The organism is Pseudomonas hefeiensis, assembly GCF_030687835.1.
GTDB classification, from domain to species: Bacteria; Pseudomonadota; Gammaproteobacteria; order Pseudomonadales; family Pseudomonadaceae; genus Aquipseudomonas; species Aquipseudomonas hefeiensis.
Map to the genome: position 1 here is coordinate 5,451,428 of NZ_CP117449.1, position 114,586 is coordinate 5,566,013.

104 protein-coding genes and 6 pseudogenes (1 of these 110 only partly in view) are annotated in these 114,586 nt (G+C 60.4%); 50 read left to right on the top strand and 60 right to left on the bottom strand.

What is annotated here, in order from left to right; translation table 11 throughout:
* Window positions 1–954: 954 nt before the first annotated feature.
* The 7 genes from thiO to PSH57_RS24610 are packed head-to-tail and all read right to left on the bottom strand — an operon-like array spanning window position 955 to window position 7,744.
* On the bottom strand, window positions 955–2,055 hold the full coding sequence (thiO, locus tag PSH57_RS24580) for a glycine oxidase ThiO (protein WP_305385947.1): 1,101 nt from the start codon (window positions 2,053–2,055) through the stop codon (window positions 955–957).
* 55 nt (window positions 2,056–2,110) lie between these two features.
* Window positions 2,111–2,512, bottom strand: coding sequence for a type IV pilin protein (locus tag PSH57_RS24585; RefSeq protein WP_305385948.1), 402 nt, complete (start codon window positions 2,510–2,512; stop codon window positions 2,111–2,113).
* A gap of 10 nt (window positions 2,513–2,522) precedes the next feature.
* Window positions 2,523–5,624 (bottom strand): pilus assembly protein, encoded by a 3,102-nt coding sequence (locus PSH57_RS24590; protein ID WP_305416173.1) that lies wholly within the window; start codon window positions 5,622–5,624, stop codon window positions 2,523–2,525.
* On the bottom strand, window positions 5,611–6,090 hold the full coding sequence (locus PSH57_RS24595) for a pilus assembly PilX family protein (RefSeq protein ID WP_305385949.1): 480 nt from the start codon (window positions 6,088–6,090) through the stop codon (window positions 5,611–5,613). The genes PSH57_RS24590 and PSH57_RS24595 overlap by 14 nt, the downstream gene beginning before the upstream one ends.
* 12 nt (window positions 6,091–6,102) lie before the next feature.
* Window positions 6,103–6,816 carry a PilW family protein gene (locus PSH57_RS24600; protein WP_305385950.1) on the bottom strand — a complete coding sequence of 238 codons (714 nt, stop codon included), beginning with the start codon at window positions 6,814–6,816 and terminating at the stop codon, window positions 6,103–6,105.
* On the bottom strand, window positions 6,813–7,274 hold the full coding sequence (gene pilV / locus PSH57_RS24605) for a type IV pilus modification protein PilV (protein WP_305385951.1): 462 nt from the start codon (window positions 7,272–7,274) through the stop codon (window positions 6,813–6,815). Before pilV ends, PSH57_RS24600 begins: the two co-directional genes overlap by 4 nt.
* Complete coding sequence (locus PSH57_RS24610) at window positions 7,271–7,744, bottom strand: GspH/FimT family pseudopilin (RefSeq protein WP_305385952.1); 474 nt, start codon at window positions 7,742–7,744, stop codon at window positions 7,271–7,273. Before PSH57_RS24610 ends, pilV begins: the two co-directional genes overlap by 4 nt.
* Before the next feature lie 175 nt (window positions 7,745–7,919).
* Between PSH57_RS24610 and PSH57_RS24615 the strand changes: the two genes are divergently transcribed.
* On the top strand, window positions 7,920–8,435 hold the full coding sequence (locus PSH57_RS24615; RefSeq protein ID WP_305385953.1) for a GspH/FimT family pseudopilin: 516 nt from the start codon (window positions 7,920–7,922) through the stop codon (window positions 8,433–8,435).
* On the opposite strand, the gene ispH is transcribed toward PSH57_RS24615, so the two are convergent.
* The 6 genes and pseudogenes from ispH to murJ form a co-directional block, all read right to left on the bottom strand.
* A complete protein-coding gene (ispH, locus tag PSH57_RS24620; protein WP_047230171.1) occupies window positions 8,412–9,359 on the bottom strand; it encodes a 4-hydroxy-3-methylbut-2-enyl diphosphate reductase in 948 nt (315 codons plus the stop codon). The two genes, PSH57_RS24615 and ispH, sit on opposite strands and share 24 nt — an antisense overlap.
* Before the next feature lie 179 nt (window positions 9,360–9,538).
* Window positions 9,539–9,976, bottom strand: coding sequence for an FKBP-type peptidyl-prolyl cis-trans isomerase (locus tag PSH57_RS24625; protein ID WP_305444774.1), 438 nt, complete (start codon window positions 9,974–9,976; stop codon window positions 9,539–9,541).
* A complete protein-coding gene (gene lspA, locus PSH57_RS24630) occupies window positions 9,969–10,490 on the bottom strand; it encodes a signal peptidase II (protein WP_305385955.1) in 522 nt (173 codons plus the stop codon). Before lspA ends, PSH57_RS24625 begins: the two co-directional genes overlap by 8 nt.
* Window positions 10,483–13,319, bottom strand: a pseudogene (gene ileS / locus PSH57_RS24635) (isoleucine--tRNA ligase). Before ileS ends, lspA begins: the two are co-directional and overlap by 8 nt.
* 13 nt (window positions 13,320–13,332) lie before the next feature.
* Window positions 13,333–14,271: a bifunctional riboflavin kinase/FAD synthetase gene (gene ribF / locus PSH57_RS24640; protein ID WP_305385957.1), complete on the bottom strand. Its 939-nt coding sequence runs from the start codon at window positions 14,269–14,271 to the stop codon at window positions 13,333–13,335.
* Window positions 14,272–14,400: 129 nt separating this feature from the next.
* Window positions 14,401–15,939 (bottom strand): murein biosynthesis integral membrane protein MurJ, encoded by a 1,539-nt coding sequence (murJ, locus tag PSH57_RS24645; RefSeq protein WP_305385958.1) that lies wholly within the window; start codon window positions 15,937–15,939, stop codon window positions 14,401–14,403.
* Window positions 15,940–16,193: 254 nt separating this feature from the next.
* Here murJ and rpsT point away from each other — a divergent pair, with 254 nt between their 5' ends.
* Window positions 16,194–16,472 carry a 30S ribosomal protein S20 gene (gene rpsT, locus PSH57_RS24650; RefSeq protein WP_003185593.1) on the top strand — a complete coding sequence of 93 codons (279 nt, stop codon included), beginning with the start codon at window positions 16,194–16,196 and terminating at the stop codon, window positions 16,470–16,472.
* A gap of 185 nt (window positions 16,473–16,657) precedes the next feature.
* Here rpsT and PSH57_RS24655 read toward each other — a convergent pair whose 3' ends face one another.
* The 5 genes from PSH57_RS24655 to rplU form a co-directional block, all read right to left on the bottom strand.
* Complete coding sequence (locus PSH57_RS24655) at window positions 16,658–17,122, bottom strand: CreA family protein (RefSeq protein ID WP_076386392.1); 465 nt, start codon at window positions 17,120–17,122, stop codon at window positions 16,658–16,660.
* Between the two features lie 9 nt (window positions 17,123–17,131).
* Complete coding sequence (gene proB / locus PSH57_RS24660; RefSeq protein ID WP_256233175.1) at window positions 17,132–18,250, bottom strand: glutamate 5-kinase; 1,119 nt, start codon at window positions 18,248–18,250, stop codon at window positions 17,132–17,134.
* A 352-nt stretch (window positions 18,251–18,602) separates the two neighbouring features.
* The gene (cgtA, locus tag PSH57_RS24665; RefSeq protein ID WP_256233174.1) at window positions 18,603–19,826 is read right to left on the bottom strand and encodes an Obg family GTPase CgtA; all 1,224 of its coding nucleotides are present in this window, start codon (window positions 19,824–19,826) and stop codon (window positions 18,603–18,605) included.
* Window positions 19,827–20,016: 190 nt separating this feature from the next.
* Window positions 20,017–20,274 carry a 50S ribosomal protein L27 gene (gene rpmA, locus PSH57_RS24670; protein ID WP_003176049.1) on the bottom strand — a complete coding sequence of 86 codons (258 nt, stop codon included), beginning with the start codon at window positions 20,272–20,274 and terminating at the stop codon, window positions 20,017–20,019.
* A gap of 35 nt (window positions 20,275–20,309) precedes the next feature.
* A complete protein-coding gene (gene rplU / locus PSH57_RS24675; protein ID WP_003176051.1) occupies window positions 20,310–20,624 on the bottom strand; it encodes a 50S ribosomal protein L21 in 315 nt (104 codons plus the stop codon).
* A gap of 239 nt (window positions 20,625–20,863) precedes the next feature.
* Here rplU and PSH57_RS24680 point away from each other — a divergent pair, with 239 nt between their 5' ends.
* From PSH57_RS24680 to PSH57_RS24690, 3 genes are all read left to right on the top strand, one after another.
* Window positions 20,864–21,832 carry a polyprenyl synthetase family protein gene (locus PSH57_RS24680; protein ID WP_076386394.1) on the top strand — a complete coding sequence of 323 codons (969 nt, stop codon included), beginning with the start codon at window positions 20,864–20,866 and terminating at the stop codon, window positions 21,830–21,832.
* Between the two features lie 205 nt (window positions 21,833–22,037).
* Window positions 22,038–22,379, top strand: coding sequence for a zinc ribbon domain-containing protein YjdM (locus tag PSH57_RS24685; protein WP_076386396.1), 342 nt, complete (start codon window positions 22,038–22,040; stop codon window positions 22,377–22,379).
* Between the two features lie 203 nt (window positions 22,380–22,582).
* Entirely contained in the window at window positions 22,583–22,840 is a 258-nt protein-coding gene (locus PSH57_RS24690; RefSeq protein ID WP_305444776.1) for a PA4570 family protein, read from the top strand.
* Window positions 22,841–22,974: 134 nt separating this feature from the next.
* Here the strand turns inward: PSH57_RS24690 and PSH57_RS24695 are convergent, their stop codons facing one another.
* The 4 genes and pseudogenes from PSH57_RS24695 to PSH57_RS24710 form a co-directional block, all read right to left on the bottom strand.
* A complete protein-coding gene (locus PSH57_RS24695; protein WP_025215564.1) occupies window positions 22,975–23,592 on the bottom strand; it encodes a BamJ family beta-barrel-assembly machinery protein in 618 nt (205 codons plus the stop codon).
* Between the two features lie 205 nt (window positions 23,593–23,797).
* Window positions 23,798–24,286, bottom strand: coding sequence for a TIGR00645 family protein (locus PSH57_RS24700; RefSeq protein WP_047230159.1), 489 nt, complete (start codon window positions 24,284–24,286; stop codon window positions 23,798–23,800).
* Between the two features lie 132 nt (window positions 24,287–24,418).
* The gene (locus PSH57_RS24705; protein WP_210641051.1) at window positions 24,419–24,760 is read right to left on the bottom strand and encodes a PA4575 family protein; all 342 of its coding nucleotides are present in this window, start codon (window positions 24,758–24,760) and stop codon (window positions 24,419–24,421) included.
* A gap of 353 nt (window positions 24,761–25,113) precedes the next feature.
* Window positions 25,114–27,553: pseudogene (locus tag PSH57_RS24710) on the bottom strand (Lon protease family protein).
* Window positions 27,554–27,826: 273 nt separating this feature from the next.
* On the opposite strand from PSH57_RS24710, the gene PSH57_RS24715 reads away from it, so the two are divergent.
* The 9 genes from PSH57_RS24715 to lanM all read left to right on the top strand — a co-directional run bounded on the left by PSH57_RS24715 (window position 27,827) and on the right by lanM (window position 35,169).
* The gene (locus PSH57_RS24715; protein WP_057451579.1) at window positions 27,827–28,315 is read left to right on the top strand and encodes a DUF3015 domain-containing protein; all 489 of its coding nucleotides are present in this window, start codon (window positions 27,827–27,829) and stop codon (window positions 28,313–28,315) included.
* Window positions 28,316–28,403: 88 nt separating this feature from the next.
* Window positions 28,404–30,257, top strand: a complete 1,854-nt coding sequence (locus PSH57_RS24720; RefSeq protein ID WP_305385961.1) for an Lnb N-terminal periplasmic domain-containing protein — start codon at window positions 28,404–28,406, stop codon at window positions 30,255–30,257.
* A 116-nt stretch (window positions 30,258–30,373) separates the two neighbouring features.
* Window positions 30,374–30,727: a hypothetical protein gene (locus PSH57_RS24725; RefSeq protein WP_305390468.1), complete on the top strand. Its 354-nt coding sequence runs from the start codon at window positions 30,374–30,376 to the stop codon at window positions 30,725–30,727.
* A 70-nt stretch (window positions 30,728–30,797) separates the two neighbouring features.
* Window positions 30,798–31,289, top strand: coding sequence for a GreA/GreB family elongation factor (locus PSH57_RS24730; RefSeq protein WP_305385962.1), 492 nt, complete (start codon window positions 30,798–30,800; stop codon window positions 31,287–31,289).
* Between the two features lie 238 nt (window positions 31,290–31,527).
* Window positions 31,528–31,671 (top strand): hypothetical protein, encoded by a 144-nt coding sequence (locus tag PSH57_RS24735; protein ID WP_305385963.1) that lies wholly within the window; start codon window positions 31,528–31,530, stop codon window positions 31,669–31,671.
* Between the two features lie 161 nt (window positions 31,672–31,832).
* Window positions 31,833–31,988, top strand: a complete 156-nt coding sequence (locus tag PSH57_RS24740) for a hypothetical protein (RefSeq protein WP_305385964.1) — start codon at window positions 31,833–31,835, stop codon at window positions 31,986–31,988.
* A gap of 97 nt (window positions 31,989–32,085) precedes the next feature.
* Window positions 32,086–32,517 (top strand): hypothetical protein, encoded by a 432-nt coding sequence (locus PSH57_RS24745; RefSeq protein ID WP_305444778.1) that lies wholly within the window; start codon window positions 32,086–32,088, stop codon window positions 32,515–32,517.
* Between the two features lie 22 nt (window positions 32,518–32,539).
* The gene (locus PSH57_RS24750) at window positions 32,540–32,677 is read left to right on the top strand and encodes a hypothetical protein (protein ID WP_305444779.1); all 138 of its coding nucleotides are present in this window, start codon (window positions 32,540–32,542) and stop codon (window positions 32,675–32,677) included.
* A 17-nt stretch (window positions 32,678–32,694) separates the two neighbouring features.
* Window positions 32,695–35,169 (top strand): type 2 lanthipeptide synthetase LanM, encoded by a 2,475-nt coding sequence (gene lanM / locus PSH57_RS24755; RefSeq protein ID WP_305444781.1) that lies wholly within the window; start codon window positions 32,695–32,697, stop codon window positions 35,167–35,169.
* A gap of 82 nt (window positions 35,170–35,251) precedes the next feature.
* Here lanM and ettA read toward each other — a convergent pair whose 3' ends face one another.
* On the bottom strand, window positions 35,252–36,916 hold the full coding sequence (ettA, locus tag PSH57_RS24760) for an energy-dependent translational throttle protein EttA (RefSeq protein WP_305416176.1): 1,665 nt from the start codon (window positions 36,914–36,916) through the stop codon (window positions 35,252–35,254).
* Window positions 36,917–37,186: 270 nt separating this feature from the next.
* On the opposite strand from ettA, the gene PSH57_RS24765 reads away from it, so the two are divergent.
* From PSH57_RS24765 to PSH57_RS24790, 6 genes are all read left to right on the top strand, one after another.
* Window positions 37,187–41,035 carry a bifunctional diguanylate cyclase/phosphodiesterase gene (locus tag PSH57_RS24765; RefSeq protein WP_305385966.1) on the top strand — a complete coding sequence of 1,283 codons (3,849 nt, stop codon included), beginning with the start codon at window positions 37,187–37,189 and terminating at the stop codon, window positions 41,033–41,035.
* 304 nt (window positions 41,036–41,339) lie between these two features.
* Window positions 41,340–42,593, top strand: coding sequence for a serine hydroxymethyltransferase (gene glyA / locus PSH57_RS24770; protein WP_305385967.1), 1,254 nt, complete (start codon window positions 41,340–41,342; stop codon window positions 42,591–42,593).
* Between the two features lie 196 nt (window positions 42,594–42,789).
* A complete protein-coding gene (locus PSH57_RS24775) occupies window positions 42,790–43,320 on the top strand; it encodes a hypothetical protein (RefSeq protein WP_305385968.1) in 531 nt (176 codons plus the stop codon).
* Window positions 43,321–43,615: 295 nt separating this feature from the next.
* Entirely contained in the window at window positions 43,616–44,929 is a 1,314-nt protein-coding gene (locus tag PSH57_RS24780; protein WP_305385969.1) for a C4-dicarboxylate transporter DctA, read from the top strand.
* A 59-nt stretch (window positions 44,930–44,988) separates the two neighbouring features.
* Window positions 44,989–45,693, top strand: coding sequence for a FadR/GntR family transcriptional regulator (locus tag PSH57_RS24785; protein WP_305385970.1), 705 nt, complete (start codon window positions 44,989–44,991; stop codon window positions 45,691–45,693).
* 22 nt (window positions 45,694–45,715) lie between these two features.
* On the top strand, window positions 45,716–46,435 hold the full coding sequence (locus PSH57_RS24790; protein ID WP_305385971.1) for a GntR family transcriptional regulator: 720 nt from the start codon (window positions 45,716–45,718) through the stop codon (window positions 46,433–46,435).
* On the opposite strand, the gene yjiA is transcribed toward PSH57_RS24790, so the two are convergent.
* The 3 genes and pseudogenes from yjiA to PSH57_RS24805 form a co-directional block, all read right to left on the bottom strand.
* Window positions 46,427–47,395: a GTPase gene (gene yjiA, locus PSH57_RS24795; protein WP_305385972.1), complete on the bottom strand. Its 969-nt coding sequence runs from the start codon at window positions 47,393–47,395 to the stop codon at window positions 46,427–46,429. The genes PSH57_RS24790 and yjiA overlap by 9 nt on opposite strands.
* Before the next feature lie 298 nt (window positions 47,396–47,693).
* Window positions 47,694–47,891: a YbdD/YjiX family protein gene (locus PSH57_RS24800; protein WP_047230563.1), complete on the bottom strand. Its 198-nt coding sequence runs from the start codon at window positions 47,889–47,891 to the stop codon at window positions 47,694–47,696.
* 16 nt (window positions 47,892–47,907) lie between these two features.
* Window positions 47,908–49,973 (bottom strand): annotated as a pseudogene (locus tag PSH57_RS24805) (carbon starvation CstA family protein).
* A gap of 163 nt (window positions 49,974–50,136) precedes the next feature.
* Here PSH57_RS24805 and PSH57_RS24810 point away from each other — a divergent pair.
* Window positions 50,137–50,516, top strand: a pseudogene (locus PSH57_RS24810) (PilZ domain-containing protein).
* Window positions 50,517–50,661: 145 nt separating this feature from the next.
* Here the strand turns inward: PSH57_RS24810 and radA are convergent.
* The 3 genes from radA to katB form a co-directional block, all read right to left on the bottom strand.
* Window positions 50,662–52,029 (bottom strand): DNA repair protein RadA, encoded by a 1,368-nt coding sequence (radA, locus tag PSH57_RS24815; RefSeq protein WP_305385975.1) that lies wholly within the window; start codon window positions 52,027–52,029, stop codon window positions 50,662–50,664.
* 196 nt (window positions 52,030–52,225) lie between these two features.
* Window positions 52,226–52,777 carry an ankyrin repeat domain-containing protein gene (locus PSH57_RS24820; RefSeq protein WP_422766055.1) on the bottom strand — a complete coding sequence of 184 codons (552 nt, stop codon included), beginning with the start codon at window positions 52,775–52,777 and terminating at the stop codon, window positions 52,226–52,228.
* Window positions 52,778–52,925: 148 nt separating this feature from the next.
* A complete protein-coding gene (katB, locus tag PSH57_RS24825) occupies window positions 52,926–54,467 on the bottom strand; it encodes a catalase KatB (RefSeq protein ID WP_305385976.1) in 1,542 nt (513 codons plus the stop codon).
* 282 nt (window positions 54,468–54,749) lie between these two features.
* Here katB and mscL point away from each other — a divergent pair, with 282 nt between their 5' ends.
* Entirely contained in the window at window positions 54,750–55,163 is a 414-nt protein-coding gene (gene mscL, locus PSH57_RS24830; protein ID WP_047229580.1) for a large-conductance mechanosensitive channel protein MscL, read from the top strand.
* Window positions 55,164–55,218: 55 nt separating this feature from the next.
* Here the strand turns inward: mscL and PSH57_RS24835 are convergent, their stop codons facing one another.
* Entirely contained in the window at window positions 55,219–55,995 is a 777-nt protein-coding gene (locus PSH57_RS24835) for a ferredoxin--NADP reductase (RefSeq protein ID WP_305385977.1), read from the bottom strand.
* A gap of 289 nt (window positions 55,996–56,284) precedes the next feature.
* Here PSH57_RS24835 and PSH57_RS24840 point away from each other — a divergent pair, with 289 nt between their 5' ends.
* Window positions 56,285–56,998 (top strand): autoinducer binding domain-containing protein, encoded by a 714-nt coding sequence (locus PSH57_RS24840; protein WP_305385978.1) that lies wholly within the window; start codon window positions 56,285–56,287, stop codon window positions 56,996–56,998.
* Between the two features lie 181 nt (window positions 56,999–57,179).
* The gene (locus PSH57_RS24845) at window positions 57,180–58,319 is read left to right on the top strand and encodes a methyltransferase (protein ID WP_305385979.1); all 1,140 of its coding nucleotides are present in this window, start codon (window positions 57,180–57,182) and stop codon (window positions 58,317–58,319) included.
* Between the two features lie 21 nt (window positions 58,320–58,340).
* On the opposite strand, the gene PSH57_RS24850 is transcribed toward PSH57_RS24845, so the two are convergent.
* The 3 genes and pseudogenes from PSH57_RS24850 to PSH57_RS24860 form a co-directional block, all read right to left on the bottom strand.
* Window positions 58,341–58,505, bottom strand: a complete 165-nt coding sequence (locus PSH57_RS24850; protein ID WP_076386412.1) for a DUF2474 domain-containing protein — start codon at window positions 58,503–58,505, stop codon at window positions 58,341–58,343.
* A 21-nt stretch (window positions 58,506–58,526) separates the two neighbouring features.
* Window positions 58,527–59,535 (bottom strand): annotated as a pseudogene (gene cydB / locus PSH57_RS24855) (cytochrome d ubiquinol oxidase subunit II).
* 3 nt (window positions 59,536–59,538) lie between these two features.
* Window positions 59,539–60,979, bottom strand: a pseudogene (locus tag PSH57_RS24860) (cytochrome ubiquinol oxidase subunit I).
* 504 nt (window positions 60,980–61,483) lie between these two features.
* On the opposite strand from PSH57_RS24860, the gene PSH57_RS24865 reads away from it, so the two are divergent.
* Window positions 61,484–62,722: an MFS transporter gene (locus PSH57_RS24865; protein WP_305385981.1), complete on the top strand. Its 1,239-nt coding sequence runs from the start codon at window positions 61,484–61,486 to the stop codon at window positions 62,720–62,722.
* On the opposite strand, the gene PSH57_RS24870 is transcribed toward PSH57_RS24865, so the two are convergent.
* Genes PSH57_RS24870 through PSH57_RS24880 form a run of 3 tightly spaced genes read right to left on the bottom strand, consistent with a single transcriptional unit; the run spans window position 62,719 to window position 66,427 of the window.
* The gene (locus tag PSH57_RS24870; protein ID WP_305385982.1) at window positions 62,719–64,920 is read right to left on the bottom strand and encodes a xanthine dehydrogenase family protein molybdopterin-binding subunit; all 2,202 of its coding nucleotides are present in this window, start codon (window positions 64,918–64,920) and stop codon (window positions 62,719–62,721) included. The two genes, PSH57_RS24865 and PSH57_RS24870, sit on opposite strands and share 4 nt — an antisense overlap.
* Complete coding sequence (locus PSH57_RS24875) at window positions 64,920–65,909, bottom strand: FAD binding domain-containing protein (protein ID WP_305385983.1); 990 nt, start codon at window positions 65,907–65,909, stop codon at window positions 64,920–64,922. Before PSH57_RS24875 ends, PSH57_RS24870 begins: the two co-directional genes overlap by 1 nt.
* Window positions 65,906–66,427, bottom strand: coding sequence for a (2Fe-2S)-binding protein (locus tag PSH57_RS24880; RefSeq protein WP_305385984.1), 522 nt, complete (start codon window positions 66,425–66,427; stop codon window positions 65,906–65,908). Before PSH57_RS24880 ends, PSH57_RS24875 begins: the two co-directional genes overlap by 4 nt.
* Before the next feature lie 204 nt (window positions 66,428–66,631).
* On the opposite strand from PSH57_RS24880, the gene PSH57_RS24885 reads away from it, so the two are divergent.
* The gene (locus PSH57_RS24885; RefSeq protein ID WP_256232838.1) at window positions 66,632–66,910 is read left to right on the top strand and encodes a type II toxin-antitoxin system RelE/ParE family toxin; all 279 of its coding nucleotides are present in this window, start codon (window positions 66,632–66,634) and stop codon (window positions 66,908–66,910) included.
* 14 nt (window positions 66,911–66,924) lie between these two features.
* Complete coding sequence (locus PSH57_RS24890) at window positions 66,925–67,212, top strand: HigA family addiction module antitoxin (protein WP_305385985.1); 288 nt, start codon at window positions 66,925–66,927, stop codon at window positions 67,210–67,212.
* Window positions 67,213–67,218: 6 nt separating this feature from the next.
* Here the strand turns inward: PSH57_RS24890 and PSH57_RS24895 are convergent, their stop codons facing one another.
* Window positions 67,219–67,785, bottom strand: a complete 567-nt coding sequence (locus tag PSH57_RS24895; RefSeq protein WP_305385986.1) for a DJ-1 family glyoxalase III — start codon at window positions 67,783–67,785, stop codon at window positions 67,219–67,221.
* Between the two features lie 165 nt (window positions 67,786–67,950).
* Window positions 67,951–68,406 carry a DUF4879 domain-containing protein gene (locus PSH57_RS24900; protein WP_422766056.1) on the bottom strand — a complete coding sequence of 152 codons (456 nt, stop codon included), beginning with the start codon at window positions 68,404–68,406 and terminating at the stop codon, window positions 67,951–67,953.
* A gap of 203 nt (window positions 68,407–68,609) precedes the next feature.
* On the opposite strand from PSH57_RS24900, the gene PSH57_RS24905 reads away from it, so the two are divergent.
* The 4 genes from PSH57_RS24905 (at window position 68,610) to PSH57_RS24920 (ending at window position 72,588) form a co-directional block, all read left to right on the top strand.
* The gene (locus tag PSH57_RS24905; RefSeq protein ID WP_305385987.1) at window positions 68,610–69,905 is read left to right on the top strand and encodes an NCS2 family permease; all 1,296 of its coding nucleotides are present in this window, start codon (window positions 68,610–68,612) and stop codon (window positions 69,903–69,905) included.
* The gene (trmA, locus tag PSH57_RS24910) at window positions 69,902–70,981 is read left to right on the top strand and encodes a tRNA (uridine(54)-C5)-methyltransferase TrmA (protein ID WP_305385988.1); all 1,080 of its coding nucleotides are present in this window, start codon (window positions 69,902–69,904) and stop codon (window positions 70,979–70,981) included. Before PSH57_RS24905 ends, trmA begins: the two co-directional genes overlap by 4 nt.
* Before the next feature lie 309 nt (window positions 70,982–71,290).
* The gene (aroQ, locus tag PSH57_RS24915) at window positions 71,291–71,731 is read left to right on the top strand and encodes a type II 3-dehydroquinate dehydratase (protein WP_256232816.1); all 441 of its coding nucleotides are present in this window, start codon (window positions 71,291–71,293) and stop codon (window positions 71,729–71,731) included.
* A 5-nt stretch (window positions 71,732–71,736) separates the two neighbouring features.
* Window positions 71,737–72,588, top strand: coding sequence for a shikimate dehydrogenase (locus tag PSH57_RS24920; RefSeq protein ID WP_422766057.1), 852 nt, complete (start codon window positions 71,737–71,739; stop codon window positions 72,586–72,588).
* A 124-nt stretch (window positions 72,589–72,712) separates the two neighbouring features.
* On the opposite strand, the gene PSH57_RS24925 is transcribed toward PSH57_RS24920, so the two are convergent.
* The gene (locus tag PSH57_RS24925) at window positions 72,713–73,390 is read right to left on the bottom strand and encodes a TetR/AcrR family transcriptional regulator (RefSeq protein ID WP_305385990.1); all 678 of its coding nucleotides are present in this window, start codon (window positions 73,388–73,390) and stop codon (window positions 72,713–72,715) included.
* A gap of 103 nt (window positions 73,391–73,493) precedes the next feature.
* The gene (quiC, locus tag PSH57_RS24930) at window positions 73,494–75,395 is read right to left on the bottom strand and encodes a 3-dehydroshikimate dehydratase QuiC (protein WP_305385991.1); all 1,902 of its coding nucleotides are present in this window, start codon (window positions 75,393–75,395) and stop codon (window positions 73,494–73,496) included.
* Window positions 75,396–75,666: 271 nt separating this feature from the next.
* On the opposite strand from quiC, the gene PSH57_RS24935 reads away from it, so the two are divergent.
* Window positions 75,667–77,004, top strand: coding sequence for an MFS transporter (locus PSH57_RS24935; RefSeq protein WP_305416178.1), 1,338 nt, complete (start codon window positions 75,667–75,669; stop codon window positions 77,002–77,004).
* Between the two features lie 148 nt (window positions 77,005–77,152).
* Here the strand turns inward: PSH57_RS24935 and PSH57_RS24940 are convergent, their stop codons facing one another.
* Together PSH57_RS24940 and PSH57_RS24945 are read right to left on the bottom strand one after the other, a co-directional pair.
* Window positions 77,153–78,031 carry a DMT family transporter gene (locus PSH57_RS24940; RefSeq protein ID WP_305385992.1) on the bottom strand — a complete coding sequence of 293 codons (879 nt, stop codon included), beginning with the start codon at window positions 78,029–78,031 and terminating at the stop codon, window positions 77,153–77,155.
* A 52-nt stretch (window positions 78,032–78,083) separates the two neighbouring features.
* Window positions 78,084–78,860: an IclR family transcriptional regulator gene (locus PSH57_RS24945; protein ID WP_305385993.1), complete on the bottom strand. Its 777-nt coding sequence runs from the start codon at window positions 78,858–78,860 to the stop codon at window positions 78,084–78,086.
* 234 nt (window positions 78,861–79,094) lie between these two features.
* On the opposite strand from PSH57_RS24945, the gene ypfJ reads away from it, so the two are divergent.
* Together ypfJ and PSH57_RS24955 are read left to right on the top strand one after the other, a co-directional pair.
* Window positions 79,095–79,982 (top strand): KPN_02809 family neutral zinc metallopeptidase, encoded by an 888-nt coding sequence (gene ypfJ / locus PSH57_RS24950; protein WP_256232809.1) that lies wholly within the window; start codon window positions 79,095–79,097, stop codon window positions 79,980–79,982.
* Complete coding sequence (locus PSH57_RS24955; RefSeq protein WP_305416180.1) at window positions 79,982–80,929, top strand: alpha/beta fold hydrolase; 948 nt, start codon at window positions 79,982–79,984, stop codon at window positions 80,927–80,929. The genes ypfJ and PSH57_RS24955 overlap by 1 nt, the downstream gene beginning before the upstream one ends.
* 144 nt (window positions 80,930–81,073) lie before the next feature.
* Here the strand turns inward: PSH57_RS24955 and PSH57_RS24960 are convergent, their stop codons facing one another.
* From PSH57_RS24960 to PSH57_RS24975, 4 genes are all read right to left on the bottom strand, one after another.
* Entirely contained in the window at window positions 81,074–81,667 is a 594-nt protein-coding gene (locus PSH57_RS24960; RefSeq protein WP_305385994.1) for an HAD family hydrolase, read from the bottom strand.
* Window positions 81,664–82,533, bottom strand: coding sequence for an acyl-CoA thioesterase II (gene tesB, locus PSH57_RS24965; RefSeq protein WP_305444782.1), 870 nt, complete (start codon window positions 82,531–82,533; stop codon window positions 81,664–81,666). Before tesB ends, PSH57_RS24960 begins: the two co-directional genes overlap by 4 nt.
* A 102-nt stretch (window positions 82,534–82,635) precedes the next feature.
* On the bottom strand, window positions 82,636–83,205 hold the full coding sequence (locus PSH57_RS24970; protein ID WP_305385995.1) for a GNAT family N-acetyltransferase: 570 nt from the start codon (window positions 83,203–83,205) through the stop codon (window positions 82,636–82,638).
* Window positions 83,206–83,404: 199 nt separating this feature from the next.
* On the bottom strand, window positions 83,405–84,070 hold the full coding sequence (locus tag PSH57_RS24975; protein ID WP_305385996.1) for a GntR family transcriptional regulator: 666 nt from the start codon (window positions 84,068–84,070) through the stop codon (window positions 83,405–83,407).
* 267 nt (window positions 84,071–84,337) lie between these two features.
* Here PSH57_RS24975 and PSH57_RS24980 point away from each other — a divergent pair, with 267 nt between their 5' ends.
* The 7 genes from PSH57_RS24980 (at window position 84,338) to PSH57_RS25010 (ending at window position 93,244) form a co-directional block, all read left to right on the top strand.
* Window positions 84,338–85,570 (top strand): NRAMP family divalent metal transporter, encoded by a 1,233-nt coding sequence (locus PSH57_RS24980; protein WP_256232837.1) that lies wholly within the window; start codon window positions 84,338–84,340, stop codon window positions 85,568–85,570.
* Window positions 85,571–85,598: 28 nt separating this feature from the next.
* Complete coding sequence (locus PSH57_RS24985) at window positions 85,599–86,369, top strand: LamB/YcsF family protein (protein ID WP_305385997.1); 771 nt, start codon at window positions 85,599–85,601, stop codon at window positions 86,367–86,369.
* On the top strand, window positions 86,366–87,172 hold the full coding sequence (locus PSH57_RS24990) for a putative hydro-lyase (RefSeq protein WP_305385998.1): 807 nt from the start codon (window positions 86,366–86,368) through the stop codon (window positions 87,170–87,172). The genes PSH57_RS24985 and PSH57_RS24990 overlap by 4 nt, the downstream gene beginning before the upstream one ends.
* Window positions 87,173–87,181: 9 nt before the next feature.
* The gene (locus PSH57_RS24995; protein ID WP_305416182.1) at window positions 87,182–88,801 is read left to right on the top strand and encodes a 5-oxoprolinase subunit B/C family protein; all 1,620 of its coding nucleotides are present in this window, start codon (window positions 87,182–87,184) and stop codon (window positions 88,799–88,801) included.
* The gene (locus tag PSH57_RS25000) at window positions 88,798–90,537 is read left to right on the top strand and encodes an acetyl/propionyl/methylcrotonyl-CoA carboxylase subunit alpha (RefSeq protein ID WP_305385999.1); all 1,740 of its coding nucleotides are present in this window, start codon (window positions 88,798–88,800) and stop codon (window positions 90,535–90,537) included. Before PSH57_RS24995 ends, PSH57_RS25000 begins: the two co-directional genes overlap by 4 nt.
* 153 nt (window positions 90,538–90,690) lie before the next feature.
* Complete coding sequence (locus tag PSH57_RS25005) at window positions 90,691–91,929, top strand: OprD family porin (RefSeq protein ID WP_305386000.1); 1,239 nt, start codon at window positions 90,691–90,693, stop codon at window positions 91,927–91,929.
* A 73-nt stretch (window positions 91,930–92,002) separates the two neighbouring features.
* A complete protein-coding gene (locus tag PSH57_RS25010; RefSeq protein WP_305386001.1) occupies window positions 92,003–93,244 on the top strand; it encodes a TIGR03862 family flavoprotein in 1,242 nt (413 codons plus the stop codon).
* A 112-nt stretch (window positions 93,245–93,356) separates the two neighbouring features.
* Here PSH57_RS25010 and PSH57_RS25015 read toward each other — a convergent pair whose 3' ends face one another.
* Both PSH57_RS25015 and yedA read right to left on the bottom strand, forming a co-directional pair.
* Window positions 93,357–94,694 carry an RNA helicase RhlE1 gene (locus PSH57_RS25015; protein WP_305386002.1) on the bottom strand — a complete coding sequence of 446 codons (1,338 nt, stop codon included), beginning with the start codon at window positions 94,692–94,694 and terminating at the stop codon, window positions 93,357–93,359.
* A gap of 58 nt (window positions 94,695–94,752) precedes the next feature.
* Window positions 94,753–95,655 carry a drug/metabolite exporter YedA gene (gene yedA, locus PSH57_RS25020; RefSeq protein ID WP_305386003.1) on the bottom strand — a complete coding sequence of 301 codons (903 nt, stop codon included), beginning with the start codon at window positions 95,653–95,655 and terminating at the stop codon, window positions 94,753–94,755.
* A 161-nt stretch (window positions 95,656–95,816) separates the two neighbouring features.
* On the opposite strand from yedA, the gene PSH57_RS25025 reads away from it, so the two are divergent.
* Window positions 95,817–96,269: an Lrp/AsnC family transcriptional regulator gene (locus tag PSH57_RS25025; RefSeq protein ID WP_305386004.1), complete on the top strand. Its 453-nt coding sequence runs from the start codon at window positions 95,817–95,819 to the stop codon at window positions 96,267–96,269.
* 128 nt (window positions 96,270–96,397) lie between these two features.
* Here PSH57_RS25025 and PSH57_RS25030 read toward each other — a convergent pair whose 3' ends face one another.
* From PSH57_RS25030 to PSH57_RS25040, 3 genes are all read right to left on the bottom strand, one after another.
* On the bottom strand, window positions 96,398–97,009 hold the full coding sequence (locus tag PSH57_RS25030; RefSeq protein ID WP_305386005.1) for a 3'-5' exonuclease: 612 nt from the start codon (window positions 97,007–97,009) through the stop codon (window positions 96,398–96,400).
* 22 nt (window positions 97,010–97,031) lie between these two features.
* Window positions 97,032–97,511 (bottom strand): LabA-like NYN domain-containing protein, encoded by a 480-nt coding sequence (locus PSH57_RS25035; RefSeq protein ID WP_305386006.1) that lies wholly within the window; start codon window positions 97,509–97,511, stop codon window positions 97,032–97,034.
* Window positions 97,512–97,636: 125 nt separating this feature from the next.
* The gene (locus PSH57_RS25040; protein WP_305386007.1) at window positions 97,637–98,422 is read right to left on the bottom strand and encodes a DUF2076 domain-containing protein; all 786 of its coding nucleotides are present in this window, start codon (window positions 98,420–98,422) and stop codon (window positions 97,637–97,639) included.
* Window positions 98,423–98,600: 178 nt separating this feature from the next.
* Between PSH57_RS25040 and PSH57_RS25045 the strand changes: the two genes are divergently transcribed.
* Together PSH57_RS25045 and PSH57_RS25050 are read left to right on the top strand one after the other, a co-directional pair.
* Window positions 98,601–99,263, top strand: coding sequence for a YciC family protein (locus PSH57_RS25045; RefSeq protein WP_305386008.1), 663 nt, complete (start codon window positions 98,601–98,603; stop codon window positions 99,261–99,263).
* 91 nt (window positions 99,264–99,354) lie between these two features.
* On the top strand, window positions 99,355–100,434 hold the full coding sequence (locus tag PSH57_RS25050; protein WP_305386009.1) for an endonuclease/exonuclease/phosphatase family protein: 1,080 nt from the start codon (window positions 99,355–99,357) through the stop codon (window positions 100,432–100,434).
* A gap of 59 nt (window positions 100,435–100,493) precedes the next feature.
* Here PSH57_RS25050 and PSH57_RS25055 read toward each other — a convergent pair whose 3' ends face one another.
* The 3 genes from PSH57_RS25055 to hrpB all read right to left on the bottom strand — a co-directional run bounded on the left by PSH57_RS25055 (window position 100,494) and on the right by hrpB (window position 105,498).
* Window positions 100,494–101,654, bottom strand: a complete 1,161-nt coding sequence (locus tag PSH57_RS25055; RefSeq protein ID WP_305386010.1) for an L-talarate/galactarate dehydratase — start codon at window positions 101,652–101,654, stop codon at window positions 100,494–100,496.
* A 161-nt stretch (window positions 101,655–101,815) separates the two neighbouring features.
* A complete protein-coding gene (locus PSH57_RS25060; protein WP_422766058.1) occupies window positions 101,816–102,868 on the bottom strand; it encodes a LacI family DNA-binding transcriptional regulator in 1,053 nt (350 codons plus the stop codon).
* 113 nt (window positions 102,869–102,981) lie between these two features.
* Window positions 102,982–105,498 (bottom strand): ATP-dependent helicase HrpB, encoded by a 2,517-nt coding sequence (gene hrpB, locus PSH57_RS25065; RefSeq protein WP_305386011.1) that lies wholly within the window; start codon window positions 105,496–105,498, stop codon window positions 102,982–102,984.
* Window positions 105,499–105,593: 95 nt separating this feature from the next.
* Here hrpB and PSH57_RS25070 point away from each other — a divergent pair, with 95 nt between their 5' ends.
* Together PSH57_RS25070 and PSH57_RS25075 are read left to right on the top strand one after the other, a co-directional pair.
* The gene (locus tag PSH57_RS25070) at window positions 105,594–106,013 is read left to right on the top strand and encodes a hypothetical protein (RefSeq protein ID WP_047229536.1); all 420 of its coding nucleotides are present in this window, start codon (window positions 105,594–105,596) and stop codon (window positions 106,011–106,013) included.
* 28 nt (window positions 106,014–106,041) lie between these two features.
* Entirely contained in the window at window positions 106,042–106,935 is an 894-nt protein-coding gene (locus tag PSH57_RS25075) for a cation diffusion facilitator family transporter (protein WP_305386012.1), read from the top strand.
* A gap of 70 nt (window positions 106,936–107,005) precedes the next feature.
* On the opposite strand, the gene PSH57_RS25080 is transcribed toward PSH57_RS25075, so the two are convergent.
* Window positions 107,006–107,986, bottom strand: coding sequence for a DUF6515 family protein (locus PSH57_RS25080; protein ID WP_305386013.1), 981 nt, complete (start codon window positions 107,984–107,986; stop codon window positions 107,006–107,008).
* A 415-nt stretch (window positions 107,987–108,401) separates the two neighbouring features.
* On the opposite strand from PSH57_RS25080, the gene PSH57_RS25085 reads away from it, so the two are divergent.
* A complete protein-coding gene (locus PSH57_RS25085; RefSeq protein ID WP_047229533.1) occupies window positions 108,402–108,881 on the top strand; it encodes an Lrp/AsnC family transcriptional regulator in 480 nt (159 codons plus the stop codon).
* A 92-nt stretch (window positions 108,882–108,973) separates the two neighbouring features.
* Here PSH57_RS25085 and PSH57_RS25090 read toward each other — a convergent pair whose 3' ends face one another.
* Together PSH57_RS25090 and mdaB are read right to left on the bottom strand one after the other, a co-directional pair.
* Window positions 108,974–109,885 carry a LysR family transcriptional regulator gene (locus PSH57_RS25090; RefSeq protein WP_305416190.1) on the bottom strand — a complete coding sequence of 304 codons (912 nt, stop codon included), beginning with the start codon at window positions 109,883–109,885 and terminating at the stop codon, window positions 108,974–108,976.
* A gap of 109 nt (window positions 109,886–109,994) precedes the next feature.
* Entirely contained in the window at window positions 109,995–110,585 is a 591-nt protein-coding gene (gene mdaB / locus PSH57_RS25095; protein ID WP_305386014.1) for an NADPH:quinone oxidoreductase MdaB, read from the bottom strand.
* A gap of 196 nt (window positions 110,586–110,781) precedes the next feature.
* On the opposite strand from mdaB, the gene PSH57_RS25100 reads away from it, so the two are divergent.
* Window positions 110,782–111,096, top strand: coding sequence for a putative quinol monooxygenase (locus PSH57_RS25100; protein WP_305386015.1), 315 nt, complete (start codon window positions 110,782–110,784; stop codon window positions 111,094–111,096).
* On the opposite strand, the gene PSH57_RS25105 is transcribed toward PSH57_RS25100, so the two are convergent.
* Window positions 111,086–111,850, bottom strand: a complete 765-nt coding sequence (locus tag PSH57_RS25105) for a sulfite exporter TauE/SafE family protein (protein ID WP_305386016.1) — start codon at window positions 111,848–111,850, stop codon at window positions 111,086–111,088. The two genes, PSH57_RS25100 and PSH57_RS25105, sit on opposite strands and share 11 nt — an antisense overlap.
* A gap of 216 nt (window positions 111,851–112,066) precedes the next feature.
* Between PSH57_RS25105 and PSH57_RS25110 the strand changes: the two genes are divergently transcribed.
* The gene (locus PSH57_RS25110) at window positions 112,067–112,951 is read left to right on the top strand and encodes a LysR substrate-binding domain-containing protein (RefSeq protein WP_305386017.1); all 885 of its coding nucleotides are present in this window, start codon (window positions 112,067–112,069) and stop codon (window positions 112,949–112,951) included.
* Between the two features lie 97 nt (window positions 112,952–113,048).
* A complete protein-coding gene (locus PSH57_RS25115; protein ID WP_085701337.1) occupies window positions 113,049–113,393 on the top strand; it encodes a cupin domain-containing protein in 345 nt (114 codons plus the stop codon).
* A gap of 214 nt (window positions 113,394–113,607) precedes the next feature.
* On the opposite strand, the gene mmsB is transcribed toward PSH57_RS25115, so the two are convergent.
* Window positions 113,608–114,495 carry a 3-hydroxyisobutyrate dehydrogenase gene (gene mmsB / locus PSH57_RS25120; protein ID WP_305386018.1) on the bottom strand — a complete coding sequence of 296 codons (888 nt, stop codon included), beginning with the start codon at window positions 114,493–114,495 and terminating at the stop codon, window positions 113,608–113,610.
* 10 nt (window positions 114,496–114,505) lie between these two features.
* Window positions 114,506–114,586, bottom strand: the end of a protein-coding gene (locus PSH57_RS25125) for a CoA-acylating methylmalonate-semialdehyde dehydrogenase (protein WP_305386019.1). The gene runs 1,446 nt beyond the window's last position; 81 of the gene's 1,527 nt are visible here — the last part of the coding sequence; its start codon lies off the right edge, out of view — the gene reads right to left on this strand; it ends in the stop codon at window positions 114,506–114,508.

Below are 114,586 nucleotides of genomic sequence, written 5' to 3' on the forward strand. Positions count from 1 at the left end.
GGCACCTCGCTTAGGCTCGGTGTGCCCTCACTCCGGCATTGCTCCGTGGGCCCGCCGCGAAGGGCCATCCATGGCCCAGCGCGGCTATCCCGGCATCCATGCCGGGATGCCCACTCCACAATGCCTGCGTTCGGCCAGCGTGGTTAACGGGGCGCCGAGATCAACGTCCTCCGCGAGGCGGCCTGACAGCCGGCCTGGTTTTGGGCGAACGCGTTTCTCCTGTGGGAGCGAGCCTGCTCGCGATAACGGTGGCTCTGTTTGCATCAATACTGAATGTGCCGCCTTCGCGGGCAAGCCCGCACAATAGAATTGAAGTACACCCGCAAGAAACAGGCCGGCTATCAGGCCGTCTCGCGAGCAAGCTTTGCTCCCACAGGTCCAGCCCAAACAGGTCTAATTGGTGTACACCGCCCGCAAGAGCCAGGCCGGCTATCAGGCCGCCTCGCGAGCAAGCTTTGCTCCCACAGATTCGCTCACAGGTCCGATGGGTGTACACCCGCAAGAAACAGGCCGGCTGTCAGGCCGCCTCGCTTTTGATTTTGATCTGGGGCGCCCCGTTAACCACGCTGGCCGAACGCAGGTATTGTGGAGTGGGCACCTCGGCATGGATGCCGAGGTAGCCGCGCTGGGCCATGGATGGCCCTTCGCGGCGGGCCCACGGAGCAATGCCTTCGTTCGGGCATGCCGAGCCTAGGCGAGGCACCGAGTGGTGGGGCAAAGCGCTTTTGGTTACTTTTGGCGCTCTTCCAAAAGTGACCCGCTGTAAGAGCGGAACCGCCAGCTGCCATTACCGCAGAAACGGATATGTACCCAGCCAACAAAACCCTGGCCGGCTGTCAGGCCGCCATCGCGAGCAGGCTCGCTCCCACAGTTGGATCCGGGTACAACCATGAGAGACAGGCCGGCTATCAGGCCGCCTCGTCACCCAGCTCAACCCCAAGCCAGAGCCGAACCCTACAACCGCCCCGCCGGCGCATACGGCGCAGGATCAATCACCGGCTCACGCCCCAACATCACATCAACAAACAACCGACACGAGGCCGGCGCCAGCACCAGTCCATTACGATAATGCCCACAGTTCAACCACAGCCCCGAAAACCCCGGCACTTCACCAATATAGGGAATGCCCTCCGGCGATCCAGGCCGCAACCCGGTCCAATGCCCCACCACCTCGGCGTCCGCCAACGCAGGAATCAGCTGCTGCGCCGACGCCTTCAGGCTCTCGAGCGCAACATTGGTCGGGGTCTTGTCGAAGCCTTCGCGCTCCAGCGTACTGCCCACCAGAATATGCCCGTCGCGACGCGGAATCGCATAACGGCCCTTGGCCAGGACCATGCTCGATAGAAAATCCGACGCACACTTGTACAAAATCATCTGGCCCTTGACCGGCTCGACCGGCAATTTCAGCCCCAGAGTCTTGAGCAGTTCACCGCTCCAGGCGCCTGCCGCCAGAACCACCTGATCGCCAAGGATCGGCCCCTCGGAGCTGTTAACCCCCACGACACGCCCGCCGTCGCGGATGAACCCGCCGACCTCGCATTGCTCATGAAGCGTGACATTGGGTAGCGCCAGCAACGCAGCCTTGAGGGATTTCACCAACCGGGGATTGCGCACATTAGCTACATCAGCCATGTAGATCGCCCGGGAGTAACCCGCGCCCAGCACCGGCACCGCATCACGGACAGCCGAGATTTCCACAGCCCGCAACGGGCGCCCTTCCCGCTCGGCCCAGGCCAGTGCTTCGGCCTGATCGTCCAGGTCCAGCCAATACAGACCGGTGACATGCACCTGCGGATCAACCCCGGTGGCCGCAAACAGACGCTGAGCCAGCTGTGGATAAAAATCCTGCGACCAGTGGGCCAGCGCGGTGACCGCCGGGCTATAGCGCCAGGGGTACAGCGGCGAAACAATACCGCCGCCGGCCCAGGACGATTCCTGGCCGACACTGGAACGGTCCAGCAGCACCACACGCTGCCCTTCGGACGCGAGATTGAACGCCGTCAGCAGGCCGATGACTCCGCCGCCGACAATCACCACTTGCTGTTGCCTGGTCATGTTCTATTTCAACTCACAAGACAAAGGGCGCAGGACAGCGCCCGAAAAAATAAACTCAGCGACCCCAGCAATCCTTGGCGGTCAACCCGGCAGCAGCGTTGATGATGCTTCGCGCGCCTGTGTTGTTGATGGTGAAATCACCGCACTTGTCGGTTGCCATGGACGAGCCACTGTTGCGCACGGCAGTCAGGGTGAAACTCTGGTCCATGAGCGTCTGGGTAATGGTGTAGAAATCATTACCGCTGCTCAGCCCGGTCGCGTTGGTGTAGACATTGTTCTTGGAGTAATGGCGCTCAAGGATCTGCGCCTGCTCCGATAGCAGCCCGGCGATTTCGGCCCGTCGGCCCTTTTTCATGTATTCGGTCAGGCTCGGATAGCCGACGGTGATCACGATACCGATGATCGCGATCACGATCATGATTTCGATCAAGGTGAAACCCCGGTTGGATCTGCGCATACCTTATCTCTCATTGTATTTGCCGCCACATGATACGGCGGCTGCCGCCGACGGATTTTCCCAGCAGGTCAGTGATACCGCCACCGGAGTCGTTAACGATCATGTTGGTGGCCCCGTTGGCACTGACGACAGCACTCAAGGTCGGGATCCCCCCCGTGAAAATCACCCCGCTGGAGACCCTGTCGAGGCTGTTGAGCATGCCGTCACCGTTGGTGTCGAGCACCGCGTAATTGAGCATCTTACCGTTGAAAGCATCCACCTCGATCAGTTTGCCGGTACCGAAGCTGGCGCAGGGGTCGGTGGTGTCCACCGCGGCCGTGGTGAAAACTACGCGCCCGAGCACCAGACTGGCCGGGTTGATCACGCGTTCCCCGGTCAATGCGTTGTTGTACACCAAGGGCAGATACCAGCCATTTTTCGCAGGATACGTCACGTCGGTCTGGCTGGTCGTCACGAATTGCCCGGTGCTGCCTGAGAACACCCCCGTGATCGACTGGGCTTGCAGACTCGAAACCGTGATTTGTCCGGTACCGCCAGTGGCGTCCCAGATCGAATAGAACCCCTGCAAATCCTTATTGAGCTTGTCCACCGCCTCGTTGAATTTGCCCGTGCCGAAAAAAACCTGGGTCCCGCCCTGGGGATTGTCCGCCAGCAGCGGCTGGACGGTGATTGGCTGAGTTGCACCACCGGGCGCGGTGAATAATGGCTGCCCGGCAAATGCAACGCCCCAGGTGGTGGGGGAAGTACCACTGAGGTCGAACTTCCACATTCGCCCTTTCAAGTCGCCACCGTACGCGGCCTGCACCACATTCTGGGAATTGACCCGAAGCTTGACCGACGACAGACCATTACCGGTCTCACTGCTGTTGACGATGATTTTCCTGATCAGCGAACCATCACGGATATCCACCACGTACAGCGCCGCCACGCCGGTGTTGCTGCCATAACCATTGGCGATGAACGCGGCCCAGCGACCATCGGCCAGACGCGCGACTTCGGGACGCGCATAGGCGTAGCCCAGGTCATTGAAGGCGTTGGCCGTATTGGCGACGGTCGGTGCGCTGATTTCCCACAACGCCCGAAGCGCATTGCCTGCCGCTGCATCGAACAATTGCACCGCATAGAACGCTTTGCCCCCGGCTCCGGTCCCGCCCAGGGCAACTGTCTTCCAGGCACTGCCCAATTGCGCATCGAATACGCCGATCTGCCCATCCACCAGGAACTTGTGGCTCACGCCATTGATGTAACGGGTGTCAGCGATGTCCCGCAGCGAGGACAGGACGCTTGACGGCATATAGGCGTAACGCCGCGTGCCGTTTGCGCTGTTGATGACGCTGAAGAAACCGTCGTTGGCATTCACCACAAGATTGGCGTTCATGTTCGCCGCCTTGGTCGCCAGGTAAGTGCTGTAGCTGGTGTCGTTCAGCAGGTCCGAGGCGGTCTGGTCGTTCGGTGAGGCCAGGAGCAGTGGCGAGTTGATAATGTCCCCCAGCAACACGCTGCGCACCTTCAGACCGGTTTTATTGACGCCTTTGCTCCATTCCACCAGATCGTTGCCGGTGATCCCCGTGGGCAGGCCCTGGCTGAGGCTGGTTTGCTGGGCCGGTGAAAAGTTGCCGTAGGCCAGGGTTACGGGGGTGTTGGTCGCGGTGTTCCATGACTGATAGGTCGGTGCCGTGGCACCCGGCACGATGCTGGTGTTGGTGGTCCATTGCACGGCCGCCGTATCGACCGTTCCCGCCGAAGTAAAACCGAATGCCCGGATGGTGCCCCGCCAGTCCTTGGGGTCATAGGTGGTCTGGTAATAACTGGAGGTGGTGGACAACGTTGCACCGTTGGTGGTGCCGCCGCCCCCCGATCCGGCCTTGGAGGTGATGTCACTCAAGGCCGATGACAGGGCCGAGTTCAGGCCTTCGCTGTCGGACGCCGGATAATATTTACCCGCGCCGTAGCGAGCGGCGTCGGACAGCATCGTATTGCTGACCGCAAAACCCACGGTGTAGGTATTGAGGTACTGCCGGGGGAAATCCGTGGCATTCCAGCTCTGGCCGGTGACGTCGGTGCCGGTGGAACGCATGTCGATGTCGAAAGCGAACTTGGCGATGTCGTCCAGGTAAAGCGTATCGCCCTCGGCGTCACCGTTGCGATCAGCACCATCATTGGTACTGATGCCATCCCAGTTCGGCAGACGGGATCCGCCTAGCGGATCATTGATGGGGAAAGTGCGGTCATAGGTGGGCAAGCCGTCGGTGATCACCACGCCGAAATTCTTCTGGCACCGGTACTGGATCGGGCTGGTGTAGGTGCTGGGGGTACTGTTGTGGTACGGCGTCATGCCCCTGAAATAACGAGTGACCTCGTAATAGCTCTCGGCCAATGGCGTATTGGCGACCGCGCCCAAGCCGTTGATGGCGTTGATCAGGGCACTGTAGTTGGTGTTGGCCTGGGTCTGGGTCACGCTGCCGCTGACGGGTGACAGATCGCTGACGACACGGGCAATGTACCCCCCCGGGCCGGAGTTGCTGTAGTTGGGTGGGTTGAAGGTGGCCAGACCGATGCGCAGGGCGCGGTTGTTGGCGACCAGGTCGTTGGAGACGTCCCGTGCCACGTTGATTCGATAGTCCCTGGGAATTGAGCCGTTGGTGTAGTCCCGGTTCGAGCCGTTGGCCAGAGTCAAAAGATACGCCAGGTATTTAGTGGTGTAACGGGTGTCACCATTGCCCACGGGATCTGGTAATCGCAGGCAGACCCGATCAAGAAAGCCTCGATAGAAACCGTACCAGTTACTCGAGCAGCCACCCCGGTACAGACTCGACAGCAAAACGTTTCCATCATCGGGATCCAGTAACTGCCCTCCAAAGCAACTGTTGTTGGAGTTGCATGTATAAACATTCGAGCGCGACACCGTCGGATCAAACCCCGATGCCCAAATGATGTTGTTCATACTTCCCGAATCATCGATCAGCAGCATCACATTAGGCGTGACTGCGGCGGCACTCAGCAGCGGCGAATCCGAAGGCGTGAAAGCATAGGCTGGCGCAGCCAGATACAGGCTGAGCAGTACGCCCCAAAACACCTGCCGCCAATCCCGGCGCACCTTAATATTTCGCATAGATGCTCTCCACCACGCTGCGCTGGTTGTTTCCCACCACAGCCACCGCCGTGATCCGGTACAGCGTCGCCGACGTATTGATCGGCACGTTGACCGCCGTCAGCGTGGCGCCCAGATTCTGCACGCCGTAAAACCCGCCAGGGACGGCGATCCAGGTCACCCCCGAGGATGAATTGCGCCCGGCCGCCGTGAGCGTTGCCGATTCAGCCGGTGGCGCACACTGGGTCGCGGTGGTGCACACAGGCAGGGAGTAAGCCTCGACCTGCACCGCGCTTTCACCGACTCGCAGCGCTGCCTCGGCTAGCTGGAAAGACTGGTTGCGCAGCATGACGCTACTGGTCATTTTTTCCTGGAGGGTAGCGCTCTGCATCGACGACAGGCCGATCAGCGTCAGGAGCAGCAGGAAAACCAGGCTGACCAGCAGTGCCATCCCATGCTGACGGTGTCTGGCGAGAGTCGGACTCATCAATTGTCCCCCTCACAAAAGTCGGTTGCGCAAAGCGGCAACCACGTTGAAGGTCTGCTCGCGCACGTTGTTCTTCGGGTCAAAGAGCGTGAGGGTCAGGCGTACGCTGCGGATCAGGGCCGGATCGGTGGGGTTGCGGTTGTAGCTCGTTGCTGCGATGTCTGTCGCGCTGCTGGCCACACCAAATGTCACATCGAATGTCCGGACATTATCCACCAGTACCGCCTGGGTCGGGTTGCCAGCCCCGGAGCCCATCAACAACTGATTATTGCTAAAACTGTAGACCAGCCGCCGTATCGGAAACGCCATTTGCCCGGCCGCCGGCAGCCGTGCCCCGGTATAGGCGGTTGCTGAGGTGCGACAGTCCGAGACCACCGTCCAGGTCGGCACGCCGCCGCTGTTGCCGACATCCGTCGTCACCAGGGTCAGCTTCAGATTGGCATTGTCCCAGCTAATCGGCGTGACCTTGCTGGCATTGAAATCTCCCGCCGAGGACGCGTCGAGAACAGTCTCCAGGCAACCGAACATGCCCACCATGCGAAGTTCCTGGACCATCTTGCTCAGGACAAACCGCGCATCCTCCTGCATCACCGCCGCCGCGCTCTGACTGACGTAGGTGTTTTTCGCGGCGATGAAAATCTGCACCACACCCAGCACGACGATTAGGCTGAGCACCAGCGCGATCATCAATTCAATCAGGCCAAATCCCCGGCAATGCCTGCTCATGGCGTCGCCCCTGGCGGGTCGACGGCGGCGCGACTGGTCAGCACGAAGCTGCGTCGCGCCTCGGCAGCGTTGGTCGTGTTGGCGGCCCGGGCATCGTCCCAAGAGATGGTAATGGTGTAGACCCGCTGGTGCAGCGCAACAGTGCCGGTGGCCGTGGCGCCGCCGAAGCTGATGATGTTGGTCTTGAAATCGTAGAGATCCTGGTCCCGGGCCACGTTGAGATTGGGTGAACTGGGCGGCGTGACCGTGTAATCGGCGCCGGAGTTGGCGCGAATGCGGTCCAGCATGTCGTAGGCGATGAAGCTGGCCTGGCTGGTCATGCGCGAGCTGTCGGTATATTTAAGCGCATTGAGCTGAACCATCGCCGCTCCCAGCAAGCCCACGCCAAGAATCAGCACCGCCACCAGCACCTCGATCAGTGTCATGCCATCCTGTGCCTGTTTACTGCAACCCTTCATCCGCAACTTCCACCCAATACGATTCGTCCATTGAGGCAAACACTCAGCGTCCTGCTCTGCGCCCCCCTTACATAATTGAAAGTCACCGGCGTGGCCGGTGCCGACAGCCCACCGAGGTTGTTGAAATCAATGTTGGTCACGTCTGAGGTTAGCGTCAGAGTCGCGCCGCTGCTCATTGCTGGAACAACCCGCAATACATTGGGCTCAGCGCCAGTACTGTCATACACCGTCAGTTCGCTGCTCCATACGCTGCCCTGGGACGTGGGGCGAATTCTTGTCGTGACACCACGGTCGATCGCCGTCATCCGGGCGAAGTTCAGTGCCCGACGCAGGTCACCAATATCGGTATCGGCCTTGGTGCCCTGCACCGAACCGGTGAGGGCCGGTACCGCCAGGGTGATCAGGAGCAGCAGCACGCCGAGGGCTACCAGCACCTCAATCAGCGTGAAACCTTTTGTACGAAGATCCATCGATGCCCTCCGTTGCCGTCGGCTATACCTGCTTCTACACGCTAGAACAAACGACTGCCTGTGGCGAGGGAGCTTGCTCCCGCAGGGGTGCGAAGCGGCCCTATTTTTTTGCGGCCACTACGCAGCCAGCGGGAGCAAGCTCTCGCCACAACAAGCTCTCCAGGGAGGAGGCGTCATGCACCAACAGGGCTTCAGCCTGATCGAACTGCTCATGGGACTGGCGATTGCCGCGATTGTTCTGCCGTGGGCCGGTTCCGGATACAAAGCACTGGTGGAATCCACTGAACGCGACGCCGCCGCGCGGCTGTTGGCCAGCGGTCTGCGCAGCGCTCGCAGCGAAGCAATCACGCGCAATCGGACGGTGACGATTCAAGGCATAGACAACGATTGGAGCCAGGGGTGGCAGATCATGCTGGACGGCGACGACCAGACATTGCTGACGCAGCACAGCCGCCATGCTCGAATCATTGGCAACGGGCCGGTAAAACATTCGGTAAGGTTCGGCAGCCAGGGGGAGCCGCTCCTGCCCAGCGGCGCGTTTCAGGCGGGGACGTTACATATTTGTGCACGCCAAAAGCCGGTCAGTCATCATCAGGTGGTACTGTCACGCAGCGGCCGCGTCAGCCTGCGCAGCGAGGAAACCGAGCAGGCTTTGTGCGAAAAGGACTTAAAGCAAGGAGCGAACGCGTAGTTCCTTGGGCATGGAGAAGGTGACGTTCTCCTCGCGACCGGACAATTCATCGGCACCGGTTGCACCCCAGGCCTGCAGCTGCTGGATCACCCCGCGCACCAACACTTCCGGCGCTGAAGCACCGGCGGTAATGCCGATACGCTCGACGCCATCGAACCAACTGCGCTGCATGTCTTCGGCGCCGTCAATCAGGTACGCCGGAGTGGACATGCGCTCGGCCAGCTCACGCAGGCGATTGGAGTTGGAGCTGTTCGGGCTACCGACTACCAGCACGACATCACACTCGTCGGCCAGTTGCTTGACCGCATCCTGACGATTCTGGGTGGCGTAGCAGATGTCGTCCTTGCGCGGCCCGCCGATGGCCGGGAAGCGCGCACGCAGGGCGTCGATCACCCGACTGGTATCGTCCATGGACAGGGTGGTCTGGGTGACAAAGGCCAGCTTTTCCGGGTTACGCACCTGCAGGGCGGCGACGTCTTCTTCATCCTCGACCAGGTAGATCGCACCACCGTTACTGGCATCGTATTGGCCCATGGTGCCTTCGACTTCCGGATGGCCCTCGTGGCCGATCAGGATGCACTCACGACCGTCACGGCTGTAACGGGCCACTTCGATATGGACCTTGGTCACCAACGGGCAGGTCGCGTCGAACACCTTCAGGCCCCGACCAGCGGCTTCGGTACGCACTGCCTGGGAAACCCCGTGGGCACTGAAGATCACGATGACGTCGTCCGGCACCTGGTCCAGTTCCTCGACGAAGATCGCCCCGCGGCTACGCAGGTCTTCGACGACAAATTTGTTGTGGACCACTTCGTGGCGCACGTAGATGGGCGGCCCGAAGACTTCCAGGGCGCGGTTGACGATTTCGATCGCCCGGTCCACACCGGCGCAGAAGCCACGGGGGTTGGCGAGTTTGATTTGCATGCTGTGCCTCGTGTCTTGCGCGCAAGAAATAGTAATGCTTGTCTAAAAACTCAAAGACAATGGAATCCCATGTGGGAGCGGGCTTGCTCGCGAAGGCGGACTGTCAGCCAACATCAGTATTGAATGTAAGGCCCTCTTCGCGAGCAAGCCCGCTCCCACACTGGACCGCATCCGGTCAGTTAAACTGCCTTGACGTCGATAATTTCCACTTTGAAGCTCAAGGTCTTACCCGCCAGCGGATGGTTGAAGTCCACGGTCACCTGGGCGTCGTCGAAAGCCTTTACCACGCCTGGCAGCTCAGTATTGGCCGCATCGTTGAAGATCACCAGCAAGCCTTCGGACAGTTCCATGTCCTGGAACTGGGAGCGTGGCATGGTCTGCACGTTTTGCGGGTTGGGCTGACCAAAGGCGTTTTTCGGTGGAACCACCACGGTGCGCTTGTCGCCGGCTTTGAAGCCGAAGATCGCCGCTTCGAAGCCTGGCAACAAGTTGCCGTCACCAACCTTGAACACCGCCGGAGTCTTGTCAAAGGTGCTGTCGACGGTATCACCGTTTTCCAGGTGCAGGGCGAAGTGAAGCGTCACTTCAGTGTTTTGAGCGATGCGCTGCTCAGTCATGGACGGCTTCTCCGGGTTTCTTACTCTTGAACATGTCCAGCGCGAGCATCACTGCGCCCACGGTGATGGCGCTGTCGGCAAAGTTGAACGCCGGAAAATGCCAGCGGTTCTGCCAATGCACCAGGATGAAATCGATCACGTGGCCCAAGGCAATCCGGTCATAAAGATTACCCAACGCGCCCCCGAGCACCAATGCCAGCGCCACGGCCAGCCAGGTCTCATCGCGGCCCAGGCGCTTGAGCCAGACCACCAGCACGCCGCTGACCACGATGGCGATCAGGGCGAACAGCCAGCGCTGCCAACCCGAACTGTCGGCCAGGAAGCTGAACGCCGCGCCCGTGTTGTAGGCCAGCGTCCAGCTGAAGTAGTCAGGAATGACCACGATCTGCTGGTACATGGTCAGCGAGTTCTCGAAGTAGTACTTGCTGGCCTGGTCGATGACTAGGACCAGCACACTCAACCACAGCCAGCTCAGCCGTCCGAAACGGCTCGCCACGTTAGACGCACTAGGCATAGTGACGCACCTCACCGGTGCCACTGATGTTGTCGACGCAACGACCGCAGATTTCCGGATGTTCCGGGTTTACACCGACGTCTTCGCGGCAGTGCCAGCAGCGGGCGCACTTGGTGTGATTCGACTTGACGATTTTCAGCTTCAGGCCGCTGACCTCAGTGCTTACTGCATCGGCCGGCGCCTGCACCAACGGCGCGACACTGGCGGTGGAAGTGATCAGCACGAAACGCAGCTCGTTGCTCAGCTTGGCCAGGTCGACTCCCAGGGCTTCTTCGGCGTAGAGCGTCACTTCGGCCTGCAGGTTGCCACCCACGGCCTTGGCCGCGCGCTGGATTTCCATTTCCTTGTTGACCGCTGCCTTGACCGCCATGATCCGGTCCCAATAGGCACGGTCCAGCTCGAAACCTTGCGGCAGCTCGGTCAGGCCTTCGTACCAGGTATTGAGCATCACCGACTCGTTGCGCTCGCCCGGCAGGTATTGCCACAGTTCATCGGCGGTGAACGCCAGGATCGGCGCGATCCAGCGCACCAGCGCTTCGCTGATGTGGAACAGCGCAGTCTGGCAGGAACGGCGCGCTTTGCTGTCGGCACCAGTGGTGTACTGGCGGTCCTTGATGATGTCGAGGTAGAAACCGCCGAGCTCCTGTACGCAGAAGTTGTGGATCTTGGAGTAGACGTTCCAGAAACGGTACTCACCGTAATGCTCCTGCAATTCGCGTTGCAGCAGCAGGGTACGGTCCACGGCCCAGCGGTCCAGCGCGAGCATTTCTTCGGCCGGCAGCAGGTCGGTGGCCGGGTTGAAACCGGTCAGGTTCGAGAGCAGGAAGCGCGCGGTGTTACGGATCCGCCGGTAGGCGTCCGCGCTGCGCTGCAGGATCTGCTCGGAAACGGCCATCTCGCCGGAATAGTCGGTGGAGGCGACCCACAAGCGCATGATGTCGGCGCCCAGGGTGTCATTGACCTTCTGCGGCGCGATCACGTTGCCCAGGGACTTGGACATCTTGCGCCCGGACTCATCGACGGTGAAGCCCGTGGGTCAGCAGCTCGCGGTACGGTGCGTGGTTGTCGATGGCGCAGCCGGTCAGCAGCGACGAGTGGAACCAGCCGCGGTGCTGGTCCGAACCTTCCAGGTACAGGTCGGCACGCGGGCCGGTTTCATGGCCCATCGGGTGCGAACCGCGCAGCACATGCCAGTGGGTGGTGCCGGAGTCAAACCAGACGTCCAGGGTATCGCTGATCTTGTCGTACGTACAGCGGCGCTTCGTCGCCCAGCAGCTCGGCGGCGTCCATCTTGAACCAGGCTTCGATGCCTTCGACTTCGACGCGCTTGGCCACCATTTCCATCAGTTCGACGGTGCGCGGGTGCAGCTCGCCGCTTTCCTTGTTCAGGAAGAACGGGATTGGCACACCCCAGTTACGCTGGCGGGAGATGCACCAGTCGGGACGGTTGGCGATCATCGAGTGCAGGCGCGCCTGGCCCCAGGCCGGCACGAACTTGGTGTCCTCGATGGCTTTGAGGGAGCGCTGGCGCAGGGGCTCGCCAGTGGCTGGCTGCTTGTCCATGCCGATGAACCACTGCGCGGTGGCGCGATAGATCAGCGGGGTCTTGTGGCGCCAGCAGTGCATGTAGCTGTGTTCGATGACGGTGGTGTGCAGCAACGCGCCGACTTCGGCCAGCTTGTCGACGATGGCCGGGTTGGCCTTGAAGATGAACTGCCCGCCGAAGAACTCCAGCGACGGTGCGTACACGCCATTGCTCTGTACCGGGTTGAGGATGTCGTCGTTGACCAGACCGTATTTCTTGCAGATCACAAAGTCGTCTACGCCATAGGCAGGCGAACAGTGAACAATACCTGTTCCGGCGCTCAGCTCAACGTAGTCAGCCAGATAGATCGGCGACAGACGGTCATAGAACGGATGGCGGAAATTGATCAGTTCCAGCGTCGAGCCTGGCGCGGTGGCCAGCACCGAGCCTTCGAGGTTGTAGCGAGCCAGGCAGGACTCGACCAGTTCTTCGGCCAATACCAGCAGCTTGTCGCCAACATCGACCAGGGCGTAGTTGAATTCCGGGTGGACGTTCAACGCCTGGTTGGCCGGGATCGTCCACGGGGTGGTGGTCCAGATCACGATCGACGTCGGCTTGCTCAGCTTGCCAAGGCCGAAAGCGGCGGCGAGCTTGTCTTCATCGGCGATCGGGAACGCGACGTCGATGGTCGACGACTTTTTGTTTTCGTACTCGACTTCGGCTTCGGCCAGGGCCGAACCGCAATCGAAGCACCAATTCACGGGCTTGAGGCCCTTGAACACGAAGCCGCCCTCGACGATTTTCGCCAAGGCACGGATTTCGCCGGCTTCGTTTTTGAAGTCCATGGTTTTGTAAGGGTTGGCGAAGTCGCCCAGCACGCCGAGGCGGATGAATTCGGACTTCTGCCCTTCGATCTGCTCGGTGGCGTAGGCACGGCACAATTCGCGGGTTTTGTCCGCGCCCAGGTTCTTGCCGTGGGTCACTTCAACCTTGTGCTCGATCGGCAGGCCATGGCAATCCCAACCCGGGATATACGGCGCGTCGAAACCCGACAGGGTCTTGGAACGGATGATCATGTCCTTGAGAATCTTGTTCAGCGCGTGACCGATGTGGATCGTGCCGTTGGCGTACGGAGGGCCGTCGTGCAGGACGAACTTCGGACGATCCTTGCCAATTTCGCGCAACTTTCCGTACAGGCCAATGCTGTCCCAACGCTGCAGAATCTGTGGTTCGCGCTGAGGCAGGCCGGCCTTCATTGGGAAGGCGGTGTCCGGAAGGTTTAGCGTGGCTTTATAGTCGGTCATTTAAGGCTCTTCATTAGCGATTGGCGCTGGTTGCGACAAGGGCACGGGCGGCGGCGATATCTGCATGGATCGCCGTCTTGAGCGCCTCCAGAGAGGCAAAACGCTGCTCTTCACGCAGCTTTTGGTGGAAAACCACCGTCAAACGCCGGTCATACAGATCGCCGGCAAAATCCAGAACATGTACTTCGAGGTGGGCCTTGCCATCCCCCTGGACCGTGGGCCGGACGCCGATATTGGCGACACCGGGCCAAGTCTTGCCGTCGATCTCGACACTCACCAGGAACACCCCGGTCAGCGGTACACGACGACGCTTGAGTTGCACGTTGGCCGTCGGCGTGCCCAGTTGGCGCGCCAGTTTCTGCCCGTGCAGGATCCGTCCGGCAATCCGGTACGGCCGGCCGAGCAAACGCTCGGCCAATTCGAAGTCGGCAGCCGCCAGGGCATTGCGGACCTGAGTACTGCTGACGCGCAGGCCATCCATCTCGACGGTCTGCGCCGCTTCGACGGTGAAACCCCGGGCCTTGCCGGCCTGTTGCAGGTAATCGAAATCCCCTGCCCGGTCGCAGCCGAAACGGAAATCATCACCGACTTCCAGGTGTTTTATATCCAGACCGCCCACCAGGATAGTCTCGACGAATTCGGCGGCACTGAGCTTGCTCAGGCGCTGATTGAAGGCCAGGCACAAGACCCGGTCGACGCCTTCGGCGGCCAGCAGATGCAGCTTGTCCCGTAGCCGGGCCAGACGGGCCGGCGCGGTGTCCGGGGCGAAAAATTCCCGGGGTTGCGGCTCGAAGATCACCACGCAACTGGGCACGCCCAATTCCTGGGCACGCTCGCGCAACCGCGCCAGGATAGCCTGGTGGCCACGGTGAACACCGTCAAAGTTGCCAATAGTGGCGACACAGCCCCGATGCTGGGGGCGCAGGTTGTGGAGGCCTCGAACCAGCTGCATAACGCGCTTCTTGCTCATAAAGTGGCCGATTATAACCACACCCGGCGGCCGACGACAGGCAACACCGTAACCCAAAGTGATCGAGCCGACAAAACCACTGCCCGGCCCGGGATTATCGAGGGCAAACCCTCAGCTCAAGCCCTTGCGGTTGAAGTCGCGCAGGCGGAAGCCCATCAGCAGCAGCATGCCGAAATACGCCACCACACCCGCCGCGACCAGTACACCCAGGCGCAGGAAACGCTCGAGCATCTGTCCTTCGCCCCAGGCTGGCATGAAATGCATCGCCCCCAGCAGCACCGCTGACATCACCGCCACGGCGACCAACAGCTTGAGGCCGAACTTGGCCCAGCCCGGCTGTGGCTGATACATCTTCTGCTTGCGCAACTGATAAAACAGCAGCCCGGCGTTGAGGCACGCGCCGGCACTGATCGCCAGGGCCAGGCCGGCGTGGGCCAGCGGACCAATCAGCAACAGGTTGAACAGTTGGGTCATCACCAGGGTGAAAATGGCGATTTTCACCGGTGTGCGAATGTTCTGCTGGGCGTAGAAACCTGGCGCCAGGACCTTGATCACAATGATCCCGAGCAAACCCACCGAGTAAGCAATCAGGGCCCGCTGGGTCATCAGCGCGTCAAAAGCGTTGAACTGGCCGTACTGGAACAACGAGACGGTCAACGGCTCAGCCAGGATGCCCAGCGCCAGGGCACAGGGCAACACCAGCACGAAGCACAGGCGCAGACCCCAGTCGAGGATGCGCGAGTATTCCTGACGGTCCTGGCTGGCGTAAGTCTTGGCCAGGGTCGGCAACAGAATCGTGCCCAGGGCCACGCCCAACACGCCGGACGGCAACTCCATCAGGCGGTCGGCGTAGTACATCCACGACACCGAGCCGGCCACCAGGAACGAGGCGAATATGGTGTTGATGATCAGGGAAATCTGACTCACCGAAACCCCGAGGATCGCCGGCAGCATCTGCTTCATCACCCGCCACACGCCGCTGTCGCGCAGATTCAGGCGCGGCAGCACCAGCATGCCGATTTTCTTCAGGTGAGGCAGTTGATACAGCAACTGCGCCAGCCCCCCCACCAGCACCGCCCAACCGAGGGCCATCACCGGCGGGTCGAAGTACGGCGTCAGGAACACCGCAAATACGATCATGCTGACGTTGAGCAGGGTCGGCACGAAGGCCGGCACCGAGAAACGGTTCCAGGTATTGAGGATCGCCCCGGCCAGGGACGACAGGGAAATCAGCAATATATAAGGAAAGGTCACCCGCAACAGGTCCGAGGTGAGCTGGAATTTTTCCGGGGTATCGGTAAAACCCGGTGCCGTGGCCCAGATCACCCAAGGCGCGGCGAGCATGCCGGCGACCGTGACCAGCGCCAGCACCAGGGTCAACAAACCCGTCACGTAGGCAATGAACGTGCGGGTCGCTTCGTCGCCTTTCTGACTCTTGTATTCCGCCAGAATCGGCACGAAGGCTTGGGAAAACGCCCCTTCGGCGAAGATCCGTCGCAACAGGTTGGGCAACTTGAAGGCAATGAAGAAGGCGTCGGTGGCCATTCCGGCACCGAATATCCGAGCGATCAGCGTGTCACGAACGAACCCCAGGACGCGTGAAAGCATCGTGATAGAGCTGACGGCAGCCAACGATTTGAGCAGATTCATGAAAAGAGTTTTTGCCTGTCGATAAACAGCAGGCGAACAACGCGCCCACTTATGCGATACTCCGCGCCGCTAAACAGTGCAGAGCCAAAGCCCGCGAGTTTACAGGTCGCACGCCGGAAAGAAATCATCCGGTGCGTTGTACCTGCCATTCAGCGGAACGCGTCACCCGCCCTTGACAAGACATCAACTCATCGGCATGATTCGCGGCCTATTTTGTTTGCTATTTCCTAAAAAGTCTTTCGAGGAGCTCGACGGTGGCCAACACACCTTCCGCCAAAAAACGTGCAAAACAGGCTGAGAAGCGTCGCAGCCACAACGCCAGCCTGCGTTCCATGGTCCGTACCTACATCAAAAACGTAGTTAAGGCCATCGACGCAAAAGACGCTGAAAAAGCACAAGCTGCTTACGTTCTGGCTGTGCCAGTTATCGACCGTATGGCCGATAAAGGCATCATCCACAAGAACAAGGCTGCTCGCCATAAGAGCCGCCTGAATGGCCACGTAAAGGCCCTGAACGTTGCCGCTGCTGCCTAAGCGACACGCTCGTTAAAAAACCGACCTCAGGGTCGGTTTTTTATTGCCTGCGATTTACCAGGCACACCGCAAAAAAAATGTGGGAGCGAGCCTGCTCGCGATAGCTGACTAACATTCAATATCCGTATCGACTGTTACATAGCTATCGCGAGCAAGCTCGCTCCCACAATGGGATTTGCATCAGGTTATTGGGTACGAGCCCACGGCAGGATCGGAATCGCCGTCACCGCATTCTGCGGGCTACCTTCAATCACGCGATCGCTGTAGACCAGGTACACCAGCGTATTGCGCTTCTTGTCGAGGAAGCGCACCACCTGCATGGTCTTGAATACCAGCGACGTGCGCTCCCTGAATACCTCCTCGCCATCCTTGAGCTCGCCCTTGAAGCTGATGGGACCGACCTGACGGCAAGCAATGGACGCTTCGGCGCGATCCTCGGCCAGGCCCAGGCCACCCTTCACACCACCGGTCTTGGCCCGCGACAGATAACAGGTCACCCCGTCCACCTTCGGATCATCGAAGGCTTCGACGACGATCCGGTCATTCGGCCCGACAAACTTGAACACCGTCGACACCTGGCCAATCTCCTCGGCCGAGGCCAGCAGCGGCAATGCCACCAGCAAGCCGATCAATCCTTTTGCCAAACCCATGTTTTTTCCTTAGACGAGAATCAGGTTGTCACGGTGAACCAGCTCTGGCTCTGCCATGTAACCCAACAAACCAACAATCGCATCGGACGATTGACCAATGATTTTTTGCGCTTCGAGCGCGCTGTAGTTGGCCAGGCCTCGGGCGATCTCGCGACCATCCGGCGCCACGCACACCACCATTTCGCCACGACGAAAACTGCCCTGAACCAGCTTCACGCCCACCGGCAGCAGACTTTTATTGCCTTGGGACAGCGCCGACACCGCCCCCGCATCCAGCACCAGCGTGCCACGGGTTTGCAGATGCCCGGCCAGCCATTGCTTGCGCGCCGCCAGCATGCCGCGCTCAGGAGACAGCAACGTGCCGATGCGCTCGCCCGCTTTCAGGCGGTCCAGCACCCGCTCCAGCCGACCACCGACAATGATGGTGTGAGCCCCGGAGCGTGCGGCCAGACGAGCGGCACGCAGCTTGGTCTGCATGCCGCCACGTCCCAGCGCGCCACCGGTACTGCCTGCGACCGCGTCCAGCGCTGGATCATCGGCACGGGCCTCGTAAATCAGCTTGGCGCCGGGGTTACTGCGCGGGTCGGCGTCGAACATGCCGTCGCGATCCGTGAGGATCACCAGCAGATCCGCCTCCACCAGGTTCGCCACTAACGCGGCCAGGGTGTCGTTGTCGCCAAAACGAATCTCGTCGGTGACCACCGTGTCGTTTTCGTTGATCACCGGGATGACTTTCAGCTCCACCAGCGCCCGCAAGGTGCTGCGGGCGTTGAGGTAGCGCTTGCGGTCGGACAGGTCGTCATGGGTCAGCAGAATCTGCGCCGTATGGCGACCATGCTCGGCAAAGCTCGACTCCCAGGCCTGCACCAGACCCATCTGACCGATGGCGGCAGCGGCCTGCAACTCGTGCATCGCGCTGGGTCGCGACGTCCAGCCCAAACGGCTCATGCCAGCTGCCACAGCCCCCGAAGAGACCAATACCAGCTCGACGCCAGCCTCATGCAAGGCCACCATCTGCTCGACCCACACCGCCATCGCCTTGCGATCCAGGCCCTTGCCATCCGCCGTCAGCAGTGCACTACCGATCTTCACGACCCAGCGCTGCGCACCCGTCACCTTGCTCCGCATCTTCTTCAACCTTTGCCAGCGAACGGCGCGACCCAGCACCGCCCATGGGATTATTCGTATTTGCGTTTTACAGATACCAAAACGCCGCTCGAATGAGCGGCGCCTTGGAAACTGGCTGGCTGCGATGATAACACCGCACTGGACCAGTTAAACCTGCCCCCAGGCCAGTCACCCGAGAATCCTTGTGTGAGCACGCCTATGGGAGCACACCTGTGGGAGCAAAGCTTGCTCGCGATGACACGGTTACATCCAACACCTTTGCTGGCTGTAAAAATGCTATCGCGAGCAAGCTTTGCTCCCACAGATTCGCTCCCACAGGTTTTGACCTCAAGCGGCCAGCATCCGCAGAAAATCAGTCGCGAACGTAGATGATCTCCGGACCGTCTTCGTCATCCACGTCTTCTTCGTCCCAATCGTCGTCACCGATGTCATGGACCGACTTCACGCCGCTGCGACGCAGGGCACGCTGATCATCCAGCGCTTGCAACTGAGCACGCGCCTCGTCCTCGATACGCTGATCGAGCTCGGCCAACTCTTCCTTGTAGGCAGGGTCATTGGCCAGGCGATCGGCACGGTCTTCCATATAACGCATGATGTCGTGGCACAGACGCTCGGTGCCTTCTTTGGCAATGGCCGAGATCACGTAGACCGGACCTTCCCACTCCAGGCGATCGACGATTTCCTTGACCCGTTCCTCGTGCTCTTCCTCAAGGATCTGATCGCACTTGTTCAGCACCAGCCAGCGGTCACGCTCAGCCAGGGCCGGACTGAACTTGGTCAGCTCACTGACAATGACTTCGGCTGCATCAGCGGCACTGGTTTCATCCAGCGGCGCCATGTCCACGAGGTGCAGCAACAGCCGGGTACGGGACAAGTGCTTGAGGAAACGAATCCCCAGGCCCGCACCATCGGAAGCGCCTTCGATCAGCCCCGGAATGTCCGCCACCACGAAACTCTTCCAGCGGTCGACACTGACCACACCCAGGTTCGGCACCAGAGTGGTAAACGGGTAATCGGCCACTTTCGGCTTGGCTGCCGACACCGAGCGAATGAAGGTGCTCTTACCGGCATTCGGCAGACCCAACAGGCCCACGTCGGCCAGCACTTTCATTTCCAGCTTGAGGTCACGCTGCTCGCCTGGCTTGCCTGGCGTGGTCTGGCGCGGCGCACGGTTGGTACTGGATTTGAAACGGGTGTTGCCCAGGCCGTGCCAGCCGCCATGGGCCACCATCAGACGCTGGCCAGCCTTGGTCAGGTCGCCGATGACTTCCTGAGTGGCGGAGTCGATCACCGTGGTGCCGACCGGCACGCGCAGGATCAGGTCTTCGCCCTTTTTGCCGGTGCAGTCGGTGCTGCCACCGTTGGAGCCACGCTCGGCATCGAAGTGCCGGGTGTAACGGTAGTCCACCAGGGTGTTGAGGTTCTCGTCGGCGAGCATGTAGATCGAGCCGCCGTCGCCTCCATCACCACCGTTCGGACCACCGTTCTCAATGAATTTTTCCCGACGGAAACTCATGCAACCATTGCCGCCGTCGCCAGCCTTTACTCGAATCGATACTTCATCAACAAACTTCATGACACACGCCTCTCGCCATACGGACGAGCCAAAAAAACAAGACATAAGACTCTTGCAAAAATGAGCGCAGCGACCTGATGACACGCCCCAACTGCAGCGCCGACAGCCCATACAAACAGTTTTGCAAGAGACTCACCCCACAAACGAAAAAGCCCCGTCGCAAGACAGGGCTTTTCCAGCGATCTCGCAATTAAGCTGCGACAACGCTCACGTAACGGCGGTTGAACGCGCCCTTTACTTCGAACTTGATCACGCCTTCGATTTTCGCGAAGAGGGTGTGATCCTTACCCATGCCAACACCGTAACCGGCGTGGAATTGGGTGCCGCGCTGACGCACGATGATGTTGCCCGGAATGATTTTCTGGCCGCCATACATCTTGACGCCAAGGCGTTTGGCTTCTGAGTCGCGACCGTTACGGGTACTACCACCAGCTTTTTTGTGTGCCATGAGTTCAATTCTCCTAGTGAGGAATTAGGCTGAAATTAAGCCTGAATACCGGTGATTTTGATCTCGGTGTACCACTGGCGGTGGCCCATGCGCTTCATGTGGTGCTTACGGCGACGGAACTTGATGATGCGGACTTTATCGTGACGACCTTGGGAGATCACTTCAGCCACAACGGTAGCGCCAGCAACGACTGGAGCGCCGATATTCACGTCATCGCCATTGGCGACCAACAGAACGCGATCAAAAGTCACGGATTCGCCGGTAGCGATTTCCAGTTTTTCGATCTTCAGGTATTCACCTGGGGCGACCTTGTATTGCTTGCCACCAGTAACAATTACTGCGTACGACATGGTATTTCTCCGATAATCCTGCTCACCCAGCGCTTTATAAGAAGAGGTATTGGCTGGCATGGCTGCATGGGCTGGAAGGCCCGGATGCAATTGCGTAAGGCAGGTGCTGCCCAGGAAGTTCAGGGTGCGCGATTGTACGCAAGGTGCAACAGCCTTGCAAGTAGCCGTCCATCGCGCCTTGACAGGTCTGGGTGGGGGTCCTAGCATGCCGCGCAACCCTTCTGGAGCACCTTTCGCTGATGCAACCCCAAGCTTTCTACCGCGCGGTGGCGGACGATTTTAGCGCCGTCGACGGCATCATCAAGAAGCAGCTGACTTCCCGAGTGCCGCTGGTATCGAAAATCGGCGACTACATCACTTCAGCCGGTGGCAAGCGCCTGCGTCCTTTATTGGTGCTTTTGTGTGGCAAGGCCCTGGGCCGCGAAGGCGACGACATGCGCCTGCTGGCCGCCACCATCGAGTTCCTGCACACCGCGACCCTGCTGCATGACGACGTGGTCGACATGTCCGGCATGCGCCGCGGCCGCTCGACCGCCAACGCCATGTGGGGCAATGCCCCAAGCGTGCTGGTGGGCGACTTCCTGTATTCGCGCTCGTTCGAAATGATGGTCGAGCTGGGCTCGATGCCGGTGATGAAGATCCTGTCCCAGGCCACGCGTATCATCGCCGAAGGCGAAGTGCTGCAGTTGTCCAAGGTGCGCGATGCCAGCACTACGGAAGAGACCTACATGGAAGTCATTCGCGGCAAGACCGCGATGCTCTTCGAAGCCTCGACCCACAGCGCCGCTGCGCTGGCCGGCGCCAGCGCCGAGCAGAGCGAAGCGTTGCGCACCTTTGGCGATCACCTGGGTGTGGCCTTCCAGTTGGTGGACGACCTGCTGGACTACAAGGGCGACGCCGAGACGCTGGGCAAGAACGTCGGGGACGACCTGGCCGAAGGCAAACCGACCCTGCCGCTAATCTACACCATGCGCGAAGGCACCCCGGAGCAGGCGGCACTGGTACGCCAGGCGATCCAGAAAGGCGGGATCGAAGACCTGGAGAGCATCCGGGAAGCGGTTGAAGCGTCCGGCTCGCTGGACTACACCGCGAAACTGGCCCGTGACTACGTTGCCCGCGCGATCAAATGCCTCGACGCCCTCCCGGCCAGCGAATACCGCGATGCGCTGGTGGAGTTGAGCGAGTTTGCGGTGGCCCGTACTCACTGAATACCCAGGCTTTTTGTGGGAGCAAGGCTTGCCCGCGATGACGACGATGCGGTCCTTCAGAAACCGAGTCGCCTGTATCGCGGGCAAGACTTGCTCCCACAAATCCTCTCGCCACAGGATATCCAAACGCAGCACCGTCCCTCTTTCGTAACAAAACCCTATATAATGTGCGCCCTTTTGCCCTCCTGATACCCAAGGAACTTTAGTGAGCACGTTGCCTCCCTGCCCGAAATGCAATTCCGAATACACTTACGAAGACGGTACTCAACTGGTCTGCCCGGAGTGTGCCCACGAATGGTCTGCCAGCGGCGAAGCTGAAACAGCCTCCGATGAAACAGTGAAGAAGGATTCGGTCGGCAATGTCCTGCAAGACGGCGACACCATCACCGTGATCAAGGACCTCAAGGTCAAAGGCACGTCGCTGGTGGTCAAGGTGGGCACCAAGGTCAAGAACATCCGTTTGTGCGATGGCGATCACGACATCGACTGCAAGATCGATGGCATCGGCCCGATGAAACTCAAATCCGAGTTCGTCAGAAAAGTCTGAGCCTTGTGTATTCCATCCCACGCCCCGCGTGGGATGGCGCTTCACCCTCCCCGCTCCCAGCCCCCGTTTGCGCCTCCGAGCCAAGCGCCAGCCGATTGAGCTGCCGCAACCCACCGTCAGAAAAACAATTCGAACACCAATAGAGTCTTGCTATTTAGCGAATAAGAATTATTCTCATCAGACCCATCAAGGAGATGAGAACCATGACTAATTTGATCGATGCCTGGCTGGACCGCCCACACCCTTACCTGAGAATCCTGCATCGGGAAACCGGGGAAGTCTGTGCAGTACTTGAAGAAGAAGCCTTGAGCGAATTGCAGGACCAGGGGGATCTGGACCTCAACAGCCTCAATTCCAGCGAGCCGCTGGTGCTCAAGGAACTGGTGCGCAATCTGTTCCTGTTCTGTTACGCCAGGGCGTTGCGCCCCAGTGGCGATTTTAATGGCAGGTTTCACGGATGAACACAGAGGTCATGTGGGAGTGGGCTTGCTCGCGAAAACGGTGTGTCAGTTAACGAAAAAGTCGACTGACAGTCCGCATTCGCGAGCAAGCCCGCTCCCACATGTATTTGCCCAGCGTCAAACCGGGCGGGGTCTTACAGAACGTCCAACAGCTCGACGTCAAACACCAGTACGCTGTGCGGCGGAATGCTGCCAACGCCTTGAGCGCCGTAGGCCAGTTCGCTTGGCACGTACAAACGCCATTTGCTACCGGCGTTCATCAATTGCAGCGCTTCGGTCCAGCCTGGGATCACGCCACCCACCGGGAATTCGGCAGGCTGGCCACGATCGTAGGAGCTGTCGAACACAGTGCCGTCGATCAGGGTGCCATGGTAGTGGGTACGTACCTGGTCCTCACGGCTCGGCTTGGCGCCTTCACCCTGAGTCAACACTTCAAATTGCAGACCCGAGGCCAGGGTGGTGATGCCTTCGCGCTTGGCGTTTTCAGCCAGGAACGCACGACCTTCGCCAGCGGCGGCTTCGGCCTTGGCGGCAGCTTCGGCCTGCATGATTTCGCGGATGACTTTGAAGCTGGCGGACATCTCGTCCTGGCCCACACGGCTCGGCTTGCCGGCAAAGGCGTCGGTCAGGCCAGCCAGGATCGCGTCCAGACTCACGCCCGGTGGCGGGTTGTCGCGCAGTTGGTCGCCCAACTGACGGCCAATGCCGTAGCTGACGCGGGTTTCGTCGGTGGACAGGTTAACTTCGGACATGATGCTGCTCCGCTGTGCGGACGGCTCGGGAATATGCCGTGCTTGACACAGCGCCTCCCGGAGCGCCCGGAACCAAAAGGGCGAGCAGACTAGCACAGATGCCGTGGCGGGTGACGAGCTCCCTCATCAAAGCCCCGCCACCAGAAACGACAACGCCCGCCTGCTTTGCAACAGACGGGCGGTGCACCGAAGCGATGAACGGATCTCAGTGCTTGGTCAGTTTATCCAGGTAGCCCATGGCAAACGCCGAGACCACGAAGGTCATGTGGATGATCACGTACCACATCAGGTGCTCGGGATCGACGTTCTTGGCGTCCATGAAGATGCGCAGCAGATGAATGGAGGAAATGGCAACGATCGAGGCCGCGACCTTCATCTTCAGCGAGGACGAATCCATGGTCCCGAGCCAGTTGAGCTTTTCCTTGTCGGAGTCGATATCCAGTTGCGAGACAAAGTTCTCGTAGCCGGAAATCATCACCATCACCAGCAGGCCGCCCACCAGCGCCATGTCGATCAGCGACAGCAGCACCAGAATCAGCTCGGATTCGGCCATGGCAAACACATTGGGAATGATGTGAAAGACTTCCTGGAAGAATTTCAGCGCCAGGGCCAGCAACCCCAGGGACAGCCCGAAATAGATCGGCGCCAGCAGCCAACGGGAGGCGTACATTGCATTTTCGATAAAGCGTTCCATTGAGTCTCACACCAGGGCTGAAAAATCGCGGCGAGTATACCAGTGACGACCTGGGTCATAAACGCCAGGCCCATCCGTGGCTTCAGCCCTTGTGTCAAAACTTTACTGCCAACGCCCGTACGCTGACGACTTTCAATGCAGCGGGCGAAACTCGAAGCCGTCAACGCTGCGACAGCGGCCTCCATTGATTTCCCGCAACTGGGCCTGCATGTGCAAGCACCATATCTGTGGGTCGTCGGCCAGCTCATAACCATGCAATGTCAGGCTTTGCACAATGGTATCGAGAATGGACTCAGCGGCATTCGGGCCGGGAAACGGGCCTTGAGCCTTGATGGCCGAAGGTTGTTCGCCAGCCATTCCGGCGGCGAAGAGCAAGGTCCACATACCGGTATCGCCCGCCAGCGGACGGATGGCGCATTCGATACGGGTCACAAGGCCCAGGCATTGACGAGTGAGGCAAAGGTTGCGCGACATGGCGGCGCCCCTCGATAGATCCGGTATTCAGCCTCAGGACAAGGCTGTTTCGATCCGATGATGGCTCTCGTTATCCTTGAACTGAGGATAGAAGAAAAGTTCCGGCCGCAAGGGCTTTCGAGACCAGAATACGCCGAGCGGTCACAGTGTGAATATTGACGCCAAAGTGGTGGCGTCTTTCAGTAATAATCCACACAACATTGATTGTGAGAGCGAGCCTGTGGGAGCAAAGCTTGCTCGCGATGAGGTTGCCACATGCAACACTTCTGTTGACTGGACAAATGCTATCGCGAGCAAGCTTTGCTCCCACAGGCTTGCTCCCCATAGGGGGTCTTGCTGCGATCAGGAACGCATCAAGCCGGCTTGGCCTCCGCCAGCGCCTGTTGCGCCAGTTCCTTTTCCGCTTCCTTGATGTCGTCTTCGCTGATCATCTCCGCGATCACCCGCAGCCGTTCCACCACCCGGGCATTGACGCTGCCCTCAGGGAATTCACCGTTTTCATCCGGCTCGCCGGCAGGTTCACCCACCAACAGGCTCAGGGCTTCGTCGGCCTGGCGCACCGCATAGACGTGGAACTGCCCGGCTCGCACGGCAGCGAGTACTTTCTCGTCAAGCATCAGGGTGGCGACGTTGGCCTGGGGAATGATCGCCCCTTGCTCGCCGGTCAGCCCACGGGCTTCGCAGAGACGGAAGAAGCCTTCGATCTTCTCGTTGACCCCACCCACCGCCTGCACTTCACCAAACTGGTTGATCGAGCCGGTGATAGCGAAACACTGTTTCAGCGGCGTCTTCGACAAGGCAGAAATCAGCGTGCACGCCTCCCCCAGGGATGCGCTGTCGCCATCCACGTAGCCGTAGGATTGCTCCAGGGCGATGCTGGCCGAGATCGCCAGGGGGAATTCCTGGGCATACCGGCTGCCCAGGTAACCGGTGAGGATCATCACGCCCTTGGAGTGGATCGGCTGGCCGAGGTTGACCTCCCGCTCGATGTCGACGATGCCGCTGCCACCGGGATAGACCGTGGCGGAAATCCGCGCCGGCACGCCGAACGCCGAATCCCCCACCTCCAGCACTGTCAAGCCGTTGCACTTGCCCACGGCCGCGCCGTCGGTGTCGATCAGGATGATCCCCGCCAGCATATCGTCGAGGATCCGCGCCGAGACGCGCCCGGTACGGGTGGCCTTGGCCTTGAGGGCCCGTTCGATGTGACCGGCGTCGGTCATCTCGTCACCGGCCAACTGACGAATGAAATCCGCCTCGCTGACTAGCTGGAACAGATCGCCGATCCGCGCCGACAAACGCCCCTGATGCTCGGCCAGGCGCGCACTGTAGGTGGCCAGGCGCGCCACCGCGTCCGCGGTCAAGGGCGCCATGCCCTCCTCCGAAGTACGGGTCTTGAGCAACTGGGCGAACTGCTCCAGGCTTTCATCCCCCATCGGAATGTCTTCGTCGAAGTCCACCAGCACGCGAAACATTTCCTGGAAGTCCGAATCCAGGTCCTGCAAGGCGTAGTAGAGCTGGCGAGCGCCAATGATCACCACTTTGACTTGCAGCGGGATGTGCTGCGGCGTCAAGGTGACCGTGGCCAGACGACCCAGCTCGCCCAGTGGCGACTCCATTTTCAGTTTGCGCGATTGCAGGGCGCGCTTGAGTGCATCCCACACGAACGGCTCGCCAAGCATTTTTTCTGCTTCGAGGATCAGGAAACCACCGTTGGCCCGGTGCAACGCCCCCGGGCGCAGTTGTCGATAGGTGGTATAGAGCGCGCCCTGGTCAGTGCTGTATTCAATGCGCCCAAACAGGTTGTCGTAGGTCGGATGCGGTTCGAACACCACCGGTGCGCCACCGCTGGTTGGATGCCCTACCATCAGGCTCGGGGCGTATTGCTCCTCCAGAAGCTTGCGGGCAATGGCGTCGCTCTTGCTGTCGTCCACCAACTGCTCGACCACCGTCTTGAGCAGGTAGACCTGCATGGCTTGCAGGTAACCGCAGACCGCGGCGTTCTCTGCATACTTTTCCGACAGCGGCGCCAGCAAGGGTTGCAGGGCCAGGGTGATGGTTTCTTCGTTGAGGTGACGCAACTGGTTACTGGACTCGCGCTTCCACTGCGGCAGGCTGGCGAGTTCTTCGTTCAAACGCTCTTCCAGGCCCGAGATATCGTCATGAAAGCGCTCGCGCTCGGACTCCGGCAACTGGGCGAATTCCGCCTCGTCCAGGGCCTTGCCCTCGCTCATCGGCGTGAAGGCGATGTTGCTGCTGTCACGGTACAGGGCGACATCCTTCTCCAGCGCCAGACGCTCGATCACATCCAGGGCGCGGTCGTAGCGCTGGTTGAAGGTGCGGTCGATCGCGCTTTTTTTCTGCTGATAGGAAGGATGCTCGAACACCGCCGGGAAGGTCGCCAGCAGGTTGTCGATCAGGCCATTGATGTCGGCGATGAAAGCCCCCGCCGCACCCGATGGCAGCTCCAGGGCACGGGGTTCGCGGGGTTCATCGAAGTTGTTGACGTAGACCCAGTCCGCCGGGGTCTGCAGGCGCTTACCTTCGGCCTTGAGGTAACGTTTGACGAACGAAAACCGGCCGGTGCCGGGCTCGCCCATGACAAAGACGTTGTAACCGGGGCGCGGCATGGCCACGCCGAACTGCAATGCTTCGACCGCACGCTCCTGGCCAAGCACACCGCGGAAGGGCTCCAGATCATTTGGTGGTAGAGAAGCTGAACTGTTCAGCGGAAAACGGGCGGGTCAGCGCTTCGGGCGCTAGGCGCAAGCTGGCAGCAACAGGATCAGGCATCGGGCTTCCTTACATCAGGCGGGGGCAGATAGCGGCATTCTGGCGCTGCCTGCACCTGACTGGCAAGGAGCGCCTCAGACCAAAGCATAGTCAAGGGGCATACCTTGAGCACGAGCCCGTGCCTTCATGACATTGCGGTTACTTTTTGCAAAATGTCACGGAACCCCAGGATCGTGCCTAAACTCCAAATTGCGCGGCTGGAACAATAACCGGCCCACTGGCCTGTAGGGCCAGACCCTGTCCATTGGTATGCACATAAAAGAGAACATAGCTATGAAACGGATTCTTCTCGGTACTCTCTTCACCGCTGTATCCCTTAACGCCATGGCTCAGGCGCCAGGCGGTCCGGATTGCGGCTGGGGCAACATGCTGTTCGAAGGTCAGCGTGGCACCCCGGCTCACTTCCTGGCATCCACCACCAACGGCACCTCTGGCAACGCCACCTTCGGCATGACATCCGGCACCAACGGTTGCTCGACCAACGCGGCACTGACCTACGGTGGCAAGTCCTGGCTGGCCATGAATGGCATGATGAACGAGCTGTCCGAAGACATGGCCAAAGGCCAAGGCGAAGCGCTGACCACCTACGCCGTGGTATTGGGCGTGGCGCCGGAAGACCGTGCGCATTTCTCCGCTGTCACTCACGAGCACTTCCAGCAGATCTTCAGCAAGGCTGATGTGACCGCAGAAGACGTGCATACCAACACCCTGGCCGTGCTGAAAAGCGACCCACGCCTGGCCAAGTACGCCACTCAAGCTTAAGCTCGACACCACTCGCTCCTCTCGGGGAGCGGGTTTTCTTTTTGGGGCCCCTTTCGGTCTTTATTTTCGACTTTCCAAGTAGCCAACTATGCTCAAACGCCTTGCCTGGCTGGCGCTCTGTGTGTGCGCCCCGTTGTCCGCCGCACCTCATGTCGACCCTCAACGCTTGCAGCAACTGGCCAACGACCGTTTCTGGATTTCCCTGGGCCACTACGAAACCGCCAAGCTCGGTGGCTGGCGCAGCTATGTCAGCGACAAAAGATTTTTCCTCGCACCCGACGGCAACGAACATCCAGACCACGAACTGTCCGCCACCGTGCAAGCGCTGTACGGCCCGGCCAGTGCTGGTCAGCAACACGCCCAATGTGTGTACCCGGCGCGCACACGCTGGCTGAAGGCGCAGCTCAACCTGACGGATCTGCCGACGGTTGACTGCAGCGAATTCACCCAATGGTTCAAGGACGTCGCGCCCCACAGCGCGGTGATGATCTTTCCGGCCGCCTACTTGAACAGCCCGTCTTCGATGTTCGGCCATACCTTGCTGCGTATCGACCAGGCCGATGTGCAGAGCGACAAGACCGCGCTGCTCAGTTATGCGATCAACTTCGGCGCCTACATCGAAGGCTCGGACAACAGCATCCTCTATGCCTGGAAAGGCCTGATGGGCGGTTACCCGGGCCTGTTCGCCCTGGTGCCCTATCAGGAAAAACTCTCCGAGTACCGCAGCCTGGAAAACCGCGACCTGTGGGAATACCGTCTCAACCTGAGCCAGGCGGAAACCGAGCGCATGGTCGAGCATGTGTGGGAACTCAAGCAGATCCAGTTCGACTATTTTTTCTTCGATGAAAATTGCTCCTATCGCCTGCTCGAATTGCTGCAAGTGGCCCGTCCCAGTCTGCGTCTGACCGAACAATTCCCGTTGACGGCGATTCCCACCGACACCGTAAAGGCGGTGAAAGAAGCCGGGCTGGTAGAAAGCATCGAATACCGGCCCTCCCGTGAGCGGGAGTTGCTCAGCCGCGCCGAACCACTCACCGACGACGAGCAGCAATGGGTGCTGAAGGTCAGCGCCGACCAGAAACAACTGCAAACTTCAGCCTTCAAGGCATTGCCTCGCGCTCGCCAGGCGCTGATCATCGACGCGGCCTATCGTCTGGAGCGCTACCGCGCCAACGGCCAGGAACGCGACCCGCAGCGCGCCCAGCGCAGTTTCGAACTGTTGCGGGCGATCAACCAGAACCCCGCGCCGGAACTCGACATCCCGCAACCGGGCCTGCCCGAGGATGGCCACGAGTCGCGTACCTGGCAGGCCGGCCTCGGCACCCGTGGCGACCGGGCGTTCGGCGAATATGGCCTGCGCATGGCCTACCACGACCTCAACGACAACGCCGAGAGCTTCCCGTTGGGCGCACAGATCGAGATTCTGCAACTGAAGCTGCGCCAGTACGAAGGCAATGACTGGCAGTTGCAGCAGTTGGACCTTGCCACCATTCGCTCCCTGACTCCGCGCAACGAGTTGCTGCAACCGCTGTCCTGGCAAGTCACCGGCGGCCTGGAGCGGGTGCCGGGCAAGCACGACGATGAAACCCTGGTCAGCCACGTCAATGGCGGAGCCGGCGGCACATGGGCGCTGGGCGATGATGTGCTGGGGTTCGCCTTGGGCACGGTGCGGGTCGAACACAACAACGACTTCGCCCAATTCATCGCCCCGGCCGCAGGCTTCAACACTGGCGTGCTATGGAAAAACCCGCTGGGCAACTTGAGCCTGGAGGCCAAAGGCGACTATTTCGTCAACGGCGAAGTGCGCCGTAGCCTGAGCCTGAACCAGCAGTGGGAACTGTCCCGTAACCTCGGCCTGCGCCTGAGCGCCCAGCGCGAATTCAGCCATCTGGCGTCACCGGAAACCGAAGTGATGCTGGAGGTGAAGTGGTATCACTATTGACCGGGACATAGCCTGCACTCACATACGCGAACAGATTCCTCACAACGCTTTCACATCGGCCTGACGAGTCCACTTCTAAACTTCTCATATAAGTGGATCAGGCAGGAATGCAAAAAATGAGGCGCGCGGTGGTGCTGAGTGTGGTGATGTTGCTCGGTGGCTGTGAAACTACCCACGAAGATCTGATCGCCCGGGGTTACCCTCCGGCGTTCGCCGACGGCTTCGATGACGGTTGCAGCAGTGGCCGGCAGGCGGCCGGCGTGATCACCGGCCAGTTCAGGAAGGACGTGCCACGTTATCTCAAGGACGCTCCCTATGCCGAAGGCTGGAGCGACGGTTTCCGTCAATGCCAGGCCATGCGCGAAAGTGAGGAGCGTAACGCTTACCGCGAACGCCATTGGGACGAGCGGGAACGGGCCTGGCAGCAGCAGAAGGACCAGGACGCCGCCCGGGCTTATCGCTCACAGTGAGTCGCGTACAGACATCCGCTGAAACCAAAAGCCTGCGACCATGGCCCAAACTCCAATAGAGGAGAACACCATGAGTCGCGCCTTCGTCAATGAGGACAACGCAGCTGCCCAGGCCGATCAGCCGGTCGAACGCCAGGTCAGCGCGCAACCCAATTACGTCACACTCTCCGGGTTCGTCCAATTACAGGCCCGGGTCGCTGAGCTGCAGGCGCTACACGGCCAGCAGGCGGCCAGGGGAGAGCTGGCGGACAAGCAGCGAATCGCGGATATCGAACGGGATTTGCGGTATTTCAATCAGCGCTTGCAAAGCGCTCAGGTCATAACGCCAACTTCAGTGGATCAGGTGCGGATCGGGCATTGGGTGAGCTTTGTCGATGAGCATAATCACGAGCAGCGTGTGCAGTTGGTGGGTGAAGATCAGGCCGATGCGGCCAATGGGTTGATCAATTGGGGATCGCCGTTGGGAGGGGCGTTGCTGGGAGCCAGGGTTGGCGATGAGGTAATTTGGGAACGGCCAGTGGGAAATCTCGCCATCGAAGTCGTTGCGATAGATCTTGGGTAACTTTGCCGAGCGCTGACCTCTTATGCACTAACCAACGCCCCCTCACATCATCCAGACACTTCCACCTTGAGTGTGGGCAAGTCGCAACATTACGACAAAACAATGATGTACAGCACGCTTGTAGCAACATGCAACTGCAACACAAAGTCATGACCACACACTGGCATTAAACCAAGCGCATGTTACTGTTCTCCCCGCACTTCAACTCAGTGCTTAAAAATAACAAAGGAGATACAAAATGAGTGAACAGCTACTGGCAATGTCGGGTGATTTCGATAGCGATTTCAAGTCTTATCAACAGGTAAACCCTCACGGTATCGAGTCTGCGGTGCTGACCATTGTCGAGTGCGGCACCGTGAACTGCACCGCTCTTTTGTGCTAACCCCCGCTTTATCAAAGCACACCTGCGCAGCAGGACTTTGACACACACCAACTTCATTAATAAACATACTTCGTTACGCCCTACAGCCTGGATGCAACTATTCGCGTCCGCTTGGCCGCGGTCACTGCATCCAATACCTGATAGACGATGAGGATAACACCATGAGCGAACAGATCCTGAACATGTCTGGCGACTTTGATCGCGACTTCGAAGCTTACCTGGCTCCCGACAAACGTAATATTGAGGCTATGGGAACGACTATCCTCGATTGCGGCACTCTGGCGTGCACGGGGGTTGGCTGTACCACATTGCCTTGACCTGAGTTATATCGAACTCAAGTCGAGCCATTGAAACCGGTCAACCCATAAAAATAGAGCAGGCAGCGCCTGCTCTATCCATATCAGGAGTTACAGCATGCTGGTAAATTGCTTGAAGTTGCATCAGCGCGGCGGGCGCAGATTTGCTTCCGGTCAGGACATCGTCACTTTTCAAAACAACATGACCCGCCTGCATGCCGACGACCAAGCTGTACTGCTTCACTTTGGATTGGACAGGCAACAACTGGTCGCCTATGTAAACGAACCCGCCAATGTGCAGCCGTTGCCCCCTGATAGCGAAACAATTCTGAGGCATTTACAGGAACAGCTCGCCCGACTTGACTCGATAAGCGTTCAGGCAAAAACAATACCGAGCAACAACGAACATTTTTATTGGTTTGACTACCGTTTTTTTCTTTATTTTATCGATGTATTCAAAGCCGACGAGCGCTATTCGGACGCATCAGCACATATCGATGAGCAGACCTTTTTTCCCAGCCTTGAAAGCCATTGTCACAGGCAGGATTAGGCGCACTTGCGAACAGAGTCTGGTGCATTATCTGAATACGCAGATTGCCGAAGGCACTGATATCGATCTGGCCGGGTTCAACCAACGACTTAAAACCCACTCACTGACGTCACTGCTCGAAAAATACCCGGTGCTGCGCACCTGCTGTTTGATCTGCTGAAGGACACAGTCAACTATTTGTATGCCGTCATAGTTGACTTCGCCGCCGATATCGAATGGCTCGAAAACGACTTTTCAATCCCAGCCCGAAGCATCAACGCCATTGAACTAGGGCTGGGCGATCCTCATGGCCGGGGCGAAACGGTCTGTCGAGTTGATGTTGGCGCCATGTCACTGATCTACAAACCCAGGGCGAGCCAGGAGGCGCTGTTCTTCAACCATCTGCTCAGGCAACTGCATGAGCGGACCGGAGCAGAATACTTTTCTGTCTACGCGCCAAAAGTTGTCAGCCGCGAGCGGCATAGCTGGATTGAAAAAATCGACAACGTGCCTTGTGAGAGCGAGGCGGACGTGGAACTGTTCTACAGCAAAATGGGCGCACAGATCGCCGTCATCCATGCCTTGAACGGTATCGACTTTCATCACGAAAACATCATTGCGTGTGGAAGCAGCCCCGTCATGATTGACCTGGAGTGCTTGTTCACTGCGTCCGTCAGTAACCTGCTATTTGACTTGCCAGAGAACTGCGCACTGTTCAAAGCCTTCAAGCTGACCCGCCAATCGGTGTTTTCCAGCGGTTTTGTTCCCTTCGCACAGAGTTCGGGTAACGACCAGAGCGGCCTGACACGCCAAGAGCAGTTCATGTCCACTCGCAAGTCGCTGGTCTTCGAAAATGGTTTTTATCATTTGCGCAAGATCAGCATCAAACATCGCCCCCAGCACAAACATTTGCCGCTTCTGGCCGGTGAGCGCAAGGGGCTTGAACACTACCAGACAGCATTCTTCCATGGCTTTGAGTATGCGTACGATGAGTTGATGGCTCAGCGGCAGAGGGTGATCCAGATGCTGGAGCAGGCTGCCGATCGACTCTCAACCCGCGTATTGATCAAGAATACCCAGCGCTATGCGGAATTTATCGGGCTGAGTCATCACCCACGCTTTATGCAGAATATGTTGGACCGCGAACTCCTGTTGGCAACGCTATGGAAAGACTTGAAGGACGCCTACCTCGCAAAAGGTGTGCCCCTCCACGAAATTACCGACCTGCAAAGGCTCAGCATCCCGTGCTTCACCATGCCACTCCAAGCCAATCACCTGGTGAATGCACAAGGTGAAACAATAGATCTGGGCCAGGTAGAACCGCCGATAAAAAGCTGTCTGGAGAAAATAACCAATATGTCCAGGGCTGACCGGATATTGCAGCGTACGGTGCTCGAAACCTGTTTGTTTCCCCTGCCCAATGAACACCAACCGCTAAATCTCACGCGCCCGCATACGAAAGTTGAAAACCTCCGGCAGACAGAGCGTCTTGACAACATACAAGGCATCGCTTCCTACATCGAAGAGCTCTCGTTATCAGGCACAGGCTCGGACATCAGTTGGTTAGCCTTTCATACCCATCCCACGACTCAAAAAAAATACCTCTCGCCCATGGCGCATGGTCTGTACAACGGCATTGCCGGGCTGGGACTGTTTTACCTGAGCCTGTTCAAAGTCAGCGGCATGTCCCATTACCTGTCCCGTGCCGATCAGGTGCTGCACTCGCTGGACCAACACGCCGGCTATTACAAAAGCGATCTGGGCATCAGTGCTTTTCATGGCCTGGGGTCTTACATTTATCTTCTTATCAACCATCGACAAATCACCGGCGATCAAAAGAACAACGAAAAGCTGGAAGAACTGCTGACCCAACTGATGGACGTGGCAGTTGAGGATTATGACTTCGACTTCCTGGGGGGCTGTTGTGGCGCGGTGACGCTCCTGGCGAACCTGTATACGGTGTATCCGCGAGAAGCTCTGCTGGCGACCATCCGGCGCATGGTCGAATACATCAAAAATGAAACCGTCATCGAAGAGGGTCGTTTCTATCGGCGCAACGATCATTCGATCATTCTGACAGGGTTGTCCCACGGCCTCTCGGGCGCAATCCATGCGTTTTGCAAAGCCTACGACGTCACCCGCGATGCAGCACTGGTGCCGTTGGCCATCCAGTTTCTGGAGGGCGAAAACCGTTGTACCCGGGATGGTTTCTGGCTGGACTTGCGAGACACGGAACAGCCGGGGCATTTGTCCAAGTGGTGCCACGGAGATGGCGGAATCCTGATCGCCAGGCGCCAGCTCTTGCAGTCGATGGGAGAGGCTCTGGACGAATCAACCAGGCAGATCATCAATGACGATATCGTGAGATGCGAGAACAACCTCTGGCATGACGGACTTCGCAGCGGTTATAGCTTGTGTCATGGAGATTTTGGCAATTTGATCTGCTTGCACGATTTGTATCGCGAGGCAGGCAATCACCTGGGCATCAGTCGTGTCAAACGGGCATTCGATGAGGTCGCCGGGCATTTTTTCGAAGGGAAACCCTTTGGGGGTAATTATGTTCCCGACCTCAGCCTGCTGACAGGAATCGCAGGCGTGGGCTATGCCTTGTTGTATGAGATGGATCCGACTATCCCCAACATTTTATCGCTCGACTTCGCGGTGCCCACGTAAGTCTGTGGGATAAAACAGCCACATACCTGTGGGAACGAGCTTGCCCGCTCCCACAGGTTTTGTGACCTGTTGTCCGACCTAATCAGGCCAGTTTCTTGTGCCGCACGCGGTGCGGCTGAGCAGCGGCTTCACCCAGGCGTTTCTTGCGATCGGCCTCGTACTCGGTGTAGTTGCCTTCGAAGAACACCGCTTGCGAGTCGTCTTCGTACGCCAGGATGTGGGTCGCCACGCGGTCGAGGAACCACCGGTCGTGGGAGATCACAATCGCTGCGCCCGGGAAGTCCAGCAGGGCTTCTTCCAGGGAGCGCAGGGTTTCGACGTCGAGGTCGTTGGACGGTTCGTCGAGCAACAGGACGTTGCCACCCTCCTTCAAGGTTAACGCCAGGTGCAAGCGACCGCGTTCACCACCGGACAAGTCCTTGACGAACTTCTGCTGGTCGCCGCCCTTGAAGTTGAAGCGCCCCACATACGTGCGCGACGGAATTTCATAGTTGCCAATGCGGATCTGGTCGGAACCGTCAGATATCTGCTGGAACACGGTCTTGCTGCCGTCCAGGTCTTCGCGACTCTGGTCGACGCAGGCCAGTTGCACGGTTTCGCCGATTTCGATGCTGCCCGAATCCGGTGTTTCCTTGCCCATCAGCATGCGGAACAGCGTGGATTTACCCGCACCGTTACCACCGATCACACCGACAATGGCGCCTTTTGGCATGGCGAACGACAGGTTGTCGATCAGCACACGGTCGCCGTAGCCCTTGGTGACGTTCTTGAATTCGATGACCTTGTCACCCAGGCGCGGGCCGGCCGGGATGTAGATCTCGTTGGTTTCACTGCGCTTCTGGAATTCCTGGGACTGCATTTCCTCGAAGCGTTGCAGACGGGCCTTGGATTTGGACTGGCGGGCCTTGGCGCCTTTGCGCACCCATTCCAGTTCTTCCTTCATGGCTTTTTCATGGGCCGACTGCTGCTTGGATTCCTGGGCCAGACGATCGGACTTGGCTTCGAGCCAGCCCGAGTAGTTGCCTTCGTAAGGAATACCCGCGCCGCGGTCCAGTTCCAGGATCCAGCCGGCAACGTTGTCCAGGAAGTAACGGTCGTGCGTGATCGCGACCACGGTGCCCGGGAAATCGTGCAGGAAGTGTTCGAGCCAGGCGACAGAATCGGCGTCCAGGTGGTTGGTCGGTTCGTCGAGCAACAGCATGTCCGGCGCCGACAACAGCAGGCGGCACAGGGCCACGCGGCGCTTTTCACCACCGGACAGGACTTCGACCTTGGCATCCCACGCGGGCAGGCGCAGCGCATCGGCGGCGACTTCCAGCTGGCGATCCAGGTTATGGCCATCACTGGCTTGCAGGATCGCTTCGAGCTTGGCCTGTTCGGCGGCCAGCTTGTCGAAGTCGGCGTCCGGTTCGGCGTAGGCAGCGTAGACCTCGTCCAGGCGCGCCTGGGCATCCTTGATCACGCTGACGGCCTCCTCGACCACTTCACGTACGGTCTTGGTCGGATCCAGCTGAGGCTCTTGAGGCAGGTAGCCGATGTTCAGGTCCGGCATCGGACGGGCTTCACCGTCGAATTCGTTGTCGACACCGGCCATGATTTTCAGCAGCGTGGACTTACCCGAGCCGTTGAGGCCCAACACCCCGATCTTGGCGCCGGGGAAGAACGAGAGCGAAATGTTTTTCAGGATTTCCCGCTTCGGCGGAACAACTTTGCTCAGCCGATGCATGGTGAAGACGTATTGAGCCATGGTGAACCTAGCGTCAGTGACAGGTGAAAAGAACGGGCCAGGCCATGCGCGGCGCCGGCGCTTGACGGTGATCAATGCCGGCGGGCAGATAAAGCCTGGGGATCGGAGCTTGCGCGCTCTTGTTTGACCGGCAAAGCTACCTCAACCATCGGTCAAGGTCCAGCCACCAAAGGCTGGCACTTTGCCACAAGTCAAGGCATGCTAGCCGCCCTTTGGGCGTCCGGCTTATAGTGCACGTCGCGCCAGTCCAGCAAACTGCAGGATTACAGCTTGTCCAACGTCACGCCGACCCTGTCCCCACGCGCACCGACTGCTGCGAACGGCTCGCCCCTGCGCGGGACATTGAAGGGCGCGCTGGCCACCTTGGTGCTGTTGTTACTCGGGCTGCTCTTCTGGCAGTTGCTTGACCAATTACACGAAACCCAGCAGCAACAGCGCCAGTACACCATCGATTACACCGCCGACCTGGCCGCCCAAGTCAGCCTGAACATGGCCTTGAATGCGCAAATCGCCCTCAACCTGCTACCGATCATCGAACAACCGCAGAGCGCCGACGAGCAGCAGGCTCTGCTGCGCAAACTCCAGCAATCGTTGCCCGAGCTACGCAGCCTGGCGTTGCTGAGTCCTTCCGGCCGGGTGCTCAGCGACAGTGATCCCGCCAGCCACGATGCCGATTATCTGGTGGACCTGGTACGGCGCAGTCATGCTCAAGCGCACTATTTCAGCAATGCCGAGGACGGCTCCGTGGTGCATCTGTTATTGCACCAGGCCGCCGGCAGCAGCCGCGGCTATTGGGCCCTGCGCCTGACCCCAACCTTCTTCTCGACCCTGACCAAGCAGGCCGATACCGGCATGCGCCCACTGTGGCTGGTGGAAAACCGGCTCAACCAGCAAATCATCAGTCGGGACGAAAGCCTGCCCTCGGCCCATCCTACCCGGCTGTCCCCAGATGATCTGAGCAACACCGTGCTGACCGTGCCCCTGAGCAGCAGCGACTGGCAACTGCGTGGGCTGTTCGACCGGCGTCAGGTGCTCGAACAACTGCTCCCGGCCTTCATCGGCAAATGCCTGCTGGGCCTGGCGTTTTCGTTGCTGCCGGTGATCGCGCTCCTGAACATGCGTCGGCGTCAGCGCCAGTTGCACGAGGGCCGTCGGCGCTACCAGGATATTTTCGAAGGCACTGGCGTCGCGCTCTGCGTGCTTGACCTGTCGAGCCTCAAGGCGTTTTTTGAAAGGGCCGGTTTGCACAACGGCGACCAGTTGCGCGCCTGGATGGCCATCCCTCACCAGCTTGAACAACTGCAGCAGGAAGTTCACGTCACCGAAGTCAATCAGATGGCGTTGAAGCTGCTCAATGTCACCTCCTGCGAACGGGCCTGGCAACTGCTGGTCGGCAATGCAGCCCCGGATAACAATCCCGTGGGTTCGAAACTGCTCGAAGCGCTGCTCGACCAGCACAAGCAGTTGGAGCTGGAGATCAAGCTGCAGGACGCCCATGGCCGTGACCAGCATCTGTGGCTGGTGCTGCGTCTGCCGGAAAAACAGCAGGACTACAACGCCGTCATCCTGAGCATCAGCGACATCACCAGCCGCAAGCTGATCGAACTCTCGCTGCTCGAGCGCGAAGGCTTCTGGTCCGACGTGGTGCGCACCGTGCCGGATCATCTCTATGTGCAAGACGTGATCAGCCAGCGGATGATCTTCAGCAACCATCACCTGGGGCAGACCCTGGGGTACGACCGCACCGAACTGCACCAGATGGGCGAATATTTCTGGGAAATCCTGCTGCACAGCGAAGACGCCGACCACTATCACAACTTGCGCCAGGAGCAACGGCGGGCCGGGTATGCGCAACTGCTGCAATGCCAGTTGCGCTTTCGTCATCGCAACGGCAAATGGCGGCGCTTCGACATTCGCGAACAAGCGCTGGCCCGGGACCGGCACGATCAGGTGACGCGTATCATCGGTGTGGCCAAGGACATCACCGAACAGATCGAAGCCAGCGAATCGCTGCGTGACAGCGAACAACGCTACCGGATGCTCGCCGAAAGCATCAGCGACGTGATTTTTTCCACCAACAGCAAACTCTCGCTCAATTACGTCAGCCCCTCGGTGCAAGCGGTGCTGGGCTACAGCGCTGACTGGATATTCCAGAACGGCTGGCAATCGACCATCGCCAATCCGCAACAACTGACCGGTATCTATACCTTGATGGATCGGGTCAGCAAAGCCCTCGACAAGCCCGAGCAACTGGCCGAGTTGCGCAACCAGATGCAGACCCAGCTGTTTCTGTTCGATTGCCTGCGCGCCGACGGGCGCAAGATCCCCATCGAGCTGCGGCTGGTACTGGTGTGGGATGACCTCGGCGCGTTCGAAGGGGTGCTGGGCGTGGGTCGCGATATCAGCCAGCAAAGACGCGCCGAAAAAGACCTGCGCATGGCCGCCACGGTCTTCGAACATTCGACCTCGGCGATTCTGATCACCGACCCGGCCGGTTACATTGTCCAGGCCAACGAAGCCTTCAGTCGCGTCAGCGGTTATGCCGTGTCACAAGTGCTGGACCAGTTGCCCAACATGTTGACCGTCGACGAACAGCAGGAAGCCCACCTGCGTTACGTGCTCAAGCAGTTACAGCAACACAGCACCTGGGAAGGCGAAGTCTGGCTCAAGCGCCGCAATGGCGAGCATTACCCGGCCTGGGTCGGCATCACGGCGGTGCTGGACGATGAAGGCGACCTGGCCAGCTACGTGTGCTTTTTCAGCGACATCAGCGAACGCAAGGCCAGCGAACAACGCATCCATCGCCTGGCCTACTACGACGCCCTGACCCACCTGCCCAACCGCACGTTGTTCCAGGATCGCCTGCACACCGCGCTGCAATCGGCCGAGCGGCAGAAAAACTGGGTCGTGCTGATGTTCCTCGACCTGGACCGTTTCAAGCCGATCAACGACTCGCTGGGCCACGCCGCGGGCGACCGGATGCTCAAGGAAATGGCCACGCGGTTGCTCGGGTGCGTGGCCGACGATGACACCGTGGCGCGCATGGGCGGTGACGAATTCACCCTGCTGCTGCAACCGCGCTCCAGCCGCGAAATGGCGCTGAACCGGGCGATCAACGTGGCCGAGCAGATCCTCGCCAGCCTGGTCCGACCGTTCGTACTGGAAGGTCGGGAGTTCTTTGTCACCGCCAGTATTGGTATCGCCCTCAGCCCCCAGGACGGCAACGAACTGAGTCAGTTGATGAAGAACGCCGACACGGCCATGTATCACGCCAAGGAACGCGGCAAGAACAACTTCCAGTTCTACCAGGCCGACATGAACGCCAGCGCCCTGGAACGGCTGGAGCTGGAGAGCGACTTGCGCCATGCTCTGGAGCAGAACGAGTTCGTGCTGTATTACCAGCCACAGTTCAGCGGCGACGGCAAACGCCTGACCGGCGCCGAAGCCTTGTTGCGCTGGCGCCATCCGCGACGCGGGCTGGTGCCGCCGGGGGACTTTATCCCGGTACTCGAAGAACTCGGGTTGGTGGTGGACGTCGGCGACTGGGTCATCAGCGAAGCCTGTCGGCAGCTCAAGACCTGGCATCAGGCCAAGGTTCGGGTGCCGAAAGTCTCGGTCAACATTTCAGCCCGGCAGTTCTCCGACGGCCAGCTTGGCACGCGAATCGCCAACATCTTGCGTGGCACCGGTCTGCCGCCGGCCTGCCTGGAGCTGGAACTGACCGAAAGTATCCTGATGCGCGAGGTCAGCGAGGCGATGCAGATCCTGGCCGGGCTGAAAAACCTGGGCCTGAGCATTGCTGTGGATGACTTCGGTACCGGTTATTCGTCCCTCAATTACCTCAAGCAATTTCCCATCGATGTGCTGAAAATCGACCGCACCTTCGTCGATGGTCTGCCCTCCGGCGAGCAGGACGCCCAGATCGCCCGGGCGATCATCGCCATGGCCCACAGCCTCAACCTGGCGGTGATCGCCGAAGGGGTCGAAACCCACGAACAACTCGATTTCCTGCGCGAACATGGCTGCGACGAAGTCCAGGGCTACCTGTTCGGCCGCCCGATGCCGGCCAACCGGTTTGAAGCGCAGTTCAGCAATGATGCGTTGTTCATGCTCGACTGAAGCCTTGTACTATCCGGGCCGGCCTCTCGCGGGCAAGCCTTGCTCCCACAGGGGCATGCAGACATCTGTGGAAGGGTAAGCTTGCTCCCCACAGGGGCATGCAGGCTTCTGTGGAAAAGGCTTGCTCCCACAGGGGAACGCAGGCTTCTGTGGGAGCAAGGCTTGCCCGCGATGAGGCCAGTACAGGCAACGCCCCTCTTGCGTGAATCCCATTCGTCCGTGACATGACGTCCTTTCATATGCCTTCCAAAACCGGTTGGGTTAGAATGCCCCCCTTTTCTGCCCCCGATCCTTGAGGACCGCCATGTTCAGCCGTGATTTGACTATTGCCAAGTACGACGCCGATCTCTTTGCCGCCATGGAGCAAGAAGCTCAGCGCCAGGAAGAGCACATTGAGCTGATCGCTTCGGAAAACTACACCAGCCCCGCGGTGATGGAAGCTCAAGGCTCGGTGCTGACCAACAAGTACGCCGAAGGCTATCCGGGCAAGCGCTACTATGGTGGTTGCGAGTTCGTCGACGTGGTCGAGCAACTGGCCATCGACCGCGCCAAGGAACTGTTTGGCGCCGATTACGCCAACGTCCAGCCCCACGCAGGCTCCCAAGCCAACGCCGCCGTCTATCTGGCGCTGCTATCGGCCGGTGACACCATTCTGGGCATGAGCCTGGCCCACGGCGGTCACCTGACCCACGGCGCCAGCGTTTCGTCTTCGGGCAAGCTTTACAACGCCATCCAGTACGGCATCGACGGCAACGGCCTGATCGACTACGACGAAGTCGAGCGCCTGGCGCTCGAGCACAAGCCGAAAATGATCGTGGCCGGTTTCTCTGCCTACTCGCAGATCCTCGACTTCCCGCGTTTTCGCGAAATCGCCGACAAGGTCGGTGCCTACCTGTTCGTGGACATGGCGCACGTTGCAGGCCTGGTTGCCGCTGGCGTCTACCCGAACCCGGTGCCATTCGCCGACGTCGTCACCACCACCACCCACAAGACCCTGCGTGGTCCACGGGGCGGCCTGATCCTGGCTCGTGCCAATGCCGACATCGAGAAGAAGCTCAACTCCGCGGTATTCCCGGGCGCCCAGGGCGGCCCGCTGGAACACGTGATCGCAGCCAAGGCGATCTGCTTCAAGGAAGCGCTGCAGCCTGAGTTCAAGGCCTACCAGCAACAAGTGGTGAAAAACGCCAAGGCCATGGCCGGCGTGTTCATCGAGCGTGGCTTCGACGTCGTGTCCGGCGGGACCGAGAACCACCTGTTCCTGCTGTCGCTGATCAAGCAGGACATCTCCGGCAAAGATGCCGACGCAGCGTTGGGCAAGGCGTTCATCACCGTGAACAAGAACTCGGTGCCAAACGACCCACGCTCCCCGTTCGTCACCTCCGGCCTGCGCTTCGGCACCCCGGCCGTCACCACTCGCGGCTTCAAGGAAACCGAGTGCAAGGAACTGGCTGGCTGGATCTGCGACATTCTGGCGGACCTGAACAACGAGGCGGTGATTGACGCTGTTCGTGAGAAGGTCAAGGCGATCTGCAAAAAGCTGCCGGTATACGGCGCTTAATCAGCCCGCTAAACCTCAGTAAAAAAGGCCTCCATTGAAAGATGGGGGCCTTTTTCATGGGCGTAAACAACGCCCCCAAACAACCCAACCCCACACTTATATAATCTCCTGCAATACACACAACACCACCGACAGCCGATAAATCAATAACATCCATAACGGCACACTTCATAAACCCAACGAGGAGTCGAATCACATGGACCGTGATCAATCTTTTAACGCAACACTTCGAATGTTTGACCGCCACGTCAATCTGCTTGAAATACTTCATGGCAAACCCGCGATGGCCACCGTGAGTTTATTCAGCGGTGGCTTCTTTACCGGCCGTCCCCAAACCCATGACCATTCCAGCCTGCTCGGCATGCGCCCGAAAGGCCAGAACCTCTCCGCCACCCCATTAAAATTGCATTTTCGCCATACCAACGACGGCTACAGCCTGGTCATTAAAAACACGGGGGAACATGACAACAAACTTATCGGTAAACGCTGGCTTGAGGTTCTGGGCGCACAGGATTCAGGCACGGATGATCCGATGTTCTTTACCCTCGTTGATCATCAGAACAACGCCATCACCCTGAAGAACATTTTCACTCCCCATTTACCGGTCTCGCTCATGACAGAAAACAAAAAACATATAGGTGGATTGAAAGTACGAGGCTCGCCTTATATTTATCTCGCCGAGACAGAAGAAAAGTCAAAAGTGACGTTCATCCTGAGTGTACTTTAAAGAACATATCGATGACTTTGTGGCGAGGGGACTGATCCCTCGCCACAGGGTGCTGTGGCGCACGACTTGCCACCGACAATTTTTTTTCACCGCAACAAACGGCTCAAGCACAAGGGTTCCGCCTCAACAGGTAAGACCGGTCATGCCAAATGTCTGCAAATCAGCTTGCACAGCACCAAAAACCGCGCCTAGACTGCGCCTGCACTGGACAAACCGGTAAGACCACAATAATGAAGTCCTGACGCCAACAGCTCTACTGACGGCGAAAACGGACACCGAACCAGGAATCCCTCCCATGCTCAAATGGTGCTCGCGTTCGATCTTCCTTCAAGTTGTCCTCGGATTGGTGCTCGGCATCGTCTGTGGGCTGACCCTTCCCGAATACTCCGCACAGCTCAAACCCCTCGGCGACGGTTTTATCAAGCTAATCAAGATGCTCATCGGCCTGATCGTGTTCTGCGTGGTGGTCAGCGGTATCTCCGGTGCCGGAGACCTCAAGAAGGTCGGGCGCATCGGCCTCAAGTCGGTTATCTACTTCGAAGTCCTTACCACCATCGCGCTGGTCATCGGTCTGGTGCTTGCCTTCAGCACCGGCATCGGCAGTGGCGCGAACATCCATCTGGAACAGCTTTCCAGCGCAGACATGGGCGATATCGCTCAGCGTGGCGAGCACCTGGTCACCACCACCCAGTTCCTCATGAACCTGATCCCGACCTCGGTGCTCGGGGCCTTCGCTGAAAACAACATTCTGCAAGTGCTGCTGTTCTCCGTGCTGTTTGGCAGCGCGCTGAACCTGGTGGGCGATGCCGCGTCCGGTATCTCGCGGCTGATCAACGAACTGAGCCACGTGATCTTTCGCATCATGGGCATGATCGTGCGTCTGGCCCCCATTGGTGTCTTCGGGGCCATCGCCTTCACCACCAGCAAATATGGCCTGGACTCACTGCAACACCTGGGCAGCCTCGTGGGCCTGTTCTACCTCACCTGCATCGCCTTCGTTGCGCTGATCCTCGGCCTGGTGATGCGTGCCTCGGGCCTGCCAATGTTGCCGTTTCTCAAATACCTGCGTGAAGAGCTGCTTATCGTGCTCGGCACGGCCTCATCCGACGCCGTGCTGCCACAGATCATGCGCAAGCTTGAACATCTGGGGATCGGCAGTTCCACCGTCGGTCTGGTCATTCCGACCGGTTACTCGTTCAACCTGGACGGTTTTTCGATCTACCTGACCCTGGCGATTGTGTTCATTGCCAACGCCACCGGCACGCCTCTGGCGATGAGTGATTTGCTGACCATCCTGCTGGTGTCACTGATCACCTCCAAGGGCGCCCATGGAATTCCCGGATCGGCGCTGGTGATCCTGGCTGCCACACTGACGGCGGTCCCGGCAATCCCGGTGGTTGGCCTGGTACTGGTACTGGCCGTGGATTGGTTCATGGGCATCGGCCGAGCCCTGACCAACCTGATTGGTAACTGTGTGGCCACCGTGGCGATTGCCCGCTGGGAAAAAGACATCGATGTCCCTCGGGCGCGCAAGGTACTGTCCGGTCAACAAGGTTATGCCTTCCAATCCAGGAAACCGGTGGGCACTGCCCATCAGCAACAATTCTGAAGGACTGCGGTGCCGGCCCGCGAACCGGCACCGCCTGATTGATTTTCGAGGAGTAACAAGTGATCAGTTCATCAACCGTCGTCAACTCCGTGGTGGAGAAACTACGTGCCGCCCTCGCCCGGGGCCAATGGCGCTCGGGCGACATGCTGCCCGGCCAACGGGAACTGGCCGAGCAATTGGGCATCAGCCGACCAAGCCTGCGTGAAGCGGTGATTGTCCTGGAAACCCTGGGGCTGGTGCGTTCGATGCCCGGCAAGGGTGTCGTGGTGCTGGAGGCCAACTTCGCCGACACCGCCAGTGAAGGCAGCGCCATGGCTGGCGCGAGTCTGGAGGACGTGCTGCAACTGCGCTACACCCTGGAGCCTTTCATCGTCGGCCTGGTGGCACAGTCCATCAGTAGCAAGGAGGTCGGCCAGTTGCGCCTGACGCTCATGGACATGCGCGAAGCGTTGGAGGCCAGCGACAGCGACGCCTGCGCCAACGCCTACATCGCCTTCCACGAAGAGCTGTTTGCCTTGACGTCCAACCCGATTTTTCAAAACGTGGTCCAGCAGACCAGCAACGCTCTCAAGCAAAGCGCCGATGTGTTGCGCAATTCACCCCAGCACCTGGCCGAACGCCTGGAGGAAAACGAAGCTGTGGTGCGCGCCATCCGCGGCAAGAACAGCGCCCAGGCCAGCAGCGAAATGCGCCGGCATATTCTCAGGGAAGGCCAGCGCATGGGCATCGAACTGAATATCCCGGACGACAACCTCGGCACTTGAGCCACGGCCTGCGGAGACTGCCATGAACAACCTCATGCCCCACCCACATCAGCCTGAGCGCAACGTGCTCGCGTCCCTGTCGCTGCCCGGTCGGATTGGCAAACCGTCGGTAGACGATATCTACCCGCGGATCTTCGACGCCATCCTTGAACAACGTATTGCTCCGGCCAGTCGTTTCACCGAGGAAAGCCTGGGGGATGTGTTCGGTGTCAGCCGCAGCATCATTCGCCGAGTCCTGGCGCGCCTGTCCCACCAGCAAGTCGTCATCCTGCGGCCCAACCATCGGCCGCAAGTGGCGGCACCGGACCTGGAGCAGACCCGGCAGATTCTGCACGCGCGACGCCTGACCGAACAAACCCTCGTGCGCCTGGCTTGCAAGGCGCCCCAGCCCAAGGATCTACAGCGTCTGCGGGAGCTGGTAGAGCGCGAGCGCCAGTGCCTGGATCGCGGTGAACGCGGCCCGGCGATTCGCCTGTCCGGTGAGTTTCACCTGCAATTGGCAACCATGGCCGGCAATGGGCCGTTGGCGCAGTTTCTCGGCAGCCTCGTGCCATTAACCTCGCTGGCCCTGGCGCGCCACGAGATCAAGTCCCGCAGGCATTGCGCCTGGCAGGAGCACTTGGCGATCGTAGACGCGATAGAACGTGGCAACGTTGATGAGGCGTTGCAACTGATGAGCGAGCACCTGGACCATCTTGAGCAAAAGCTACTGATGGCCGCAGGCACCGGGACGTCAAAGTAGCGCGGCTTCGAAGCCTGCGCGAATCTTCTCTTCAGGCAACTCGTCGGCGATGAACACAATGACGCTCTCCCGGGCTTCGTCTGGCGCCCATTCGGTGTCCCAATCAAAACCGTACAGTTTGAGTACGCCCTGGAACACCAGTCGACGGGATTCGCCCGCGATATTCAGCACCCCCTTGTAGCGCAGCAACTGCTTGCCGTGCTCTTCCAGCAACTGGTTCATGAACTCGCTGAGCTTGTCGATCTCCAGCGGTTTATCGGTGCGAAGCACGAGACTGCTGATGCGGTCCCCGGCGGTTGCCTTGCCCACCGGTCGCAGACTGAACCCCGCTCCCAAGTCTGCGTTGAGATTGAAGCCGCGAATGTCGAGCAGTTCGGCCAGATCGATTTTGCCGTGTTCCACCACCCGGATCGGCGCCCGTCGGTTGATGCGCGTCAGACGTTCGCCAAGGGCTTGGACATGGTCTGGGTCCACCAGATCGGTCTTGCTCAGCAGCAGACGGTCGGCAAACCCGACCTGGGCCTGGGCGATGGCCTGGGTCAGGTGGATCTCGGCATGAGCGGCGTCCACCAGGGTCAGGATACCGTCGAGGATGTAACGCTCGCGCAGGTCCTCATCGATAAAAAATGTCTGAGCCACAGGGGCCGGATCGGCCAGACCGGTGCATTCGATCACCAGGCGATCGAAGGCTATTTCGCCGCTGTCCAGCCGTTCGAGGAGCAGGTAAAGGGCTTTGGTCAAGTCAGTGTGAATGGTGCAGCACACACAGCCATTGGCCAGGGTCATGACTTGCACCGGCTCATCGCCCAATAGCTGGGTATCGATGCCGGCATCGCTGAATTCATTCTCGATCACGGCGATTTTCAGGCCGTGCTCGGCCTTGAGCAAATGACGCAAAAGCGTGGTCTTGCCAGCGCCGAGGAAGCCGCTGAGGATGGTGACCGGGATGGGAGAGGACAACGTGATTCTCCTGTTGCGAAATTAAAAGAAGAGCACAAAACCCATGTGGAGGCGAGGCAAACTGCTCGCGAAAGCGATGGATCAGCAAACATCAATGCTGCTGACCTGACGCCATCGCGAGCAGGCTCGCTCCCACAAGGGGATCGGTGGTGTTTCCGAATCCCGAGCCCCCCCCAAAACAACTGTGGGAGCGGGCTTGCTCGCGAAAGCGGTGTGTCAGCCACATCAATGGCGACTGACCCGACGCCTTCGCGAGCAAGCCCGCTCCCACAGGGGGTACCTCAACCCAAGCGGTGCTTCAACAGCACTTGGGCCCCGCCTTGCCGCCGTAACGGGCTTCCTGGCGTTCGCGGAAGAACGCCTCGTAGTCCATCAGCGGTTTGTCCGGGTGTTTGCTTTGCATGTGCTCGACGTAGTTGTCGTAGTCGGGCATGCCGACCATCAGGCGGGCGGCCTGACCGAGGTATTTACCGAGGCGACTCAAGTCATTGAACATCGTTGCAATCCTCTATTCAGGCGTCCGGCAGGGCCTGGAAGGGCGCTTCTTTATCCGTGCGTTCCTTGTGACCCCAGGCGGCGATACCGACCTTGAGCGCGTAGAACAGGATGCTGAAGACCACCAGCAGGAACAACACCGTCAGCGTTGCGTTGGTGTAGGCGTTGTACACCACATGCTGCATCTGCTCGATGCTCTTGGCCGGGGCCAGGATCTGGCCGGCGGCCAGGGCATCGTTGTATTTGCGCGCCAGGGCCAGGAAGCCGATCGCCGGGTTAGCATCGAACAGCTTGATCAGGCCCGCCGTGGTGGTGCAGATCAACAGCCAGACCGCCGGCAGCATGGTCACCCAGACGTAGCGCTGGCGCTTCATCTTGATCAGTACCACGGTGCCGAGCATCAGGGCGATACCGGCCAGCATCTGGTTGGAGATGCCGAACAGCGGCCACAAGGTGTTGATGCCGCCCAGCGGATCGATCACGCCCTGGTACAACAGGTAACCCCACATCGCCACGCAGCCGGCGGTGGCGATCAGGTTGGCGGCCCAGGATTCGGTGCGCTTGAGGGCCGGCACGAAGGAACCGAGCAAATCCTGCAACATGAAGCGCCCGGCACGGGTGCCGGCGTCTACCGCGGTGAGGATGAACAGCGCTTCGAACAGGATCGCGAAGTGGTACCAGAACGCCATGGTGTTCTCACCCGGCAGCACCGAATGCAGGATCTGCGCGATCCCCACCGCCAGCGTTGGCGCCCCGCCGGCACGGGCCAGCACGGTGGTCTCGCCGATGTCATTGGCCACCGCCTGCAGTGCTTCGGGGGTGATTGCAAAGCCCCAACTGCTGACGGTCTGCGCCACGCTCACCACATCGCTGCCGACGATCGCCGCCGGACTGTTCATGGCGAAGTACACGCCCGGCTCGATCACCGAAGCGGCCACCATCGCCATGATCGCCACGAACGACTCCATCAGCATGCCGCCGTAACCGATGTAGCGGGCGTTGACTTCGTTATCGAGCATCTTCGGCGTAGTGCCCGAAGAGATCAGTGCGTGGAAACCCGAGACCGCGCCACAGGCGATGGTGATGAACAGGAACGGAAACAGCCCGCCCTTCCACACCGGCCCCGTGCCGTCGGTGAACTGGGTCAGTGCCGGCATTTTCAGCTCGGGCATGGTGACCAGAATGCCGATCGCCAGGGCGACGATGGTGCCGATCTTCAAGAAGGTGGACAGGTAATCGCGCGGCGCCAGGATCAGCCAATCGGCAACACGGCGGCAACGAAACCGTAGCCGATCAGCATCCAGGTGATTTGCACACCGGTGAACGTGAAGGCCTCGGCCCAGACCGGGTCGGCGGCCACTTGTCCGCCGAGCCAGATCGAGCCCAGCAGCAACAGCACGCCGATGAGCGAGATTTCACCGATGCGGCCCGGGCGGATGTAGCGCATGTAGATGCCCATGAACATCGCGATCGGGATGGTCGCCATCACCGTGAAGATCCCCCACGGGCTCTCGGCCAGGGCCTTGACCACGATCAGCGCCAGCACCGCGAGGATGATGATCATGATCAGGAAGCAACCAAACAGCGCGATGGTGCCGGGGACGCGGCCCATCTCTTCACGGACCATGTCGCCCAAAGAGCGACCGTTGCGACGGGTGGACAGGAACAGGACCATGAAGTCCTGCACGGCACCGGCCAGCACCACCCCGGCGATCAGCCAGAGCGTACCGGGCAGGTAGCCCATCTGCGCCGCCAGCACCGGCCCGACCAGCGGCCCGGCACCGGCAATGGCCGCGAAGTGGTGGCCGAAAAGGATGTGTTTGTTGGTCGGGACAAAGTCCAGGCCATCGTTGTTGAGCACGGCGGGGGTGGCCCGGCGCGCATCGAGTTGCATCACGTTATTGGCGATGAACAGGCTGTAGTAGCGGTAGGCGACCAGGTAGATGGCCACGGCTGCGACGACGATCCAGAGGGCGTTGATCGCCTCCCCCCGACGCAATGCCACAACGCCCAGGGCGCTCGCTCCTACGACGGCCAGCAGTAGCCAGGGTATGTGGCGCAGCAGGCTATTATTGTTTGTCATTTTTATATTCCGGCCAGGGTGGACAAGAAAGACAGCCAACGGAGTTTAGCGCTAACGGACACACAAAGGCCACCCCTGCGACGTTCGTCTGTCGCCGGCCGAACGGTGACAATGGCGCGCCAGTTGGGTCTATAGTCAATCAATCTCCAGAAAGGAATACGTAATGAGCGAACGCCGCCGCTTCGTACGAATCGAGTTCCATGCCCGGACCGAGCTGAGTCAGGGCGAGGGCGAGGACAAATTGACTTGGCCGGTCGATCTGCTGGACCTGTCTCTCAAGGGCCTGCTGATCAAAAAGCCCGAGCCCTGGCTTGGCAATCCCGAAGACACTTTCGTAGCTGATATTCACCTGAGCAACGACGTGGAAGTGACGTGGAAGTGCGGATGGAGGTTCGGTTGACCCACGACGACCACGGCCACCTGGGCTTTGTCTGCGAGCATATCGACCTGGACTCGATCGCCCATCTGCGCCGGCTGGTGGAGTTGAACCTCGCCGACCAGGCTGAGCTGGAGCGGGAATTGGCGGCGTTGATCCAGATTTAAATACGCCGCGGGTCCTCTGTGGCGAGAGGATCGATGTGGGAGCAAGGCTTGCCCGCGATGGCGGCGACGCGGCCCTTCAAAATCGAGTCGTCTGCATCGCGAGCAAGCTTTGCTCCCACATAAACCCCTTTCACCATTGCCAGCGTTATTCGAACAACGCATCCAGCGCCTGTTCCAGGCGTGTCACGGCAATGATCTGTAATCCGGCAGGCGCCTCCTTCGGCGCGTTGCCCTTGGGCACAATGGCCCGTTTGAAGCCGTGCTTGGCCGCTTCCTTGAGTCGCTCCTGCCCACTGGGCACCGGCCGGACTTCCCCCGACAACCCCACTTCACCGAACACCAGCAGATCATGGGGCAGCGGCCGATTGCGCAGGCTGGACATGACCGCCGCCATCAACGCCAGGTCAGACGCGGTTTCCAACACTTTGACGCCGCCCACCACGTTGAGGAAAACATCCTGATCGTGGGTAGGAATACCACCGTGTCGATGCAGGACGGCCAGCAGCATGGCGAGCCGATTCTGATCCAGCCCCAAGGTGACCCGACGCGGGTTCGCCAAATGGCTGTCATCCACCAGCGCCTGCACCTCCACCAACATCGGCCGGGTGCCTTCCCAGGTCGCCATGACCACGCTGCCCGGCACTTCTTCCTGGGCGCGCGTGAGAAAAATCGCCGAAGGGTTCGAGACTTCTTTCAAGCCCCTGTCGGTCATGCCGAACACACCCAGTTCGTTGACGGCGCCGAAGCGATTCTTCACGGCCCGCAACAACCGTAGGCGACCGTCGGATTCGCCCTCGAAATACAACACGGTATCAACCATGTGCTCCAGCACCCGCGGGCCTGCCAGCGCGCCTTCCTTGGTGACATGGCCCACCAGGAAAATCGCCGTGCCACTCTGCTTGGCGTAGCGCACCAGCAATGCCGCGCTTTCACGCACCTGGGACACCCCGCCCGGCGCCGATTGCAGTTGTTCGGTGAAAATCGTCTGGATCGAGTCGATCACCATGACCTTGGGTTTTTCCAGGCGGGCCGTGGCGATGATGGTTTCGATGCACGTCTCGGTCATGACCCGCAGTTGATCCTGGGGCAGCCCCAGACGCCGAGCGCGCATGGCGACTTGCTGCTGGGATTCCTCGCCAGTGACGTACAACGCCGGCATGCGCGTGGCCAGGCTGCACAAGGTTTGCAGCAGGATGGTGGACTTGCCGATGCCCGGATCCCCGCCAATCAGCACGACCGAACCGTCCACCAGGCCACCGCCCAATACGCGGTCCAGCTCGCCGGAGGCGGTGGAAAAACGCGGAATTTCCTCGACGCTGACTTCAGCCAGGGTCTTGATTTGCGCCTGCTGACCGGCCCAACCCGTGCGACCAGTGGGGGCCGCTGCACCGCCACTCTCCACCATGGTTTCGGTCAAGGTGTTCCAGGCACCGCACTCACTGCACTGGCCGGCCCATTTGGGGAAGGTCGAACCGCACTCGGTGCAGCCATACATGCGCTTTGCCTTGGCCATCTGAACTCCGGGATAAAAACGCGATGATAGCCCAGTCGGTGGCCTGTACGGCCAGTTCGTTAGCTCAAATTCGGATGCCAGAAGTTCATAGCCAAGGCGCTGTGACGAGTCATAGCCCGCTATGGCGAGGAACAGCAACGCAGGATATGGGCTTCTGGCACCGAAGTTGGGCTGACAGAACTGGCCACACAGGCCACTAGCGCGGGGCCGGCATTCTGATTTCACCGTTGACCAGGTTCGCTGCGGTATTGCCCAACGGATCCTGGGCCTGCAGGTCCGCCCCCTTGGCCGCCAAGGCATCGAGCAACTCGACACGTTTGAACAGGCCGGCGTACATCGCAGCGGTCTGCCCGGCGCCGTTGCGCTGGTCCGGGTTGCAATCGGTGGACAACAAACGACGCGCGATCTGCACTTGGCCCTTGAAAATGGCACCCATCAGCGCCGTGTTACCACGGTTGTCCTGGATACAGGCATCGGCGCCAGCGGCCAGCAGCCGTTCCACCGCAGCACCATGGCCGTGATACGCCGCCAGAATCAGCGCGGTGTAGCCTTTTTCGTCCTGAGTGTTGAGCGAGTAACCGGCCTCAATGAAGGTCTCGAGCATCGGCCCGTCGCCTTGGCGGGCGGCGTCGAAATAATAGGTTTGCAACTGCTCTTGTACAGCAGCCGGGTCGGTGGGCACGGGCTGATCGGCCCATACGCTCAATGACCAGGTTGCGAGCATCGAAAACAGCAAGTTACGCAGCATGACGTCTCCTTGGCGCAAGGCTGTAGAGGCAAGGTTGTGGGAGCATGGCTTGCCCGCGATGCAGACGACTCGGTCAGGTTTCAGACCGCAGCGCCTGCTTCGCGAGCAAGCTTTGCTCCCACGGGTGATGCACTTGCCAGGCTGTGGATCAGTCGCTCAGCTTTTCCGCCAGCGCCTTGACCCGGGCCAGATCACCTTTGGCGACACGGGCCACGCCAGTGCCGTAATCAGCGTCAGCCTTGTAGAGGAACGACAGGATGATGTGTTTGCTCTCGTCATCAGTGGTCGCCAATGACCCACCGAAGCTTTCGATCAGGTCATTGCGCTCTTTCTGGTTGAACGAGCGGTACAGGTCACCGGCTTGCTTGAAGTTCTGCTCACGCTGAATCTTCGCCTGCTGGGTACTGCCGGTCAGCGCGGCCTGGCTGTAGCGTGCCGTTGGCTGTTCCTGACGAGGCATCAGACGGCTCGGCTGATAGTTCACGCCGGTGCTGGTGCTGCCCGAATTCATCGCGCCGTCCTGGTTGCCATTGTTGACCGCCACCTTCGGCGCATTGATGGGCAACTGAAGCGCGTTGGGCCCCACTCGATACATTTGCGTATCGGCATAGGAGAACACTCGCCCCTGCAACAGACGATCTTCCGAAGGCTCGATACCCGGAACAAGATTGGCCGGCGCCATCGCCACCTGTTCGGTTTCCTGGAAAACATTCGCAGGGTTACGGTTCAAAACCATTTGCCCGACTTTGCGTTCAGGCACACCTGGCCAGATTTTGGTCGCGTCCAGAGGATCGAAATCAAACGTGGAAAGGTCCTGCGGGTTCAGCACCTGAACGTACAAGTCCCATTTCGGAAAATCGCCCTTATTAATATGACTCACCAGATCGTTAGTCATATGGCTGTAATCTTGTCCCTGAACGTTCACAACTTCTTTCGGATCGAGATTTTTCAGGCCCTGCAAACTTTTCCAATGAAACTTGACGTAGTGAACGTCACCCTTTGCGTTCACCAACTTGTAGGCATGTACACCGTTCCCGTCCATTTCACGATAACTGGCTGGCGTACCGGAATTGGAATACAACTCGGTCAGCGTGCGTGTTGCTTCGGGCACATGTGAAAAGAAATCGAAACGGCGGGCGTCATCGTCCAGGTTGGTCCGTGGATCGGGTTTGAAGGCATGGACCATGTCTGGAAACTTGATGGCATCGCGAATGAAGAAGGTCGGGAAGTTATTACCCACCAGATCCCAGTTACCCTCGGCCGTGTAGAACTTGGTGGCAAAACCACGGGGGTCGCGCAGGGTTTCCGGTGAATGGTTGCCATGCACAACGGCAGAAAAACGCACGAACACCGGCGTGGCCTGGCCAGCGGCGAAGACTTTGGCCTTGGTCAGGTCACTGAGGTCGTCGGTGACCGTAAAGGTGCCATGAGCGCCAGTCCCTCTTGCATGCACCACGCGCTCGGGGATGCGCTCGCGGTCGAAGCGCTGGAGCTTCTGGATCAGTTGCACATCTTGCAACAAGGTCGGCCCGTTGGGACCGGCTGTTTGCGAATTCTGGTTGTCGCCCACGACCGCACCGTTATCGCGGGTCAGGGTGGCCGCGTTGACGGACAAGGACAGCAGGCTGGCGGTGAGCACAAAAAAGGCACGGCGATGGGAAAAAGTCCCGCCGCCAAGGGAAATGTTCATAGGCGTTTCCTCTGGTGTTATAGAGCGCATCCATGTGCGCCCTGCAGAGGCTAGTGCTCGAAAAAGAAAAACCTAAATAGAAATGCCGCACCGATCCGATAGAAAATTACTTGTGGGGAATCGGCTCGGGACCGCGTATCACGCGCGATTGATGGCACTTTGTAAACTTTTCCCCTTGGCCCGAGTCGATAACTGAAGCTTTGTAAGCAGGCGTTTCGAGCAGGACGCGTTTGGCTGATTTACACTGCCACCATCCACTTCATCTGTCACAAGGAACAACTCATGGGCGTGATTAACGAGTTCAAGGCCTTCGCGGTCAAAGGCAATGTCGTCGACATGGCCGTCGGGATCATCATCGGTGCAGCTTTCGGCAAAATCGTTTCGTCATTCGTTGGCGACGTCATCATGCCTCCGATCGGCCTTTTGATCGGCGGGGTGGACTTCAGCGACCTGGCCATCACCCTCAAGGCGGCACAAGGCGATGCGCCTGCGGTGGTATTGGCCTATGGCAAATTCATTCAAAGCACCATTGATTTCATCATTGTGGCGTTCGCCATTTTCATGGGCGTCAAGGCCATCAACCGCCTCAAGCGCGAAGAAGCCGTTGCCCCCAGCGCTCCACCGGTTCCGACCAAGGAAGAACTGTTGCTGAGCGAAATTCGCGACCTGCTCAAGGCCCAGAACGAGAGGCCCTGACTCACACTTCGCCGCCTATGGCGTGGAATTTATCTCCTCGCCACAGGCGCATTTTCTACCAGTAGTTTTCCACCGCCACCTGACCTGGCCGACGGGTGAGACTCAGTTGCAGGCCCCTGGCTTTGAGCAGCTTGCGCGTGTCATCAATCATCTGCGGATTACCGCACAACATCACCCGCGAATGTTCCGGCGTCAGCCCGGTGTCAGCCGCCCTTTCCAGCTCGCCAGTTTCGATCAGCGTCGTGATTCGTCCGCTGAGCGCACCAGGGTGCTGCTCACGGGTGACCGTCGCGATAAACCGAAACTTATGAGCGTACTCGGCCAGGTAGTCGCGCTGGGTCAACCCTTTGATCAGATCCTGATACGCCAACTCCTGCGCCTCGCGGACGCTGTACACCAGGATGATCCTCTCGAATTTTTCCCAGACTTCGAAATCCTGGAGAATCGAGAGAAACGGCGCGACGCCCGTGCCCGTGGACAGCAGCCACAAATCGCGCCCGTCAACAAAGCGATCAAGCGTCAGGTAGCCAAAGGCCTGGCGATCCACCAGCAAGCTATCGCCTGGCTGCAACCGACTAAGTTCGCTGGTGAACTCGCCCTCCGGTACGACAATGGAAAAAAACTCAAGGAATTCATCGAACGGCGAAGACACCATGGAATACGCTCGCCAAACGATGGTGCCATCGGCTTTTGCGACCCCCAACCGGGCAAATTGACCCGCCTGAAAACGAAAACCGCGGTCCCGCGTGGTACGCAATGTAAACAAGTGAGGTGTCACTGGCTGCACATCGAGCAAGGTTTGACAGGTGAATTTCTCTGAGCTGTCGATCATGAGCCACTCCAATGAGACAAGACTTACAGTGTCCCGCAAAGTGAGCCCCTTCACCACTGACAGCAAATAGTGGCACTTTAGCCACTAGCGTCCCCGTCGCCGCCCCTATCCTCTACCAGACTTATACAAAGCTACAATTACTGTAAAAACAAATTCGATAGTTTATTTCTTAAACATTCCAAACTGTAAACAAACAAAAAAAACTCACTGCAAATTAAGAATAGTCCTACACTAAAAATTCGCATCATGGATTGGATCCGCATGGACAAACTCAACCCAGGAGAGAGCGATGGACAAGTGGAAGGACTTGCTATTGAGGAAGCTATCCTGTGAAAAAGACTTACAGACGGCCTATCGTCTGGTTCTGAATTTCTTTAACAATCAGGGATTTGAATATTGCGCATTTTCAGCCTATCTCGGAAGCCCCGACAGGCACACCAACAAGGTAAATCTTAATAACTATCCTTATGGATGGGACAAACTTTATGAACAGAACGGCTATGCGTCGAACGATCCATTAGTAGCACATTGCAATCAATCACCGCTTCCTATTTTGTGGGATGAAACTGTTTTTGCTCAGGCCCCCAAGTTGTGGCGGGACCTTAATCGACAGGGACTTAAATATGGCTGGACCCAGGCCGTTCATGATGAACAGGGGGCACATTGCAGCCTTTTCAGTCTGGCTCGGACTCATTGCCCCATCGATATTGAGGAGCACTACGCAAATCTCGGCTACGCCATTTTCGCCAGTCAAAGACTGCATGCGCTGGCCAGCAAAAAACTGGCTGACGCTGCCGCGACCACACAAAAATGTCATTTATCACCCAGAGAGATTGAAGTATTGAGGTGGTCGGCCGAAGGCAAGACGGCCTCGGAAGTGGGCAGAATCCTCTGTCTCTCCGAGCGCACCGTGAACTTCCATGTGTGCAGTTGCATGCGAAAGCTGAACGTCAACAACAAAATCTCAGCGGTAGCCAAGGCGGCCCACATCCATGTGATCTGAACCGTGCGGCGCTGTTACCTAGCTGAAAAACCCGCGAGTAATGCCTGGCAAAAAAACGTACCATTTACGGCTCCACTTGAGTGATGACGCGCCAAGCACGCGACGTAGTTCATTCAGGCGGTCCCGCTGAGACACCTGCCCCGGGGCAGCGGGACATTCGTTGATCTCCAGAGTCCCAGCCATGCCCTTGCTCGACAGTCCCTTCGCTCAACTTGACCTGATCCGCCAGCCCGAACAGCAGAATGAGCCGCTGCAAGCCTTCGACGCGGCCGATGAATACCTGCTCGCGTATCTGGCCGAACAACAGCCCCTCGCCGATACCCGGGTCCTGGTCCTCAATGACAGCTTTGGTGCCCTGGCGGCGAGCCTTGCCGGCAAGGTTGACGTCATCAGCAGCAGCGACTCGTACCTGGCCTTGCACGCGCTGGAGAAAAACCTGGTGCGCAACGGCCTGCCCTTCGATGCGGTGTCGACCTTGCCGGCGAGTGAACCGTTGACCGGACCGTTCGACCGCGTCCTGATCAAAGTGCCGAAAACCCTGGCCCTGCTGGAAGAACAACTGATTCGCCTGCAAGGCCAATTAGCCCCCGACGCCCAGGTGATTGCCGCAGCGATGGTCAAGCATCTGCCCCGGGCCGCCGGCGACCTGTTGGAGCGCTACGTTGGCCCGGTGCAGGCCTCGCTGGCAGTGAAAAAAGCCCGGTTGTTGATCGCCACGCCAGAAGCGCTCTGGCCACAAAACCGCGTACCGGCCGTATCGCCCTACCCCACTCGCTATTGGCTGGAAGAACCGAAGATCGAATTGCTTAACCACGCCAACGTGTTCTGTCGCGAAGGCCTGGACATTGGCACCCGAGCATTTCTGCCGCATCTGCCAAAGAACCTGGGCACCGCCCGCGTCGCGGACCTGGGGTGCGGCAACGGTGTTCTGGCAATCGCCAGCGCCCTGCAGAATCCCGAGGCCCGCTACACCTTGGTGGATGAGTCGTACATGGCCGTGCAGTCGGCCGCCGAGAACTGGCGCGCCGCCCTGGGTGAGCGCGAGGTGACAATACGGGCCGGGGATGGCCTGGCCGGGCAAGAGGCGCAGTCATTGGACGTGGTGCTGTGTAATCCGCCCTTCCACCAACAGCAGGTGGTGGGCGACTTCCTGGCCTGGCGGATGTTTCAGCAGGCGCGCGAAGCGCTGGTGGTCGGCGGCGCGCTGTACATCGTCGGCAATCGGCACCTGGGCTACCACAGCAAACTGGCGCGGTTGTTCCGGGGTGTCGAACAAGTGGCGGCGACCCCGAAATTCGTCATCCTCAAGGCCCGCAAATAACCTAACCCTGCCCCGCAAGCGTCAGTGGGTAGTCAGTCCTGCGGCGTTCATGAACATCCGCATCAGGCTGGCGACGATAAACAGCGCCAGCACACTGCCGGCCCAGATCAGCGCCAGCCAGCCAAGCCGCTGCCAGAGCGGCTTCTTTTCAGCCGCTTCGATGTCTTTCAAATCAGGCTTGGCCATTTTCAATGCCTCGCTGGTCAATCAATGGTAGCCGTCGTCGTGGGTCACCTTGCCGCGGAACACGTAATAGCTCCAGAAGGTGTACACCAGGATCAAAGGAATGATGAACAGCGTCCCGACCAGCATGAACCCTTGGCTCTGGGGCGGTGACGCCGCATCCCAGATGGAGATGGACGGCGGCACGATGTTCGGCCACAAGCTGATACCCAAACCGCTGTAACCGAGGAAGATCAGCACCAGGGTAAGGATGAACGGCGTGTAATTGGCATTGCGGGCCACCGCGCGGAACAACCCGTACATCGTCACCAGCACCAGGATCGGCACCGGCAGGAACCAGAACAGGTTCGGTAGGGTAAACCAGCGCGCCGCGATATCGGCGTGGGCCAGCGGGGTCCAGATGCTGACGATACCGATCACCGCCAGTACCCCGAACGCCAGCGGCCTGGCCAGGTTGTGCATCTGCTCCTGCAACTTGCCTTCGGTTTTCATGATCAGCCAGGTGCAGCCGAGCAAGGCGTAGGCGGCGATCAACGCCAGGCCACAGAAGACTGTGAACGGTGTGAACCAGTCCAGGGAGCCGCCGGCGAACTGGCGATCGACCACTTCGAAGCCATCGATGAACGCGCCCAGCGCTACCCCCTGGAAGAAGGTGGCCGTCAGGGAGCCGCCGATGAACGCCTTGTCCCACAGATGGCGCTTGTCAGCCTTGGCCTTGAAGCGAAACTCAAAGGCCACGCCGCGGAAGATCAGGCCGATGAGCATCAGGATCAACGGCAGGTACAGCGCCGAAAGCACCACTGAATAAGCCAGCGGAAACGCTCCGAACAGGCCCGCGCCGCCCAGCACCAGCCAGGTTTCGTTACCGTCCCAGACCGGCGCCACGGTGTTCATCATCACGTCGCGGTCACGCTCGCCCTTGATGAAGGGGAAGAGAATTGCCGATTCCCAGGTCAAAGCCATCCATGATCACGTACATCATGATGCCGAAGATGATGACCACGGCCCAGATCAGCGGAAGATCAATACCCATGACTCAATTCCCCTTAAGCGAGCTGTCGTTATGGTCCACTTCGTCGTCGCCATCGTCGGCGGCCGACAATGGACGGGCCGGGGTACGTTTCTGACCAGGGCCACCATCGGCCGGCTCGTCCTCATGGGCTTCCGGCCCTTTGCGCACCAGGCGCATCATGTAGCTCAGGCCCGCACCGAACAGCGCGAAAATACACCACGACGAACAACACCAGGGTGATACTCATCTGCGCAAAACTGTGGCCGGACGAAGCATCGGCCGTGCGCATCAAGCCGTAGACCACCCAGGGCTGACGGCCGATCTCGGTGGTGAACCAGCCCGCCAGGATCGCAATCAGGCCGGACGGCCCCATCCACAGCACCATGTAAAGAAAGGGTCGGGACTGGTAGAGCCGGTCATTGCGGCGCAGCCAGAGACTGCACAAGCCGGTGAAAATCATCAGCAGTCCCAGGCCCACCATGATCCGGAACGACCAGAACACGATGGTCGAATTCGGTCGGTCTTCAGGTGGGAACTCCTTGAGGGCCGGTACCTGTTTGTCCAGGCTGTGGGTCAGGATCAGGCTGCCCAAGTAGGGGATTTCCACGGCGAACCGGGTTTTTTCCGCCTGCATGTCCGGCCAGCCAAACAGGATCAGCGGGGTAGGTTCATTGCCGACGTTTTCCCAGTGGCCTTCGATGGCCGCAATCTTCGCCGGTTGGTGCTTGAGGGTGTTGAGGCCATGGAAGTCGCCGATGACCGCTTGTATCGGTGCCACCAGCAATGCCATCCACATCGCCATCGACAGCATGCGGCGAATGGCCGGGGTATCGCGGCCACGCAGCAAGTGCCAGGCCGCCGACGAGCCGACAAAGAACGCCGTAGCGACGAACGCCGCCGTCGACATGTGCAGCAGCCGATAAGGGAACGAGGGGTTGAACACCACCGCCAGCCAGTCGACAGGAATGACCCGGCCATCAATGATTTCGTAGCCCTGCGGGGTCTGCATCCAACTGTTGGAGGCCAGGATCCAGAACGTCGAGATCAGCGTACCGATCGCCACCATGACCGTGGAAAAGAAATGCAGGCCGCGCCCGACGCGGTTCCAACCGAACAGCATCACGCCGAGGAAACCCGCTTCGAGGAAGAACGCCGTGAGCACCTCGTAGGTCAGCAGCGGCCCGGTGACCGCGCCGGCGAAGTCAGAGAAACGACTCCAGTTGGTGCCGAACTGATAGGCCATGACCAATCCGGATACCACCCCCATGCCGAAGTTGACGGCAAATATCTTCGACCAGAAGTGGTACAGGTCGCGGTAGGTGTCGTCGCGAGTCTTGAGCCACAAGCCCTCGAGTACCGCCAGGTAACTCGCCAGGCCGATGGTGATGGCCGGGAACAGGATATGGAACGAGATGGTGAACGCGAACTGGATTCGGGCGAGATCGAGCGCCTCCAAACCGAACATAAGTCTTCCTCTGTCAGGTAAAACCGGCTGCGGGCGGGGCTTGCATCGCAACCTCCAGGGATATGGAGTGCGATGCTTTTCAAATCGTTCTTTTTTTAAACCGTCACAACGCAGGAACGTGGCCGGATGGCCCCAGCCCAAGGCCCCGGAGGGTATTGACCTGGATCAAGCAATGTTCAAAGAGTAGTCGCATTATGGCCGATGGACGGCGTGGTCTTTTGTCGCGTGACAGGTTGCCTCAGTGCTGCAATCCCGCTCTAAGCCAAGATTTCTTAAATCTTGAGGAGTGCACTGTTGTGGCGAGGGGATTTATCCCCGCTCGAGTGCGCAGCGCTCGCAAAAGCTTGGGGCCGCTTCGCACCCCAGCGGGGATAAATCCCCTCGCCACAAAAAAAGCGTGCTATGTGAAAAGTAGATGTTTGGCTAACTATTTTTTTCGCCACCGCAACCTCCAGTTACAACTCGGTGATAATCTCGATGCCCTCATCACCGGACCCGTCATAGATGCCCAGCCAAGCGCCAATGCTGCTCCGCCACCATCGTCCCTTCATCGCCTTCTGGCTGGCCCGTATTTTCACCGCCAGTGGTTTCCAGATGCTCACGGTGGCCATCGGCTGGAACCTCTATCAACTGACCGGCAACGTATTGGACCTGGGTCTTGTCGGGCTGGTGGAGTTCGCTCCGCGTGTGCTGTTCATGCTGCACACCGGGCATGTGGCCGACCGCTATGACCGCCGCAAGGTCGCGGCGATCTGCCAGTCGTTGCAGGCGATGATCGCCCTGGCGCTGGTCATCGGCAGCGCCACCGATAACGTCACGCGAGAGATGATCTTCATCCTCGCCTTCCTGTTGGGCGCCGCCCGCTCCTTTGAAATGCCGACCACCCAGGCGCTGCTACCGAGCATCGTGCCGGCCGCGCTGTTTCCCCGCGCCGTGGCCGCCGCGCAATCGGCCCAGCAGTCCGCTACCATCGTCGCCCCAGCGCTGGGCGGTCTGCTCTATGCCTTTGGCAGCGTCTGGGTCTACGGGCCGACCGTGTTGCTCTACGTCATCGCCTGCTGCCTGATGCTCAACCTGCCCGCTCGCCAGACGCCGCTGAACAAAGGCAAGGCAACGATGGATTCGTTGCTGGCCGGGATTCGCTTCATTCGCAGCCGCCCGGACATTCTCGGGGCGATTTCCCTGGACCTGTTCGCGGTACTGCTGGGCGGCGCGACGGCGCTCCTGCCGGTGTTTGCCAAAGATATTCTGCTTACTGGCCCCTGGGGCCTGGGGCTGCTGCGCTCGGCTCCAGCGGTGGGGGCCTTGCTGATGTCGCTATGGCTGGCGCGGTTTGCCGTGGAGCGCAAGGTCGGTCGGGTGATGTTCACCGCCGTGGGCGTGTTCGGCGTCGCCACCATTGCCTTCGGCCTCTCCACTTCGTTCTGGTTTTCCCTGGCGGTGCTGGTGGTGCTGGGCGCGGCGGACATGATCAGCATGGTGATCCGCGCCTCCTTCGTACAGTTGGAAACGCCGGACGAAATGCGCGGCCGGGTCAGCGCGGTGAACGGGCTGTTCATCGGTGCCTCGAACCAGTTGGGTGAATTCGAGTCCGGGCTGACCGCCCACTGGTTCGGCACCGTTCCGGCGGTGGTCATGGGCGGTGTCGGTACGCTGTTGGTCACCGGGGTCTGGATCAAACTGTTCCCAACCCTGGCCAACCGTGACCGGATGCACGAACCGGTTGAAGCAGCGAAAACCTAAAGCAATTTATCGAGTGTGATGGGAAAGTCCCGGACCCGTTTGCCGGTGGCGTGATAAATCGCATTGGCCACGGCCGCTGCCACGCCGACGATACCGATCTCACCGACGCCCTTGGAGCCGAGGGCATTGACGATTTCATCGCGCTCGTCGACAAAAATCACGTCAATGTCACCGATGTCGGCGTTTACCGGCACATGGTACTCCGCCAGGCTGTGGTTCATGTGCCGGCCCAAGGCATGATCAGTCAAGGTCTCTTCGTGCAGGGCCATGCCGACGCCCCAGACCACTCCACCGAGGATCTGGCTGCGCGCGGTTTTCGGGTTGATCACTCGCCCGGCAGCGATGGCGCTGACCACCCGATTGACCTTCACCGTGCCCAAGTCCTCATCCACCAGCACTTCGACAAACACCGCCGAATGCGTCGCCGTGGCGTAGGCTTGGCGCTTTTCGTCCGGCTCGGCAGTGACCTGAATCTGCAAGGGCGTCTCGCCGCTTTTTTGCGCCAACTCTGCCAACGAGACACAGGCCTCGCCCAATCGGAGCTGACCGTCGGCAAACGTCACTTGCTCAAGGGTCGCGCCACCAAAGGCCGGACAGGCCTGCCGCGCCACAGCCAGGAGTTTTTCCTTCAAGGCTGCACAGGCCTGCTGCACCGCAGTGCCCACCGACGAGACGGTGAACGAACCGCCCTGCAGCGGCGCAGTAGGCAGCGATGAGTCACCGAGAATAAAGGTGACGTTTTCCAGGGAAACGCCTGAAGCTTCGGCGGCGATCTGGGTCATGACCGTATAGGTGCCAGTGCCGATGTCAGTGGTGGCGCTGCTGACGGTCAATTTGCCGTTGGCATCCAGCGAGGCCTGGGCGCTGGCCTTCTGCTGCATGGCCTCCCACACGCCGCCCGCCATGCCCCAACCGACCAACTGCCGACCTTCACGCATGCTGCGCGGTTCCGGGTTGCGCTTGTTCCAGCCGAAACGGTCTGCGCCCTGGGCATAGCACTCTCGCAGCGCCTTGCTGGAGTACGGCTTGCCTTCGTTCTCGTTACGCTCGGCGTAATTGATCAACCGCAGTTGAACCGGATCGATCGCCAGGGCACAGGCCAGTTCATCCATGGCGCACTCCAGGCCGATCAGCCCCAGGGCGGCGCCGGGGGCGCGCATGTCCAGTGGCGTATAGACGTCCAAGGGCACCAGTTTGTAGGTCAACTCCACGTTGTCGCAGTGATAGAGCATGCCGCTCCACTCCACCACATGCTCAGTGAAGTCTTCGAAGCGAGAGGTCTGGCCGATAGCAGTATGCGCCACCGCCAACAGTCGCCCGTTGGCCGCGGCCCCCAGTTGCACACGCTGAAAGGTCCGTGGCCGGTAGCCAAACGTAAACATTTGCTGACGCGTCAGACTGACCCGCACCGAGCGTTTGAGCGCCAGCGCTGCCATCACCGCCAGGGGCAGTTGGTACTGTGGCCGCAGCCCGGAACCGAAGGCGCCGCCCACATAGGCGGCAAACACTCGCACCTGGTCTTTCTCAAGCCCGAAGACCTTTTGCACATAGGCCTGGCAGTTTTGCGTGCCTTGGGTCTTGTCGTGAATATGCAGGCTGCCGTCGGGTTGATACAGCACGGTCGAGGCATGGGGCTCCATCGGGTTGTGATGTTCAACCGGCGTGCTGTAGGACACATCCACGCTGAGCGCCGAACTGGCGTACTCGCCCTGAAAATTCCCACGGGGCTTGGGCAATTCGGCCGGTGCCGGATGGGCTTCGTTTTGCAGGATTGCCAGATCGGTCTGATGGTCCTGGGCTTGGTATTCAATTTCAATCAGTGACCCGGCGTAGCGGGCCAACTCCAGGTTTTGCGCCACGACCAGCGCCAGAGGTTGGCCGCTGTACAGTATCTGGTCGTTGAACAGCGGCCGGAAAGGCGAACCGTCCGCCGCATCGGCATCCTGATAAGGCTCGTCGTAGCTGGCGATCCTCGGGCGGTTGGTGTGGTCGATGACCGCAACCACACCGGGCAGCGCCAAGGCTCGGGAAGCATCGATGTTCAACACACGGCCACGGGCGATGGCGCCGGACACCACGCTACCGTGCAGCAAGCCGTCCTCGGGGTATTCAGCCGCATAACGGGCCTGGCCGGTGACCTTGAGCAGGCCATCGACCCGGTCCAGCGGCTGCCCTATGGATTTGCTCGAAGCATTCATCAGGCTTGCCCTCCCACCAGTGCCGCATCACTCAAGGCGCGGACCACCGCCCGACGCGCCAGTCTGACCTTGAAGGCGTTATGTTCCAGCGGCTCGGCGTTTTGCAACAGCGCGTCAGCAGCAGCGGTGAAGGTTTCGCGGCTGACGGTCTGGCCGGTCAGCCAGCTCTCCACGGCCCGGTCGCGCCAAGGTTTGTGGGCGACCCCACCCAGGGCCAGGCGCGCCTGGCGGATCACCGGTCCGTCCAGCTCCAGCGCCGCTGCCACCGACACCAGCGCAAAGGCGTAGGAGGCCCGGTCGCGAATTTTCAAGTAATGGCTGTGTTGCGCGAAACCGGCGGCAGGCAACTCAATGGCGGTGATCAGTTCATCATCGGCCAGTTGGTTGTCCCTTTCCGGGGCATCACCGGGCAGGCGGTGAAAGTCAGCGAACTCGATGGTCCGTGCCCCACCACGACCGATAACATGAACCACTGCCTCCAGGGCAGCCAGCGCCACGCACATGTCGGAAGGGTGCGTGGCGACACATTGCTCACTGGCGCCGAAAATCGCGTGCATACGGTTCAAGCCGTCCCGAGCCGGGCAGCCGCTGCCGGGCCGCCGCTTGTTGCACGGCACGTTGGCGTCATAGAAGTAATAACAGCGGGTGCGTTGCAGGAGGTTACCGCCGGTGCTGGCCATGTTGCGCAACTGCGGCGAGGCGCCCGCCAGGATGGCCTGGGAGAGCAGCGGATAGCGGCGCTGGATCCAGGGATGCCAGGCCAGGTCGGCATTGCTCACCAGTGCGCCGATCATCACCCCGCCGCAAGGGGTTTCGCTGAGATCCGCCAGGGGTAGCCCGGTAATGTCGATCAGGTGTTCGGGGCGGGTGAGGTTCTCTTTCATCAGGTCCAGCAGGTTGGTGCCACCGGCAATGAAGCGTGAAACCGGGCTCGACAAGTCGACGGCAGCCTGCACAGTGTCGGGCTTGCTGTATTGGAAAGGGTTCATTGATCACCTCCCTGCTGGCAGAGCGGCAACGCCTCTTCGATAGCATCACGAATGTTGTTGTAGGCGCCGCACCGGCAGAGATTGCCGCTCATCAGTTCGCTGATCTGCCCGCCAGTCTGTGCCCGGCCTTCATTGGCCAATCCCACCGCGGAGCAGATCTGCCCAGGCGTGCAGTAACCGCACTGGAAGGCGTCGTGCTTGATAAAAGCTTGCTGCATGGGATGCAACTGATCCCCATTGGCCAACCCTTCGATGGTGGTCAGCTCAGCGCCGTCGCACATTACCGCCAGGGTCAGGCAGGCGTTGATCCGCTTGCCATTGCGCAGCACCGTACAGGCGCCACATTGGCCGTGGTCGCAGCCCTTCTTGCTGCCCACCAAATCCAGTTGCTCACGCAGCAGGTCCAGCAGCGTGGTCCAGGGCAGCACGTGCAGTTCGCGCGCCTGGCCATTGAGCGTCAGGCGGATCGGATGGCGGACGAAGGACGCCTGCGTCGCTTCGGACAGGGTCGCGCTCATAAACACCTCACGGTTGGTCGTACACTCGCGGCGTTTTCGCAAACCGCCGTCATAAGGGGTACGACTTCGGGGCGGGGAGAGCGTTCAAGGCAATTTCGACGCGCCGAAAGAGCCTCTGGCCATCGCAGGACACACAGATTTGTATGGTGTGTGCGGTACATATGTACCGCACCGAGTGTAATGTATCGCCTTACACTCTATTCCATGATTAAATCCTTCCGACACAAAGGCCTCAGGATCTTCTATGAAACGGGTTCGACCCGTGGAATCCGGGCTGACCATGGAAAACGCCTGGCTCGCATGCTCCAGTTCATGGACCGGGCGCAGTCGCCTGACGACTTGGATATCCCCGGGTGGCGACTGCATCCACTCAGAGGTGAGCTGGTTGAATACTGGTCGCTGAGTGTTTCGGGAAACTGGCGAATTATTTTTCGTTTTAGCGGATCGGATATCGAACTGGTCGATTATCTGGACTACCACTGACAGGAGGCTGGAACATGCCCATGCACAATCCGCCACACCCTGGCGAAACGCTACTGATGGATGTGTTGCCCGAACTGGGCATCACCGTCACCGAGCTGGCGCGGCATTTGGGCTTCGCCCGGCCCCATCTCTCTCGGGTATTGCATGGTCATGCACCCGTCAGCCCCGATCTGGCGGTGCGCCTGGAACGGGCCGGGATCGGCAAGGCCAGGGTCTGGCTGGGCGTCCAGACAGACTATGATCTGTGGCAAGCCGAGCAGCGTGAACAACCTTTGATCGAACGTTTCCCTCACCACGCCTGATGCCTGTCAGGCCAGCAACTCCGCCGCCACCACGCCCCTCACGCCCTTGCCACAGAGCTGTTCCACCAGCGTCAAGGCAAACGCCAGCGCGGCGGCCGAGCCTTGGGCGGTGATGCAGTTGCCGTCCACCACCACCGGCTGATCGACGAAATTGCAACCGGACAGTTGCGGGCTCACGGCGGGCAGGCAGGTCATGCGGCGCTGGCGCAGTACGCCGAAGGCTTGCAGGGCCAGGGCCGGAGCTTCGGCGATGGCAGCGAAGAAACGTCCAGTGGCGGCCTGGTCCTTGATCAGTTGTCGCAGTGGCTGATGGGCCGCCAAGTGTTGGGCGCCGATGATGCCACCGGGCAGCGCGATCAGGTCGAAATCCTGCACAAGCACGTCCACCAGCATGCCATCAGCGGTCAGGCGCGTGCCGCGGGCACAGGTGAGCATCCGCCGCCCTTCTATACTCGCCACCACCACTTCGACCTGAGCGCGACGCAGCACATCGATCAAAGTGACGGTCTGCAAATCATCGACACCTTCGGCGACGGCAATCAGGGCTCGGGGCATCTTGGTTCCAGGCATCATGGGCGTTCTCCGCTGGGTGGTTCCTGAAGTGTAGGAGTTACCGAAGGCTCGGGCCGCGTTCGGACGATCGTTTGACCTTTCGCTTTGGGACTCAAGCGCTGGGGAAAAGATCGCAGCCTCGCTTCGCTGGACAGCTCCTACACCGCGCCTGCAGGGGACTGCGGGTCATTTGATGTACAGCTGGGTCGACATCCGGTTGCCTGGTGCGTTGATCGACTGGTTGCTGAAGCTGAAGGTGCCTTCCTGCTTGCCCTTCAGGTCGAAGATATACAAATAACCGACCGTTTTGGTCCGGGCGGAGCAATCATTCAGGTTGCCATTGCTGAACGCACACACCGGCGAGCGGGTGCCATCGACTTCAAAGCCGTCCAGCGTGACATGGGGCTGGCGGCCATAACCCACCTCCAGCACGTAGACCTTGATATTCGGGCCGCTGTGATTGCAACGGGTCTGCGCTTGCCCTTGGACGATGTCTTCAAAGCCACAGGCGGGCGACTCGACCTTGAGCACCTTGACCTCGCTCAGGGGCGGTGCCGATGCGGCAATGACGGCCTGCCCGGGTAACCCCAGGCCCAGCGCGCACCCCAATGCGGCCAACAGATGATTTTTCATGCGATACATAAGATCTCCCGGAACCGCGCGCAGTATGGCCCACTTGGCGCGTCGGCAAAACATCGACGAGGATCGCAGCCATAGCGACACGCTGCTGGTATGATGCGCGGCTTTTTCCGACCCACAGAAAATTCCCGAGCGCCCCTGGCGGTCTGTGCTTTGCTGTTGAGGTCGATACATTCACGGCGCCCGGCGCGCCACGGGGAGCAGACATGCTGGAAAGGCTGTTTCAACTCAAGGCACACAACACCAACGTGCGGACCGAGATTCTGGCGGGCGTCACGACCTTTTTGGCCATGGCCTACATTCTGTTCGTCAACCCGAGCATCCTCGGCGAAACCGGCATGGACAAGGGTGCGTTGTTCGTCGCCACCTGCCTGGCCGCAGCAATCGGTTCCGCAACCATGGGCCTGATCGCCAACTACCCGATCGCCCTCGCGCCGGGCATGGGCCTGAATGCGTTTTTCACCTACACCGTGGTCCTGCACATGGGCCATACCTGGCAAGTGGCGCTGGGTGCGGTGTTCATTTCCGCCGTGTTGTTCTTCCTGCTGTCGATCTTTCGTATCCGCGAGTGGATCATCAACAGCATCCCGCTGCCCCTGCGCTCGGCCATCGCCGCCGGTATCGGCCTGTTCCTGGCGCTGATCGCCCTGAATAATGCCGGCATCGTGGTGAAAAACCCGGCAACCATGGTCGGCCTCGGTGATTTGAAACAACCCGCACCGATCCTCGCTACCCTCGGCTTCGTCCTGATCGTCGCCCTCGAAGCACTGAAAGTGCGCGGCGCCGTGCTGATCGGCATCCTGGCGGTCACCCTCGTTTCGATCCTGTTGGGCTTCACGCCGTTCGGCGGCGTGATGTCGATGCCGCCATCCCTGGCGCCGACCTTCCTGCAACTGGACATCAAGGGCGCCCTGGACATCGGTCTGGTGAGCGTGATCTTCGCCTTCCTGTTCGTCGATCTGTTCGACAATTCCGGGACCCTGATCGGCGTCGCCAAGCGCGCCGGGCTGATGGGCCCGGATGGACACATGCCAAAGATGGGCCGAGCACTGATCGCCGACAGCACCGCCGCCATGGCCGGTTCGCTGCTGGGCACCTCCACCACCACCAGCTACATCGAGTCGGCGGCGGGCGTCAGCGCCGGCGGCCGCACCGGCCTGACCGCCATCGTTGTAGCGTTCCTGTTCCTGCTGGCGCTGTTCTTCTCGCCACTGGCCTCCAGTGTCCCGGCCTTCGCCACGGCACCGGCGCTGTTGTTCGTGGCCGTGCTGATGACCTCGGGCCTGGCGGAAATCGACTGGGACGACATCACCGTGGCCGCTCCCGTGGTGATTACCGCGCTGGCGATGCCGTTCACCTATTCCATCGCCAACGGCATTGCCTTTGGTTTCATCGCCTGGACCGCCATCAAACTGGTGTCTGGCCGTGGCCGTGAGCTGAACCCGGCGCTGGTCATCCTGTCGATTCTGTTCGTGATCAAGTTGGGTTGGTTCAACGCATGACTTTTGATTCCCAGGCCTACGCCGTCCAGCTCCTGGACAAGGTCCGCCGCTTGCGTGACCTGCTGGCTCCGTTCGATGCGCCGGAGCCAGCAGTGTTCGACTCACCGCTGGAGCACTTCCGCCTGCGGGCCGAGTTTCGCCTGTGGCGCGAGGCCGGCGAACGGCATTACGCGATGTTCTCCCAGGACGACAAGCGCACGCCGATCCTCATCGAGCAATTTCCCATCGCCAGCCTGCGCATCAACCAGTTGATGCCGCAACTCAAGGCGGCCTGGCAAGCCAGCGCGCCGCTGAGTCATAAGCTGTTCCAGGTGGAGTTCCTGACCACCCTGGCCGACGATGCGATGATCACCCTGTGCTATCACCGCCCGCTGGATGAACATTGGCACACCGCGGCCTCGAAACTGGCGAGCGACCTCGGTGTGAGCATCATCGGTCGCTCCAAAGGCAAACGGGAAGTGATCGGCCATGACTACGTGGTGGAGAAACTCGACGTGGGTGGTCGCACTTTCAGCTATCGCCAACCTGAAGGCGCCTTCACCCAACCCAACGGCACGGTGAACCAGAAGATGCTCAATTGGGCCTTTGATGCATTGGGTGAGCGCAACGATGATCTGCTGGAGCTGTACTGCGGCAACGGCAACTTCACCCTGCCCCTGGCCACCCGCGTGCGCAAAGTGCTGGCGACCGAAATCAGCAAGACTTCGGTGAACGCCGCGCTGAGCAACCTCAGCGAAAACGCGGTGGATAACGTGACCCTGGTGCGCCTGTCAGCCGAAGAATTGACCCAGGCCCTGAACGAAGTCCGCCCGTTCCGTCGCTTGCATGGCATCGACCTCAAAAGCTATGAATTCGCCAGCGTCTTCGTCGACCCGCCTCGCGCCGGCATGGACCCGGACACCTGCGAGCTGACCCGACGCTTCGACAATATCCTGTACATCTCCTGCAACCCCGAAACCCTCGCCGCCAACATCGCACAACTGCACGATACCCATCGCATCACGCGCTGCGCGATGTTCGATCAATTCCCCTGGACCCATCACATGGAATCCGGGGTGTTGTTGACGCGGCGCTAAACGCTGGGGCGGCCTCCCCTCCGGGCTGGACTGGGCAAAGCTCTGTGGGAGCAAGGCTTGCCCGCGATGCAGGCGGCTCGATTTCTGAAAGACCACATCGCCTTTATCGCGGGCAAGCCTTGCTCCCACAGATTGATCCCCTCGCCACAAGTGCCCTCCCTCCTCTCCTGACCAAGGTCATGTTCGATCATCGAACACTTATTGCTCGATGCCATCGGCTTTGTTTGACCAAATTAACCATCTAGTACAATTTATCTCCACCGGCTGAAATCTGCCGACACCAACAATAAAAATTGTGGAGAAATTGCGATGCCTCCGATCGTTCTGGTGCTCAACGGCCCGAACCTGAACCTGCTCGGCACCCGCGAGCCGGCCACCTACGGTCACGAAACCCTGGCCGACCTCTCGTCTTTGTGCGGCCGCGCCGCTGAAGAGTTCGGCTTGGCGGTGGAGTTTCGCCAGACCAATCAGGAAGGCGAACTGCTGGACTGGATTCACGCCGCCCGAGGCCGGTGTGCTGGCATCGTCATCAATCCGGCCGCCTGGACCCACACCTCGGTGGCGATTCGTGATGCGCTGGTCGCCAGCGAAGTCCCGGTGATCGAGGTGCATCTGTCCAACGTTCACGCCCGCGAAACGTTCCGTCATCACTCCTTTGTTTCATCGGTCGCCATCGGTGTGATGTGCGGGTTTGGCAGCCATGGTTATCGCCTGGCCCTGGAACATTTCAGTCAGCGGTTGAAGGGTTGATGAGCATGTCGAATATCACCGTGCTTGCCGGCCTGATTGGTGCGGGCATCCAGGCTTCGCGTACCCCTGCGCTCCATGAGCGCGAGGGCGATGCCCAAGGCATGCGTTACCTCTATCGACTGATCGACCTCGACGCCCTGGCACTCGACAGCAGCGCCCTGCCCGATTTGCTCAAGGCCGCCGAACGCATGAACTTCACCGGTCTGAACATCACCTTTCCCTGCAAGCAGGCGATCATCCCGCTGCTGGACGAGCTGTCGCCCGAGGCCAGGGGCATTGGCGCGGTGAATACCGTGGTGTTCAAGGAGGGCAAACGCATCGGCCACAACACCGACTGCCTGGGGTTCGCCGAAGGGTTTCGCCGCGGTCTGGGTGAAGTGGCGCGCAAGCATGTGGTCCAGATGGGTGCCGGTGGCGCAGGCGCGGCGGTGGCCCACGCGCTGTTGGCAGAAGGCACACAGACGCTGAGCATTTTTGATGTGGAAGTCAGCCGCGCCGAAGCGCTGGCAAACAACCTGAATCAACATTTCGGTCCTGGCCGCGCCCGGGCCGGGCATGATTTGCCTACCGCCATGGCCGAGGCGGATGGCCTGGTGAATACCACGCCCATGGGCATGGCTAAACTGCCGGGCATGCCGGTGCCGGTGGAGCTGCTGCGGGGCCAATTGTGGGTCGCGGAAATCGTCTACTTCCCGCTGGAAACCGAACTGCTGCGCCACGCCCGCGCCCTCGGCTGCCGCACGCTGGATGGCGGCAACATGGCAGTGTTCCAGGCGGTGAAGGCGTTCGAGCTGTTCAGCGGCGTGGCGCCGGATGCGCAACGGATGCTGGAGCATTTCCAGAGCATGAATCACTGAAACCAGCGACATCCCCCTGTGGGAGCGGGCTTGCTCGCGAATGCGGTGCGTCAGTAGGAAAATGTGCGACTGACACACCGCATTCGCGAGCAAGCCCGCTCCCACACAAGAAATCCTCGCGCCTTCAGGCCTGCAAGTATCTCAACACCGACTCACAAATCATCTGGCGATGACGCTGCTTGATCGCTTCGTCCGGCAAATCGATCTGAAAAATCTCACCGAATGTGTGGCGGTTGGACACGCGGTAAAAGCAGAACGAACTGATCAGCAGATGCACATCCAGCGGTTCGAGGCCAGCGCGGAATACCCCCTCTTCGGCACCTCGGCGCAGGATCACGCCCAGGGAATCAAGGATGGTATTGGTCATCGCCTTGATTGCGCCCGATTGCTTGACGTACTCGGCGTTGTGGATGTTTTCGATGCAAACGATACGCACGAAATCCACATTGCGGTCATGGTGGTCGAAGGTGAACTCCACCAGGCGCCGGATCGCATCGACCGGGGCCAGCTCCGCCAAGTGCAGGCGGCTCTCGGTGTTGCGGATATCGCCGTAGAGTTTTTCCAGGACCTCGACGTACAACTGCTCCTTGCTGCCGAAGTAGTAGTAGATCATGCGCTTGGAGGTGTGGATGCGCTCAGCAATGGCATCGACCCGGGCGCCGGACAGGCCCTGCTGGACGAACTCGACGATGGCTTCCTGAAGAATGTTTTCCCGGGTTTTCTCCGGGTTGTTCTTGCGACTCTTGCGCGGCTCGACAACAGGTTCGTCGAGGTCTGCGGAAAGCTCTGAATTCATAGTCATTGCGGGGCTCACGGCCATCACTGCACAGGTTGGCGATTATGGGCCGCACCGCGCAGTCAAGCCAAGCCACGGGGTTGCCCTTTACGCCGCGTTTACGATTTCTCTACAACTTGGCGTGCCGCAAGCCACCGCTGCGTGACTTGGCCATGGCCGCCAGCCGCACCGCGACATTGGCGGCGCCGTAGCCGGCATAACCATTCTTGCGTTGGATGATTTCAAAGAAAAAACGCCCTTCGAACGGCTCGGTGTAGACGTGAAACAACTCGCCGCCCTGGGCGTCACGGTCGTACAACACGTTGAAATACGCCAGCTCGCTGAGAAACTCATCGTCAAAATCGAAACGCGCCGCCAGGTCATCGTAATAGTTGAGCGGAATGTCCAGCAACGGCACACCGGCCTCTTTGGCGCGGCTGACCTGGGCGAAAATGTCATCGCAGTCGAAGGCGATGTGATGCACGCCGGAGCCGCGATAACTGGACAGCGCATGTGAGATCGCGGTGTTCCGGTTTTCGGAAATATTGAGCGGTAGCCGGATCGAACTGCAACGGCTACGCAGGGCACGACTCTTTACCAAACCATACGGATCGGGCAACACCACTTCGTCGTCGGCTTCGAAATCCAGCAGGCTCTTGTAGAACAGCACCCAGCTGTCCAGGCTGTCGGCCGGCAGCGCCATCGCCATGTGGTCGATACGCTTGAGTCCGGCACCGATGACAGCGCCTGGTTGCAGGTTGAAATCGGTGCCGTAGACGTCGGCGTCCTGGTCCACCAGGTAGATCAGGCTGCCGTCCGGTGCGCGCACCGCCGCCAACTCCAGTTCGTTGGGCCCCACCAGGCCGCGATAAGGCTGGCCCTTGTAGGCCACGGCCCGCTCCAGGGCACTGGCGCTGTTTTTGACCCGCACCGCGGTGGCGCAGAGCGATGGCCCGTGGGCTTCGAAAAAACTGTGGGCAAAAGAATAGGGTTCGCCATTGAGGATCAGGTTGATATCGCCCTGGCGCAGCAGGCTCACGTTCTTGGAGCGATGCTGGCCGGCCTTGACGAACCCCAGCCGCTCCAGCCAATGGGACAGCTTCGCGCCAAGGTTGTCGTCCACCGCAAACTCGAGGAATTCGATACCGTTGTATTCGCTGGCCGGTGGTGTGGCGAACAGGATGTCAGCATTGCTCGCCGGCTCAGCTTCTTCGGCCAGCCGCTGGCGGGTCTTCTCTTCCAGGTACAGCAAAGAACGCAGGCCGTCGGCGGCATTGGCCCGTGGTGGCGCGGCGCGGAAACCGTCGTTGAAAATCTCCAGCGACAGTGGCCCGGTGTAGCCACTCTTGATGATCGGCGCCAGGAAGCCCGGCAGATCGAACTCGCCCTGGCCCGGGAAGCAACGGAAATGCCGGCTCCACTCCAGGACATCCATCGCCAGGATCGGCGCATCGGCCATTTGCACGAAGAAAATCTTGTCGCCGGGGATCTGGGCAATCGCACTCGGATCGCCCTTGAGGGACAAGGTGTGGAAGCTGTCGAGCAACACGCCCAGGTTGGGGTGGTCGGCCTGGCGCACGATGTTCCAGACCTGTTGATAAGTGTTGACGTGTCGGCCCCAGGCCAGCGCCTCGTAACCAATACGCAAGCCTCGCGCACCGGCTCGTTCGGCCAGCAATCGCAGGTCATCCACCAGAATTTGTTGATCACCGCGACTGTCGGCCGAGGCGTTGCTGCACACCAGCACCAGGTCGGTGCCCAGCTCCTGCATCAGGTCGAACTTGCGCTCGGCCCGCTCCAGATTGCGCGCAAGGCGTTCGCGACGACAACCTTCAAAGTCCCGAAACGGCTGGAACAGCGTGATGGCGATGCCCAGGTCGGCGCACATCTGCCTGATTTCCCGAGGGCTGCCATCGTAATAGAGAAGGTCATTCTCGAAGATCTCCACGCCGTCGAATCCGGCGGCGGCAATGGCTTCAAGTTTCTCCGGCAGGGTACCGCTCAAGGACACGGTGGCAATGGAACGCTGCATGACTTCGGCTCCCGGGACAGGCATCGGCTACACACAGGTGTGCCGCTTTTGAAAGAGTGAGCCGATTATTGGGCTGAAGGTTTGTTTCAGCAATTTAATATGTACCATCCGGTTAGTTTTTTGGGCGATTATCGAACACAATGCCCGATCAGCGAATTGACGATTTTTTGCTCACTGCGCACCATCGGCCCCTATTGAGGCCGGCCTGATCACCGGCATCTCTGGACAGACCCAGACCACACCATAAGAATTTCAAAAACGGGTACACGTTATGATTCCTTCCCAAAGCTCCCGCCTGCCCCCCGTCCTGGGTGCCACGAACGCTGGCGTCGGTGACAAGATCCGCGGCGCCCTGGCCGTGGGCAAGACCCGTTGGGGCATGCTCGCCCTGGTGTTTTTCGCCACCACCCTGAACTACATCGACCGCGCCGCACTGGGCGTGATGCAGCCCATTCTCGCCAAGGAAATGAGCTGGACGGCGATGGATTACGCCAACATCAACTTCTGGTTCCAGGTTGGCTATGCCATCGGTTTCGTGCTGCAAGGCCGACTGATCGACCGGGTCGGCGTCAAGCGCGTGTTCTTCTGTGCCGTGCTGCTCTGGAGCCTGGCGACCGGCGCCCATGGCCTGGCCACGTCGGCGGTGGGCTTCATGGTCTGCCGCTTTATTCTGGGTCTGACCGAAGCGGCGAACTACCCGGCCTGCGTGAAGACCACGCGGCTATGGTTCCCGGCCGGTGAGCGGGCCGTGGCGACCGGTATTTTCAACGCCGGGACCAACGTTGGCGCGATGTTCACGCCAATGTTGCTGCCACTGGTCCTGCAGGTATGGGGCTGGCAGGCTGCGTTCCTGTGCATGGCCGCGCTGGGCGGGATCTGGCTGGTGTTCTGGGGCCTGAAATACTTCAACCCGGAGGATCATCCCAGCGTCAAACAGTCGGAACTGGACTACATCCAGGCCCAGGACGAACCCGATCAGGTCCGCGTGCCCTTCTCCCGTATCCTGCGCATGCGCGGCACCTGGGCGTTCGCCCTGGCCTACTCGATCACCGCACCGGTGTTCTGGTTCTACCTCTACTGGTTGCCGCCGTTCCTGAACCAGCAATACAACCTGGGCATCAACGTGACCCAGATGGGCATCCCGCTGATCATCATCTACCTCACCGCCGATTTCGGCAGCGTGGGCGGCGGGATTCTGTCTTCATTCCTGATCGGCCGCGGCCTGAACCCGATCAAGGCACGGCTGATTTCCATGTTGCTGTTCGCCTGCTGCATCATCGGCGTGATCATGGCTGCCGGCACAAGCAACCTGTGGATGGCAGTGTTTGCCATTTCCCTGGCCATCGGCGCGCACCAGGCCTGGACCGCCAATATCTGGAGCCTGGTGATGGACTACACGCCCAAGCACATGATGAGTACGGTGTTCGGCTTCGGCGGCATGTGCGCCGCCATTGGCGGGATGTTCATGACCCAGTTGGTGGGCCACATCCTCACGGTGACCAACAATAACTACACCGTACTGTTCACCCTGATCCCGGCGATGTACTTCATTGCTCTGGTCTGGATGTACTTCATGGCACCGCGCAAGGTTCCGACGCTGGAAAGCTGATACCCGTCAGCCCGGGATTCATCCCATGTGGGAGCAAGGTTTGCCCGCGATGCAGGCACCTCGGTTCACTTAGGACCGCATCGTGTTCATCGCGGGCAAGCCTTGCGCCCACAATCGCTCCCACCATGCGATCCCACCACGGTCCGCGTTAGCTGCGCCGCTGTTGCCAGGCTGCCGCCAACCCACTCAAGCAAATCAGAGCGATACCAACCACCGTGGTCAGCGTCGGCGTATGGCTGAACAGCAACCAGCCCAGCAGCCCGGCAAACACAATCTGGCAATACCCGAAGGGCGCAAGCAGCGCCGGGGCGGCGAAGCGGAAGGCCTGGGTCAGCATCAGGTGCGCCGTCATCCCGCACGCCCCCAGCGCAAGCATCATTGCCCCATGCGTCAGGCTGGGCACTTGCCAGAAGAACGGCACCAGCGCGCTCATCACCAAGGTGTTGCACAGCCCGGCGAAGAAATTGCTGGTGGTGGGGCTGTCGATCTCGCTGAGTTTGCGCGTGAGCAGTTGATAGAAACAGAAAAACAGCGCCGAACAGAACGGCAACAACACCGCTGGCGTGAACAGGTCGCCGCCCGGGTGGACAATGATCAACACCCCGATAAAGCCGAAGATCACTGCGATCCACTGGCCGCGCGTCACGTGTTCGCCCAGCAAAGGCACCGACAATGCAGTGACCAGCACGGGCGCCAGGAAGTTGACCGCGGTCGCCTCCGCCAGAGGGATGTACAGCAGCGCCGTGGTGAAAAACAGGCTGGTACCCAACAGGCACAACGCACGCGCCAACTGCCATAACGGACGCTTGGTACGCAGCACCCGCAGCCCCGAACGCGGCAGGAAAATCCCCGCCATCAACAGCGTGTGCACCACATAACGCGCCCACACCACCATGATGATCGGATAGAACCCTGAAAGGTATTTGGACAAGGCGTCATGGCTGGAAAACAGGAACGTCGCGCAGAGTATCAACAGGATGCCCTTGAAGGCCTGATTGACGCCGGAAAGCGGGGTGCTGACGGTCATGTAGGAATCCTGCGTTGCTTGATGTAGGGAGCCAATGTCTGCGACGGCGAATTCAGCTGAACAACTCCGATGCCTGGCTGGCGTGTGACAATTCCTCGGTAAACGCAAGCAGGGTCGGCGCCAGCTCATGCAGCCTCGATCGCGTCATCCGAGCGGTGGGCCCGGCAATACTGAGCACGCCCAAGACCCGGCCATCCAGTGGATGACGCACCACGGCAGCAATGGCTGAGGTGCCGACCGCCGAACTTTCCTCGACACAGGCATAGCCCTGCTCACGGGCCTGGCGCAGGTATTGAAGCAATTCAACGCTGTTGCGCGGTGCGTTGGGTCCCACGTCCGCCGGCATTTGCAGGGCCTGGCGGTCCACCAGCGACAGCGCCTCGGCGTCGCTCATGCACGCCAGCCAGGCATGGCCCGAGGCGGTATAGACCAACGGCGCCTCGCGGCCCATGTCGGGGTCGTAACGCAACCCGGACCGGGCGCCCTGGGACTTGGCAATCCAGGTCTGGCGATCACCCTCGATCACGCCCAGGCGTACCAGTTCACCGCTTTCCCGAGCCAGGCGATCGAGCACCGGCTGCACGATGTCGGCACCACTGCGCGACAGGTAGCGAAAGCCCAAGGCGACCAGTCGGGTCGATAAGTGATAACGCAGGTTCTCGGGATTCTGGCGCACGTAACCCAGGCGCGTCAGTTCAGCAAGCAAGCGGTGCGTGGCGCTCTTGGGAATCTGTAATTGTTCGGCCAACCCCTGCAGAGCCCAGCCGTGGGGATCGCTGGCGAGGCTTTCCAGCACATTGAAAACCCGTTCGATTTGACTGCCGGCCATGAAAACATCCAGATGAAAGGTGCTGATTCCAAAATACGAGAAGTGTAATGCAAATTCTGGAACCAGACATTCATTGTCAACCGATGAACCAAAACCCGTAGTGATTGCCTGAGAGCTCAGGCGTACGCCCTGAGCCTGCAAAAGCTAGACTCTCTGCGAATATCTGTCCGTGAACTGGCGGCAAACCCACTCAGCGGCAACACTCTTCACACGGTCAATCAGAGGATTTCCCACATGTTATGGAAAAAAGGTCGCCGCAGTGACAACGTGGTGGACGCCCGCGGGGACGGTGGGGGCGGCGGCGGGATGCGTTTCGGCGGCGGCAAGGGACTGAGCCTGACGGCCATTGTCCTGATCGTCGGCATCGGCTGGATCACCGGGCAGGACCCCATGCAGATTCTTGGGCAACTGGCCGGGCAGATGGACCAGACCTCGGCCCCCGCCTCCTCCCAAACCCGGCAGGCACCGCCCGCGAACGATGAACAGGCCGAGTTTGTGCGCTCGATCCTCGGTGATACTGAAGACACTTGGGGCCAGGTCTTCCAGCAAGCCGGGCGTCAGTACCAGCAACCCAAACTGGTACTGTTCAGCGGTCGGGTCAACTCGGCGTGCGGCCTCGCTTCATCAGCCACGGGCCCGTTCTATTGCCCGGCCGATAAACAGGTCTACCTGGACATGAGTTTTTTCCAGGAAATGTCCCAACGGTTCTCCGCCGCTGGGGATTTCGCCCAAGCCTACGTCATCGCCCATGAAGTCGGGCATCACGTCCAGACACTGCTCGGCGTGTCGGCAAAAATCCAGGAGGCTCGCCGCCAGGGTCGCCAGATGGAAGGCGATGGTGGTTTGCTGGTACGCCAGGAATTACAGGCCGATTGTCTGGCGGGCGTCTGGGCCAACCATGCGCAGAAGCGCCTGAACTGGCTGGAGCCGGGGGACGTCGAAGAGGCCTTGACCGCCGCCAACGCCATCGGTGATGACCGTTTGCAGCAGCAAGGCCAGGGCCGGGTGGTGCCGGACTCCTTTACCCACGGCACCTCGGCGCAACGGGTTCGCTGGTTCAAGACCGGGTTCGCCCAGGGTCAGGTCAGCCAATGCGACACCTTCGCGGCGAAAAATCTGTAATGAAGTGGGGCGTCCTCCTCAGCCTGATGCTGTGCTGCACCTTTGCCCAGGCAGACGAACAGGGCGTGAACGTGGTCGCTCAAGGGCGACTGCAACTCAAGGGCGGGGCCATGGTAGTCGGCGTGAGTCCGCCCCCGGCGTCTATCCAGCGCGTGTTGATCATCCTCCATGGCCGGCGGCGCAACGCCCAGACGTATCTGCACAGTGCTGAAAAGGCCGCCGCACACGCCGGTCAACTGACCACGACCCTGATCATCGCCCCCCAGTTTCTCAACGAACATGACGTTGCCCGCCATCAGTTGCCCAATGACCTGTTGCGCTGGCAGGGCAACGACTGGATGGCCGGCGGCTTATCCACGGGGCCCAAGGCGGTCAGTTCCTTTCAGGTCATCGACGACATCGTCGCCCGGGTCAGTGACCGGCAGCAGTTTCCCGAGGTGAAAGAGATCGTCATCGCAGGCCATTCCGGCGGCGCACAGGTCGCGCAGCGCTACGCCTTGCTCGCGCGCGGCCAACCCCGGATCGCACCGAGATTTGTCATCGCCAACCCGTCCTCCTATGCCTATTTCGATGCGCAGCGCCCCATGGCCTTCGACCCGGCCGGTTGTCCCGGTTTCAACCACTGGAAGTACGGCCTGCAGAACCTGCCCGCGTATGCAGCCGGACAAACGCCCGCCCAATTGGAAGACAAGTACATCAAGCGCGACATGGTCTATCTGCTTGGGCAACAGGACATCAACCCGGAGCACCCGGCGCTGGACAAAGGCTGTGAAGCGCAGACCCAAGGGCCGTATCGGTTACTGCGCGGGCAGTTCTTTTTTGACTACCTGACCCGGCGTCATCCCCAAGGGCTGAACCAGCGGCTGATCGAAGTGCCCGGGGTCGGGCATGATGGGGATGGGATGTTCAATTCCCCTGAGGGGCTGAAGGTGTTGTTCGGTCAGTGAGTTTTGCAGCGAATGATAGGGCCCTTTCGCGAGCAAGCCCGCTCCCACGGGGGCTCTCTGTCGATTACAAAATCTGTGTTCGCCACACATCCACTGTGGGAGCGGGCTTGCTCGCGAAAGCGATTAGCCAGCCCACACAAAATCTCAAGCCGAAAGCATCCGGCGCAACGCGAGGCAATCACGCGCATGCCAGTCAGCCAGTTCCGGCCACGGATTGTCCGGCAGGTTCACCAATACCGTCCGCGCGCCCGCCGCACGGCCGCAGTCCAGGTCGAAACGGTAATCGCCCACCATCACCATCGCCTCGGGCGCCACACTCCAGGCCTCGGCCAGTTTCAACAGGCCGCCTGGATGGGGCTTGGGCGGCGCTTCGTCACGGCCCAGCACATCCTCCACGGCGAAACAGTCTGCCAGGCCGATAGCTTGCAGGGTCACGTGGGCCAGCTCCCGGGCGTTACGCGTCAGGATCCCCAGGCGATAACCCCGCCCCGCCAGCTCGCGCACCAGCTCAACCGCCCCCGGCGCAGGCCTGGAGCCGAGCGCCAGGTCCCGCTCGTGTTCCAGCAACCAGGCATGCTTGGCTGCGGCTTCGTCGGCGGGCAACGCCGCCAGGTGGGTCAGAATGTCGTCTTCGGCGGGGATCGCCAGGGCCACGCGGATTGCCGCAAAATCATGCACGGCGATGGTCAGCGTACCGTCCATGTCGAACACCCAGTGCCGCACATCAGCCAGGCTCATGCCCAGTCCTTGCGGTGGCGAATCAGGCCTTCCTGGGTCACCGATGCCACCAACTGTCCGGCGCGATTGAACACGCTGCCACGGGAGAACCCACGGGAGTTGCCGGCCCCCGGGCTGTCCATCGCATAGAGCAACCAGTCATCGGCGCGCAGATCGGCATGGAACCACAAGGCGTGGTCGAGGCTGGCGACCTGCATGTCCTTTTGCCAAACCGATTTGCCGTGGGGCAGCATTGAGGTGGTCAGCAAACCGAAGTCCGAGGCGTAGGCCAGCAGGTATTTATGCAGGGCCGGCGAGTCTGCCAAAGCGCCATCAGCCCGGAACCATACGTACTTGACCGGATCGGCCGGTTGCGGATTGTAGGGATCTTTTTCGGTAACCGGGCGCACCTCGATCGGTTTGGGACACAGCAGTTTTTCCCGCATGTGCTCGGGCAGCAAATGCGCCCGCTGCTGGGTCAGTTCCAGTTCCGAAGGCAGGTTCTCCGGCCCGACCACCTGGGGCATGGAGTTCTGGTGCTCAAAACCCTGCTCGTCGTATTGAAACGAAGCGCTGCACGTGAAAATCGGGTTGCCCTTCTGGATCGCCGTGACCCGGCGGGTGCTGAAACTGCCGCCGTCACGCACCCGGTCCACCTGGTAGACCACCGGCAACGCCGCATCGCCCGGACGCAGGAAGTAACCGTGCATCGAATGCACATGACGGGCCTCTTCCACAGTCTGGCTGGCCGCCGACAGTGACTGGCCCAGCACCTGGCCGCCGAACAACTGGCGAAACCCCAGGTCCTGACTGCGACCGCGAAACAGGTTCTCTTCGATGGGTTCCAGGGTCAGCAGGTCGACCAGATCTTCCAACACGTGGCTCATTCAGACTTTCCTCACACAGCTCAACCGCGCAGTCGATGCTGCGACGGTGGATCGATTGTTGGCCCGGGCCATTGTGGCGGGCATTGTAAACGTCCGTGTCGGCTAACCGTGCAGGGTCTGTAGCCACTGCTCACGGTTGATGCGATAGAGCACATGTTGACGCAATGGATGACCGACCGCGAGCTTTGGGTGTTCGAAGTCATCGGCCGGATCATGATGCATGCCGATGGCTTGCATGACCTTTTGCGAGGGCAGGTTATCGGCGGCGGCGAACGCCACCACCTCATCCAGCCCCAGGCGATCGAAGGCACAGCGCAGGGCCGTCCATGCCGCTTCGCTGGCATAGCCCAGGCCCCAGTGCTCCCGGGCCAGACGCCAGCCGATCTCGATCGCCGGAGTGAAGTGCGCGTCGAACCCGACCACGCCCAAGCCGGTAAAGCCGATGAAGGCCCCGGTGTCCTTGCGCTGCAGGGCCCACAAACCGAAACCATGTTCGGCAAAATGCCCACGCACGCGCCCGATCAGTGCGGCGCTTTCCAGGCGACTCAAAGGCCCCGGAAAATAACGCATCACCTGCGCATCGGCAGACATGGCGGCAAACTCCGGCAAGTCCGCGTCGCGCCACTGCCGCAGTATCAGCCGCGCGCTTTCCAGTTCCAGTATCGGCTCCATTTCCTTCCTCTCCATGCCCAGCGTCTACTCAAGCGAAATCTCAACGCCCAAATAAACTGCCCACGGCCGCTGCCGGGATCAAGATGGGAGACGCAGGCGATGTGTCCACCTTGATCGAGTGAGCCACGCGGCTGCGCCAGGTATCAATTATCGACAGGCTTGGCTTTGCTGGCGAGGAGTTCGTCGCGCTCGTCAGGCGCTACCGGTTCAGACTGCGCTCGTAAGCGGCCAGAACAGTGCGCTCCGACTGCACCAGATAGGCTTCGAGCAGTCGGGTGGCCTCCTCTGATTGTCCTTCTTCGATACAGCGCAGGATTGAAACGTTCATATCGACATAGGGCATATGCAGGAACTGCGGATCTTTGAGCAACCCGAACGCCAGCCGCAGCTCGGCTGATATCTGACCGTAGAACACCACCAATCGCGGGCTGTCGGCCAGTTCGACAATAGCCTTGTGGAACATCATGTTGGCGGTGCCGACAGCCTTCCAGTCCTTGGCTTCACGCGCTCGCATGCCCGCCTCCACCGCTTCGCGCATATGCAACGCTCCCGGATGCAGCGGGTAGCCCTGGGCAATGGCCTTGCATTCGATAAAGCGGCGTACACGATAGATGTCGATGATCGACGCCATGTCGGGTACCGCCACGCTCACCCCGCGATTGGGTTCATGCTTGAGCAACCCCTCGCGAGTCAGGACCCTGAACGCTTCCCTCAAGGTATTGCGGGAAATCTGCAGGCTTTCGGCCAGCGCCGCTTCGGACAACCGTTGGCCCGGAACCAGTTCACCTTCGACCAGCATTCTGCGGACTTCCTGGGTGATGGATTCTCCCAGCGAGCGAGGAAGGGAAGGTGAAACGTCGTTCATGTGCAATCCAGGATAAGGGAAAGCCACGATGTTCCACGAGAGCTTGGTGCATGGCAAGGCGCCAGGGGCCTGCCTGCATCATTAAGTAACACGCACGAGTGACAAGGTTACAATTCGGTGCAAATTGTAGCCTTACACCAAACTGATTGTTGAACAATCAAGACGCTATAGATCAACGCATTGAGGCTGATGATTGAGTCCTGGCACGCTCGTTGCTCAATAAAAAAATCTCCCACCCGCAGGAATGATGCCGTGACTCAGACAGCCGTGACACAGACCGCTCAAGATTTTACAAAGACGCGACGCTCTTCCCTGATCGCAGCAGTTTTCATGATGGCGACTTCCGCCATCGGCCCTGGGTTCATCACCCAGACCGCCACGTTCACGGCCAAGATGGGTGCGGCATTTGCGTTCGGTATTCTGGCGTCGATTCTGATCGACTTCGTGGTTCAACTGAACGTCTGGCGTATCGTCACCCTGACCCGAATGCGTGCCGCAGACGTGGCCAACAAAGCCATTCCAGGCAGTGGTTACCTGCTGGCGGTGCTGGTGATCTTCGGCGGGCTGGTGTTCAACGTCGGCAACATCGCCGGTGCCGGGCTGGGTCTGAATGCGCTGTTGGGGCTTGATGCAAAATGGGGCGGTGGCCTCAGCGCCCTGCTGGCCATTGGCATCTTCCTCTCCCATCGCGCCGGATTGGCCATCGACCGACTGATTGTCGTGCTGGGTCTGGTGATGATTGGCCTGACGGTATTCGTGGCCTTTGCCTCTAACCCGCCACTGGGTGAAGCCCTCTACCAGACCGTACTTCCGGACCAGATCAACTTCGCCACCATTACGACCATTGTCGGCGGCACAGTCGGTGGTTACATCACCTACGCAGGGGCTCACAGACTGCTGGATCGCGGTACTACCGGGGTAGAAAATCTCCAGGCAGTGACCAAAGCAGCCCTGGGCGGCATCATGGTCACCGGCCTCATGCGCTACATCCTGTTTCTCGCCATCCTCGGTGTTGTTGCCAGCGGCGTAGTCATCGACACCTCGGGGCAGAGCGCCAATCCGGCCGCACAAGCCTTCCAGGCAGCGGCCGGGCAGTTCGGCCTTCGTGTCTTCGGTCTCATCCTCTGGGCCGCCAGTATCACCAGCGTGATCGGCGCCGCTTACACCTCCATTTCGTTTATCACCGTATTCAAGCCGGACATCACTGAGCAGGGTCGCAACCGCGCCACCACCGTGTTCATCGCCCTATCGCTGCTGATCTTTGTGCTGATGGGAACGGCTCCTGCCGCACTGCTGCTCTTCGCGGGCGGTTTCAATGGCCTGATACTGCCAATCGGCCTGAGCATCTTTATCTACGTCGGCTGGCGCCGGTCCGACCTCATGGACGGTTACCATTACCCACGCTGGTTGCTGGTGCTGGGCGCCCTGACCTGCCTGCTGACCTGGTACATGGCAATCAAATCCGTTGGGCCGATCTTCGCCTTCCTCAACGTTGCCTGAGCCCGATAACGAACAAGGAGTCACGTGAATGCCAACGATAGATATCAACAGCGACCTGGGCGAAAGCTTTGGCGCCTGGCGCATGGGCGACGATGCCGCGATGCTCGATGTCGTGACCAGCGCCAATGTCGCCTGCGGTTTTCACGCCGGTGACCCGGCCGGCATCCTGCGAACACTGAAAGCGGCGGTGGCAAAAAATGTCACCATTGGCGCCCATGTCGCTTACCCGGACAAAGTGGGCTTTGGCCGACGAAACATGGACGTGGCCAGCGATGAGCTGACTGCCGATGTGATCTACCAGATCGGCGCGCTGCAGGGCCTGGCCAAGGCCGCCGGCACCTGCGTGCGCTATGTGAAGCCCCATGGCGCCTTGTACAACACCATTGCTCACGATCGCCGTCAGGCACTGGCGGTGATCGAAGCCATCCGCGCGGTCGACGCCAACCTCATATTGGTTGCCCTGGCAGGCTCAAGCCTGATTGAACTGGCCCGTAACGAGGGTTTGCAGTGTGTCGCCGAAGCCTTCGCTGACCGCGCCTATACGCCACAGGGCACCCTCGTCTCTCGCCGCGAGCCCGGGGCCGTACTGCATGATCCCCAACTCGTGGCCCAACGTATGCTGCGTCTCGTTGAAGACAGCACCCTGGAAGCCATCGATGGCAGCTTGACCCGCATCCAGGCCGACTCGATCTGTGTCCATGGCGACAGCCCGGCAGCGGTAGAAATGGCCCGCGAGCTGCGCCGCGTACTGGAACAGGCAAACATGTCCTTGCTGCCCTTTGCCGGAGCTCGCCCATGAGAGCCTTCGATCTCGCCCGCCAGGTGGCGATTGCCGCTGCCCGCGATGCACGCACCACTTACCGGAATGGCCTGGTCGCCCCCACGGCGGGTATCGCACCGGGCATGACCCAGGCCAACCTGATCGCCCTGCCGCGCGCCTGGGCGTACGACTTCTTGCTATACGCCCAGCGCAATCCCAAAGCCTGCCCGATCCTTGACGTCAGCGATGCCGGCAGCCCGAGTACGCTGCTGGCTGAAGGGGCGGACCTGCGCACCGACATCCCGCTGTACCGCATCTGGCGCGATGGAAAGCTGGCCGAGGAAGTCAGTGATGCCACTCAGGCCTGGGGCGAACACGACGACATGGTGGCCTTTTTGATCGGCTGCAGCTTTACCTTTGAAACAGCCCTGCAAGAGGCCGGCATCGACGTGCGGCATATCACCGATGGCTGCAACGTACCGATGTACCGGACCCACCGTGCCTGCCGTCCGGCCGGACGTCTGCACGGTGAAATGGTGGTGTCCATGCGCCCGATCCCGGCCGATCGTGTAGCGCAGGCCGCGAGTATTTCCGGGCGTTATCCTTCGGTCCATGGTGCCCCGGTGCACATCGGCGAGCCCGCGCTGCTCGGCATCCAGGACTTGAATCGACCCGATTTCGGTGACGCCGTTCGTATCGAACCCGGCGAAATCCCGGTGTTCTGGGCCTGCGGTGTAACGCCCCAGGCAGCGGTCATGGCGTCAGGCGTGCCCTTCGCCATCACCCATTCGCCGGGCCATATGTTCATCACCGATGTGCCTGACAGCACCTACCACGTCTAGGAGTCTCCTGTGCGTTTTCTACCGGTCAACCTGGACGCCCTGCTTGTCGAATTGAAAGACCTGGACGAGACCCTCGCGTTGTTCGACGCCCTGATGGCCGAGCCTATTGCTGGCGTGGAGGAAATCATTCCTGCCGCACGAACGCTGCTGATCCAGTTCCGCCCCAGCGCCATTGCGCAGCAGACGCTCGTTAATCGTATCGCTGGCCAGGACCTGAGCCAGCGCCGCGCGATCGAGCATCGCCGGGTGGAAATTCCCGTTCACTACAATGGTGAAGACCTCGACGAGGTCGCCACGCTGCTGGGGATCAGCCGCGCCGAGGTGATCAAACGCCACACCGCCCATGACTACAGCGTGGCCTTCTGCGGATTCGCTCCAGGCTTCGCCTACCTCACCGGCGGTGCCGGCTTCCAGGTGCCGCGCCGGCAAACCCCGCGCACCCGCATACCCGCCGGCGCCGTAGCCTTGGCGGGCGAGTTCAGCGGCGTCTATCCGCAAGCCAGCCCCGGCGGCTGGCAGATCATCGGGGTAACGCCCTCGCGAATGTGGGATCTGAACCGCGACGAACCGGCGTTGCTACGCCCCGGCTACAAGGTCCGCTTTACCGATGCCGGCCCTCTCCCGGCCAGTGGTTTGCCTGCGCCCAACCCGCCGACATGCGCCGCCCCACCCAGCGGCGCCTGCCTGGAAATCATCACCCCCGGGCTGCACAGCGTGCTGCAGGACTTGGGGCGTCCCGGCCAGACCGGCCAAGGTGTGTCCAAATCCGGCGCGCTGGACCTGAGTGCCCTGCGAGCCGCCAACCGTGCGGTGGGCAACCGCTCGCACGTGGCCTGCATCGAAGCGATACTCGGCGGCTTGAGTGTTGTCTGCCATGGTCGTGCCGTGATCGCTGTCACCGGCGCCCAGACCCCGGTCAGCATCACCACGGCTGGCGGCCTGCAATGGCAAGCGCCCAACTATCAGCCCATCGAATTGGACGAAGGCGATCGCGTCAGCCTCGGTTCACCCAAGGCGGGGCTGCGCAGCTACCTGGCGATTCGCGGCGGGTTTGACGTCACGCCCGTGCTTGCCAGCTTGTCCACCGATACCCTGGCCCAAGTCGGCCCCCCTGCCCTGGCAGCCGGTGACCGCCTGGGTTTTGCGACACTCAGCACGGGCGCCAGCGTATCGCTGAACGAAGCGCCGGCCTTTGAACTGCCAACGGCGAGCGACATCGTCACCCTCGACGTGGTCATGGGTCCGCGTACCGACTGGTTTACCGAAGATGCCATTCAGCGTCTGAGCAGTCAGCTCTGGCGCGTCACCTCACAGTCCAACCGCGTCGGTATTCGTCTGGCCGGTGAAATGCCGCTTGCGCGCAGCAATCACCAGGAGTTGCCCAGCGAAGGCACTTGCGTCGGCGCCATTCAGGTTCCGGCCAGCGGCCAACCGGTTCTGTTTCTCGCCGATCACCCGTTGACCGGTGGCTATCCAGTGATCGCCGCAGTCGCCAGCTACCATCTCGACCTGGCGGGTCAGATACCTATCAATGCGCAGATTCGCTTCAACCCTGTGGACGGCTTCAAAGAGATTCAGCCCATTACGCAAGCCTCTTCTTCAACTGCCGATGTGAAAAAACTTCCATGAAAAAATTACTGATTGCCAACCGTGGTGAAATTGCCGTCCGCATCGCCCGCGCCTGCCGCGACTACGGTGTGCAGTCTGTCGCCGTCTATGCCGACGCGGACATCGACGCCCTGCACGTGCGCCAGGCCGACGAAGCCTACTCACTGAATGGCCAACGCCCGGCCGATACCTACCTGGATATCGGCAAACTTATCGCCGTCGCCAAACGCAGCGGCGCCGATGCAGTGCACCCCGGCTATGGTTTTCTGTCGGAACGGGCCGACTTCGCCCGGGCGGTGATCGACGCGGGGTTGATCTGGGTCGGTCCCAATCCGGAGACCATCGACGTGCTCGGCGACAAGGTCGAGGCGCGGAAAATTGCCCAACTGGTCGGCGCGCCTCTGGTGGCCGGAACGCCTGGCCCGGTCGAAAGCGCCGCCGAAGTACTGGCCTTCGCTGAACAGCACGGCCTGCCAATTGCCATCAAGGCTGCCTTTGGCGGCGGCGGACGCGGTATGAAAGTCGCCTGGCGCATGGACGAGGTCGCGGAGCTGTTCGCCTCGGCCGTGCGCGAAGCCGAAGCGGCCTTCGGTCGCGGCGAATGTTTCGTCGAACAGTTCCTCGACCGCCCTCGGCATATCGAAGCGCAGATCCTCGCTGACAAACACGGCAAGGTGGTCGTAATGGGGACCCGGGATTGTTCGCTGCAGCGACGCAACCAGAAACTGGTGGAGGAAGCGCCGGCGCCCTTTATCAGCGATGAACAGCGCCAGCGTATTCATCAATCCGCTCAGGATATCTGCGCCAAAGCCGGCTACGTCGGTGCCGGCACGGTGGAGTTCCTGCTCAGCCAGGATGGCACCCTGTCGTTCCTCGAGGTCAATACCCGCTTGCAGGTCGAGCACCCGGTGACCGAAGAAACCACTGGCGTGGATCTGGTGATCGAACAACTGCGGATCGCCGATGGGTTCCCCCTGTCCTTCAACGAAACGCCGACACCACGCGGCCACAGCTTCGAATTTCGCATCAACGCCGAAGACGCAGGCAAGGGTTTCATGCCGACCCCCGGACACATCACTGCCTTCCAACCACCCTCTGGCCCGGGCGTACGTCTGGACAGCGGCGTGACCAGCGGTTCGCAAGTGCCCAGCACCTTCGATTCGATGATGGCCAAACTGATCGTCACTGGCGCCACCCGCGAACAGGCGATCGTCCGCGCCCGGCGCGCCCTGGCCGAATTCAATATCGAGGGTATCGCCTCGGTACTGCCATTTCACCGGGCCGTGATGGACCATGACGACTTCACGGGCGCGGGTCGCTTCGCCGTGCATACGCGCTGGATCGAAACCGATTTCGCCGACCAGATCACCCTCGCACCACGCAACGCCCTGTCGGCCGACCCCGGGGTGTTGCGCACGTTCGTGGAAATCGACGGCAAGCGCCACGAACTGGGCCTGCCGGCCGAGCTGTTGCGCGGATTGAGCCTGAACCCACCAGCCACGGCGGGCGAAAACACGACCCCGAGCGAGGAGGCTGATCCGCAGGCGCTACGTACCTCGGTCGCGGGCAATCTGCATACCTGGGTCGTCGAAGACGGCGAAGCGGTGAACGCCGGTCAAGTGGTCGCCGTTATCGAAGCGATGAAAATGGAAACATCGATCCTGGCCCCTTCTGACGGCAAGGTGCGGATTACTGAACAGGCGGGCGCCTATTTCGAAGCCGGCTCGATCATCGGCCGTATCGAAACCGCTCACTGATCCAAACGTTTTCCTTACGCAGGTAACACGCGCAACGGGTGAATAACCCGGTTGCCGCGTGCTGCCCGCAAAAAATGTTCGATGTCATGTTGCATAGACACTCACGATAAAACACAACCCCTAAAATCTGGCGTTATCTGGAGCATAAAGAGCATGTTGATCAACAAGGCTTTTGCGGTGGCGGGTACCTGCGCGTTGGTTTTTCCATTGACGGCATCTGCAGATTTTATTGCCGACAGTAAGGCCAGTGTGGAACTGCGCAACTTCTACTTTGATCGCGACTTTCGTAACGGTCCACCCACGGCCCAGCGTGACGCGGCAAAAGAATGGGCGCAGGGCGTCATGATGCGCCTGGAGTCCGGTTATACCGCCGGCACCGTGGGCCTGGGCATCGACGCTACCGGCATGCTCGGTATCAAGCTTGACGGCGGTGAGGGGTCCGGTGGCACGGGCCTGTTGCCGGCTGACCTGAGCTCGAAAAACGGCCGCGGCTCACAGGACGAATATTCCAAACTCGAACTCACGGCCAAGGCGAAAGTTTCGCAAACCGTTTTGAAAGTTGGCTCACTCGCCTTCCGCACACCCGTGGTATCGAGCAATGACACGCGCCTGTTGCCGTCGACTTTCGAAGGCGCGCTACTGACCTCCAGCGACATTGATCAGTGGGTCCTGCAAGGGGGCAAACTGGAACAAATAAAATTCAACAGTTCCTCCAACTATCAGGACTTCACCGGTAACCGCATCGGCGGTGTCAGTGATGACTTCCGCTTTGCCGGTGGTACTTACAGTTTCAACAAAGCCCTCAGCACAAGTTTGTTTTATGGCAACCTGGAAAATGTCTATAGGCAGTTCTTTGGCGGCGTCGTCTATGAAATTCCTCTCGCCGCACAACAGTCGCTGAAGTTCGATCTGCGCTATTCGAAAAGTACCGATGACGGTCACTTCCGTCCTCTCGATAACCGGGCAACGAACGGGCTGGTTTCCTACACCCTGGGCTCCAATGTGTTCACGGCCGCCTATCAGCGCATGAGCGGAGACGATCCGTTCCCCTACATCGCCAACAGCGACCCATACCTGGTCAACTTCGTGCAGATCAACGATTTCGCCAACACCCAGGAGCGGTCATGGCAGTTGCGCTATGACTACAACTTCGCCGCGCTGGGCATCCCCGGGCTCACCTTCATGACGCGCTATGTCAACGGCGACAATGCCCAGCTCGCAGGCGGTAACACGGGCAAAGAGTGGGAGCGCGACACCGACATCGGTTACGTGATCCAAAGTGGTTCACTGAAGAACCTCGGGGTCAAACTCAGGAATGCGACGGTTCGTTCGAACTTTGGCAATGACCTGGATGAGACCCGTCTGATCGTGAGTTACACATTAGCGCTCTAAGAATCACCGCCCTCCCACAGGGATCTGTGCTGATAGAATGCCCCGCTTATTCCCGTCCTCCGTAGCTCACGCCATGATCCCAATCGCCCAACCCCGCACCGTAAACGTCGCCATCATCGGCGGCGGCCCTGCCGGCCTGATGGCGGCCGAGGTGTTGAGCCAGGCCGGGATACAGGTCGACCTGTACGACGGCATGCCCTCAGTGGGCAGAAAATTCCTGCTGGCCGGTGTCGGCGGCATGAACATCACCCACTCGGAAGACTTCCCGCCGTTCCTGTCCCGCTACGGCGAACGCGCGCCCAATATTGCCCCGCTGCTGCGAGCATTTGGTGCGCACGAGTTATGCCAATGGATTCACGGATTGGGCATCGATACCTTTGTCGGCAGCTCCGGGCGAGTATTTCCTACCGACATGAAAGCCGCCCCGCTGCTGCGCGCCTGGCTCAAGCGTCTGCGTGATGCCGGCGTGGTGATCCACACCCGCCATCGCTGGCTTGGCTGGAACCCGGACGCCAGCTTGAGAATTGCCTCCGCCGATGGCGAAAAGGCGTTGCAGCCCAACGCGACGCTGCTGGCCCTGGGCGGCGGTAGCTGGTCACGTCTGGGGTCGGACGGCGCCTGGATGCTGCCGCTGGAACAGCACGGCATAGCCCTGGCGCCACTGCAGCCGAGCAATTGTGGATTCCAAGTGCAGGCCTGGAGCGATCTGATGGTCAGCAAATTCGCTGGTGCCCCGCTGAAAAATGTCGCCATCGGCCTGAACGACGACAAACCGCGCCTCGGCGAGTGCGTGATCACCGCCACCGGCGTCGAAGGCAGTCTGATCTACGCCCTGTCGGCACCGATTCGCGAAGCCATCAACCAGCACGGTAGCGCGACGATCCATCTGGACCTGCTGCCGGGCCGGCCGCTGGACAAGATCCAGCAAGCGTTGAGCAAGCCTCGCGGTTCACGCTCGATGGCCAAGCACCTGCACAGTCAATTGGGGATCGATGGGGTCAAGGCTGCGCTGTTGCGCGAGCAAACGCCCGCCGATTGTTTCGCTGACCCGGCGCGGCTGGCCCAGGCCATCAAGGCCTTGCCCATCACCCTGATAAAACCCCGCCCGCTGGACGAAGCCATCAGCAGTGCCGGTGGCGTGACCTTCGAAGCCCTGGACGAACGCCTGATGCTCAAGCAGATGCCTGGCGTGTTCTGCGCCGGGGAAATGCTCGACTGGGAAGCACCGACCGGCGGCTATCTGCTCACGGCCTGCTTTGCCAGCGGCCGGGCGGCGGGGCTGGGAATGTTGGAGTGGTTACAGCGCAAGGTTTGAAATCCCAGGCGCGGCCATCGCGAGCAGGCTCGCTCTCACATTGACGGTGTACACAAATCAAATGTGGGAGCGAGCCTGCTCGCGATGGCGGCGTGTCAAACGCTGCGGGTCATCAAGGCTTACGCTTACGCGGCCCGGTATTGAACACCGGTACTTTGCGCACAGGCTTGACCGAAGGCTCCACGGGCGAGGTGTCTCCGCTGTCGACCCACTTGCCCAGATTGCGCTTGCCGCCACCGCCCGAGGCTTTCGGTTTCTTCGGCTTTTTCGGCTTCTTGATGACCTGGCCGCTGGCATCGGTGTCCGGCACCCGATGCTCAGGCTCGAAGTCCTGTTCCATCTGCCGTGGCAACGTCTGACGGGTCAGGGTTTCGATGGCTGACAGCAGATTCACTTCATCGGCGCAGACCAGGGAAATCGCTTCCCCGGTGGAGCCCGCCCGGCCAGTACGACCGATACGGTGAATGTAATCCTCGGCGACGATCGGCAAATCAAAATTCACCACCAGCGGCAAATCTTCGATATCCAGCCCCCGAGCGGCGACGTCGGTGGCCACCAGGATCTGGATTTCACTGGCCTTGAAACGGTCCAGCGCCCGCTGACGGGTGGCCTGGGGTTTATCGCCGTGGATGCCGTCGGCATTGACGCCCATGCCCTGGAGTTTTTCCACCAGCGCATCGACACCGTTGCGGGTCTTGGCAAATACCAGCACCTGTTTCCACTTGTTCTTGCGCATCAGGTGCACAAACAACTCTGGCTTGCGCTTCTTGTCCACCGTAACCACCCATTGCTTGACGGTGTTGGCGGCAACGTTGCGCGGGCTGACCTCAATGCTCAGCGGGTCGTTGAGCATCTGCCCGGCCAGCAGACGGATCGCGTCGGAGAACGTTGCCGAGAACAGCAGCGTCTGGCGCTTCTTCGGCAGTGCTCTGTAGATATTCGCCAGCTCCTCGGAGAAGCCCAAGTCGAGCATACGGTCGGCTTCGTCCAGCACCAGGGTCTGCAACTGGTTGAACTTCAGCGCATTCTGGCGGAACAGGTCGAGCAAGCGTCCCGGCGTGGCGACCAGCAGATCAACACCTTTGCGCAGCTTCATCATCTGCGGGTTGATGCTGACGCCGCCGTACACCGCATAGGTGCTCAACGGCAGGTTTTGCGCGTATTGGCGCACACTTTCGTGGACCTGCTCGGCCAGCTCACGGGTCGGCACCAGAATCAGCGCCCGTACCGAGTTGGCGCTGACCTTCGGCCCCTCGGTGGTCAGCAACTGCAACAGCGGTACGGCAAAACCGGCAGTTTTTCCGGTGCCGGTCTGGGCCGCGGCCATCAGGTCGCGACCGGCCAGCACCGCCGGCATGGCTTGGGCCTGCACCGGGGTCGGGGTCTGGTAGCCAAGCGTCTCGAGGGCGCGCAGCAAGGGGTCGATCAGGCCAAGGGTGGCGAAAGTCATGGAAGTACCGTAGGAAAAATCAGCGCAAGGTGTGCAATGCGCGGCAGTTTACCCTAAATCAGGATTCGGCCGGCGCAGGCTTGGGTTTGCGCCACTGGGGCAATCCGATCAACACCACGGCACTGATGATCACCAACATCGCCAAGGCCTCCTCGCTCCCGATGGTTTCACCGGCGAACACAATGCCCAGCAACACCGCCACCGCCGGGTTGACGTAGGCATAGCTGGTGGCCGCCGCCGGACGTACGTGCTTGAGCAGGTACATATAGGCATTGAAGGCAATGATCGAACCGAAACAGGTCAAGTAGGCCAGCGCGAGCCAGCCTTCCAGCGGCGGAATGCTGTCCAGGTGTTCGCCGCTGGCCACGCTGCCGATCAATAGCACCACACCGCCCACCAGCATTTCCACGGCACTGGCCATCGCCCCCGCCGGCAGCGGCAGGTGCTTGCTCAGTACCGAACCGAAGGCCCAGGATGCCGCCGCGAACAGCAGCAAGGTCGCGCCCAGTGGGCTCGATTGCAGGTTGGAACCGAGGTTGAGCATGGCAATGCCGATCAACCCCAGCACAATCCCCGCCCACTCCAGACGGGTATTACGGGCGCCCCAGAAATATCCACAGAGCAAGGTAAATAGCGGCACCGTCGCCACGGCCAACGCCGCGACCCCAGACGCAACGCCCGTGTGCTCGGCGACACTAACCGCGCCATTGCCGAAACTGAGCAACAACACGCCGATCACGGCCCCCGCCTTCCACTGCGCCCAGGTCGGTGCCGGCGCCCCGCGCCAACGCAGGAAACCGTACATCAGCGACCCGGCAATCACGAAGCGAATCCCGGCCAACAGCAGCGGCGGCCAATGTTCCACACCGATGCGAATCACCAGGTAGGTCGACCCCCAGATGACGTACAAGGCAAAAAATGCAGCGATCAATGGCAAGGGAAAACGGCGTGGGCCAGGCATGGTCAGCTCGAAATCAGGACAATGAGAGACGCTATTCTAGAAAGGCGACAGGCGGAAAATAAGTTACAAAACCTGTTTATCCGAACCGTACACTTTTCAAAACACGGAGATCGGCGCTATAAACCGCACTTTCGAAAGTCAGCCCTCCGGAAGCCCGAACCGTGGATAAATACGATCGCATGCTGCTCAGCGCCCTGTTGGAAAACGGTCGTGCGTCCTATGCCGAACTGGCCCGTAAAGTGAACCTGTCGGCCCCGGCCGTGGCCGAGCGGGTCAGCAAACTGGAAGCCAGCGGCGTGATCACCGGCTACCAGGCGAAAGTCGACATGGCGAAGATCGGCCTGCCGGTCCAATGCGTCATCGAACTGCGGATGAATCAGCACGGGAACCAGAAGACTTACGATGAGCTGTGCAGGATCCCGCAACTGACCGAATGCCATCGGGTGACGGGCGACCCGTGCGTGATCATGCAGGCGGCGGTCGGCTCGATGCCGGAACTGGAAGAGCTGATCAACCGCATCGCCAAGTTTGGCTTCAGCAAGACCTCGATCGTGCTGTCCAGCGCCATTGAAAAGCGCGTGCCGCTGGGGCAGTTGGAAGGCAATGGGAAATAACCTGCTCACCACTGATCAACCTGTGGGAGCGGGCTTGCTCGCGAATGCGGTGTGCCAGTTACATGTCAGTTCACTGACACACCGCATTCGCGAGCAAGCCCGCTCCCACAGGTGTTCTGGCGGTGTGTTTAAAAACCGCGATGCCGCTTGAGGTGCTCGTTGATCTTCGCCGCCGGCACTTTCTGCAAACTGCACAGCAAATCGTGGGACAACTCCCGCAGCCCGTGCTGTTGCCGCAGCTGCGTCGCAAGGTGCGCGGTGAGGTTGGCGGCCATTTCGGCGTCGGCCATGGCCCGGTGAGCCTGGCCGGTGTGGGGCAGGCCGGCGAAGGTGTTGAGTGTGCCGAGCTTGTGGTTCGGCGCCGACGGCATCAGGCGCCGGGCCAGCAGCAGTGAACAGGCAAAATTCTGCAAACGGGTGCGCTTGATCCGGCCCAGTTCGAAGTCCCAGAACTTCTGGTCGAACGCGGCGTTGTGGGCCAGCAGCGGTGTGATGCCGACGAACTCGTTGACCTCGTTCATCACCTTTTCCGCAGGCGGGGCGCTGCGCAGCATGGCGTTGCTGATGCCGGTCAGTTGCTCGATGAACGCAGGCACGCGCACACCGGCGTTCATCAGGCTTTGATAGCGATCCACAATCCGGCCCTGTTCGAGAATCACCACGGCGATTTCGGTGGCCCGGCAACTGCTGCTCGGCGTGATGCCGGTGGTTTCAAAGTCGATGACTGCGATGCGTTCCAAACCTGTCTGAACTCCGTAAAAATCAATTCTTGAGCAGCAACGCGCCTTCGATCGGCACGTAGCGGCTGGCGGCGCGGATCAGCGAGTTGGCCGTCAGCCCCGGTACGCCATAGGCCACCGCTTGCACACCGTGTTTGTTGATGATGCGCTCAAGCAGCATGTCAAAGTCACCGTCACCTGACGCCAACACCACTTCGTCAACATGATCGGCGGCGTCCATGATGTCCAGGGTGATGCCCACGTCCCAGTCACCTTTGGCCGAGCCGTCGCTGCGCTGGATGTAAGGCTTGAGCTTCACGATAAACCCCAGGTTACGCAGGATCTGCTGGAATTGCTGCTGCTTGCTGTCGCCGCGATCGATCGCATAAGCATAGGCCTCGACGATCTGCCCCTGCTTGCTGACATCGGCCCACAAGGCCGCGTAGTTGAAATGGCAACCATAAGCCTGGCGCACGGTGTAGTAGAGGTTCTGGACATCGGCGAACACTGCGATTTTTTTCACCGCGTTTCCTCTTGAATGCACAAGCCAGCAGAGCGGGCCCGAAAAGTTGCCCAGTATGCCAGCCCAGAGGAATGTTCCGCGAATAATCGGTCCGAGGCACCAGGGCGCCCCGGACGAATGGCAGGTCAGACGAAGGAGTCGTCATCGCCGAAAAAGGATGAATCGTCGCTGTAGTCGGCGTCGTTGAAACCGCCTTGGTCGCTGCCATAGGCATCGTTACCGGCGACACTTGAGTCATCGCCCCAGCCGCTGTCACTGCTTGCCGTGTCGTTGACCGGTTGGGCCGGCTCCTGCTCGATGACCTCGACGACTTCCTGAGGCTGCTGGGCACCGTGGAACAGACTGCTGATGCCCTGGGCCAGCATCACGCCACCGGCCACGCCGGCCGCGGTTTTCAGCGCGCCGCTCATGAAGCTGCCGGCCCCTGGAGCCTGCTGTTGCGCAGCGCCGTAGTTTGCCGGCGGCGCGGCGTAGTTCTGTTGGGGAGGGGCGTAGTTCTGCTGGGATGGTGCATTGAAGCCAGGCCGCGCCGGTTCGCGCCAGCCGCCACCGCTGGTTGGCGAAGCGCCCGGAGCGGACGCTGGACGTGAGTCGCGCGCGCTGCCACCGAAAATACTCGAGAGAAAACCACCGCCACCGCTGGGCGCCGGAGGCTGTTGGCGGGCCTGTTGCAGGTCAGCCTGCAGTTGCTGGATTTGCTGGGTCAGTTGCTTGTTCTGCTCGTCGAGGCTTTTGAGCGCCGTTTCTTGCACCAGGATCGCCTGGGTCATGAAATAGCCCGCCGCGGGCTGGCTGGTCATATGTTCCTTGATCCGCGCCTCGGCCTGGGCGTCGCGCGGGGCTGAATCCTTTTCGGCCTGTTGCAGCCGTGAAAACAGTCCATCGATCAGGGTTTGTTCTTCGCTGTTCATGGCGACCTCATCAGATTGCCGGGTAGAAAAACCATGCCGGCCCCACAGGACCGGTGCCAGCCAGTAATGGGGCTGGGCACAGAGGTTTCAATGGTCTTTACCTGATGTTTACGTTTGCTTGTGCAGGCGCCTGATCGGTTAAAGTGTCGGACCGCTTTTTGACCTGCGATACCGACTCATGAATCCGTTTGACGTGCTGCGCGACTCTTTTTATTTCTTCAAGCGCCATCTTGGCCGGATCGCCCAGCTGTGCCTGCCGCTGGTGATACTCGAGGCCGTGCTGCAACAAGGCGTGGACAGCGCCGTCGGCCCCGAAGGTTTCTCCGGCTACAGCCTGATCGTCGGGCTGCTGATATACCCGCTGTACACCACCGCGCTGATTCTGTTTCTCGACGCCCGCAGTCGCGGCGAAGCACCCCGTCCCCGTGACCTTCTCGCAACGGCCCTGACCCTGTGGCCACGCTTTGCCTTGCTGACCGCACTCAATACGTTGCTGATCCTGGTCGGCATTTCGTTGTATTTCCTACCGGGCCTTTGGCTGATGGTGGTCCTGGCCTTCGGCGAATACCTGCTGGTGCTGCGCGGCCTGACTCCGCTGGCGGCCATGAAGGAAAGCCTGCGCCTGAGCCGCGGCAATTTCTGGCGCATCCTGTTGTGCATTCTTTGCGTGATGGTCCCGCTCTGGCTGCTCAAGGGCGCCAGCCTGTCGGTGTATCCACCACCCCAGAACCCGCTGATCGCCTTGCTGATCGACAGCGTTCACAGCTTCCTGCAGCTGTTCACCACCGTGGTGCTGTTCCGGATGTTCATGCTGGTCGCGGAAAAACCTGACAGCCGCTAACGACGACTGCGAAGGTTACGGGCTTGGGCTCGGCAACTGCTCTCGGTTATGCTCGGGATCACTTTTGCGTATTGCCCATTTAAGTCGAGCCATGACCCGTCTATTGCGCTACACCTTGCTGGGCCTGTTGCTGATTCTCGGCCTGGCCGCCCTGTCGATCTACAGCCTGACCTGGCGCCCAGAACCCCGGGAAGCACTCCCGGTCAGTTGCGCCGCCAACACCGCAACGCTTACACCTGGCCAGGCCTTGAAAGTGATGACCTGGAACGTCCAGTTCCTGGCCGGCAAGCGTTACGTGTTCTGGCACGACCTGGCCCAAGGTAATGATGAAAGCCCGACCCTCGAAGACATGGCCTTCAGCCTCGACGAAGTGGCAAGGGTCATTCGCGACGAGCAACCGGACATCGTGTTGCTCCAGGAGCTGGACGACGGCGCCAAGGCCAGCGACTACCAGAACCAGCTCAAGTTGTTGCAGGAACGATTGACCGACCTGTATCCGTGCAGCACCAGCGCCTTTGACTGGAAAGCCGATTTCATCCCCGACCCGCATATCTTTGGCAGCGTTGGCCGGCAGTTGGCGACGTTGAGCCGTTACCGCATCGATCAAGCGGAACGGGTGCAGTTGCCGGTGGCCGGGGCCAATTTCATCAGCCGTCAGTTCCAGCCAAAAAATGCCTTGTTGGTGAGTCACCTGCCGCTGAGCAGTGGCGGCCACCTGGTCGTGCTCAACACCCATCTGGAACGGGCCACGCAGCCGGATGAGACCCTGCCGAACCAGGTCAAAGCCGTGAGCAAGGTACTGGACAAACTTGAATCTCGAAGCAAACCCTGGCTGATCGGCGGCGACTTCAATCTGCTCCCCCTGGGCCAATACCGGCGCCTGCCTGCCGCGCAGCGCACACCCTACTCCGCCGACAGCCCTCTGCACCTGCTGTGGGACAAATACCCGATGATCCCCACCAACAACGAGGCCAGCGGCATCGATCGCAGCCACTGGCTGACCCACTACCCGAATGACCCGGGTCTTAACGGCCCTGACCGTACCGTCGACTACCTGTTCTATAGTCCTCGGATCAAGCGGGTCGAGGCTCGGGTGCGGCAGGACGATACGTTGCGTATCTCCGATCATTTACCGGTGATTGCACGATTCCTGTTGCCGGCCACGCCGTGACTCCAAGCCACATTCGTCGCCAGACGAGTGTGGCTCAAGCCGGAACGCCTAAGATTGGGTCAGGGACGAATACCGGTCTCAGCTTCCTGAACGGTCCAAGGTTTGACCTGTTCGCTCAGCGTCAGTCCCAAACCGGGACGGGTGGGCACCAGCATCCGACCGTCACGGGTTTCCAGACGCTCGTTGAACAGCGGTTCAAGCCATTCGAAATGTTCGACCCAGGGCTCGGTCGGATAGGCGGCGGCCAGGTGAACGTGCAGCTCCATGGCGAAATGAGGGGCCAGCATCAGGCCCGCCTGCTCGGCCATTGATGCGACCTTCAAATAAGGGGTGATGCCGCCAACTCGTGGCGCGTCGGGCATCAGGAAGTCGGCGCCGCGATGCTTGATGAACTCAGCGTGTTCAGCAACGCTGGTGAGCATTTCGCCGGTGGCGATCGGTGTATCGAAATGCTGCGCCAACGCGGCGTGGCCTTCGGCGTCATAGCAGTCCAGCGGCTCTTCAATCCAAATCAGGTTGTACGCTTCAAATTGCCGACACATGCGCTGGGCCGTCGGGCGATCCCATTGCTGGTTGGCATCCACCATCAACGGAAAGTTGTCGCCCAAATGTTTGCGCACCGTGCTGACCCGTTCAATGTCGATGGCGCAATCCGGTTGCCCGACTTTCAATTTGATGCCGCCAATGCCCTTTTCTCGCGAGAGGTCAGTGTTCTTCATCAACTGATCGAGCGGAGTATGAAGAAAGCCACCAGAGGTGTTGTAGCAACGCACCGAATCACGTTGAGCGCCGAGCAAGCGCGCCAGCGACAAGTTGGCGCGCTTGGCTTTCAGATCCCACAATGCCACGTCGAACGCACCGATGGCCTGGGTCGACATACCGCTGCGGCCCACCGACGCGCCAGCCCAGCACAGCTTGGTCCAGAGTTTGGCGATGTCACTGGGGTTTTCACCGATCAGCGCCGGGGCGATTTCCTTGGCATGAGCGAATTGTCCCGGCCCGCCGGCACGCTTGGAGTAACTGAAACCCAGGCCTTGATGCCCATCGACGGTCTCGATTTCGGCAAACAGAATGGCGATTTCAGTCATCGGCTTTTGCCGGCCGGTAAGCACCTTGGCATCACTGATGGGATTGGCCAACGGCAGGATGACCGAAGCGACACGAACCCAGGCAATTCGGTCGTCGTCGGAGGACTTGAGCGATTGTTTTTGTACGAGCATGGGACTCTCCTTGGACAGGGTCTGAAAGCGCGATGATTGCGCAATCATCACAAGACATAAAAAAGACCTTCGTCGGTGCTACAGAAGGCCTCTTGACTCGATACTACACTGATTGCGCAATCATTCAATCCCGTGAATCCCCGGAAAATCGATTGCCAGGTTCAGGTACTGGCGCGGTCGATGAACGTGAAGCCGGTGTCAATCCGCACGGGCTTGAGATGGGCGCCGGGATTTTCAAACCGTTCAAGCAGCGCCTCAGCCACTTGCAGACCAATCCTGCCGCCGTCGACGCTGACGGTCGACAGCGCCGGGTAAACCTGCGCCGCGCTGCTCAGATCCCCGAATCCCATGACGGCCAGCTCAGCAGGCACCTTCAAGCCAAGGCTGGCGGCTTGCGCCAAGACACCTTGAGCCACGGTATCGGAGCTGCACACCACAATGTCGGGGCGCACCGGCAGATCCAGCAGGCGCCGCAGCCCCTCTCGCCCCACCTCCAGCGTGGCGGGGGGCGCCAGGACTTCCATGGGCACCTCCTCAATGCCCTGGCGCTGCAGCTCGGCGATAAGACTGTTGCAGCGACGCAGGCCACGAGGGTCGCTGATGGTCACCACAGAAAAGCGCTTGTAACCCTTTTTAACCAAGTGCCGCGCCGTCTCTTGCCCGACTTTTTCATGTGAGAAGCCAACCAGCATGTCCAACGGGTCCTCACTCAAATCCCAGGCCTCGACCACGGGAATTCCCGCCTGGGCGAGTCGCAAGCGACTTGATTCGGTATGAAGCGTACCGGTCAGTACGATGCCATCCGGACGACGACCGAGTACGGCTTCAAGCAGTTTTTCTTCCTGTTCCGCGCTGTAGCCGGTCAGACCCAGCAGGGTTTGATAGCCCGCTTGGGTCAGGCGGTCCATCAGCGATTGCACGGTGTCTGCAAAAATGGAGTTAGCGATGGTTGGAAGGAAAATCGCCACCAGGCGACTTTTGTTGCTCGCCAGGCTACCCGCCAGCATGTTCGGCACATAGCCCGATTGGCGCACCGCTTCGCGGACCTTCTCCCGCGTGTTCTCACTCACCAGTTCCGGGCGATGCAAAGCCCTGGAAACGGTCATTGGTGAAACGCCTGCAATCTTTGCCACATCAATCAACGTCAGGCTCGAACCCCTGGTGGCCACGGCCATCGATGCCTGGGAGGTGGGCGCTGCTGGTTTCTTTGCCATGAACTGTTCCGAATCTGAAGCCAAGTAACCGGGGCTGCGTATAAAGCAGTTGCGGGGTCGGTGAATCTACCATTTGCGCCCCCGTGCAGGCGGGCCAAAGCCGCGGTTTTTTTTCACTTGCGGGGTTTGATCCGGGCCGTGGCTTCGGCCACCAGCGGATCGTCCGGCCAGTAATGCTTGGGATAACGTCCCTTGAGGTCTTTCTTTACTTCGGCATAGGTGCTGCGCCAGAAATTCGCCAGATCCTGGGTCACCTGCACCGGTCGCCGCGCCGGGGACAACAGGTGCAGTTTGACGACCTGCCGGCCGCCGGCAATGCGCGGGGTGTCGGCCAGGCCGAACAGTTCTTGCAAGCGTACAGCCAGAATCGGCGGATGCTCGCTGTAGTCCAGGCGAATCGACGAGCCCGAGGGTACGCTCAGATGATGGGGCGCCCATTCATCCAGGCGTTGTGGCAAGGGCCAGGGCAGCAGGTTGTGGACGATGCTGGGCAGATCCAGGTTGGCGAAATGACTGAGGCGCGACACGCGCCCCAGGTACGGCATCAACCACTGCTCAAGCGTGTTCAGTAGCGCCTCATCGCTGACATCTGGCCAATCGCTCTCGCCCTTGGCTTCCAGGTCGAGCCGGCGCAGCAGGGCCACTCGCGCCTGCCATTGCCGCAGTTCCGGCGTCCAGGGCAGCAACTCCAGGCCCTTGCGCCGTACCAGGTTCACCAGCGCCTGGCTGCGGGCCGACTCATCCAGGCCAGTCAATGGCTCACGGCTGAGCACCAGTTCGCCGACCTTACGCTGGCGCTCGGCCCGCAACACGCCTTCACGCTCGTCCCAATCCAGTTGATCCACCGTGCGCACCTGCTCGGCCAGCACCGAATCAAACAGCGCCGGATCGAAGTCCGTCGCCAGGTAGATTCGTTCTTCCCGCTGCCCCTGACGGCTGCCCAGGTCGGCGATCACCAGCCACGCTTGTTTCATCAGGCTGTCCGCTTCGGCAAACAACGCTGCACGGCCGTTGGCCAGGCGATATTCCGCCCCGCCGGGCCGCCGCTGTTGCGCGACACGATCCGGGTAGGCCAACGCCAACAGCGCGCCCAGCCAGCGCGGATGTTCGGGGTCGGCGACGGCTTCTTCGGCCTTACCTCGCAGGTAACCGCGATATTGTCGGGCCAGTTGCCGCGCCCGCTGTACTCCGCCCTGGGTGCCACGGGCCGCCCGCTCTTCACCGGACAGCAACGCCAGGCGACTGTGCAAATCCGCGCCAGAGCCGCGGAGGATGTCCCGTTCTCCCAGCAGGGCCGCGACGTTGCACGCCATGTCCGCCAGCCCCAGCGACTGACCACGCAGCAACAAATGAGCGATGCGCGGGTGAGCCGGCAGTTCGGCCATGGCTTGGCCATGACGGGTCAGTTGCTCACCTTCCAGCGCGCCCAGGCGTTGCAGCAAATCCTGCGCCTGGGCATAAGCGGCGGCGGGCGGAATGTCGAGCCAGACCAATTGCTGTGGGGTCACGCCCCAACGTCCCAATTGCAGGGCCAGCCCGGCCAGGTCCGCCGAAAGAATCTCTGCGCTGCCATAAGCGGCCAGTTGTTCGTGCTGGTCTTCGGACCACAACCGGTAGCACACCCCCGGCTCCAGACGCCCGGCGCGACCAGCCCGCTGAATGGCGCTGGCCCGGGAAATCCGCTGGGTGTCGAGGCGGGTCATGCCGCTGCCCGGATCGAAACGCGGCACTCGCGCCAATCCGGCATCGATCACCACCCGCACGCCGTTGATGGTCAGGCTGGTTTCGGCGATGTTGGTGGCCAGCACCACTTTGCGCTGGCCGGGCGGCGCCGGGTCGATGGCGGCGCGTTGGGCGGCGAGGTCCAGCTCGCCATGCAGCGGGCAGAGCAGCACATTGCCGCCCTCGCCCAAGGCCTCGGCCAGTTGCTGATGGACCCGGCGGATCTCCGCTTGCCCGGGCAAGAACACCAGCACACTGCCGGCTTCATCGTGCAGCGCTTCCAGCACGGTCTGCACCAGGCGCGGCTCGATGAACTCGCCGGGCTGGAACGGCCGGCCCCAACGCACAGCCACCGGGAACATGCGGCCTTCGCTACGCAGGATCGGCGCGTCGCCCAACAACCCGGCCAGACGCTCGCCTTCCAGAGTCGCGGACATCAGCAGGATTTTCAGCGGCTGGTCGTCGCGAAACAGCTCCCGGCCGTTGAGGCTCAAGGCCAGGGCCAGGTCGGCATCGAGACTGCGTTCGTGGAACTCATCAAAAATCAGCAGCCCCACACCCTCTAGCGCCGGGTCGTCCTGCAAGCGGCGGGTGAGGATGCCTTCGGTGACCACTTCAATGCGGGTTCTGGGGCCCACCTTGCTGTCCAGGCGGATTCGGTAGCCGACGGTTTCACCGACCTTTTCCCCCAGCTCGCTGGCCAGTCGCTCGGCCGCCGCCCGTGCCGCCAGGCGCCGGGGCTCAAGCATCAGAATGGTCTGCCCGGCCAGCCAGGACTCGTGCAACAGAGCCAAGGGAACGCGGGTGGTTTTACCGGCGCCGGGCGGCGCTTCGAGCACGGCTTCGTGACGCGACGCCAAGGCTTGACGCAGGGCAGGTAAAACTTCATCAATCGGCAAAGAAATCATGCTGGCTCCAAAACAGAGGGCCGAGTATAACGGCGAACTGTTTAGCGTGGTCTGGACTCCAACCAGCAACGCCTTTACCTGCTCAGGAGATTGCTATGCGTATTCCCTTTCGCGTGATCGGCGGCGTTCTGGTCGCCTCCCTGCTGACCCAGATCAGCGCCTGCGGCTCTATCTTCTACCCCGACCGTCGCGGCCAGATCGATGGCAAGATCGACCCGGCGATTGCCGCGCTGGATGCCGTCGGCCTGCTGTTCTACATCATCCCCGGCCTGATCGCATTCGCGGTGGACTTCGCCACCGGGGCGATTTATTTCGAACCGGGCAGGAGCGTCCAGATCGAGCCAGAAAAACTCAAGCCAGCCATCAACGCCGACGGCAGCGTCAACAACCAAAAGCTGCAAGCGATCCTGGAAAGCGAGCTGGGCCGCAGTTTCCCACTGGACGACCCACGTTTGATCCAAAGCAAGGGCAACGCCCAGCAACTGGCCGCTCTCGGGCTTAAACCGGCCGCGTGATGGACGTTATTGAAGGAACGACCGCGTCATGACCACCAGCACCGAACATGCCCGTCTGCTGCGCCTGGCCACCCGTGCTTCGGTGGCCGTGGCGCTTATTCTGGTCGTTGCCAAGGCACTGGCCTGGTGGCTGAGCGGCTCGGTGAGCATGCTCGCCGGCCTGACCGACTCGGCGCTGGACGGCGTCACGTCGCTGCTCAATCTGCTGGCGGTGCATTACGCATTGCGCCCCGCCGACGAGGACCATCGTTACGGCCATGGAAAAGCCGAATCCCTGGCCGGCATGGCCCAGGCATTGTTCATCGGCGGCAGTGCCGTGTTGATTGCGGTGCAGGCGATCGAGCGTCTGAAAAACCCGGTCCCGGTAGAGGCGGCCTGGCTCAGTGTCGGCGTGATCGTATTCGCCCTGGGGCTGACCCTGGCCTTGTTGGCGCTGCAACATCGGGTCGTCCGTGCCACCGGCTCCACCGCCGTACGCGCCGACTCGCTGCACTATCGCTCGGATCTGTTGCTCAACGGCAGCATCCTGGTCGCCCTGGTGCTGGCCGGGTTCGGCTGGTATCAACTCGACGCCTGGTTCGGCCTGGGCATCGCCGCCTACATCCTGTGGAGTGCCATCCAGATCGCCCGGGAAAGCTTCGCGGTATTGATGGATGAGGAACTGCCGCCTGATGTCAGCCAGCGCATGCTCGAACTGGCCTGCGCGGTGCCCGGCGTACTGGGTGCCCATGACCTGCGCACGCGTATTTCAGGTAACCATTGGTTCGTGCAACTGCATCTGGAACTGCCGGGAGAGCTGACCCTGTCAGTGGCCCACGGCATCAGCGACCAGGCCGCCGATGCCATACACCGCGCCTTTCCGAAGGCGGAAGTGTTGGTGCACGCGGATCCGTCGGAAGTGGTGAAAGGCGCCGGCGCTTGACGCCGAACACAGAACCCGTGGCGAGGGAGCTTGCTCCCTCGCCACGGGGGAGTGTTTTTCTTTCGAGTGATCAGTACGTCACTTGATACCCACGACTGCTCAAGCAACTCCCTTGGGCCTGACGATAGGTCTGTACCACTTGCGGCGCGGGCGGGTAGGTGTAGTTGCGCGGATCGAAACCGCTCTGCTGCACCGCCCAGCGATAGCATTCGTAGCCATCCTGATTGACCTGCTCGGGAGACTGGCCGTTGGCTGGATAAGCCACCACATCGTAGCTGTTGCCTTGGGGCTGGGGCTGCGGGTTGCTCACCGGCGCGTCAACGACGACGTAGTCCCGGGTGTTGGCTTCGTAGATGTAATAGGCACCGGCGGCGAGGAAAAACAGCGAGCCGCCGATCCAGACTTCCCGGGCGTAATCGGGCAGATAACGGGTACGGATTCCGCGCGGTGGCTCAACCACGATATAGCGCGGCCCTTGGGGGCGATACCAGTAACCGCCCGAATAAAAATAGTCATGACCCCGGTAAGGCACGCGGTAGTGGCGATCCGGAAAACGATCGATTACATACCCGGGACGATATTGCGGCCCCGGTCCCCAGCCGTTGCCATGACCGTCCGGCCGACCGGACCAGTGCTGATCAGGGCGAGAGTCATGGCTGGGGCGTGGGCCACCGCTCGGATAACCATCACTGCGGCGCGGAATATCGCGGTAGTAACCCGGCCTCGGCTCCTGGGTCTGGGTCACGCTGTCGGGGCGGCCCTGGATCGGCAGGCTGTTACCCGGTGGCTGCGGCGGACGACCATTGGGGTCTTGCGGCGGGCGGTTGTAGGGCTGGCCGCCTTGAGCGTGAGGCTGGACCTCAAACTGGCGGCTGTTGTCGCCGCGAATGATCTCATTGCTCTGTGGCCGGGGTTGGCCTGAATAACCCTGGCCGTTACCACCTCGCCCGTCCGGGCCGCCACGATTTTGCTGATCGTCGGCCACTCCCTGCGCACTGACACTTGCCCATAACAGACCAACACCTGCCAAACGCCAGATGCGCGACTTCATGAAATTCCTCACAACGGTTCAGGGCCTGATGAATGAGACTGGAAAAGCCTAGGCCGGTTCTGCGACAGGTTATCAGTCGTTGCCATTATTTCGCAGGCATAAAAAAGGGAGACCCGTCGGCCTCCCCTTGAGAACTTCGTCCGTGCGCGACGCTTTTGACGTCGGCTCACCTCACGCCGTCTTCTGGACAGTGTGCAGCTCGGGGGTCTGCCAGACACCGGTGGGTGCTGCGACCGCAGCCGGCCTGATTGGGCGGGCCGCACTGGACTGTTTGTCCGAGCAGTGATCTTGGTGGTAAGAATAGGCCCGGAGCACCGACGAATGATTGCGAAGATTGCGTAAATAAACATCACTTGCGCAATTTTTTACCCGCGATAGATAATATCCCGCAATTATCAAGACAAAGGCCCGACCAATGAGCAAACTTGACCGCTACGACCTGAGTATTCTGGCGGAATTGCAGCGCGACGCGCGCATCTCCAATCAGGAGCTGGCCGAACGCATCGGCCTGTCGCCGTCTCCCTGCTCGCGGCGGGTCAAGCAACTGGAAGACGATGGCTACATTACCCGTCAGGTCGCCCTGCTCGACCGCAAAATGCTTGGCCTGAGCCTAACGGCCTACGTGCTCATCGGCATGGACCGCCACACCCCTGAACGTTTCGAGAACTTCGAAGCCGCCATCCGCAATCTGCCCCAGGTGTTGGAATGCAGCCTGGTGACGGGTATGGATGCGGATTACCAACTCAAGGTCGTGGTGCCGGACATGGACCATTATCAGAAACTGCTGCTGGGGCACCTGACCCGGATTGACGGGGTCACCAGCGTGCGGTCCAGCTTCGTGTTGAACCAGGTGCTCAACAGCACCGAACTGCCGCTGACTCATCTGCGCGGCTGACGACAAACGAGCGCCGATTCACCGCTTTTCTTCCACGGACGCTCGGGCATCGGCCAGTCCTCGAACCATCACACTCGCCCTGAAGCCACGAATCAGCCTTTGAATTCCCGCGAGGCGTATTCGGCGAGCTTGCCCTGGATGAAGTCCAGAAAGCACTGGATCCTCAGTGCCAGTTGGGAGTTGCGGTAATACACCGCATTGATCGGTTGGCGATATCCGCTGTTGGCGTCGGCCAGCAGCACCTTGAGCTGGCCGGCACGGATGTCTTCACGGGTCATGAAGTCCGACAGGCACGCTATGCCCTGCCCTTGCAGTGCCAGGTGGCGTACGGTTTCGCCACTGGAAGCGCTGATGGCTGGCTGGATCGCCCAGCGATCGCCGTGTTCGTGACGCAGCGGCCACTGATTGAGGCCCTCATTCTGGGCAAACCCCAACAGTGCATGCCGGGCCAGCTCGGCAACAGTGCCAGGTGTACCGTGCTGCTTCAGATAGGCCGGGCTGGCCAGGATATGCAGCGGGCTGCATCCCAGGGATCGGGCATGAAGTGTCGAGTCGCTGAGGGTGCCGATGCGGATGGCGATGTCGGTACTTTGCTCAAGCAAATCGATAATCAGGTCGTTACTGTTGAGTTCGAGCTGGATATCCGGGTAGAGCCCGCGGAACTCTTCGATATGCGGCACGATAGCGTGCAACATGAAAGGCGACGCGGCATTGATCCGCAACCGCCCGGCCGGGTTTTTCTGGCGGGACGACAGGCGTTCCTCCAGCTCATCCATCTGGTCAAGGATGCCTTTGGCCTGCTCGAAGAAATACTTGCCCTCTTCGGTCAGGTCCATGCGCCGGGTGGTGCGGTTGATCAGCGTGGTATCGAGCTTGGCTTCCAGGCGCGACAAGGTACGACTGACCGCAGACGGCGTCTGCCCGACCTGCTCGGCGGCAGCGGAAATCGACCCGCATTCGATCACGCAGACGAAAATCTGCAATTCGTCGGATCTGGCTTTCACGTATCCCCCTGTCGGCTGCGCTCTCTTGTGGCGAGGGAATTTATCCCCGCTGGCTCGCAAAGCGGACCTGAGCCACAGGATAGTATCGGGATACGTGACAAAAGAAAGGTCACGCCTTCAGGCCGAACACCTCAATCAAGTGCTGCTCATAGCGCGCCACATCGGCCTCGACATTCGGGCGTTTCATCACGTCCACAGACAGGAAGGTCGGCAATCCGCTCATGCCCAGGAACTGGTTGGCCTTGTGGAACGGGAAGTACACAGCGTCCACACCCTTGGCTTCAAAGAAGTCGGTCGGGTCATCGAAGGCTTGCTGCGGGGCGTTCCAGGTCAGCGACAACATGTATTGCTTGCCCTGTAACAAGCCACCGCTGCCGTATTTCTGCGAAGCATCGGAGCGGGTGCGGCCATCGCTGGCGTAGAGGCTGCCATGGCCTTCGGTGAAGACCTCATCGACGTATTTCTTGACGGTCCACGGTGCGCCCATCCACCAGCCTGGCATCTGGTAAATGATCATGTCGGCCCAGAGGAACTTGGCGACTTCCTCCTTGATGTCGTAACCACCGTCGATGAACGTGGTTTTCACATCGAACCCGCCACGGTCCAACACGCTGACCGCCGCGTCATGGAGGGTGGCGTTATAGCGACCGTCGGAGTGAGCGAATTGTTTACCGCCGTTGAGCAGCAGGACTTTTTTCATGGAGAGCCTCATCGGATTCCAGGGGACACGGTTGAACGGTCACCCAATGGAAAGATTGAAAATGATGGCGGCAGAGTACCGATGAGCTTGTGACGGAGTAAGCACTGCAAAGGCAAAACTGATTTGACCTATACGCACGAATAGTCGACCCATTCTTGCCGTAACATTCGCATACTTTTATTCAGGAGCCTCCCCGATGAGCGAATTGCACGGTTTCATCCTGCACGCCAAGACCCGTCCGGAAAAAGCCGAAGCCTTCGAAACGCTGTTTCGTGCCTACGTGGAACCGAGCCGCGCCGAACCCGGATGCATCGAATATCACATGCTGCGCGACCAGCAAGACCCGACACTGTTTATTTTCTATGAAATCTGGCAATCCCAGGCTCACCTGGACGTGCATTCGAACCTACCGCACATGAAGCAGTTCTTTGAGCAGCGCATGGAGTACCTGGAGCGCGATTTCGAGATCCGCCGCATCGACATGCTCAGCCCGTCCTCGGCTAGCCGCTGATCAGCAAATGGCCGCCGAGCACACCCAGGCCAATGAAAAACGCCCGCTTGAACAGCACGGCGCTGATGCGCTGACGCAGCCATTGCCCCAGCCACATTCCCACCAGCGCCGGCGCCAGGGCCAGCAACGAAGCGCTTAATTCGCCACCGCCCAAGGCGCCGTGCCATAGCAGGCCGGCCGCCAGGGCCAGTGTCGAAACCGTGAATGACACCCCCAACGCCTGCACCAGTTCATCCTTGCTCAAGCCCAACGCTTGCAGGTACGGCACCGCCGGAATGACGAAGACTCCGGTCGCGCAGGTAATGAGGCCGGTGAGCAGACCGCAGAATGGTGCGAGCCACGATTCAACGCTGGGAGCGACCCGTAATGTCGGCAGCAACAGCCCGCCCAGCGCATACAGCAACAACGCTGCACCCAACGCTCGCACTGCCCACGGCCCACCCACCGCATCGAACCACAGTGTGCCCAGACCGGTGCCTATGCAAATTGCCAGCAACAGCGGCCACAAGCGCCTGATCAGGGTTTGCAGATGACCGCCAAAGGTCAGTTGCCAGATGTTGGTCAGCGTGGCCGGGATGATGAGCAACGCCGCAGCCTGCGCCGGTGCCATAGCCAGGCCGAGCAGCCCCATGGAAATGGTCGGCAGGCCCAGGCCGATCATGCCCTTGATGGTGCCGGCCAGCAGGAAGGTGCCGATGACCAGCAAAGAAAGCATAAAGCCGAGATTCTGATAGAAAGCCATGAGTGTATTCATGGGGCTATCGTGGGCCCTGGCTGTCGGGTTTTAAATCTGCCATATACTGAGACAGCCTCTCGCCGAGCAAGAGGCTGAGCGTTTTGTTGGTGCTACTGGCGCCTTCGCGAGCAAGCCCGCTCCCACAGGGGATCGCATTTCAAAATGTGGGAGCGGGCTTGCTCGCGAAGGCGGCCCATTAGGCACCACAAAACCCGGCACAGGATCACATCACTCATGCACTTCGACCTCACCGACCTGCGCCTCTACCTGCACATCCTCGACACCGGCAACATCACCGCCGGCGCTGGCCGCAGCCATCTGTCCCTGGCGGCGGCCAGTGCCCGAGTCCGCGCCATGGAGGCCTCCCTGGGGATCGAGTTGCTCGAACGTGGGCGCCGAGGTGTTACACCCACGTCGGCCGGCAAGGCGCTGGCGCAACATGCCCGGGTGTTGCTGCAACACGCCGAACACCTGCAACAGGACCTGGGCGAATACGCCCGGGGCGTCAAAGGTCGGGTGCGGTTGTTGTGCAACACCAGCGCCATGACCGAATACCTGCCGGAGTTGCTGGCCGATTTCCTCAAGGCCCATCCCAACCTCGACATCGATCTGCAGGAACTGCCCAGCTCGCGGAGCACCCATGCACTGCGTCAGGGTGCAGCGGACCTGGGAATCATCTCTGACGCGGTGGACACCGATGGCCTTGAGACCCGCCCCTTTCGCGATGATCCGCTGGTATTGATCCTGCCCTCGGAACATCCCTTGGCTGACGGCCGACCGCTGAGTTTCAATGAGACCCTCAGCCATGATTATGTAGGCCTGAACGCGTCCAGTGCTCTGGCGATCTACCTCGAAGAGCAGGCCCTGCACACCGGACGACGCATGCACATTCGCATTCGCGCCGACGGCTTTGATGGTGTGATTCGTATGGTCGCTCATGGTGCGGGCATTGCCATCGTGCCAAAGGCCGCGATCGCGCGGCGCCCGTCCGAACCTTCCTGGCGATGGGTCTCGCTGCAAGAGGCCTGGGCTCAACGCTCACTGCGGCTGTGCGCCCGTAGCTTCGACGACTTGCCCGCCTACGCCAAAGCCCTCGCCACGCACTTGACCGTCCGCTGATGCGCGCTTCTGGATAGGCCGGTGTCGAGCATAGGCATCTGCCCGATCATGTCGCGCGTTAGGGTGCCTGCTCTCTTCTGCCCCTTTCGGAGTTCACATGACCGCCCCCATCACCGTCCTGCGCGATACCCATCCGCTGCCCGTACTCGATGCCTGCAAATGGGAAAAGCTCGAAGGCGATCCGCACACCGTCAACCTCAACGCTTACACCAGCGAAGACGGCAGCAAGATCATGGGCACCTGGATCTGTACGCCGGGCAAGTGGCGCGTGGACTATGTGAAGTGGGAGTACTGCCATTTCCAGGAAGGCTACTGCATCATCACCCCCGATGGCATGGAGCCGATCCACCTGCGGGCCGGTGACATCTTCGTCGTCGAGCCAGGCATGAAAGGCACATGGGAAGTGGTCGAGACCGTGCGTAAATATTTCGTCTTTGCCTGAAACAAAAAACCGAGAGACCACCCGACATGGTCTCTCGGAAAACAGCTTTCTAAATTGCACAGGTTCTGTGGCCAGCGAGGTCTCTGTGGGAGCAAGGCTTGCCCGCGATTACAGGCGATGCGGTCTCTGAGAGAACGAGGTGCCTGCATCGCGGGCAAGCCTTGCTCCCACAGATAACCCCCCTCGCCACAAAAAGCCGCCGATACCCCAGCCCTTACTGCGGCTTGCGATAGCTGTTAACAATCGCCGAAAAGTCCTTGCCGCCCTCGCCCCGCTGACTCATCGCCTGGTACAACTGCTGCGCCACCGCACCCAGCACCACCGGCTGATGAACCTGCCGCGCCGCTTCGGTAGCCAGGCCCAGGTCCTTGAGCATCAGCTCGGCACCAAACCCCCCGGTGTAGCCACGGGACGCCGGTGCGGTTTCGATCACGCCAGGCCACGGGTTGTAGGTGTCCGAACTCCAGCAACGGCCCGTTGAGCTGTTGATGATCCCGGCCAGCACCTGGGTGTCGATCCCCAGGGCATCGCCCAAGGCCATGGCTTCGCTGACGCCCACCATGGAAATCCCCAGCAGCAGGTTGTTGCAGATCTTGGCGATCTGCCCGGTGCCGACATCGCCGCAATGCACGATATTACGGCCCATCTGCGCCAGCACCGGTTGCAGGGTGGAGAACAATTCAGCGCTGGCGCCAACCATGAAGGTCAGCGTGCCGGCCGCCGCGCCACCGGTGCCACCCGAGACAGGCGCGTCGGCCATGGCCACGCCTTGCTTGGCGGCTGCGGCAGCAACGTCGCGGGCGGTCTGCGGGTCGATGGTGCTGCAATCCACCGCTGGCGTGCCGGCGGCGATGCCGGCCAGTACACCGTCTTCACCCAGCCAGACACTGCGTACATGGGCAGCAGCCGGCAACATGGTGATCACCAGGGCCACGCCCTGGGCCGCATCGCGAGGCGAGGCGCTGATGGTACCGCCCAATGTGGCCAGTTCAGCCAGCACCGTCTGGTTCAGGTCGAACAGGTTCAGCGAATGGCCGGCCTTGAGCAGATTGCGCGCCATGGGGGCGCCCATGTTGCCCAGACCGATAAATGCGATCTTCATGTCCGGCTCCTTAACGCAGATTGATGGTGGTGTTCACACCGTCATTGACGCTGTCATCATCGAACCAGCGCGCGGTAACGGTCTTGGTTTG

Coding starts and splice junctions, on each gene's coding strand:
- thiO (WP_305385947.1), bottom strand. CDS start 2,055: ATGACCAGGCAACAGCAAGTGGTGATTGTCGGCGGCGGAGTCATCGGC.
- PSH57_RS24585 (WP_305385948.1), bottom strand. CDS start 2,512: ATGCGCAGATCCAACCGGGGTTTCACCTTGATCGAAATCATGATCGTG.
- PSH57_RS24590 (WP_305416173.1), bottom strand. CDS start 5,624: ATGCGAAATATTAAGGTGCGCCGGGATTGGCGGCAGGTGTTTTGGGGC.
- PSH57_RS24595 (WP_305385949.1), bottom strand. CDS start 6,090: ATGAGTCCGACTCTCGCCAGACACCGTCAGCATGGGATGGCACTGCTG.
- PSH57_RS24600 (WP_305385950.1), bottom strand. CDS start 6,816: ATGAGCAGGCATTGCCGGGGATTTGGCCTGATTGAATTGATGATCGCG.
- pilV (WP_305385951.1), bottom strand. CDS start 7,274: ATGAAGGGTTGCAGTAAACAGGCACAGGATGGCATGACACTGATCGAG.
- PSH57_RS24610 (WP_305385952.1), bottom strand. CDS start 7,744: ATGGATCTTCGTACAAAAGGTTTCACGCTGATTGAGGTGCTGGTAGCC.
- PSH57_RS24615 (WP_305385953.1), top strand. CDS start 7,920: ATGCACCAACAGGGCTTCAGCCTGATCGAACTGCTCATGGGACTGGCG.
- ispH (WP_047230171.1), bottom strand. CDS start 9,359: ATGCAAATCAAACTCGCCAACCCCCGTGGCTTCTGCGCCGGTGTGGAC.
- PSH57_RS24625 (WP_305444774.1), bottom strand. CDS start 9,976: ATGACTGAGCAGCGCATCGCTCAAAACACTGAAGTGACGCTTCACTTC.
- lspA (WP_305385955.1), bottom strand. CDS start 10,490: ATGCCTAGTGCGTCTAACGTGGCGAGCCGTTTCGGACGGCTGAGCTGG.
- ribF (WP_305385957.1), bottom strand. CDS start 14,271: ATGCAGCTGGTTCGAGGCCTCCACAACCTGCGCCCCCAGCATCGGGGC.
- murJ (WP_305385958.1), bottom strand. CDS start 15,939: ATGAATCTGCTCAAATCGTTGGCTGCCGTCAGCTCTATCACGATGCTT.
- PSH57_RS24655 (WP_076386392.1), bottom strand. CDS start 17,122: ATGGGTTTGGCAAAAGGATTGATCGGCTTGCTGGTGGCATTGCCGCTG.
- proB (WP_256233175.1), bottom strand. CDS start 18,250: ATGCGGAGCAAGGTGACGGGTGCGCAGCGCTGGGTCGTGAAGATCGGT.
- cgtA (WP_256233174.1), bottom strand. CDS start 19,826: ATGAAGTTTGTTGATGAAGTATCGATTCGAGTAAAGGCTGGCGACGGC.
- rpmA (WP_003176049.1), bottom strand. CDS start 20,274: ATGGCACACAAAAAAGCTGGTGGTAGTACCCGTAACGGTCGCGACTCA.
- rplU (WP_003176051.1), bottom strand. CDS start 20,624: ATGTCGTACGCAGTAATTGTTACTGGTGGCAAGCAATACAAGGTCGCC.
- PSH57_RS24680 (WP_076386394.1), top strand. CDS start 20,864: ATGCAACCCCAAGCTTTCTACCGCGCGGTGGCGGACGATTTTAGCGCC.
- PSH57_RS24690 (WP_305444776.1), top strand. CDS start 22,583: ATGACTAATTTGATCGATGCCTGGCTGGACCGCCCACACCCTTACCTG.
- PSH57_RS24695 (WP_025215564.1), bottom strand. CDS start 23,592: ATGTCCGAAGTTAACCTGTCCACCGACGAAACCCGCGTCAGCTACGGC.
- PSH57_RS24700 (WP_047230159.1), bottom strand. CDS start 24,286: ATGGAACGCTTTATCGAAAATGCAATGTACGCCTCCCGTTGGCTGCTG.
- PSH57_RS24705 (WP_210641051.1), bottom strand. CDS start 24,760: ATGTCGCGCAACCTTTGCCTCACTCGTCAATGCCTGGGCCTTGTGACC.
- PSH57_RS24715 (WP_057451579.1), top strand. CDS start 27,827: ATGAAACGGATTCTTCTCGGTACTCTCTTCACCGCTGTATCCCTTAAC.
- PSH57_RS24720 (WP_305385961.1), top strand. CDS start 28,404: ATGCTCAAACGCCTTGCCTGGCTGGCGCTCTGTGTGTGCGCCCCGTTG.
- PSH57_RS24725 (WP_305390468.1), top strand. CDS start 30,374: ATGAGGCGCGCGGTGGTGCTGAGTGTGGTGATGTTGCTCGGTGGCTGT.
- PSH57_RS24730 (WP_305385962.1), top strand. CDS start 30,798: ATGAGTCGCGCCTTCGTCAATGAGGACAACGCAGCTGCCCAGGCCGAT.
- PSH57_RS24735 (WP_305385963.1), top strand. CDS start 31,528: ATGAGTGAACAGCTACTGGCAATGTCGGGTGATTTCGATAGCGATTTC.
- PSH57_RS24740 (WP_305385964.1), top strand. CDS start 31,833: ATGAGCGAACAGATCCTGAACATGTCTGGCGACTTTGATCGCGACTTC.
- PSH57_RS24745 (WP_305444778.1), top strand. CDS start 32,086: ATGCTGGTAAATTGCTTGAAGTTGCATCAGCGCGGCGGGCGCAGATTT.
- ettA (WP_305416176.1), bottom strand. CDS start 36,916: ATGGCTCAATACGTCTTCACCATGCATCGGCTGAGCAAAGTTGTTCCG.
- glyA (WP_305385967.1), top strand. CDS start 41,340: ATGTTCAGCCGTGATTTGACTATTGCCAAGTACGACGCCGATCTCTTT.
- PSH57_RS24775 (WP_305385968.1), top strand. CDS start 42,790: ATGGACCGTGATCAATCTTTTAACGCAACACTTCGAATGTTTGACCGC.
- PSH57_RS24780 (WP_305385969.1), top strand. CDS start 43,616: ATGCTCAAATGGTGCTCGCGTTCGATCTTCCTTCAAGTTGTCCTCGGA.
- PSH57_RS24790 (WP_305385971.1), top strand. CDS start 45,716: ATGAACAACCTCATGCCCCACCCACATCAGCCTGAGCGCAACGTGCTC.
- PSH57_RS24800 (WP_047230563.1), bottom strand. CDS start 47,891: ATGTTCAATGACTTGAGTCGCCTCGGTAAATACCTCGGTCAGGCCGCC.
- radA (WP_305385975.1), bottom strand. CDS start 52,029: ATGGCCAAGGCAAAGCGCATGTATGGCTGCACCGAGTGCGGTTCGACC.
- PSH57_RS24820 (WP_422766055.1), bottom strand. CDS start 52,777: ATGCTGCGTAACTTGCTGTTTTCGATGCTCGCAACCTGGTCATTGAGC.
- katB (WP_305385976.1), bottom strand. CDS start 54,467: ATGAACATTTCCCTTGGCGGCGGGACTTTTTCCCATCGCCGTGCCTTT.
- mscL (WP_047229580.1), top strand. CDS start 54,750: ATGGGCGTGATTAACGAGTTCAAGGCCTTCGCGGTCAAAGGCAATGTC.
- PSH57_RS24835 (WP_305385977.1), bottom strand. CDS start 55,995: ATGATCGACAGCTCAGAGAAATTCACCTGTCAAACCTTGCTCGATGTG.
- PSH57_RS24840 (WP_305385978.1), top strand. CDS start 56,285: ATGGACAAGTGGAAGGACTTGCTATTGAGGAAGCTATCCTGTGAAAAA.
- PSH57_RS24845 (WP_305385979.1), top strand. CDS start 57,180: ATGCCCTTGCTCGACAGTCCCTTCGCTCAACTTGACCTGATCCGCCAG.
- PSH57_RS24850 (WP_076386412.1), bottom strand. CDS start 58,505: ATGGCCAAGCCTGATTTGAAAGACATCGAAGCGGCTGAAAAGAAGCCG.
- PSH57_RS24865 (WP_305385981.1), top strand. CDS start 61,484: ATGCCCAGCCAAGCGCCAATGCTGCTCCGCCACCATCGTCCCTTCATC.
- PSH57_RS24870 (WP_305385982.1), bottom strand. CDS start 64,920: ATGAATGCTTCGAGCAAATCCATAGGGCAGCCGCTGGACCGGGTCGAT.
- PSH57_RS24875 (WP_305385983.1), bottom strand. CDS start 65,909: ATGAACCCTTTCCAATACAGCAAGCCCGACACTGTGCAGGCTGCCGTC.
- PSH57_RS24880 (WP_305385984.1), bottom strand. CDS start 66,427: ATGAGCGCGACCCTGTCCGAAGCGACGCAGGCGTCCTTCGTCCGCCAT.
- PSH57_RS24885 (WP_256232838.1), top strand. CDS start 66,632: ATGATTAAATCCTTCCGACACAAAGGCCTCAGGATCTTCTATGAAACG.
- PSH57_RS24890 (WP_305385985.1), top strand. CDS start 66,925: ATGCCCATGCACAATCCGCCACACCCTGGCGAAACGCTACTGATGGAT.
- PSH57_RS24895 (WP_305385986.1), bottom strand. CDS start 67,785: ATGATGCCTGGAACCAAGATGCCCCGAGCCCTGATTGCCGTCGCCGAA.
- PSH57_RS24900 (WP_422766056.1), bottom strand. CDS start 68,406: ATGTATCGCATGAAAAATCATCTGTTGGCCGCATTGGGGTGCGCGCTG.
- PSH57_RS24905 (WP_305385987.1), top strand. CDS start 68,610: ATGCTGGAAAGGCTGTTTCAACTCAAGGCACACAACACCAACGTGCGG.
- trmA (WP_305385988.1), top strand. CDS start 69,902: ATGACTTTTGATTCCCAGGCCTACGCCGTCCAGCTCCTGGACAAGGTC.
- aroQ (WP_256232816.1), top strand. CDS start 71,291: ATGCCTCCGATCGTTCTGGTGCTCAACGGCCCGAACCTGAACCTGCTC.
- PSH57_RS24920 (WP_422766057.1), top strand. CDS start 71,737: ATGTCGAATATCACCGTGCTTGCCGGCCTGATTGGTGCGGGCATCCAG.
- PSH57_RS24925 (WP_305385990.1), bottom strand. CDS start 73,390: ATGACTATGAATTCAGAGCTTTCCGCAGACCTCGACGAACCTGTTGTC.
- quiC (WP_305385991.1), bottom strand. CDS start 75,395: ATGCAGCGTTCCATTGCCACCGTGTCCTTGAGCGGTACCCTGCCGGAG.
- PSH57_RS24935 (WP_305416178.1), top strand. CDS start 75,667: ATGATTCCTTCCCAAAGCTCCCGCCTGCCCCCCGTCCTGGGTGCCACG.
- PSH57_RS24940 (WP_305385992.1), bottom strand. CDS start 78,031: ATGACCGTCAGCACCCCGCTTTCCGGCGTCAATCAGGCCTTCAAGGGC.
- PSH57_RS24945 (WP_305385993.1), bottom strand. CDS start 78,860: ATGGCCGGCAGTCAAATCGAACGGGTTTTCAATGTGCTGGAAAGCCTC.
- ypfJ (WP_256232809.1), top strand. CDS start 79,095: ATGTTATGGAAAAAAGGTCGCCGCAGTGACAACGTGGTGGACGCCCGC.
- PSH57_RS24955 (WP_305416180.1), top strand. CDS start 79,982: ATGAAGTGGGGCGTCCTCCTCAGCCTGATGCTGTGCTGCACCTTTGCC.
- PSH57_RS24960 (WP_305385994.1), bottom strand. CDS start 81,667: ATGAGCCTGGCTGATGTGCGGCACTGGGTGTTCGACATGGACGGTACG.
- tesB (WP_305444782.1), bottom strand. CDS start 82,533: ATGAGCCACGTGTTGGAAGATCTGGTCGACCTGCTGACCCTGGAACCC.
- PSH57_RS24970 (WP_305385995.1), bottom strand. CDS start 83,205: ATGGAGCCGATACTGGAACTGGAAAGCGCGCGGCTGATACTGCGGCAG.
- PSH57_RS24975 (WP_305385996.1), bottom strand. CDS start 84,070: ATGAACGACGTTTCACCTTCCCTTCCTCGCTCGCTGGGAGAATCCATC.
- PSH57_RS24985 (WP_305385997.1), top strand. CDS start 85,599: ATGCCAACGATAGATATCAACAGCGACCTGGGCGAAAGCTTTGGCGCC.
- PSH57_RS24990 (WP_305385998.1), top strand. CDS start 86,366: ATGAGAGCCTTCGATCTCGCCCGCCAGGTGGCGATTGCCGCTGCCCGC.
- PSH57_RS25000 (WP_305385999.1), top strand. CDS start 88,798: ATGAAAAAATTACTGATTGCCAACCGTGGTGAAATTGCCGTCCGCATC.
- PSH57_RS25005 (WP_305386000.1), top strand. CDS start 90,691: ATGTTGATCAACAAGGCTTTTGCGGTGGCGGGTACCTGCGCGTTGGTT.
- PSH57_RS25010 (WP_305386001.1), top strand. CDS start 92,003: ATGATCCCAATCGCCCAACCCCGCACCGTAAACGTCGCCATCATCGGC.
- PSH57_RS25015 (WP_305386002.1), bottom strand. CDS start 94,694: ATGACTTTCGCCACCCTTGGCCTGATCGACCCCTTGCTGCGCGCCCTC.
- yedA (WP_305386003.1), bottom strand. CDS start 95,655: ATGCCTGGCCCACGCCGTTTTCCCTTGCCATTGATCGCTGCATTTTTT.
- PSH57_RS25040 (WP_305386007.1), bottom strand. CDS start 98,422: ATGAACAGCGAAGAACAAACCCTGATCGATGGACTGTTTTCACGGCTG.
- PSH57_RS25045 (WP_305386008.1), top strand. CDS start 98,601: ATGAATCCGTTTGACGTGCTGCGCGACTCTTTTTATTTCTTCAAGCGC.
- PSH57_RS25050 (WP_305386009.1), top strand. CDS start 99,355: ATGACCCGTCTATTGCGCTACACCTTGCTGGGCCTGTTGCTGATTCTC.
- PSH57_RS25055 (WP_305386010.1), bottom strand. CDS start 101,654: ATGCTCGTACAAAAACAATCGCTCAAGTCCTCCGACGACGACCGAATT.
- PSH57_RS25060 (WP_422766058.1), bottom strand. CDS start 102,868: ATGGCAAAGAAACCAGCAGCGCCCACCTCCCAGGCATCGATGGCCGTG.
- hrpB (WP_305386011.1), bottom strand. CDS start 105,498: ATGATTTCTTTGCCGATTGATGAAGTTTTACCTGCCCTGCGTCAAGCC.
- PSH57_RS25070 (WP_047229536.1), top strand. CDS start 105,594: ATGCGTATTCCCTTTCGCGTGATCGGCGGCGTTCTGGTCGCCTCCCTG.
- PSH57_RS25075 (WP_305386012.1), top strand. CDS start 106,042: ATGACCACCAGCACCGAACATGCCCGTCTGCTGCGCCTGGCCACCCGT.
- PSH57_RS25080 (WP_305386013.1), bottom strand. CDS start 107,986: ATGAAGTCGCGCATCTGGCGTTTGGCAGGTGTTGGTCTGTTATGGGCA.
- PSH57_RS25085 (WP_047229533.1), top strand. CDS start 108,402: ATGAGCAAACTTGACCGCTACGACCTGAGTATTCTGGCGGAATTGCAG.
- mdaB (WP_305386014.1), bottom strand. CDS start 110,585: ATGAAAAAAGTCCTGCTGCTCAACGGCGGTAAACAATTCGCTCACTCC.
- PSH57_RS25100 (WP_305386015.1), top strand. CDS start 110,782: ATGAGCGAATTGCACGGTTTCATCCTGCACGCCAAGACCCGTCCGGAA.
- PSH57_RS25105 (WP_305386016.1), bottom strand. CDS start 111,850: ATGAATACACTCATGGCTTTCTATCAGAATCTCGGCTTTATGCTTTCT.
- PSH57_RS25110 (WP_305386017.1), top strand. CDS start 112,067: ATGCACTTCGACCTCACCGACCTGCGCCTCTACCTGCACATCCTCGAC.
- PSH57_RS25115 (WP_085701337.1), top strand. CDS start 113,049: ATGACCGCCCCCATCACCGTCCTGCGCGATACCCATCCGCTGCCCGTA.
- mmsB (WP_305386018.1), bottom strand. CDS start 114,495: ATGAAGATCGCATTTATCGGTCTGGGCAACATGGGCGCCCCCATGGCG.